Origin of the sequence: Microbacterium yannicii, from assembly GCF_024055635.1 — a bacterium.
Taxonomy (GTDB): Bacteria; Actinomycetota; Actinomycetes; order Actinomycetales; family Microbacteriaceae; genus Microbacterium; species Microbacterium yannicii.
In genome coordinates this window covers 1-115,343 of record NZ_JAMXMB010000042.1, presented here as the reverse complement: position 1 = coordinate 115,343, position 115,343 = coordinate 1, and the positions used below count along the sequence as shown (strand labels likewise).

Below are 115,343 nucleotides of genomic sequence, written 5' to 3'. Positions count from 1 at the left end.
CGCCTCGCGGCTTTTCACGACGATTCAGCGCAGTTCTGACGTGCGTGAGAGTTGGAAGAGAATCTCGTCCACTTTCTCTTTCGCATCTCCGAACAGCATCTGAGTGTTGTCGCGGTAGAAGAGCGGATTCTGCACGCCCGCATATCCGGATGCCATCGAGCGCTTGAAGACGATGACGTTCTGGGCCTCCCAGACTCGCAGCACCGGCATTCCGGCAATCGGGCTGCCCGGATCTTCCGCGGCGGCCGGATTGACGGTGTCGTTCGCGCCGATGACGAGCACGACGTCGGCGGCCGAGAGGTCGTCGTTGATCTCGTCCATCTCGAGGACGATGTCGTACGGCACCTTGGCCTCGGCCAGGAGCACGTTCATGTGGCCGGGCAGGCGGCCGGCGACCGGATGGATGCCGAACCGCACGTCGACCCCGCGCTCGCGCAGCTTCTGCACGAGGTCGGCGACGCCGTGCTGCGCCTGGGCGACGGCCATGCCGTAGCCCGGCGTGATGACGACGGTGGACGCGCCGGCGAGCATGTCGGCCGCGCCCTCGGCATCGATCTCGCGGTGCTCGCCGTAGTCCTGATCGCCGCTGGTAGGAGCCTCGATGCCGAAGCCGCCGGCGATGACGGAGAGGAACGAGCGGTTCATCGCCTTGCACATGATGTAGCTCAGGTACGCACCCGACGACCCGACGAGCGCGCCCGTCACGATCAGCAGGTCGTTGTTGAGCAGGAAGCCGGCCGCCGCGGCCGCCCAGCCCGAGTAGCTGTTGAGCATGGAGACGACGACGGGCATATCGCCGCCGCCGATCGAGGCGACGAGGTGCCAGCCGAGCGCCAGCGCCAGCGTCGTGACGAGCACGAGCAGCCAGAGCTCGGGCGTGATGACGTACCAGACCGTGAGCACGAGGAACGCGACGAGGGCGCCGACGTTGAGCGCGTTCTTCCCCGGCAGCATGAGCGGCTTCGACGAGATGCGACCCGACAGCTTCAGGAACGCGACGATGGATCCGGTGAAGGTCACGCCGCCGATGAAGACGCCGATGAACACCTCGGCGTGGTGGATGTCGGCAAGCGCACCCTCGAGGCCGGTGTCGTACAGCGCGCCGTTCCACCCGACGAGTACGGCAGCGAGACCGACGAAAGAATGCAGCAGGGCGATGAGCTCCGGCATCCCGGTCATCTCCACCACACGCGCGCGCCAGAGGCCGATCGCCCCGCCGACGACCACAGCGACAACGAGGAGCACGAGACCGGTCGTCGCTGCGCTGCCGGCCGACGAGTCAGTTCCCTCGGTTGCAGAGCCTGTCGAAGTGCCCCACGCGCCCGCGGCGGTGACCCACACCGTGGCGACGAGGGCGATCGCCATGCCGACGATGCCGAACGTCACGCCGCGGCGGCTGGTCTCGTGCTTGCTGAGTCCCGCGAGGCTGAGGATGAACAGCAGTGCGGCGACGATGTAGGCGGCGCCCGCCACCTGTCCGGCGACGGCGGTCATCGCGTCTCACCCTTCTGGAACATCGCGAGCATGCGCCGCGTGACGGCGAAGCCGCCGAAGATGTTGATGCTGGCGAGCAGCACCGCGACGGCAGCCAGGATCTGGACCGTCAGATCGGGCAGCGTGATCTGCACCATCGCACCGACCACGATGATGCCCGAGATGGCGTTGGTGACGCTCATGAGCGGCGTATGCAGCGCGTGCGCCACGTGGCCGATGACGTAGAAGCCGACGACGATCGCGAGCGTCAGCACGAGGAAGTGCTGCGGCAGCGGTGGCGGCGCGAACGCGCAGATCGCGAAGAGCGCCGCGATCCCCGCGAGGATGAGTCCGGTGCGGGCGCCCGCCGACATCGGCTTCTTCGCCGCGACCACCGGCGCGGTTGCCGCCTGCGCCGGCGCCGGGGCCGCCGACACCTGCACCGGCGGCGGCGGCCACGTGATCTCGCCGTTCTGCACGACGGTGACCGTGCGCTGCACCACATCATCGAAGTCCAGGGAGAGCACGCCGTCCTTGCCGGGGGTGAGCAGTTTCAGCAGGTTGACGAGGTTCGTCGCGAACAGCTGGGACGCCTGTTGCGGCAGGCGGCCGGGCAGATCCGTGTAGCCGAGGATCACGACGCCGTTCTCGGTCACGACCTTCTCCCCTGCGACCGACCCCGCGACATTGCCGCCCTGCCCCGCCGCCATGTCGACGATCACGCTGCCCGGCCGCATGGAGGCGACGTCAGCAGCGGTGATGAGGCGCGGCGCGGGCCGGCCGGGGATCAGCGCCGTCGTGATGATGATGTCGACGTCGGCCGCCTGCTCCGAGTAGATCTCGGCGGCGCGCCGGTCGTACGCCTCGCTCGTGGCCTTGGCGTAGCCGTCGGCCGAGACCTGCTTCGCCTCGTCGGGCACCACCACCTCGAGGAACTGGCCGCCGATCGAGGCGACCTGGTCGGCCACCTCCGGCCGTGGGTCGGTCGCCCGCACGATCGCACCGAGGCTCGACGCCGCGCCGACCGCGGCGAGTCCCGCCACACCCGCACCCGCGACCAGCACCTTCGCCGGGGGCACCTTTCCGGCCGCCGTCACCTGGCCGGTGAAGAATCGGCCGAACTCGTGCGCGGCCTCGACGACGGCTCGATAACCGGCGATGTTCGCCATCGAGCTCAGCACGTCCATCGACTGCGCGCGCGAGATCCGCGGCACCGCGTCGAGCGCGATGGCCGTGATCCCTCGCGTGGCGAGCGCCTCGACGAGGTCGGGCCGCAGCGCCGGGCTCAGGGTCGCGATGATCGTCGCGCCGTCGGCGAGCCGGTCGATCTCGGCCGGAGTCGGCGCGACGACCTTGAGCACGATCGGCGCCGCCCAGGCGGTCGAGCCATCGACCACGGTCGCGCCGGCCTGCGCGAACGCGGAGTCCGGGAACGACGAGCCGGCGCCGGCACCGGCTTCGACGACGACGTCGTAGCCCAGGGCGATGAGCTTGGGGACGGTGTTGGGAGTCGCCGACACCCGGTTCTCTCCGGGCGCTTCGGCGACGATGCCAATGCGGGTCATGCGTTCCTCACGTTCGGGTGGGCGGTGCGTGGTCGCCCTCACCAGGGGCTCGCGGGCGCCTCCCTCGGCGCTCGCGACGACGCCTCCACCATGTCAGACCTCGGTACGGATGAGCCGCGCGTTGCGCCCCGACACGATGACAAGAATCACAGATCTTGCTCTCCGCGCACCACATCCATCCTTCTTCCACCGCAGTCGCACCGCCGGCTTCCTCGCCTCATCTCGCGCTCGAACCGCTCACGCAGCTCGGGCCGGGTATCCGGCCGGACCGAACGTGGGAACTCCCTCCGAATGCGGCGCACTCGGCGCGTAGGGGTTGCATCGGCGGCGGGATCTCGGAATCGTGGCCGACTCGGAACCGCACGAGGAAAGGAAAAGCATGCTTACGCTGACCCAGACCGCCGCCGAGGCCGTCGAAGAACTCATCGCTCGCGTCCCGCTCGCCGAAGACGGAGGTGTGCGTATCCGCGACACGGGAAGCTCCGAAGGATTCGAACTGAGTGTCGTCCCGGCTCCCGAGGCGAGCGACACCGTCGTGCGAGAGGGCGGCGCCCGCGTCTTCCTCGACGAGGCGGCGGCCGCGGTTCTCGAGAATCGCGTTCTCGACGCGGAGCTGTCGAACGACGGCGCCGTGCGCTTCGCCCTGGGCGACAAGGGCTGACGATCTCGCTTGGGCCCCGGCATCCGCTCATGGGTGCCGGGGCCTTCGCATGTCGCTCGCTACTGTCGGAGCCATGAGAGGCGAGATCGTCGATGAGCGCGACACGGCGTGGGAGAGCTTCGATGCGCGCTACCGAGTGTTCGTGTATTCCGGCCCCGATGCGGTGGTGAAGACGATCGACATCGTCGACGCCTCTCTCCATGACGTGATGGACTCCACGCGCGCTCTCGCCGAGAACGACCGCGACCTGTGGTCGCTGGCCCTCGTGGTGGATGAGGCCGAGCCGCGCGGCCGTGGGCTCGTCTGGCTGTCGGGGATGGACTATCACCGGGCTCCGGCATCCGCGTTCGAATGGCGCCTGCGCGCCGAGATGCAGAACCGCTACCTGTCGGCCCGCAGCCGCCGCGGGGAGGCCGTCGTGCTGCCGAACGGGCTGCGTGTGGTGCGGATGTTCCCCGAATGGGGCGTGACCTGGCCGCTCTGGGAGTCCTTCACCGACAGCTATCCGATGGATGCCGCAGCCCTCGGCCTCTCGGACTCATTGGCTGCCGGCCTCGCCGCCTGGAACGATCGGTGGCAGGACCGCGGCCTCGACGACCCGCTTCCGGCCGACTGGCGCGATGAGGGATGGGCGCTGCACAGCCGCCTGCAGGCCGAGATGGAGGGCATCGCGGAGGTGCGACCCGACTTCGGCCGCTGAAGGGGCTGCGCGAGACAGCCCGTAGACTGTGTGGGCCAGCCTCTGTAGCTCAATGGAAGAGCAGTTCCGTCCTAAGGAAACGGTTGGGGGTTCGAGTCCCTCCAGGGGCACAGTCTCTTTTTGCCTCTGACCAGGTGTTTCTTCTGAGGTCAGACCACACAAAAGGCGTTTTTGCCCGCTTTTTGCCCGCATTCTGGAAACTCCGAGGGCGCCGACAAGCTGCTTCGAGGCGCTTCGTCGGACGTCGCGGAACGCCGAAATCGAGCATTTCAGGCGTCATGTGCCTCGTCGAAAAACTGAGCAATGTGCTCTCTGCGGTTACGACGGTCGTGCGTAGCGGGTCTGCGGACCCGACGGCAGTGCCACCGGCGGCATCTGGTCGTTCAGTCGCGTTGCGACGGCATTCAGGTCGTCGTCGAAGAGATCGGCGTAGGTGTCGAGGGTCATGGCCGCCGACGCGTTACCGAGCATCCGCTGACCGGCCTTCACGTTCGCGCCGACTGACACCACGGGCGTCGCCTTGGTCCGTGAGGAGTGCCCTTCGTGGTTGGGCCGGACTCAAGTTCAGCAGCGGTCAGAGCCCGGCCAGCACTCTCGCTTTACTTTCGGCGAACTCCTCATCCGAGAGGATCCCCTCCCTGTGCAGGCTGGAAAGCTCTCGGAGGCGATCCGAGAGCGACGGAACGGTCGGACCTTGGCTAGCGCCGACCCGATCGACGGCCTGCGTGGAAGAGGTGGTTGCAGGCTCAGACATTCCAAGCACCGCGTTGCCTGCGGACTGGAGTGCCCTACCGACGTCGCTGTGTCCCTTGTTGCTGGTCTTGATCCCGATGGAGTTCTTGTACTGATTAGAGAGCGTATGAATCGCCTTGTCGGTGACGACCATGAGAATAGATCGTCGCGCTCCAGTCCCGGCAAGATGGGTGACACCCGCAACGGCAAGACCTGGCACGGTCCCCTTCATCAGAGATTTACCGCCCGACATGATGCTGGTAACTGCGGTCCCCACCGTACCCGCCAGTACAGACGGTGCAGACGGAGCTGCGGCCGCCTTCTCCTCGTCAGATTCGGTGAACTTGATCGAACCGAGCTTCTCGAAAGGAGTCGTCTTCTTGATTTCCGCTGGCTGGACGAAGTCTTCCGTGCCGGCAGCGACGCGCACGTACCCGTGCTCGTAAATCTCGATCGTGGACGTGCCGAATACGCCGCTGGTGATGAGTCGGCCAGCAGCGGCCGCATACTCGGCCTGCTCCCGCGCAATCTCATCCTTGGCCGACTGCCTGTCAGCTGCCGCCTTCCGGACCGCCGATCCGAGCTTCGAGAACGCACCCTTCTTTTCCCCGGCACCGACAGTGACGGGTTCGGATGTCCCCAAGACCCGAACCTCCTCAGTCCAGCCGGAACCGTCCCAATAGCGCTCGTTGCCTTGCCCGTCCGAATACCAACCCGCGGGCGCCTGCTCACTCATCCGCACATTATGGCAGGTGGTCGAGTCAGCGAACGGCGGCTCCGATGGTGAAAAGTGCGCATACGCGGAGGTAGACAGGGAGTCGACGGATTGTGTGATCCGCGCCCGCTACCTCGGTCGGGTGTAGCGGGTTTGCGGACCCGACGGGAGTGCTACGAGCGGCATCTGGTCGTTCAGTCGCGTTGCGACGGCATCCAGATCGTCGTCGAAGAGGTCCGCGTAGGTGTCCAGCGTCATCGCCGCGGACGCGTGCCCGAGCATGCGCTGCACGGCCTTCACGTTAGCGCCCGAGCTAATAGCGAGCGACGCGGCGGTGTGCCGAAGGTCGTGAGGAGTGAGTCGAGGGATCGACGGATCGAATTCCTGCGCACGCCGGACCGCGTTCGCGAACCATCCCTTGGTGCCCGAGTTGCGCATGTGATTGACCCCGTCGCCGAACAGCAGTCCCTCGGGACCCTTGCCGGCGCACGCCTGCTCGATCATTGGAGCGAGACGCTCGGGGTACGGGACCGAGCGCTTCTCGTGCGTCTTCGGCGTGCCGACGTGGATCTCGTAGGCGATCATCACCGCGTTCTCCTCGACGACGAAACGCCGGCGCAGCCGGTTCACGCTGCGCACCCGCAGCCCTGTGGCCTCGCCCCAGCGCAGGCCCGTGTAGGCCAGCGTCAGGACGAGCGTCGGATACGCGGAGCAGGCCGCGAGCGTCGCGACCTGATCGTGCGAGAGGTAGACGCGACGCTTGCCCGGTCCGTGCCGAGGGAGATTACGCACCCGGCGGGCCGGATTGCTCGCGAGTCGCCGATCGTCGATCGCGACGTCGAGGACTCCAGCGAGGACTCCCAGGGCCCGAATGACGACGGTCCGTGACTTCTGCGTCGCGAGGTCAGACACCCAATCCTGAACTTCAGAGCGACGGATCGACGAGATCTCCCTGTCGGCCCAGACCGGAGCGACGTGGTTCTTCCACGCGCGCTCGAGCGTCATGTAGTACGACGGCTTCGACATCGGCGGTTGCTTGGATCGCAGCCAGCTGTCCGCGAACATCCGAACCGGAACCCGTGACGAGGACGGGTCGATGTACTCGCCCTTCGACTTCGACACCGTGACCATCGAGAGGTACAGCTTCGCCTCGCGCATCGTCGTGAAGCCGCGCTTCTCCGCCTCGGTGCGATCCGGCTTGCGATAGCGCACACGGTAGCGCCGACCCTTCGCCGATTCGTACGGCGTGATGCTGCCCATCTCGACCTCCGCTCGTGCCGGCTCGACGGTCAGTATCCGGCCAGTGTCGGACACTGATCGGATGCCGTCAACGCCGCCGATGGCATATGTGGATCGATGGCGGAAGACGTCGTCATCTGGTGTTGGGGTTGGAGAGTCGCCTCCCTCCGACGCCAAGAGTGTAGCGATCGGTCGCGCCTCCGTTCCCGCCGCTCGCTATTTGCAGACTCCGCTCTCCACTGCGCTCCGAGCTCCGCTTAGCAACCGTTCAACGACGAGCACTGCGCCGCGCCCCATCGCTGGGCGGCTGATTGTCGGAGGAACAGTCAAGAGTTCGGTCGACCTTCCCGCAGTGCTACATGCGAGTCCTTCGGGACCGATACGCTGCGGCTATGGATCCCACGACTCCGGCGTTGCTCGCGCTGGAGGCCGGCGTAAGTCAAAAGCGGGTGCGCGACATCCTTCGCGACTTGTACGGCACATTGCCGGCGGACACGACCCGGTGGGCACTCGACGATCTTCAGGCCGAGGAAGTGCGAACGAGGCTTGCCGGCATCAACGGTGCACCGGGCGAGTGGGCGCTCGAGATCGGGGATACGGTGCGGCGCCGTCAGCTCCACCGTCAATACGGCGGAGGGCAACAAGGCGGCATCTCGCGATCCAGTCGCACCTCCGACATCTTCATCTTCACGAACCCGGCTCGGGGCTCGCGATATGGGTACGACCTTCACGAAGGGTTGCAGCCGGACGGAAGCTTCGCGTACACGGGCGAGGGTCAATCCGGGGACCAGGCGTTCACGCGCGGGAACAAGGCTCTCTTGAATGCCGCTGATGAGGGCCGCACCATCCGTGTCTTCAACGCTCAGCCTCCGTATGCGACATACGTCGGGGCCTTCACGACAGGCGATCCGCTCTGCTCGTTCCACGAGATACCAGGTGCTGACGGCAATCGTCGGCGCGCCATCGTCTTCAACCTCGTGCCCTTGGACGCAAACCCCACGTTGCTCGCTCCCGACCCCGGCCGGGTTCGACTGCTCAAGCCTCAGGTTGCGCGGTGGGATCCGCCAGATGCATCCGACATCAACGTGATCCTGGACGCGACTGAGCTCCCGCCGGGCGATCGCATCGTCTCGCGTCAGGAGTTCCAGCTTCAGGCAGACTTCGGAATGTGGCTCGCCGCCCGTGGTACGCCGCCCAGTAGGCTGCGGATCCCCGTGGCGGGGGCGATCATCGAGCCAGACATGTACGTCCAGGACGAAGGATGGGTGGTTGAGGCGAAGAAGTCTACGGGGCGTGAGTACGTCCGCATGGCGATAGGTCAGGTGCTGGACTACACCCATAACGCCCGTACATTTGACGATCAGGTAGTGCCGATGATTCTCCTTCCCGGACGTCCCGAGGCAGACCTGCGGGAGCTTACGGCGAACCTCGGAATCACCGTCGCGTCGCGCGACGGAGACGGGTTCGAGCTAGTTCTGCCCTAGCTGGCCGCTATCAGCTGCGGCGACGATCATTCGCATCGCGGGGATGTCGGCCGGGGCCCAATCGAGGCCCTCGAGCTCGCTGGGCGAACACCAGCGTACTTCGGCGTGTTCCGTCAGCCTCGGACTGCCCTCGAGCAACTCGCACCAGAACGTCGTCAGCGTCACCACGCCGAAGTCATACTTGTGGACTGTTGTCGTCAGCTCGTTGCCCACGTCGACCGTGCACTCCAGCTCCTCAGCGATCTCCCGCTCGAGGGCCGCCTTGGCGGTCTCATCGCGCTCGATCTTGCCACCCGGAAATTCCCAGTGTCCGGGGAGACTCCCGGACGGGCCGCGCCTTGCGCACAGGACGGTGCCGTTTCGCATGATCACGGCACCCACCACGCTGATCTGCTTTCGCACTGCTGTACCCCTCGGTACCCGTATCGGTCGACACTCGGCTCTTCGCGTCGAGCTCGCGTGAGCCAGCTTATGGTCGAACGATAGGGCCGGGCTGGCCTTGGCGAGTTCATCCAGACCCCAATGACCGCCCGATTGGCATCTGGCCATCTTGGCGTGGCGTCCACACTTCCGAATATGGTCATAGCGAGCGGCAGTTGCACACGCCGCCGATTTCGACGGGGGTTGGGTTGCCACAGGAAACTGCAAGCTCTGCGCTGCGCGAGCGTTACGTCGGCGACATTGCGGAGCGCTTCTGGGTCCCGGCGTACCAGCGCGGATACCGCTGGGGTCACGAAGAGGTCGAACGGCTCCTCGATGACGTCTGGAACAGCGACGAGCCGTCGTACTACCTCCAGCCAGTCGTTGTTAAGGCGATACCAGACGATGATCGCTGGGAGCTGATAGACGGCCAGCAGAGACTGACGACGCTGTTCCTGATCCTCGCGTACATGCGAAACGAGTCGCTTCAAAGCACGCCTCCGCCGTACTCCCTCGACTACGAGACGCGTCCGGAAATGCTCAAGTATCTCTCCGATCCCGCCTCAATCGAACCGGGCTCGAACATCGATGCCTTCCATCTGGCCGGTGCCTACGAAACGATCACGGCGTGGTTCGAGGCGCATGGGGTGCGCCGTCAGTTCGTCGCGAACAAGCTCTACGGCTATTTCTTCGAGCGCGTGCGCATCATCTGGTACGAAGCTCCAGAGGAGACAGACTCGGCGACAGTCTTCCGAAGGCTGAATGTCGGCCGCATCCCGCTGACAGACGCGGAGCTCGTGAAAGCGCTGCTACTTTCCAAAGTCGAGTCCGCTGCGCCATCACGTGGGCGGTCTTTCGAGGTTGCCGCCCAATGGGATTCGATCGAACGGGATCTTCGTAACCCCGAGCTATGGGCCTTTATCACCGCGGGCAAGCGCGCGGACTCGACTCACATCAGCCTCTTGCTCGACGCTATTGTCGGTGGTCCATCGGGGCGCGACCGACCGCTGTTCCACACATTCGAGACGCTTCGACCCGACATCGAACTAGACCCGCTTGGAGTGTGGGAGCGCGTGCTCGATCTACATTCCCTTATCACGGGCTGGTACGACGACCGCGATGTCTTCCACAGAGTCGGCTTCCTCGTGACTGCAGGCGACCACCTTGGCCAGATCGTCGCCATGTCGGTGGGCAAGACGAAGAGCGAGTTCGATGCTGCCCTCATTGGTCGGATCAGCGAACACCTCTCGCTCTCGGAGGAAGGCGTTCGAGAGCTCAACTACGAAGGAAGAAGCGCGATTCGATCCGAACGTGCCCTTCTGCTGATGAACGTCGAAACGGTGCGCCGGCAGCGTTCATCGTCGGAGCGCTACTCATTTCATGCTCATGCTGAGGAACGATGGTCCCTCGAACATATCCATGCTCAGAGCGCCGAGTTGCTGACCCGGCAGGACCAGTGGCTAGAGTGGCTCCGCCTCCATCGCGCCGCTATCTCGGCGGTTCCTTCAATACCGGCGGCTGCTCGGGAGAGCCTTGAAACTGAAATCGACGTCGCCCTCGCCTCACCGAAACTGGTAGAGAGTACCTTCCGGGGGATCGAGGCGAAGGTCATAGCCGCACTCGGCGAGAGCTCAGACGTGGACATCCACTCCATCACCAACCTCGCGCTCCTCGACTCGGGCTCGAACAGCGCATTGAGCAATGCTGTCTTCGAGGTCAAGCGCCGGGAGATTCTTCGTCGTGACAAACGCGGCAACTACATACCGGCATGCACGAGAAACGTGTTCCTGAAGTACTACACGTCGGACGCTGACCAGCAGCTCCACTTTTGGGGAATGGCCGACAGGCAGGCGTATCTTGAGGCCATTCTGGATGCCCTTCGCCCCTACCTACTCTCAGATCTGACCGTTGAGGCAGGAGCCGCAGATGAATGAGAGTCGAATCACTACGTTCGCGCAGCTGATCGGCGGCGGCGACGGGGCAATCAAGCGTGTGGAGATCCCGCTCATTCAGCGTGACTATGCGCAGGGACGCACGGATCCCGCCACCACGCAGATTCGCTCGGCGTTCCTGGAGGTTCTCCGTGCTGCGCTCAGCGCGAACGAACCGCAAGGGATCGGTCTGGATTTCGTGTATGGGGACGTTGAGACCGGCAGCGGAACCCTGCGACCGCTCGACGGCCAACAACGCCTGACGACCCTGTTTTTACTCCACTGGTATCTAGCGCATCGGGCGGGAGTCGATCTCGCATCTGAAGCTTGGACTGAGTTCACCTACGCAACGCGCGCAAGTGCTCGGTTGTTCTGCGCGCGACTTGTCGGATTCCCCCCGCCAGCCGATTGCGAAGCCCCTACGGACTGGATCCGAGACCAGTCCTGGTATCAGTATGTCTGGCGCCACGATCCGACGATTCAGTCGATGCTCACGATGATCGAGACCATCCACCAGCGATTCCATGAGGAGGATGTGACACAACTCTGGTACCGGATCGCAGACGCAGATCGGCCAGCAGTTTCCTTCCATCTACTGCCCATCAACGAGATGGGAGCGCCCGAAGATCTCTACATCAAGATGAATTCTCGCGGCAAGCCGCTGACGCCGTTCGAGAACTTCAAGGCGCGGCTCGAAGCCGACATCGCACCTATCGACCCTCGGAAGACGTTCGCGCACCGGATCGACGGCGCCTGGGCCGACACCTTCTGGCCTTATCGCGGCAACGACGACATCATCGATGACGAGCTGCTGCGATACCTCCGCTTCCTCATCGAGATCTGCGAATGGAAAGACGGCCGCATCGAACAGGGGCCGATCGAAGCGCGCGCCGAGAAGCTCTTCGATGAACGCAACCCGAGGGCTCGCGACCACCTTGCCTACGTCATCGATGCATTCGACACGTGGACAGGAGTAGATCCGTCGGCATACTTTAGCCAGCTGTTCACTAGCGGGCGCGCAGCGCGCACCTCAGCCGGGCCCATGCCACTGTTTTCCGCTAGCGAAGGCCGTACCGATCTCTTCGACAACTGTGTATCTACCTATGGAGACACACGAGGCGCTACGCGCGTGTTCTCTTTCGGGCAGCAGCTGCTACTCGCCGCAGCACTCGCGTATAGGCGCTCTGTGTCAATTGAGGCCGGCAGTGAGTTGCGAGAACGTCTCCGCGTGATTCGCAACCTGATTGACGCATCCGAGAACGAGATCCGTCTCGACAGGATGCCCGCCATGCTCGCGGAGGTTGAGAGGATCGCGGTGGATGGCCTCACGGACGAAGTCACGGCCTTCAATCGCGCCCAGTTCGACGATGAGCTCTTGAAGGCGCGCATCCGCGCCATCCATCCCGAAATCGAGTCGGCAGTTTTTGCCCTAGAGGACACCGTAATTCTTCGGGGCTCTCTGGTCGCCTTCGAACTCGATCCTGAGTCCTTACCGAGGCGCGCGGAAGCGTTCGTCCGAGCCTTTGGCGACACAGCCAACTGGACACAGTTGACCGCCGCGCTTCTCGCGGTAGCTCCTTACGCTCGCCCACGGGATCGGGAGCGCAGATCGTTCCAATTCGGCGTCGGACAGGACGGCAATCTCGCCTCCTGGCGCGCCGTGCTCGCCATCGGAAGCCGTGACGCACTCTCGCAAACTCGCAGGGCGCTAGGAGCAATGCTCGACGAAGTGGCGACCGGTGAGCCTGTCGAAACCGGACTGAGTGCTCTTCGGAGTCGCAGTCTGCGGGAAGCCGAACTCGAGAGGGAGTTCGATTGGCGGTATTACCTCACCAAGTACGACAGTATGCGTGAGGGCAAGTCGGGCATCTACTTCGGACACAACGGCGAGCTCGGATATTCGCTCTGCATGCTCAACAAGTCTCAACTCAACAGTCATTACCGAGATCCCTACCTACTTGCAGTGTGGAAAGAGAGCGGGATCGGCGATCTGGCCGACGACCCGTGGTTCACGGGTTATGAGTGGGGCGAGCGATGGCTAACCCTTCGTCGATCCGGCACGCGAGTGAGGTGCCGCGCAAACGGGTATGAGATCGCGCCTCCGTCCGGCAGTGAGCACCGGAGAGCTCTCGAAAGCGTCGCGACCAAGCTAGGAGTTCGCGATGGCTTGATGCCGGTTCCACAGCGTGCTGGCGAACGCCATATGTTGGACTCGGCCGATCGCATCAAGATCGGGGCAGACCTCATCACGGCTCTCGCTGCCGAGGGTCTATGACACGGCCGCATCTTCGGCGTAGGCGAGTGCTTCGTGCCTTGTGTACGGCGACGTGCGCGATGTCCATGGCACGGATCTCTCGTCGTGTTCGCCGCGATAAACGCGTAGCGGTGCCTTTCGTCGCCAGGCGGATCGGACCGACTCTGGAGGTGGCCCGATGAAGCGAGCAGCCGAGATCGCGGCCCAAGTGTTCACGGCACGGGACGCGATGCTGCGCGATACAGCTGAAGACATGCGAGTGGCTTTCTTGCTCTTCGACAGCGCCACCGAGACGCTGATGGTGCGTCGGGTGCAGTACCTCTCGAGCTACCTCCTGCGATCTGACTCGCCGTGGCACGTCCGACCGGATCAACAGGTAAGTCCGACCCTTGACGACCCCGATCAACGCGACCGCGAACAGGCACTCCGCGCTCCAAAGGACTACATCCACTGGTCCTTCTCGAGGACGCAGGTCGCCGGTATCGACCGCAACTTCGACGACAAGCTACGTTTCCTCGCGTGGAACGGCGACATCCCTCGAGAGTATGTGTCGATCGTCTCAAGGCTTCACGAGTATCGGAACGAGATGTACCACCGGGAGGAGTCAAGACCCGAGGCACTTCGGATCATCGTTCATCTTTACGCCTTTCTCGTTTGCGAGTTCCTTGAACATCTCTCGCCACAGACCTTCTCCTGGAGCACTGAGAGCACGAACCAGGAAGCGAGGATGTTCACGCGCATAGGGGTTGCGGTGCCTTCGAGCCGTGGGGTTATGAGAGGCCTGGAGCTGCAGGCGCAGATGGCCAACGCCCTGAGGAAAGATTTGGATCTGGCCGACGCCCCGGAACTCATTGCCGCCTACATCGCCGATCGCGTCAAGGGCATTCACGACAGTCTCGAGTTCATCGGTGATGTCGCGGGATCGGTCTATCGAGCCGAGTACTCGGAGATGGACACTGTTCGATTCGTCTGTGAGCCGACACCCGCCGGGCCAAGGTGCAAGACTCCGACTCGAGCAGACATTCGGCGATGGGATGAGTGGTCCGTCGGGGCAAGGAAGCTGTTGGATCCACTCTCCGCCTTCCGGTCACTGGCAGAGTTTGAGAAGCAGTTCGAGCCTTTCGAGCGGGCGGTCAGCGAAGTCGCGCTTCAAGCGGACTTGGAAGTGGATCGCCAGATTGAGGATGCCAAGGAGCGGCGCTTTGCCGAAGCCGACAGCGACTGATGTTTGACCCTCTATCGCCGCTCCAGTCAACGGAATAGCCCCCATCGAGTCGCGCGGTCTATCGTCCGGGTGGGCGAAATAGAGCGCGGAGCGGTGAGAGACTGACCTGCCATGGTCTCCCACTTGCTCGCAATTCTGCACAGCCTCCCGGTCGGGTCGGGACTGAGGACAACTCGTCGAGTGGAGATCGCGCAGCGCGCTTTGGAGTGCGACTCATCGTCCATCGTCAACATGTATCCCGCTGAACTGTCAGATTCGAATGCTCTCAACGGACAGGTGACCACAGACACCCTCGCTCGAGGGCGAGAACTCATTCAGCGCGAGTTGGATTCTGGCGCGATTTCGGATGTGCTCCTCGCCTATGGCGTCCAACTCCCGACGGGACCGATCAGGCGCGAGTACCGCGCGCAGGTCGACTGGGTATCCGCGGAACTGGAGCGTCGAAGACTCCGCGTGTGGTCCTTCGGCGGTAGACCAACGCATCCATCGCGATGGCATCGCCTCGTGAGCCGGGTGCACCCTGGCTCGTCAGTCGAGTCGCGCGCGGCCGAGTTCCTCCTGCCGCTGAGCAGCCGCGCGGAGTCCACCTCGACGTCGAACCCGATCGATACGATCGTGCTCAGCAGCGAAAGGGACTAAACGTGCGCCTCGAAGACATTGCCGCGCCGCATCGGTTGGCAGGGATCGTTCCTGGCCGTGCAGTTGAGGTACTCGCTGCGTGGATGCACGGCGCCAACGCAGTCGAGATCACCTACCGAGACGACACCGGTGCCCTCGGCCAGATGGTGCTTTACCGCGCCGACGAAGAGCGCATCGAACGACACCTTGACGCTGGTCGGCCCTTCGACGCCGACCCGCGCAACTTTCGACTGGCGGCTGAGGCTCAGCGCATCATGCTCGCTGGCCTCCATGACCCAATGCTCGCCGTTGCCACGAGCGACGTGCAGCCACTCCCGCATCAGATCCGGGCCGTGTACGGCGAACTCATCCCACGCACCCCGCTTCGGTTCCTGCTCGCGGACGACCCTGGTGCCGGCAAGACGATCATGGCCGGCCTCTACATCAAGGAGCTCATCCTTCGCGACGACGTGCGATCCTGTCTGATCGTCGCGCCCGGCGGTCTCGTCGAGCAGTGGCAGGACGAGCTTGCCCTCAAGTTTGGCCTCGAGTTCGACATCCTCGCCCCCGGTTCCGAAGACAGTGCGTCGGGGCGAACGATCTTCGAGCAGAAACCGCTTCTCATCGCGCGCATGGATCAGCTCGCGCGCAACGAAGTGCTCATCGACCAGCTTCAGCAATCGGAGTTTGATCTCATCGTCGTTGATGAGGCGCACCGGATGAGCGCGACCTGGTTCGGCGGCGAGCTGAAGGCCTCCAAGCGGTTCCAGCTCGGCGAGCTGCTCAGTGAGCGCACCCGGCACTTCTTGCTCATGACGGCAACACCACACAACGGCAAGGAAGAGGACTTCCAAACTTTCCTGTCGTTGCTCGATCGGGATCGGTTCGCCGGCCCTGGCGAGAAGCGCGCCCAATCGGGCACAGCTGACGGGCTTATGCGGCGGATGGTGAAAGAGCGCCTCGTGACATTCGAGGGGAGGCCCCTGTTCCCGGAGCGCATCGCGGAAACAGCCTCCTACCGTTTATCGCCCGCCGAGCAATACCTGTACGAGGAGGTCACTGAATACGTCCGCCATGGGATGAATCTCGCTGACCGACTCGACGGCAAGCGCAAGAACACCGTGGGCTTTGCGCTCACTGTTCTTCAGCGACGCCTAGCGTCTAGTCCCGAAGCCATCTTCCATTCGCTGCGACGACGCGCAGAGCGCCTGGACCGGGTCCGCACCGATCTGCTCAACGGGGTTCAGGACGCGACAAAGGAAGCGCCGGTTTCTCTTCTCGAAGACGATCCTGACATCGACGAGCTGGATGCCGCCGAGCTCGAGGAGGCCGAGGAGGAGCTCGTTGATGCGGCTACCGCAGCACGGACGGCTGCTGAGCTTCAGACAGAGATCCTGGATGTCCGGCGTCTCACGGAGATCGCGCGCGGCCTGTTGAACACTCAACAGGACGTCAAGTGGCGCGAACTTCGCGGAGTTCTCGACAGCGAGGTGCTCGCCGACCACCTGGGCAAGCCGCGCAAGATCATCATCTTCACCGAGCACCGCGACACGCTGAGCTACCTGGAGCGTCGCATCGTCCAGCTCATCGGGAAGAGCGACGCGGTAGTTGCTATCCACGGCGCAGTGCCTCGGTATGAGCGCCGACGGATCACCGCCGAGTTCACGTCCAACCCTGACGTCCAGATCCTGCTCGCCACAGACGCTGCCGGGGAGGGGCTCAACCTCCAGGCAGCGCACTTGATGGTGAATTACGACCTCCCGTGGAACCCCAACCGCATCGAGCAGCGTTTCGGTCGCATCCACCGCATCGGCCAGACTGAAGTCTGTCGGCTCTGGAACCTCGTCGCCGAAGATACGCGCGAAGGTGAAGTATTCATCCGTCTGCTCGACAAGATCGAAGAGCAACGCGCTGCGTACAAAGGCGAGATCTTCAACGTGCTCGGCACCTCGCTGGGCGACCTTCAGCTCTCTCGCGTGCTTCGGGATGCTATCCGGTACGGGGAGCAGCCGGCCGTGAAAGCTCGCATGTGGGAGGTGATCGACGAGGGTGTCTCTGCGGGGCTCCAGGAACTGCTCGACGATGAGGCTCTCGCCAACGAGGCACTTGCGCCCACGGACCTCGATGCCCTGCGAAGGCAGATGGAGGATGCCAAGGCCAAAAGGTTGCAGCCCCACTTCATCCGCGATGCGTTCATCGAGGCATTCGAGCGCCTTGGTGGGCGGATCGATCGCCGGGAACGTGGGCGCTTCGAGATCACTCACGTGCCGGCGAGCATCCGCGAGCGAGCCGGTCGCGCACCCATCGCCCGCAAGTACGAACGGGTGACATTCGACGTTGCCACGATCGACGTTCACGGGACTCCCCGGGCCGAGCTCCTTGCTCCCGGGCATCCCCTGCATGACGCGACGTTGTCGCTGATCGTCGAACAGTATGGCCCGACCCTGGATCGTGGGACCGTGCTCTCTTCGGAGAACGTCACCGAGCCGACGCTGCTCGTCGGCGTGCTCAACGAGGTCAAAGACTCGACGGGCACTTCGGTGAGCAAGCGCTTCGGTTACTCGTTTGTCGGCGCCGACGGCATCCCGCACGAAGCTGGTCCCGCGCCGTACCTCGACTACGCGCCGGCTGGCGATGCGCAACGGGAATCCGGTGCGGCACTGCCTTGGCTCACTGCACGCGAGAAGGACGCCGTCTCGTGGGTGATCGCGGAGCAGTTGCCCGGGTTCGCAGCCGACGTCACGAGCAGGCGCACTGCAGAGTACGAGCGCATACGGGAGCGAGTCAGCACTCGCCTCACCCGTGAGGTCAACCGCCTCTACACCGAAGCCCTGAAAACGGATGCGGATGCCGCGGCCGGCCGGAAGGTGCGCTACTCCAGCGAGACTCTCCGTCGCCGCGCGGAAGATCTCGAAGAACGTCGCGCGTCCCGGCTTGCGCTCATCGACCGCCAACTCGCAATGTCACCGGTCTCCCCACGCATAACTGCGGTCGCGCTTGTCATGCCGGGCATCAGTGCGGCTGTACCGGGCCATCCCAGCGTCGACCCCGATGCGCGACGCGCCGTCGAGCGCCGCGGCGTCGATGCCGTGCTCGCCCTCGAGCGCGGACTTGGTCGCACGCCGATCGAGCAGGCACAGAACAACCCCGGCTTCGACGTGCTCTCCCACTCTCCGAGCGGTCCTGGTATCCGCATTGAAGTCAAGGCTCGCGTCGAGGGCGCCGACACGTTCACGATCACGCGCACGGAAGTGCTGACAGCGCTGAATGCAGCGCCGGACCACAGGCTCGCCCTCGTCCGCGTGAGTCCGCTCGGCCCAGTACACGATCAGGTGAGGTACATCGGGAACGCTTTCGAGGGCGTGGAGCCTTCATGGCTTACCGACTTCGACGTCGTATCGCAGAACCTAGCCTGGAATGACTGGTGGGCGCGCGGCGACAGCCCGTTCTAGTTCGGGTTCACCGCCAATCTGAAAGACTCGGGTCGTGCCGAGAGAAGGACGTCAACGCAAGGCCTGGGTTGTCACTGCGCTTCACCACGACCTCCCGCAGAACGCCAGGCTCTCGACGGCGGCTGTGGGGGATGTCATTGCGCTTCTTCCCAGCCGAAGCTCGAAACACACGGTTGAAGGCGCGCTCAAGGCGCTGCTCCAGTTCTTCGATGGATCGGATGCGGCCGATATGGCCGCGTACCTCAGGCTGGGCAAGACCGGCCGTGTCGTCGAGTGGGACGCGGACGAGAAGATCGCCCGTATCGCACACAACCCGCAGGTGTGCGCGTTCAAGGCAGAAGTGACTGTCGACCTATCGCAGAAGGCGCTAGATGAGCACGACGGGCACGGAGTCGTGTCAGATCACCACATTCAGTGGACCACACGTCGTGAACGCATGGATCGGATCAAGGCCGAAACGGTCGCGGGAACGTATCGCTGGCAAGGAACCATCACCGGGCGCGAGGACTGACGCCCGGCGCCGGTCAACGTCGGCGAGCTCGATATGCTGAGAGATCAGCGGCCGACGAAGGCCGCTGTCCTATGTCTCTGGACGGAAGAAGGTCCCCGTGGCGCCAAGGCGCAAGCTGATCGAGGTCTCTCTGCCACTCGAGGAGATCAACGCGCAGTCGGCGCGTGAGAAGAGCATCCGGCACGGGCACCCGAGCACTCTGCACCTGTGGTGGGCGCGCCGCCCGCTCGCAACGGCGCGGGCGGTTCTGTTTGCGCAACTCGTCGACGACCCAAGTAACTTCGTGGAGGACTACAGGGCTGAGGCAGCTTCGGGAGGCTTCGAAGATCCTGATGCCTGGGCCGAGCACCGCGTCCAGCAGGAGCGGCAACGCCTCTTCGGGCTCATTATCCGGATGGTCGACTGGGACAACATCAATGATGAGGATCTGTTCGACGAGGTCCGCGCCGAGATCATGCGGTCAACCAACAATGATCCGCCCGCAATACTCGACCCTTTTGCTGGCGGTGGAACGATCCCGCTCGAAGCACAACGCCTTGGACTTGAAGCCCACGCGAGCGACCTTAACCCAGTTGCTGTTCTAATCAACAAGGCGCTCATCGAGATCCCGCCCAAGTTCGCCGGCCGCGAGCCAGTTTTTCCTCGTGCGGCTGGGCAGAGGAACGCATGGCCCAAGGCGACCGGGCTTGCGGAGGATGTGCGCCAGTACGGCAGATGGATCCGTGAAGAGGCCGAAAGACGCGTGGGACACGTCTATCCGCAGGCGACATTGACGAATGGTGCCAAGTCGACAGCAATCGCCTGGATATGGGCGCGGACTGTTTCTTGCCCCAATCCCGCTTGTGGGATCGAGATGCCGTTGGTGCGGTCGTGGTGGCTCGGCAAGAAGAAGGGGAAAGAGGCTTACATCGTGCCCCGCGTAATCGACGGGCGCGTTGACTACTCGATCGGTCACGACCCGGTCGGTGGGCCACTGGGCGCACAGCAGGGCACAGTGAGTCGCACTGGAGCGATCTGCATCGGGTGCGCTTCGCCCGTCGATCTCGCTTATATCCGACTAGAGGGCCGAGCTAAGCGGATAGGTGAGCGGCTTGTTGCTGTGGTCACCGAGGGTAATCGGGCACGTGTTTATCTCCCGCCCGACGACGAACAAGTTCGTGCAGCCAAGACTGAGCGGCCGAGTGATGCGCCTCCTGGCGAAATCCCCGACCAGGCACTCGGCTTCCGAGTGCAGCTTTACGGCATGAAGTCGTACGCAGACCTATTTACCGATCGACAGCTCAACGTGCTGACCACGTTTTGCGATCTTGTCATCGAAGCTCGCGAGCGTGTGCTAGCAGATGCTCTCGAATCCGGCTACGCCGGCGGATCGCGATTGGAGGATGGCGGCGAGGGCGCAGCTGCCTATGCGGACGCGGTCGCCACATATCTGGGATTCGCGGTAAGCAGGATGACGGACTATCAGTCCTCATTTGCTACGTGGTCAAATCATCCAAAGAATGAGGTAGTCGTACACGTCTTCGGCAGGCAAGCCATTCCGATGGTGTGGGACTTCGCCGAGGCAAACCCCCTCACCGCGGGCAACGGGTCGTTCGAGATCATGGTGCAAGCGGTCTCTCGGTCGCTTGAGCGACTCCCCGCGGCGAACGCCGGCACGGCGGTGCAGGCCGATGCTCAGCGCGCGTCGAGTACTTTGGCGTTGATCTCGACTGATCCGCCCTACTACGACAACATTGGCTACTCAGACCTCTCGGACTACTTCTATATCTGGCTCAGACGAGCCCTCCGGGACGTCCACCCCACGACCCTCAGCACGATTCTGGTTCCGAAAGCTGAGGAACTCGTTGCAAACCCCTTCCGTCATGGCGGCAAAGACGGTGCGCGGGATTTCTTTGAGGACGGCTTCGAAGCGGTGTTCGCGGGAGCGCGTCGCACAGCATCGACGGCCTACCCGATCACGGTCTACTACGCCTTCAAGCAGTCTGAATCGGACGAGAGCGGGACCGCCTCGACGGGGTGGGAGACCATCCTCGGCTCGATGGTCCGGTCTGGCTGGACGGTGACAGCGACGTGGCCCGTTCGGTCTGAATTCTCGGGTCGGATGGTCGGCAACGGTACGAACGCGTTAGCCTCCTCCGTCGTACTCGCGCTGCGTCCGCGCCCTGAAGACGCCCCTGTCACCGATCGACGCGGTTTCATAGCAGCCATGCGACGCGAGTTGGGGCGCGCGCTCCGCGAGTTGCAGCAAGGTGGCATTGCACCGGTCGATCTGCCGCAATCAGCAATTGGGCCGGGGATGGGCGTGTTCTCCCGGTACGCGAAGGTCATCGAGTCCGACGGTTCCGAAATGACCGTGCGCTCAGCACTTGCCCGTATCAATGAAGTCTTGGACGAACTGCTTACCGAACAGGAAGGCGACTTCGACCCAACTAGTCGCTTTGCGATTGCCTGGTATCGGGGTCATGGATACGACGCCGGTGCGTTCGGCGACGCTGAGAATCTCGCCCGCGCCCGCGCTACCGTTGTGGCGACACTAGAGCGTGATGGGATCCTCACCGCCCGAGCCGGTAAGGTGCAGCTTCACCGGCCGGCGGCACTTCCAGCAGCGTATGACGTCCTCGCCGACCAGCACACGAGCGCCTGGGAGGCCCTGCATCATGCGATCCGTATCCAAGAGTCCGAGGGCATCCCGGCGGCGGGAGTATTCCTGCATAATGCTTCCCAGCGGTCGGACGGAGCCGTTGACCTTGATCTCGTGAAAGAGCTCGCCTATCTGCTGTTCCAGGTGGCCGAGAAGAACGGGTGGACAAAGGACGCTATTTCGTTCAACGGCGTGGCTACGTCATGGTTTGAACTAGTCGAGGCTGGGCGAGTAGTCGAGTCCGTGAGCCCAGCAACCACCCTCGACTTCGGTTCACTCGACGACTGATCCATTTCAGCGATTAACATGTACGCGGCGCATCAAAAGCCCCGAACATCTCGAGCCCGACGATAACCTTTAGCCTCTGGAGGAGCTTCCATGGCGACGTCCAATCGTGACCGCATCGGCAGGATGTTTGAGATCGTCGCGGAAGCGCTCGACTCCTTCATCAGCGACACGCTGCGTCCCGAGATTGGCGAGAAGGATTGGACGTTCCTCATCGCCGCGGTCGATGGCGACAAGGGCATCACGGGCAAAGAGTACAGCCGCGATGATCCGCAGGTGCAGATTCGCCTGCTGACTGAGAACGTCACAGCTCGTTACAAGGCGAACTGGCGGCCGTTCCGCGGAGTCTTCACTCGCGCTGACGAGGCCTACGCCACCCTGCTCAAGGACGTACGGAACGACTGGGCGCACATGAAGTCGTTTGACGATGACACTGCCCTTCGCGCACTCGATCAAGCCAAACAACTGCTGACGGCAATTGGACAGGGATACGCCGCCGACAAGCTCGATGCCATCCGCCTCGACTTGCGCCGCATCGCGACGGGCAAGCAAGACCAGAAGTCTCTCAAGTCGTCGACCGTGACTCCCGGCGCATTTGGCCTCGCACCGTGGCGACAGGTACTCAAACCCCGTGATGAGGTCGCAACCGGCAACTTCCATGCTTCCGAGTTCGCTGCAGATCTCTTCAAGGTGGCCCGCAACGACACCAGCACCGCTGGCGAATACGCGGATCCCGCTCAGTTTTTCGCGCGGACCTATCTCACCGAGGGTCTACGCGATCTGATCGGCCGCGCGGTGCGACGGCTGTCGGGCGATCAGAATGCGTCACCGGTCGTCAACCTGCAGACCAACTTCGGCGGCGGCAAAACCCACTCGATGCTCGCGCTCTGGCATCTTGCAGGGGGCCTCCCCCTGGGTCAGTTTCCTCAAGAAGCGCAGGAACTGCTGACATCTGCCGGCTATCCCGTGGAGGGAATCACGGCGCCACGCGTCGCGCTCGTCGGCAACCACTTCGCACCGCAGGGCGAAGACCGCGGAGGTATCCGCATCAACACGATGTGGGGCGAGCTGGCTTGGCAACTCGGTGGGGCTGACGGCTACGACATGGTGCGTGAGCACGATGAAGCGCGCACGAACCCGGGTGGAGTGCTCCACGACCTGTTGGCGAAATACTCGCCTGCGGTCATCCTGGTCGATGAGTGGGTGGCGTACGCCCGACAGCTTTACGGTCGCGACGACCTCGCGGGCGGCACGTTCGACACCCAGTTCACCTTCGCGCAGTCGCTCACGGAGGCCGTGAAGTCGACTCCCGGTGTTTTGCTCGCGATCTCGATCCCGGCATCGCACGACGGTGACGACTCCAAAGGCTACGTCGTCGGCCACAACGAAGAGGTTGGCGGCTCAAACGGACAGGAAGCTCTCAAACGCCTGCAGAACGTTGTTCGTCGAGTCGCCGATCAGTGGCGGCCGGCGTCGCCGGACGAGGCATACCGCATCGTCAAACAGCGCCTCTTCGAGGCCGAGGATGCGCCGTCACTTGCGCAGATCGGCGCGACAGCGAGGGCTTTCAGCGACTTCTATCAGGCCCACGCGGGCGAGTTTCCCAAGGAGGCTCGAGACCCGCAGTACGCGCACCGGCTTCAGCAGACCTATCCGCTGCACCCGGAGCTTTTCGACCGCCTTTACGAGGACTGGTCCTCTTTAGAGCGCTTCCAGCGCACCCGCGGCGTCCTGCGCTTGATGAACGAGGTTATTCACGCCCTGTGGGTAGGTGACGATCAGGCGCCGTTGATCCTCCCCGCATCGATCCCTCTCGCCGTTGCACGTGTCAATTCCGAGCTGACCCAGTATCTGCCGGACTCGTGGAAGGCCGTCATCGATGCCGATGTCGACGGAACTAACTCCGAGCCCGCGAGGATCGACAGCGAGAAGCCCGTGCTCGGGCAGCGGTCTATCACCAAGCGCCTCGCGCGCACGGTCTTCTTCGGGGCAGCGCCCACGATCGGCACAGCTCACAAGGGCATCGACACTCAACGCGTCTTCCTCGGCACGGCCGTGCCGGGTGACATCGTCGGCAACTTCCACTCCGCGTTGACGCAGCTGGGTGATCGCGCGACGTACTTCTACTCGTCTGGCGGCAAGTACTGGTACGACACCGAGGCGAACATCAGCCGGCGGGCGAAGGACGCCGCCGAGTCCTTGCATCAAGAGGACGTATGGGCCGAGATCGTGCGGCGCCTACGGACCGAGGAGCGGGGGCGATCGGAGTTCGCTGGTGTGCACGTCGGTCCGTCAGACTCCGGCGACATCCCCGACACCGACCAGACTCGCCTCGTCGTGCTGCACCCGCGTTATGCGCAGAAGCGAAAGCAGCAGGACTCGCCTGCGCTTGAGTTCGCTCACCAGGCAACCGAGCGGCGCGGCACGGCCAACCGCTCCAACCGCAACATGCTCGTCTTCCTCGCTCCCGACGAGGATCGTTTGGCCGAGCTCGACCAAGCGACTCGCTCTTTCCTCGCGTGGAAGGAGATAGTCGACAAGGCGAACGACCTGAACCTCACCCCACAGCAACTGGCCCAGGCATCCGAAAAGCGTGACCAGTTTGGCCGCACGGTTGATGACCGGCTGGCCCTGACCTACCAATGGGTGTTGAACCCCGTGGCGCCAGATCCCAGTTCACCGTTCGAACTCGAGGAAATCAAAGCGGAGGGGCAGGCGGCATCCCTCGCCGACCGCGTGGCAAAGAAGCTCGGTAGTGCGGGCGCATACAGCACGCAGCATGCCGCGCGAGCGATCCGATTGGCCCTTGAAACCAAGGTGCCCGCGGCGTGGGAGAGCGGTCACGTCACAGTCGGCGCGCTGTGGCATCTGTACGCCCAGTACCCCTACATGCCCCGGCTCCGCGGCCGTGAGGCGCTGATCGGCGCCATCGACAACCAACCGTTGCTGTGGCAGAGTGAAGGCTTCGCGCTGGCAGATTCGTTTGACGCGGCCACTGGGCGATATGCGGGCCTGTGGCTTCCTGGCGAGACCGGCCGTGGGGCGATCACTGATGCCACACTGATCGTGAAGCCGGAAGTTGCGGAAAAGCAACGGCGCGCGGACGTCGTCGTGCCTGCGGATCCGACAATCGTCGTTGACCCGACCAACGTTCCCGGCCCGCCATCACTGCCGGGGGACGATGTCAACCCACCGGTAGCTCCGGTGCCGAAGAAGGCTTCCGCGACGCGCTACGTGGGAAGCGTCCGCATCAACGCAGAACGTTACTCCGGCGACTTCGCGAAGATTGCTGCAGAGGTTCTCGCCAATCTCGCGGCCTCGGGTGCGGAACTAAGAATCTCACTGTCGATCGACGCGATGAAGGCCGACGGATTCACCGAGCAGCAGCTGCGAACAATTCGAGAGAACGCATCGACGCTGAAGTTCACGACCAACGAGTTCGAAACGGAGTAGGTGGCTTGGCGGACGACCATTCGCGGGCCGCAAGGTTCCTTGACTCGTTCCATCGCGTCGAGAGTCTGCTCGCGGCCCGGATGAGCAACGAGACGCAGCGCCTGACGTTCTACGAACTCGTGCGGAGGTCGAAAGACCTTACGGACCAGCAGAAGAATCGCCTGCGCGACGTCGGCGATCTCCGAAACGCCATCGTCCATGCGCCGGGAGGCTGGGGGCAGAATCCCATCGCCGATCCGCGCGAGGACATTGTGAGTTGGCTCGAGACACAGGCCGAGTTGATCGAAAGACCCCCGCTCGTGCTTACGACACTCAAACTCCAGCCCCCGCGAGTGCTGGATTCTAACGCCGACCTCATCGTCTTCCTCGATGAAGTTCGAGATCATGACTTCTCTCAGAGCCCGGTCCGCCTGCCGAACGGCGATCTTGGACTCATCACCACCAACGCGGTCACGCGCTGGATCGCCAGCGGGTATGACGAAGGTGTTGGGGTAGCCCTTGATCAGGCGGAGATTGCGGATGTTCTGACATTCGTCGAAGCCGAGGACCAACTGGTCGTCAAGCCAAGAAATCTTCGAGTGGTCGAAGCCGTCCGTCTCTTTGCGGGGGCGCTGAAGGGATCAATCCCGGCTGCCATTGTCCTTACCGAAGATGGGAAACCGGAGCATAAGCCCATCGGAATCTGCGCGCGGGCAGACGTCGCCGAGCTCTTACAGGCGCTCGGCGTCTGAGGTAGACGCGCGGCCACGTAATCAGGCTGGTTGGCTCGTGCGGCTCGGGCCCGAGAAAAGGCGTCGGCGCTCCTCATCGACAACCTCCCGAACAAGCTCAGCCTCTGACACGTCCAGTGCCTCGGGGGCCGTGTCTGCAATCTCACTGATCGCCGCAAAGTCAGCAAAGAGCTCCCGCTTCTTGGCGAGAATCTGTGTGACGCGCACATCTGCGCCCTCCTCAGAGAGCAGGCGATGGACCTGGACGGACTGAAGCTGCCCCATTCGGCGCGCACGCGCGATCGCCTGCCATTCCGTCGTGGGCTTGAGCTGAGGCTCGCAGATCACCACCACCGACGCAGCCTGGATATTTAGGCCGACGCCGCCGGCAACGATCTGCGAGACGAGCACAGCTCCATGCCCTGCGGCAGAGAAGGCGTCGACCAGCTCCTGGCGCCGGGCTGCCGGGACTGATCCCGTCAACGGTCCGAACACTTGTCCGGGAAGTGCCGCATGCACCTCTCGGAGCACCTCGAGAAAGTGTGAGAACACGATCACGCGTCGCCCGTTGTCCTCGGCTTCTTGAACGATTTCCACGAGACGCCCCATCTTCTCCGACCGGGGCCCCTGCAGCATGGCGGCCTGACGCATGGCCTGGAAGTTGCCTGCGTAGACAGCATCCCGATACGCCGCGTGATCAGCAGGAGACATCGGGAGCCACTCATCGACCTCGACGAGCTCGGGGAGCTCGGAAAGCACATCCTCTTGGTTGCGCCTCAAGTACGCCGGTGCCACCTGCTGCCGGAAGAGCCGCGGGCGCAGGTCCGTCGCGTCGACGATGAGGTCGGGCCGGACATAACCCACCAGGTTCCGGAACTCTTCGACACGATTCTCGAGCGGTGTTCCGGTCAGGAGAATTGCTCGGTCGGCGCGGTCGATGATGCGAGCCGAGCGCTGAGAACGCTGAGCGGCCGGGTTCTTTATGTAATGAGCCTCATCGAGCACAACGCATGCGAGCTCGTCAAGATCACCGATGGCAGGCGTCAGCCATCCAAGCGTCTCGTATGTAGTGACCGCAACGCCGCCCTGACGCGTCCACGAGCGAAGTGCGGCATCGCGACCCGGTCCATGGAGTCTGTGTGCCCTCAGGGCTGACTTTGATTGGATTTCGCGAGTCCAGTTCGTCACTACCGCCGCGGGACACACGACGAGAGCGTGCTGCGAGCCCTTCGCGCGGAGATGTGTGAGAACAGCGAGGGCTTCGATGGTCTTGCCGAGCCCCATCTCATCGCCGATGATGACCTTGCGCTGCACAAGGGCGAATCGCGCCCCGAAGCTCTGATATCCGCGCAATGAAGCGGTGAGGTGCTCAGTGTCGAGCTCGAAACGACGAACGGCTTCTATGACTTCCTCGGGAAGCCCACCTTCGACGGCCGCGTCATCCTCCGTGAGGAATCCGAGCTCCTGGAGCATCGCAAAGTAGTCCGCCGGGCGACTCATGAAGTCCTGCCACGGGTCGGCTGGCGCCGGGCTGCGCTCGGCAGCACCCACGAGCGCGGCACGACTATCGACGGCTTTCACGGCTTCGACAAAGTCGTCGTGCGTCGCGTCGGCCGCGATCACGAGGATGTCGGACGCGTCGCGACCAATCCTGTTCGCGAATGGTGCGAGTGCCTCGACGCGGGCTAGATCGGTAGTGGCGTTCCGCGTCTTGCGAGTCGCGTCCCAGCTGCCGAGGGCGTGCAGAAGCTCCGACGTCTGTGGCGTGGGCTTGGCGATGTCGACCCGGACGGGCATCTCCTCATAGGTAGCCTGCCAAATTGTTTGAGCGGCTCCCCGGATGCGGCTCGCGGTCGTCGCTCCAATCCCCGGGAGGTGCTGAAGACGATCTCCGTACGCGAACACATCCTGCACCGTGCGGAACCCAGCCTCCGTCAGAGGTGCGGTACGGATACGCTCGCGAGTCGCATCCTTCAGCCTGTCGATCGCCATCTCCGCGACGAGGCGCTGCGCTTCGCTACGGCGGACCTCCACGCCAGCGTCCACCGCCCGCTTTCGGTGCGCAGCCTCCTGAGCGAGGGCTCGCTGGATCGTGTGCACGGACCGTGGCAGCGCCGCCACCACGGACGGACTCATGAGGCAAGGAGATCCGAGGTCGGCGAGTCGCCCGGCGAGTCCGACACGCGGATCGAGAGCTGCATTCGCTGGTACATCAGGAGTTCGTCGAGCCCTGTCGTCCACGCGGGAGAGGAAGGCCGCCAAGGAAGTACTGGAACCCCACGTATGGAACTGGAGTAGAAATTGACCGGCCTTCTCAGCTTCCTGCTTGGTGTCTGCATTGCTGAACATGCGCCGCAGTCCCCTGATTGCTTTCGCCTCCGCGAGCCCCTTGGCGACGTCTCCGGTGAGGCGACGTAGCCAATCCGACTCAACGCTCGTCATCGGAGCAAGCCCTGCATGTTGGGCAATACTCGCGAGCCGACGCCCGTCGGAGGGACGCAGAGGAAGTGCGTGCCAGTGGACGCGGCCTCGAATCGCGATGCTCTGTAGATCGGCACGGAATGACGCGACTGCGGCCTCGGCGGCCTCGGCAGATCGGGCTCGATGATCGAGGATCGCTTGCGCTTGCGTAGCCCAACTGGAGAGCTCGGCACTCACGCTACGCAGTCGCTGCAGCTCGTCGCGGTTCACGTGAGCAACACTTCCATATCGCGACTTGCCGACGTGCTGCAGCTCGGCGACCACGTCCAGGCAAGATCGCCACGACGTTAGCCCCTCTCGGATCTCGCGGCTCAAGGGCTCGAGGACGAAACAGTACGGCGGATGGAGCACCCACGGCGCGGAGCGAGTTCAACCAAGAAGGGCTCAAAAGGAAACAGCAATGCACGCAGGCACCCAGGGTGAGCAACACCCTTTAGCCGCACTCCCCTACACCTACCTGCACACCAGGAAAATCCCTGGATAACCGGCAAAACGCAGCCTATCCTAGCCGCATGCGCGGCGGCCTCGAGCGATGGAAGCGAGGTGTCGAATCCAGAGGGGTTCGACAGGCGATTGGCTACGCGCTCGAGGGCACCTGCGATGCTCACCTGCAGCACTCCCCCGGTGTTGACGCGCTCGAAGCGTACAGTGACGCACCCGATTCGACCGTCCCACGATTCATCGTGGCGAACGGCGTCATCACCTCCGACGAGCTCACCGCCGGCGGCCTTCGTGTCTGGCTCACCGGGCACGACCCGGTCACCGGGGAAGAGCGCGGCCATCAGCGGCTGAGCCCCGACGCCGACCTGCTGCTCGACGGGACTCTCAACCACCCGAAGTCGTACAGCATCGCCGCGCTGCTGCATCCTGAGCTCGCCGCCGAGTTCGAAGCGCTCCAGGACCGGCTACGTGAACGCATCCTGCTGACGTGGCAGACGGAGCTCAACGCGCGGCGCGGACACGGAGGGCTCATCCGCGAGGAGATCACCCGCATCGAGGTCGTCGAGCTGCAGCATCGGCGCTCGCGCGCGCTCGACCCGCACATCCACCGTCACCTCTGGCTGAACATCAAGGTGCTCGGCGCGGACGACAAGTGGTCGAACCTCGACTCGCGCGTCGCGATGAAACTGCACACCGTCGTCAACGCCGAGGGCGAGCTCGCCGCTCGCACCGATCCCGCCTGGATCGCCGCGCTCGCCTGCCACGGCTACAGGCTCGACGACACTGGGGAGATCGCCGAACTCGCCGGCGCTGTCCGACCCGTCTCGCGTCGGTCGGCGCAAATCGATAGCAACCGCGCGCGCCTGATCGCGGAGTGGTCAGCGGCGCACGGAGGATCTGCGCCGAGCGTGGAGGTGCTGCAGCAGATCGATCGGCGCGCGTGGGCGGTGTCCCGTCCGAACAAGCCGGCCGATCTTGATGAGGCGTCGTGGGAGGCGCGCGTCCGCGACGAGCTCGCAGCGATCGATCCGAGTCTGACGACCCCACGCGCACCCATTCCAATTGCTGCGACAGACCTGCATGTCGTCGACCTGGATCTGCTCGCTGCACAGGCGGTCGTCGACGCGGACGAACGGTCCACATCCTGCGGCGGAAGGTTCAGCGTCTTCGACATCCGCGCGGGCGCAATACGCGCGCTCTCGCGCACGGGCGTCGTTGCGGAGCTCGACCGGCTCGATGGCCCGATCGCGGAGATCACGGAGCGTGCCATGCGTTCCGTCTATCGGCTCGTTGCGGATGATCCGCCGGCGCACGTGAAGGCGTTCATGGCGACCGAAACCGTACGCGCCAAGGTGCGTCTCGCCGGCCGCTTGGACGCGCTCGCCCAACCGGGGCGCTCCCTGCTGCCGGGCGAGTTGCACCGGTTCGCACCGGACGAGGATCTGTCGGCACTGGGCGCGTCGCAAAGCGTTGCCGCGTGCGCCATCGCCGGCACGGACGGGCTCGTGACGGTGACCGGCCCCGCCGGCACGGGCAAGACGACGATGCTGCGCGCTGCATTTGCGGCGCTCACGTCGCAACGGCGGCGGATGGTCGTTGTTGCTCCCACGCGAAAGGCAGCATCGGTGGCGTCTCGCGAGGTCGGGGCCGCGGCATCCAGCATTCATGCCCTGCTCTCGGATCACGGCTACCGATGGGGTAGCGACAAGGCCGGCGCGAAGGTGTGGACCAGGCTTCGAGTGGGAGAAGTCGATCCCAGCACGGGCGCCGAATACGGCGGACCGACGAAATACGTGTTGCGTTCTCGCGATCGGATCGTCGTCGACGAAGCCGGCATGGTCGACCTGCAGACGGCGAGCGTCCTCGTCGAGCTCGCGATCGAGCGAGGTGTCGGGCTGGCTTTCGTGGGTGACACGCATCAGGCGTTGCCGGTCGGACATGCGGGCGCGATGGGTTCTGCGATCCGGCACGCGAACGCTGCGGTCGAGCTCGACACGGTGCACCGGTTCCGCGATCGCGACTACGCGGCGCTCACGCTGCGGCTCAGGGACGCGGGTGATCGCGAGCGTGCGGTGGTGGTCGCGGGCGAGCTTGCCGAACACGGTCACGTAGACCGGGTCGAACATCACGACGCGGCGCGTGAGCGGATGATCGACGCGTACTTCGAGTGGCACGCGCGCGGCAAGCGGGTGACGCTGGTCTCCGGCACGAATGCTGAGGCGGATGCGATCAACGACGCCATCCAGCAGCGGCGAGTCGATCATGGCGAGCTTGACGTCCGCGTCGTCGCGTGGGGAATGGGGCAGCAGCGGATCCTCGTCGGCGACACCGTCCAGACCCGTCGCAACGACCGGCTCACGGGAGTCGAGAATCGCGCGCAGTGGATCGTGCGCGGCATCCGCGACGAGTACCTGTCTCTTGTCTCTGTGAGCGACAGCGGCGAGGTGGCACGTGTATCCACGGAGTACGCGCGCGAGCACCTGCAGCTCGCCTACACGTCCACCGTGCATGGCGTCCAGGGCGACACCGCCGATGCGTCGGTGGTCGGGCCGGATGTTGATGCGGCAGGACTCTACGTCGGGCTCACGCGCGGGCGGCTGCACAACGTCGCGATCGTCGTGGCGCGGACGGATGCCGCGGCCCGCGAGTGCCTCGTCGAGTCGATGCAGCGCGGCACTCCAGAGTTGACGATCCAGGATGCCGTTCGCGCGGCCCAGGCCGAGGTGCGGCGTGCGGCGAGGAACCGGGAGGCGGCGACGGCTACGGGGCCGGTGGTTGGCGTGCCGAGTGCGGGGCGCGGGATCGGGATGTAGAGGCGCTCGATTGCCAGGCGCTCAACGAAAACTTGCTGGAGCGGGACTATCGGGCGCGATCACCGCGGGTCTCAGCCTCGCTCGCAGAACCTCCTCGGTTGTTGGCACGGAAGTCCGACTCCGCGCATCCGGAAGCACTCAGAGAACCCGCAAACGAAGCGTTAGCAAACGCCAAGCCTTCCGACCCTGAACGCCGCTAACAAGACACGGTGCGGCGTCGATGCGCGGGCAGCCAGCAGGATAGCGTGCTTGGCGGGAGGTGCTGATGCTCGAATGGACCAAGCTCGGCGAGGATGAGTTCAATCGCGTCGCCGAGCAGCTCATCATGAGGACGGTCGAAGGGGACAACCCGGGCCTCGTGGTAACGGCCGTGGACGGCCGCGGCGGCGACGGTGGCATCGACCTCGATGTCACTGTGAAAAGAACTGGTCAGCTTGTCGCTATCTACCAGTTGAAGTACTTTCCGGAGGGTTTCTCTGGCGCACACGGTCAGGTGCGCAAGCCACAGATTCAGCGATCGTTCAACGCCGCGCTCGAGCACGATCCGCCCGTCTGGTACCTCGTCGTTCCCCGCAACCTCACTCCTGGCGAACGGAAGTATGTCAGGGAACTGCGGGGTGAGCAGATCCGCCCTCAGACCCGCTACATCGGCGGGCTGCAGTTGGACAAGATGCTCGCGCGCTATCCCGATGTCGAGGACTGGGCCGAACGCAGTCCGATGCGGACCGCGCTGGACCGTATCGGGCGTCCGAGCGCGGCCCTTTCCGAGCCCGACGATCTACGCACGGAAATATCCCAGACTCTTGGAGCTGTGCAGGCCAGGAGCCCCTACTGGGGTGTCAACATCAACGCGTCGACCCTCGGGCACTACATCGAAGAGTATGTGGCGCTGCGCCCGGACTCTGCCGTCCGCGAGCCGCTGTCGCTTACGCTCAGCACGAACTTCGCCTCGCATGTGGACGTCGGCGAGGCATATAGACGTGCAATGGAGTACGGCATTACCAAGCCCCTGCGGCTGCCTGCGAGCGTCGTCACGCGGCTGGAGTTGAACGGGCCGGAGTGGTTCGCGAACGTCTTCGCGTCCGTCAATGTCGAACTCCACCCTGCCGGCCAGGAAGTCGACGTGGCGACAAAGCTCGTACTCCTCAGCGACGGTGGCGCGCAGATACTGCAGCGGAAATCGCAGTCGACCACGATTGGCCGCGGAACCCGCGGCGGACAGTTTCTTCTTGATTTCGGTGATGGCCTCGAGATGACCTTGGTTATGACCACCGGCAGCACCCACGGCGCCATGACCCTCACCGCTGAGTTCGCGGGCCAAACGGGAACCGCAGCAGTCCGCGCGTTCAAGTTTGTCGCGGCGCTTGAGCGTGCCGCGAAGTTGCGGCTGCACTATGGCGAGCTAGAAGTCACCATCGTGCTCGAGGGGGAGCGGCCACACGTCGACGAGGTCTTCGTCGAGCTCGCGGAGGACCTCGCGTTCATTGAGAACGAGACCGGCGTCGAGTTTGCCTACCCGGAAGAGCTTCCCGAGCCCACTGACCGCGTGAACATCCGCATTGCGCGGCGGCTGTTTGAAGGTGAGGTGTCGATCATGCCGAAGACGAAGGGCGGGTCGATCACGCTCGATGGAACGTACGACGAGAACTTGGTCCGGCTACTGCAAGGCCAGGGGTGGTTCGGCGGCGAGTACGACGACTTCACCATGGAGATCCTGGGTGAAGAAGTTGCCGTGGACGGAGTGTGGTTCGCCATACCAGACGCGGTCGCAGAGGACGCCGAGACGCACGTCGCCGCGCTCAAAGCGGGCACAGCGGCGAACCGGACGGTCGAGCTTGTCCCGGCGGATGGCGTGTCCGGGGTTTACCTGTGGTCGAGGCCGCGGCGCCGCGAACCGGACCAGCCGCTCGTGCCGAAACCATGGGACCTCACCGGAATTTTAGAGCACCGGCAACTTCGCGAGAAGTAACTAAGGCCTTGGGCAACGGTCCACATGCGGGAGCATTCACGGGGTCCGGACACGACGAATGCGATCGGCAAAGGGTGACCGTCGGCGGGGGGCTTGGATCGGCGGGGTGGGTTCTGCCCGTTAGGGATCGCTTGTCCTTGCTCCCGACGCGCTGGCCTCTCCGATCGGTGATCCTCGGGTACTGGGTTCAGCACACGTTTCCGTGCGGTCGACCGTCGGTACGCTCGATCGATGAACATCACTGGTCCGCGTGCGCTGCGCGACCCCGCCGAGATCTCCCGCCGGCAGTTGCTGCTCAAATCGGTGCCGACCGCCTCGCCGCTGACGGCTTGGGTGGACGACCTCGTCGAGGCGCGGCTCGCGCAGGGTCTTTCAGCAGAGATGCCCTACGTTGACCCACTCGACGCCGGAACTGAAGCGCGCGTACTCATCGTCCTTGAGGCGCCGGGCCCCATGACGAACGCGTCCAACACGGTGCCGGGCTCGGGGTTCATCTCGTCTGACAACGACGACGCCACCGCCGAGAACCTGTGGCTCGCACGACAGGAGGCTGGCCTAGTCGAGGGCGCCGTCATCTGGAACGCCGTCCCCTGGTACCTGGGGCCGACCCAACACAAGCCCCGCGTAGCGGAGAAGGCGGTCGGCGGGAGAATTCTGCGCGAGCTGGTCCAGATGCTTCCTGAACTGCACACCGTGGTTCCGCTCGGCGACCACGCGAAGGACACCTGGAGGCGATTTGCCCGGCCGCGCCTCGGCACCGGAATGCGAACCATCGAGTCGTACCACAGCGGGAATCAGGCGATGAATCAGCCGGGCTTGCGCGCCCATCTTCATGCATCTCTAGCTCGCGCGGCAAAGGATTGGCGTCCACGTGCGACCGCCGCCGGGGCAACGATCCACGTGGACCGCGATTCGACGGGTGCCACGACGAACCATTGGTACTTCGATGTCCAAAGCGATCGGATCGACATCCATCCTCGTTGGTGGTGACTACGCTGGACACTTGATCGAATGACCGCTGGCCCCGATCCCTTAGGCTCCGTGTTCGTGCATTGCCAGTTTGGGGATGGTCGAGTTTCGTGCCATTGCGTTGGCAGGACTGGGATTCGCCTGCTGGTCAAACAACGTGCCTGGGCACTACATCTAGTACTCCTACCTCCCGACGCCGTGGTCGCCGAGTAAGGCGTCGGGCTGGCGCTCGCGGGAGGCAGTGGACGGGGGCGGATCATTCGCTCGGGAGGTATGCCATCGTTCTTTGACCCGTTGCCAGTCGTGGCAACATCACCGTATACTGGGTTGATGGCAAAGTCGGAGAGTGCCGCGTCGCTACTTCGCGACCTGCGAAGAAGGCAAGGACACACGTTGCGTTCGGCAGCCGCGGATCTGGGCATTGCACCCTCACAGCTGTCGAGGATGGAACGCGGCCAGAGGTCGATCGCCGATTCGACCGCTCGTCGCATGTCGACGTATTACAGCGTTCCGACGGAGATCGTCGATCTGGCTCGCGGACAGGCGCCCGCGGACGTCGTAGCGATTTTGCAGCGACACCCCGAGGAGATCGATCGCCTGCGGGAAAAGTACGGGCAGTGACGACGGATCTGGCGGTTGCTCCGGATCCGTGGATCGCGATTCTCGAAGGACAGCAGTTCGGCGACTATAAGGTCGGCCACCACCTGGGTGGTGGCTACTTTGGGCTCGTATTCGAGGCCGTGAACAGTCGAACCGGCGGTGTGTTCGCGATCAAGATCCTTAGGCCAGGTGCGAACGCTGACGCGGTCGTCGATTTTGAGAACGAAGGTGTCCTTCTGCGACATCTGGCGGACTGCTCCGGAACCATCAACATTGTCGACGGCGGGTCGAGTGACGACGTCATGATCAACGGTGCGAGCGTTCCTCTCGCAGTGCAGTTCCATGTACTGGCACGCGCCTCCGGGTCCGTAAACGAACTCATACTCGATCCGATCTCGCGCTCCAAGCTGAGTTGGATCGAGAGGATTGGTTTTTGGCGCGATGTCGTTCTAGCGGTGAAGCAGATGCATCAGCGGGGGATCGCGCATAGAGACCTCAAGTGCGACAACTGCCTACTACTGGTAAGTCGAAATCTGAGCTCGGTGAAGCTGACGGACCTTGGCCGGGGTAAGAACTTCAGAATCACCGCGACTCGACCCATCGAACACTACGTGGCGGGCAGGGGTCAGCTCTTGCACTCGCCGCCGGAGTTCTTGCTGCATCAAGGTGGGTCGACCGCCGACGACTTCATCGCCGCAGACTACTACGGCATCGGCTCAATCCTTGTAGAGCTCACGACGGGACAACCCATGTCGGTCCTAGCCATGGGAGACATCGGCGCAGTACTGGCCGAGGGGCGAAGAGACTTCGCTGCCGGACGCAGAACTGACCTCAGCGGCTACAAGCCCAGTTACAGAAGCGCAGTTGCTCAGGTGGTGGACCAGATGCCCAAGACGATCCAACCCGACGCGCTGACCATGCTCACGCACTTGTGTCGACCTGTGCCGAGCGAACGCCTTGATCGCCCACCATTCAGCCGTGATCGGCGCGCGAAAGACCCTTTGGATTGGGTCCTACGAAGAGCAGACATCATGAGCCGACGCCTTGAGATTGATCAGCGCGAGGCTCGGCAAAGAGCCGACAAGCAAAGGAGATCAGCGTGAGTGCCCTCGGGGTGATTGAGGTCATCGGAGCTGACACGTCGTTTTCCTCTGAATCGGCGCGGCCGGCAGTGCCCGGCGTAGGTCGCGCGGCGGCCAAGGCCGGTCGCGAACGAAGGCCGTCCGACAGGGTTGCCGATTCGCTGTCCGACTTGGCGAACGACAACATTGGGGTAACCCTCGCAAAGGCTCGTATCCAGGCCGCCTCGACGCCTGGATCTACGACTCTGGCGCTGCTTGCCGACGCGTATGAGCTTGCCGGAGACCGGGATTCAGCGGTAACAGTCGCGCTGCAAGCACTAGAGCTCCTCACTGGTACGACCAACGTTGCACACGACGACCCGCTGGCTGCCAGAACTTCGCTCCAGGTGCTGATGCGCGCTGGACGGGTGGACGAAGCCGTTAGATATGCGGAACTCCTGCCGATCAATGATCGTCTGAAGTTGGAGATCGCTGCTGCTCTGGGAAGTTTTGAGAGGACCCAGGACGCCTGGCGAATTGTGCGCGGAATTGGTGATGTCTCCGGAAGGGATGCCGTCTTCGGCTATCTGTTTGCGCTAGATGGCGACTATCGGCGAGCCGCCCCGGCGCTACGCGCCGCCCTGCGTGAAGAGCCAGACGATGCAGACACCGCATTCAATCTCTCCATCGCGCTGTGGAGCCTCGGAGCGAAGCGAAAGGCGATGGCTGTCGCGATGCAAGCTCGTGCCGCGGCACCCGCAAGGGCAGACATCGGCCTCCACGTATTCGAGTTGCTGTTGATCGAAGGCTACGCCGCGCGAGTCGAGCGCGAGGTTCGGGAGTTGCTGGCGCAAGGTGTTGTGCCGTCAGCGCGGCTTCTCATCGTTCGAGCGAGGGCGAAGTTGGCCCTCGGCGATTCCGATCCAGCGCTTCGACTACTCGAACAAGCCAGCGCGAAGGCCCGAGAGGAAGACGACCTTGCGACCTATGCGGAGGTACAGAGCAATCTGATCCGTATCCGAGCCTTCCGCAGGAAGACAACCAGAGATCGTGCAATCGACGAGCTTCTTGCTTTGCACGAAGAGATTCCCGAGAGCCCGATCGTAGTAGTCAACCTGGCTCAAGTCGTCGATCTGAAATCACACGCGCAGGACCTTCGCCGAGCCACGGAAGACGTTCTCAGCGTCTGCAGCGAGGAGCAAGCGGCCTTCCTGATGTTCCAGCTTGCCGACCTTGAGGGAGACACAGATGCCGCTGCAGATCACGCGCTCGAGTGGCTGAAACTCGAGCCGGACAACCCTCGTGCGCTGGCCGCTGCCCTGGTGACGATCGGCATCGGCAGCGAGCGGTGGACGGATGCCGCCCAGCTAGCGATTACATACCGCCCGGATGGGAAGTTCGGTTCGGAAGAACTGAATAACGCAGCGTACGTGTTCGCCATGGCTGGTATGAGTGACCGGGCGATTCAACTGCTGACTCCTGTGGCCGACCAGAGCTTTGTGCTCAGGGCGACTCTTGGTCTCGCTCACCTGGCAGCAGGAAACATCGACGAAGGCATGCGGCTCTATCGCCGCGCTGCAGACGAGGCCGACAAGGTTAAAGACAACATTCGAAGCCTGATGACGGCGTACCAAGCGCTGGTAGTCCGTCAACTCGGACTTCTTGAACCCGAGGCGTCCGTCCGAGTCACGTCAATCTCGCTGCCCCCGTACCCGCTGCCCGACGACTGGGAGGATCGTCCAGAGTACCTCAGGCTTCTTGCGGTTGCGCGCCGCCACAACTTTGAATGGCCGCTCGCCATTTAGCGCCACTGCCTCGAAGCGACGACGCCAGCGCCCTCAACCTCGGAGCATGCGAGCGCCAATTCGCGCCCCGGGTCGATTGCCCGTTCCCTACGTGGATACGGATCATCGCATAGGTCAATTGATCAGATTCGACGAACGATCGCCGCGTGCTATACGAGTCAGGGCAGCGTCACCAACTCCGCTGCGCGCATTGCGAGCAGCGCGACTGCCTCTCGGCTAGATTGGCGCCGTGCGAGGAGTTTCGGGACGTGCGGTGCGCTTAGAGATGTGGTGGGCACACCAACAGCTGGCCGTCGGTAGCGGATTCATTGCGACGCTTGACGGCGCAGGCTATTTGGTCACTGCCAGGCACAATCTGTCGGGGCGGGACTGGCCGAGTAATCAACTGAAGTCGAGATGGTGCGTCGAACCCGACCGCGTGATCATGAAAATGCAGGTCGCTGCTCCAGGCATTCTGGCGTGGTCAGACCGAGAGGTGCGTGTGGTGGACGACAGCGGTGAACCCCTGTGGTTCGAGCACCCGAAGCTCGGACGAGGTGCGGACATCGCCGCATTGCCGTTGGAGAACGACGAAGAGTGGTTTGTGGACGCGTTTGACATCGCCAAACCAACCCCAGAGCGCGAGCCGTTGCTCTCCGCCGGTGATGACCTGTTTGTTGTGGGCTTTCCCCGTGGATTCACTCCATATGCAGGGGTTCCGATCTGGACGCGAGCCTCAGTTGCCTCGGAGCCGGCGTTCGACTACGACAACCGTCCGATGTAGCTGGTGGATGCGCGAACGCGAAAGGGTCACTCAGGATCCGCGGTGGTCCTGCGGCCCGGCATCAGTCGTACGGTGAGCATGAGGGACGGCAGTCTCTACACGACATCTATCGATGACGCCTGGATCGCGGGTCTCTACTCAGGCCGCGTGGTCGTTCCTGAAGAGAGGCAGGAGGCCGCGGGCGATTGCGAGCAACCACCCCCGGTTCCAGCCGAGACACTGGACATCGGTTTGGTCTGGAAGACGGGGGCTATCCTGTCGACCATCGCGGGACGGACACGGTTCCCTGCCGACGGGGACGGCTCACCCCGCTGGGAGCCCGAAGAGGACTGGGGTAAGACTGAGTCGACGACGCCTCACGACGCCTGAGCAGTCGACGACATCGGGACTCACACCGCGCCCGCCGGCGCTTGGACGTTGGGCAGCGCCGCCCGTCGCGCCGCTATCAGGCGTCGACGCCGAAGGCGCGCAGCAGCGGGACGCGGGGGATCATCCGGCGTGGGCCGAGTTGGACCGTGGGGATGGTCCCGCTCTCGATGCCGAGCTTGATCGTGCGGTAGTCGACGCCGACGAGTTTCGCTGCGTCCTTCATGGTCAGTGCGAGTGAGGTGGATGACGTGCTCATGACATTCTCCTTCGGTGGGCAACCAATGACATCACTTGCTCACGCACTGTACACCCGTGAACACCCGATGTCATCACTTGCTCAGAGCTGGACGAACTGGCACACTCGCAGCATGCCCGAACTCGTCATCGAACAGGTCGACGCGGAGATGATCGATGCGGGCGACGGCGTTTACATTCCACGCTCGTGGGGCGCGGTGGTGACGGGCCTTCCTGACATTCCGGGCGCGGTCCATGCGCGCATCGTGTACGACCCCACACTGCGGCGCGCGGTGGCTGAGTCGGTGCGGGTGGGCCGCAGTGGACTGGGGGATGAGGTGACTACGACGCTGCTGCGCGACATACGTGTGCAGGCGATCGTGCAATCGGCCGCAGCTCGCGTCGTCCGCATCGACCGCGATGGGGGGAACCTTGAGTCGTACGGCGAGTACATCGGGCGCCTGCGCACGAATGAGGGTCTCTCCGAGGAGCAGACCCTGCGTGAGGCGGTCAAGCTGTATCGACTCGGGTCAGTGATCAACGACGGCCCGCTCAAACTCGTCTCAGATGAGCTCGGCGTCAGTATCAGCACGGCGACGCGAATGATGAATCGCGCCCGCGTCGCCGGTCTTGTCGACGAGGAGACCGGTCGTGAGGTCTACATTCAGGCTCGCGAACAGCAGCTTCGCGAGCAGGCCACTGGACCCGTGGTTGGCCCGGGGTCATCCGGTCCGTCGGTCGGCCGCTGATCGCCGCGTCTCGACAGTCCGCCCGCGCCTTACTGGCGTCGGAGCTGCCCCACCGCGTTCTCACGCAGTTGCGCACTTCTAACAATAGAAGTACTCAAGTGTTGATCAATGTGCTCAGACATTGCGGCGTCTACGTCTGCGGGTAAAACGGGTTCCGAGAATGCCCGATCTAGCCCCGGAAACCCGCGGGTTTTTTGCCCGCGGTTTGCCCGCATCCCATCTGAAGCTAGCTGTTTTTGCATGCTCGGCAATGCGCTCGGACTCTCAAAAACCCGCGTAATTCCGCGGAAGTTGCTGCTAAATGCAGCTATCGAAACGCGCCGATTCGCATTCGAGTCCCTCCAGGGTTCTATCGATCATTTCGCCACCCTGACCAGGGCTTTATCTCATGGGGCGTTCTGGCGATGACCGTTACGGTCCTCGAGCTAACGCCCACCCTTTCCGCGTCGAGCACCCGTCCCCGCCAAGCCGGGCCCGCGCCGCCGAACCAGGCCCGCGCGGGCAAACCGGGCGCATGTCGCCGCCAATAACCGCATACGTCGCAAGATGCAAGCCGCCTGACGACGCAGACTCCGTTGCGCACACTGTTCGCTCCACCCGGCAACCGCCGACCCCGAGCGAACGAAGGATTCCCGATGACCCGCAAAGACCGGCCCAGCCCGGTGACACCCGCCGGCGACGAGAAGGGCCCGGGAGTCTCCCTGCTGCAGCAGGGAGCAAACGTGCTGCAGACAGCAGCCCCACTGAAGCAATTCGACGTCTACGTCAGCGGCTTCCATCCCGCTCGCGACGTCCCATCGATGCAGATGGAGGCACACCACTACTGTCAGGTCGTCAACGACGACTTCATCCAGGCAGCTCTCTTCGACGGAAACACGGCACACGCGAATCTCATCGGCATCGAGTACATCGTGTCGGAGCAACTGTTCCACTCGCTTCCGGAGGACGAGAAGGACTACTGGCACCCGCACAACTACGAGGTGCTGTCGGGCTCGCTCGTCGCGCCCGGACTCCCGGCTGTCGCCGAAAAGGCGCTGATGAAGCGGCTGATGAACAGCTACGGCAAGACCTGGCACACGTGGCACACCGGTCGACACGACATCGGGGGGGGCCACAACCTCCCGCTCGGAGACCCGATGCTGATGTGGTCGTTCAACCGCGACGGCGAATGTGACGCTGAGCTCGAAGCGGACCGCGAGCGCGCGATGGGCCTCGATACGCCGAAGACCCGCGCCCAACGGCGCAGCCTCGCCGACGCCGCTCACCCTCAGCGCGGAGTGGACCTCCTCGCGGCCCACTTCCCCGACAGCACTCCCCTCGAAGGCGTCCGCGACACCGACTCCTCGTGACTATCCGAACGGCAACGCCTTGATCGAGGATTCACTGGAGCCGATCGTGGTTCGTTCGACACGCAGCCAACGCTTGGTCGCCGGGGTGCTTTCCAACTTAGAATCGTCTCATCCCTCGCCGTGAGCAATGGAGCTTCAGGTATGGGAAATCGGTTTACGACGGCGCCGGTGAGCGACACCAACTGGCTCATCTACGACACTCTCTATCCCGGTAATGACTCCCGCCACGTCGTTGCGCGCATCGAGGCGGCAGAGGACTTCTACGACGTGGCATGGGTGCGCCCGCTGCCGCTGCCCACGACATATCTCCGCCTGGAGGACGCCCTCTACGACGTGGAGCGATGCACAGCACGCGGATCGGTCTGCGACTCCACGCGACCGATCAGCATCCCTCACATGCCACCAGTGCGCTCAGCCGAGCGCTAACAGCATCCGCCGTGCTGATGATCGCGACCTCCATACCGTTACGGCGCGTCGTCGCAAGCACGGATCATGCGCGATCCGCTCTCATCGACGACAGCTAGACGATCGGCGCGGGGCGTGACGGGTGCTGGCAAGATGGGACGACATGATCACCCGGGAGCTTCAACCCGAAGAAGTGGCCAGCTTGGCACCACAGCTGCTGGAACTTCAGCGACGCGCGTACAGCGTCGAGGCCGCGCTCATCGGTGACGACCGAATCCCGCCACTGCATGAATCAAGGCAGGATCTCGTATCCGCGCGGCTGCACTGGGTCGTGACGTTCGACGGCGACCGGATCGCTGGAGCCTTGGGGTACTCGGTGGAGGGAGGGTCGGTTGACATCGACCGTCTCATGATCGACCCGAGCTATAACCGCAAGGGTCTCGGATCCTCCCTGGTGACCGAAGTCATGTCACTCCAGGCGCGAACCATCGTGGCAACCGGACGTGAGAATGCGCCTGCCCGCGCGCTCTACGAAGGTCTCGGCTTCACACACGATCGTGATATCGAACCCGTCGCTGGGCTGTGGGTAAGCCAGTACTCCCGCCACTCACTCGCTATCACCGGAGCTGTCGCTGACGATCACCGCTGACCGCGGCTCCATACATGAGGTGGATCTCCGCGAGCGGTCGATCAGCGCGGTATGGGGCTGCGCGACGACTCGTCGCGAGGTGGGTGGGAGGCTACGCCACATCGTCGTGGTCGCGGATCGTCGCCCACCGGGGCTCTTGCTCGTCGGAAGTAGATGCCTCGGGGAAACTGAGTCCACGGGTCAGCCCGCGCAGCCGCGCAACGACTTCCTCGTCGACCAGTTCGTAGGCATCGGCGGGCACCGCCTTCGCCACGATCTGGCTGGCCGGTCCGATGAGGAACCTCGCCGTCGTGTGCGAGCCGTCAGGCTCGCGAATCGGGATCTGCACCAGCTGCGCCTGGTCCTCCTCGCCGAGCGCCCGGCTGTACTCCAGCAGCGCGTCAGCGATATCGTCGCCTGTCAGAAACTCGCCCCCCGCGTACATGATCACCTGCATGCGACCTTTCTAGATCGAGGCTGCAGGGCAGCGAACATCCTTGCCAGCGTGGGCCCGAGAAGCCATAATGCGACGTCTGCGGATCCACATCGGACGTCGTCACCTACGCCACTGGTCGGCTTGGCGGATGCTCGACGTCGCGTGGGAGCGGCCGATCTCGCAGCGCAACGCTAGCCGGGCATCGGGCCACAGTGGTCGGCTCGTCGGCGATGCTCCAACGGGGCCACTCGCGTGCCCGGAGCGGTTGAGGTCACACCAGGCTGGGTGTTCTGCGGGATGTCGACTTGCTGCGGCGAAAGGCGATGACCGCGTCGGCTGCTACGCATGCCGCGAGTGCGGCCAGGATGAGTCTTGCCGTGGTGTCCGTCGCTGGCGAGAGGAACACCGGCCCCGCGAGCGACCACCACAGCAGGAGGCCGGCGCCTGCCAAGGACAGCACGCTGCGGGCACGCAGCGTCGGCACAGTCCAGCGTCCTGCGATGAGGACGAGCACGTACAGGACGAGTTCCGCCGCCCACAGCGGAAGTATCCAGGGCGCACGCCATTGCAGGAATTCGGGGTCGAGTGCGAGGGCTTGGATCGCGGGTTCTGGGAGCCAAGGTGCCCACGAGGCGAGCCAGGGAAGAGCGATGACGATGGTCGCGCCCAGCATCCCGGCCGCGATTGCGACGATCGTGCCGGGGCGACTGATGAGGTCGCGGTCGATCGTGCGTGGCGGGGCGGGCCTCCATGCCTTCTGGCTGGATTCGCGTCGGTGCTCGACCAGCGCTCCGATGAGTGTGTAGGTGATCACGACGCCGGGCCACCAGAGGGCACCGATGCCCGGGCCGAGCCACCACACCGTGAGCCGACCCCACCAGGTGTCGGCGCCATAGTCCCAGCCGGTGACCGGGATGACGCCCAGCATGATGGCGGGCAGCGTGATGGCCCAGATCAGCGCGATGCCGCCGAGTGCGACCCAGGTGAATCGGGGAGCGTTGGACGGACGGATGATCGTGAAGCCTGCGGGTCGGTAGCGGTCGGCGACGTCCTGCGGTATGCCGAAGGCTGTGAGCAGTTCCATGACGAGCGTGGAGTCGGCGGGACGGCCGGCGTCTGCTGCCTGACCGGCGACCTCGTCGTCGAGCAGCGACCGCAGTTCCAGGGCGACGTCGGCGCGCTGACGTCTGGGCAGGTGCCGCACGACGTCCGCGACGTAGCTGTCGATGATGGCGGTGGGATCCACGTCAGTCCTCCTCGGTCAGAAGCCGGTTCATCACCGACGCCAGCGACCCCCATGCGGAGGTCAGGTCTTGGTATACGCCGGCGCCGAGGGTGCTGAGCTCGTAGTAGCGGCGGGGAGGCCCGTCCTCGGCCTGCCATTGCGAAGCGAGCAGTCCCTGGCTCTCCAGGCGGCGCAGCAGCGGGTACAGCGTTCCCTCCTCGATGGGCATCCCGCGCTGAGCGAGTGCCTGCCGCAGGGAGTAGCCGTACTGCGGGGTTCGCAGCTGGGAGAGCACGGCGAGCACGAGGGCGCCCTTGCGGAGGTCCTGCTCGAGCCGACCGAGCTGTGCCGCGCTATGTACCATGCCGCGTACACTACATAGTCACACACAGTATTGCCAGTGCCGCCCGGACCACGTCCACACGGCGCCCCGCCGTCATGGGTGACGTGCCGCGGCTCTTCGCGATACCCGCTCTGCCCGTTCGCGATCTAGAGCAATCCACCACGCGAGGTCGCTCCTCGACGGCACTGCAGCTGAACACGTGTTCCGGCGCGGTGACTCGTCGAACGTGTCGCCTCCCAGACCGACGGGCGCAGCATCACCCTGCGTCTCACCCCGCGCGGCCGCGACGTACTCGCCGGCTCCCGGCATCAGCAGCGCCGGGCCTTCGAGTACATCACCAGGGACTGGGACGAGGACGAACGATTGGAGTTCGCCCGGCTGCTCCACAAATACGTCGCCGCCTCGAGCCGCGCAACCTCCGAGTAGGAGCCCCCGGCGCGGGTCTGCGTCGCTTCGTCGATTACGATTCTGCTGAGCGCGTCGTTCCGGCGCGACAGGCAGACGGGGCTGGAGCAGACATGTCGGTGCTCGGCACGCGTGATGCTCTGCGACGGAACAACGTCACCGTCTCCGGCCCCGCTACGGGTCGCGTCATGATGTTCGCGCACGGATTCGGATGCAGTCAGGTGACGTGGGACCTCGTCGCCCCGCAGTTCGCAGCCGACCATCGGGTGATCCTGTTCGACCACGTAGGCGCCGGTGGGTCGGATGTGTCGGCGTACGACCCGGGCAAGTACGACTCACTGCACGGCTATGCGGACGACGTCCTCGAGATCCTCGAGACGCTGAACGTGACGGATGTCGTGTTCGTCGGTCATTCCGTCAGCGCGATGATCGGCATCCTGGCGGCCAACCGTGACACTTCCCGGTTCCGCGCTCTGGTGCTGGTGGGTCCGTCGCCGCGGTATGTCAACGACGGTCCGTATCGCGGAGGCTTCGAGACCGACGACATCGCATCGCTGTTGGACTCCCTCGACAGCAACTACCTCGGCTGGTCGCGGACGATGGCGCCCGTCATCATGGGCAACCCGCAGCGGCCGGAACTGGGTGAACAGCTCACGACGAGCTTCTGCGACATCGATCCGCACATCGCGAGGCACTTCGCGCACGTCACGTTCCTGTCCGACAACCGCGCCGACCTGCCGCTGGTGACCGTCCCGACTCTCGTGCTGCAGTGCACGGCGGACGCCATCGCTCCCGGCGAGGTCGGCCAGTACGTCCATGCGGCGATCGAGGGCAGCACCCTGTCCGTGCTCGAGGCGACCGGGCATGTGCCGATCCTCTCGGCACCGGATGAAGTCGTCGCCCGGATTCGCGAGTACCTCTGTGACCGGGCCTAGCGAAGACGCCTGGTTCCAGCGGGCGCCGTGCGGCCTGGTCGCCACCTCGACCGAGGGCGTCATCCTCGAAGCCAACGAGACCCTGCTGGAATGGACAGGCTTCCGCCGGGCGCAGCTCGAGGGCAGGCCGTTCACGTCGCTGCTGGACCCGGGAAGCCGGTTGTTCCACGAGACGAGGGTCGCGCAGGCGCTGCCGTTGCAAGGTGCGCTCAACGAGGTCGCCCTGACCATGGTGTGCGCGGACGACACCCGGCTGCCCGTACTGATCAACTCGACCCGCGACACGACGGCCGGTGTGGACCGCATCGCGGTGTTCAACGCGTCCGGTCGCATCCAGTATGAGCGGGACCTCTTGCACGCCCGCCGGGCGGCGGAGTCGTCCGAGGCGCAAGTGCGGGTCCTGCAAGAGGTGTCACGCGCGTTCGGGGTCAGCGCGAGCGACGAGGACGTCGCGCAGTCCTTCGCCGAGGTCGCGCGCACCGCGTTCGCAGCACGAGAGGCGGGTGTGCTGCTCCTCGATGACGACGGTGAACTCCTTCTCGTCGGAGGCACCAACCCGCTCGCTGGACTGGTCTCCCCCATCGTCAGCCTGCGCAACAGCCCCGACGTGGTCGTCGTCGACGAAGAATCCGCTGCCGCGCAGTTCCCCGAACTCGCGGGCGCGCTGCGCACGACGCGGCTGGCGGCACTCAGCGTGATGCCCTTGCTCGACAATCATCGACGGTTGGGGATCCTGGTCTGCTTCTTCGGCCGATCCCGGCAGTTCGACGACCAGTTCTTCGATCTGCAGAAGGCGCTGGGGCGCCAGGCCTCGCAGACCCTGGTCCGCGTCAGACTGCAGCGTCAGCTGGCGTTCCTGGCTCTCCATGACCAGCTCACGGGAGTCGCCAACAGGCAGCTTCTCGAGCAGAGCCTCGAAGACGCACTCGATGCGGCGTTCGCGCACGATGCACCACTCGCCGTCCTCTTCCTCGATGTCGACGAATTCAAGTCGATCAACGATCGCTTCGGCCACGCCGTCGGCGACGCGGTGCTGGTGGAGCTGGCTGTCAGGCTCAGCGCCGGCGTGCGGTCCGACGACGTGGTGGGGCGAATCGGCGGCGACGAATTCGTGGCCATCTGCGCGAACACCGATAGGGCTGCGGCGACGACCATCGCAGAGCGGATCCTGCGTCTCACCAACGAGCCCATCATGATCGATGACGGGACGGTCGCGGCATCCGTCAGCGTCGGTATCTCGATGTTCGATCCGCGCTCGCAATCCCGCCCCTCCCCTGAGCAGCTGCTCGTCCGGGCAGACCGCGCCATGTATGAGTCCAAAGGCGCCGGCAAGAACCGAGCCACCTTCGAGACGCCCGCCTCTTGAGGGCGAGGTCTTCGTCGTGCGCTCCCCCGACGCCGGCGCATGCCCCCTGGTAAGCTCCAGACCGCCGTGCGACAGAACGAGAGGAGGTGATACCCATGAACGAATCGACGTGGGTGCTCCTCTCTGGGGTCACGGTCGGGCGATAGGTCGCTCGGGAGCGCCGCACCAGCGCACTCCCGAAAGGCACGACCATGCACTTCACCTCTGAACAGCGGCTCGACGACGGCGTCCTCGAGCGCGAATTCCTCCTCGGGGAGATCCCGGGCATCCTCTGGACGCCGGCATCGGCATCCGCTTCCTCACCTGTCGCGCTCATCCTCGTCGGCCACCCCGGTGGTCTCGGCGGGATGTACCCGCGCCTCGCGGCCCGGGCGAAGAGCTCCGCGGCCCAGGGCTTCGCCGCCGTCACCATCGAGCTGCCCGGCGCGGGCGACCGGCCGCGACTCGCCGGCGCCGACGAGGCCCGCGATGACCTGCGACGGGCCCTGCAGACGGGCGAACCCGTGACGGGCGACATCGTCGACCGTCTCGTCCTCCCCCTCGTGGAGCGGGCTGTGCCGGAATGGCAGCAGACATTGGATGCCGCGCTCGCGCTGCCCGAGATCGCCGGCCCCGTCGGCTATTCGGGTGGTCCGATCGCCATCGGCATCCGCCTGGCCGCGATCGAACCCCGCGTCATCGCTGCCGGACTCTTCGCCGGCAGCTACGTGCCCGCCTCGACGTTCGACGAAGCCCGGCGACTCACCATCCCCCTGCACGTGCTGCTGCAGTGGGACGACCGCGGCAACGACCGGCAGATGGCGCTCGACCTGTTCGACGCCCTCGGCTCGAAGGAGAAGACGCTGCAGGCCAACATGGGCGGCCACACCGGGGTTCCCTCGTTCGCGGGTGAAGACGCTGCGCGCTTCTTCGCCCGCCACCTGAGCTAACAGGGCGAACGCGGAGAGGGATGCTGCGCCCACCGCCGTGCCATCCTCACGCGAAACGGATGACGGCGTCTTTCCGCCCCCCTGCGAGACTCGCGCCATGACGAGTCACAAGGGGGATGCACGAGCATGACGATCGAAGCGAACACGGCAGCGGGTCTGACGACGGAACAACTCGCGGAGGAATTGGCGCATGTCTCCACGCCGGATACATTGTCGACGCCGTTCGGAGACTTCGAGTTCTTCGACGGCGTGCCGAAGCCCGATTCGGTGCAGGCGATCTTCGACGGTCTCGACCTGGTCCGCGGTATCACCGCGTTCCTGAACACCGTTCCGGGCGCATCGCTCGTCGCCATGAGGCGCGGCCTGCGCTCGGTCGGGGTCGACTCCCCCGACAAGATCGCCTACACCGATCCCCGGTGCACCTCCACGCCGATCTTCCTCACCCCGAACACCGAGACCACGTACGGTGTGACGTTCCTCGACCTCAAGGCGTGGGGACCGACGGTCATCGAAGCGCCGCCCGAGTCGCTGTGCGTCGTCGACGACTTCTGGTTCCGTTACGTCACCGATATGGGAATCGCCGGACCCGACAAGGGCGCGGGCGGCAAGTACCTCTTCCTCCCGCCGGGATACGAGGGCGAGCGACCCGAGGGCTACTACACCTACGAGTCGCCGACGTTCACGAACTTCGTCGTGATCCGCGCGCTCGGCGGCGTTCCGGCCATCAAGCAGTCGCGCATCTACCGGCTCAGCGACGCCGCGACCGCGCCTGAGAACACGTTCGTCAACATCGGCGAGCAGGCCTTCAACACCGTGCACTCCAACGACTTCTCGTTCTTCGAAGAGATCGCGCAGCTCGTCGCTGAGGAGCCGACCACCGCTCTCGACCCCGAACGCGCAGGGACGCTCGCCTCGCTCGGCATCCGTCACGACACGCCCTTCGCCCCCGACGACCGCCTGCGCGGCATCCTGGACAATGCGGCTCAGATCGCCGCCGGAATGGCCCGCGCGACCCTGTACGCGGCACGCGACCCCCAGTCATTCCGTTGGGAGGGGTCGTCGTGGAAAGAGGGTTTCGTCGGCGGCAGTTATGAGTTCCTGGACGATGGCGCCCGCAACCTCGACGCACGCACGCTCTTCCATTACGCGGCGACGGTGATCACGCCGGCCATGGCGCATGCGCGGGTGGGCGCCGGTTCCGCCTACATCTATACCGCAGAGGATGCCGACGGCGCCCTGCTCGACGGAGGCGAGACGTACACGCTGACTATCCCTGCGAACGCGCCGGCCAAGAACTTCTGGTCGATCGACGCCTACGACACGCAGACCCGGTCGCTGCTGCAATCCACCGCCTACCCCGCCGTGTCGAGCCTGTCCGAGGGCGTGCAGGCGGAGGACGACGGGTCGCACGTTCTCTGGTTCGGACCGACCGCCCCCGCGGGCAAGGAGTCCAACTGGATCCCGACGCTCCCTGGCAAGTCCTGGTGGCCGCTGCTGCGCCTCTACGGCCCCCTCGAGTCGTGGTTCGACATGACGTGGCGTCTGCCCGAGATCACCCGCCAGCGGGCCTGACAGTCCATCGAAGTTCACTCACATCGGATGACTCGGCACCCGGGTCGACCCGTCACGGTGGAGATTCCAGAGGAAGGACGTCCCATGACTGACCCCGCACTCGATGAGCTCGGCCCCGTCGACTTCATCGTCGTCGAGTTCCCACCCGGCCACGCCAGCTTCACCGGTGAGATGGCGGAGGCGCTGCTCGCACTCGTCGACGCCGGAACCATCCGCGTGATCGACATCCTCGTGCTCACGAAGGATGCCGACGGGTCGGTGGAGGCACTGGAGCTGTCGGAGCTCGCCGACCTCGGACCGCTGGTGCGCCTGGAGGCCGAGCTCGCCGAACTGCTCGCCGCCGACGACGTCGCACATCTCGCCGCCGCGATGGACCCGGGCACGGTGGCCGGTGTGCTCGTCTACGAGAACCTGTGGGCCGCCGGATTCGCCTCTGCCGCGCGCCGCGCGGGCGGCCAGCTCATCGCGAACGGCCGCATCCCCATCCAGTCCATCATCGCCTCGATCGAGGCCGATGAGACCGCCATCCAGATAGGAGCCTGACGTGCTCGGACGAAGAGTAGGACGCGTGGGAGTCATCGGAGCACCCGTCGCCAAGGCCGCCGTCGTGACCGCGGCCGTGACACCGGGCCGCTCACCCGTCGCCAAGGCCGCTGTCGTCGGCGCGGCGGTCACTCCCGGCCGCTCGCCCGTCGCGACGGCCGCGGTCGTCGGCGCTGTCGCGACCCCGCGTCGCCGTATCTGAGGCCGGGCGCGCTGTTTCGTCCCGCCGCTTCCGGCACGTCGGAAGCGGCGGGACTCGTCAGAGCCGCGAGATGCCCATTCCGACGATGAGCAGACCGATCACGACCAGGATGGCACTGGTGATCAGGCCCCCATTCGTCTCTATCCACTGATGCGCTGCGACCAGGCGGGGCTGCATCCGCCGGGGCGAGGCGGCGGTCACGATGATGGGCAGTGCGACGGTGGATGCCGCCACCGCCGTGTAGATGACCACGGGCACGATCGCCACGCGCACGGAGCCGGCGTCTGCATAGAGGGTCAGGCCCGCGGCCAGGGCGAGCACGATGCCCTTGGGTCGGAGGTTCAGGACGAACCCCAGCCCCAGCGCGGACCACGGGCCCATCTTCGCCTCCGCGCGCATCCATTTGGGGGTCGTCGCCACCACGCTGCGCCCGCGCCGACGGAACCATGAGATCACTCCCAGCACCATCGCCGCCACGCCCAGCACGATCTCCACGATCCCGACAGCGGTGTCAGGTTGCCGCTCGAAACGGGACGTGGGGATGACTGTCGCGAACAGGGCCGCAATGGAGACGGTCAGGACGATGCCCGCGACCCAGCCGATGAGGAAGGGGACTGCCGACCGGGTGCGGTTGGGAGACAGCAGAATCAGGATCGTCATCACGATGGGGACGGAGCTGATGGCCACCGCGGCAGCGATGATCAGCAGGTGACCGATTGTCGACACGACCGCCCTTCCCAGCCCCCGGTCCGTGCCGGGCCCCACCTGGAAGTGAAGCACAGATCGTCCCCTGCTCGCGGGCACTCCCGAGGGCGTGGCGCGCGGAGACCGCCGACCGTCTCCGCGTCGGAGCCGCGGCCCGCCGTCAGAACGCGTCGGGGAGGTCGTAGTCGGCGTCCGGCGGCTCTTGCGCGTCCACGCTGACCGGTCGCGTGATGGCGTCGATCCGATCCCGCATGTCCTGCACCACTTCACTGTTATCGGGTGTCTCCATCTCGGAGGTGGTGGTCTCGACCATCAGAATCGTGCTGGCATCCAACAGGAACGAGGCATCCACTGTGTTGCCGTCGGGGCTGATCGACTTCAGCGTGACCGTGTCGGCGCGCTGCTGTCGGCGATCAGCCAGGCATACTCGAGCAGAGTGTCCGCCGCATCGTCGCCCATCAGCAGTGCCCTGTCCGCGTAGCTCACATGTTTCATGCGTGGACAATGGGCATCCTCTTCCGGGGTTTTCGTGGGCGTTGACAACGCCGGAAAAAGGTGTCGAGCTCGCCGGGACGTCACACCTGCGCCGGGCCGTCGGCGTCCCTCGCATCACTTATCGCGAAAGTGCGACGGCACCCGGCAGATGTCATCACGCAGAGAAAGTGATTGTCGCCAAGGGCAAACAGCCTTTTCCGCCCCGCCATCGAATTGTCGGTGAATTTGATTGACAGCGCATCGAAGCCGGGAGTAGGCATGGTGCGTAACGTCGCCGACGAACCTCGCCAACAGTCCGCCGACGACCCCATTCCAGGCCCTGGGGGGCCACGTCTGTGTAAGGGGTTCCAATGGCTGATGTGAAGCGCCCGACGACGTCGGTTCACGCAAAGACGACAGGAATGTCGTGGATCACGATGGCGATCCTCATCGCCACGGCCGTCGCGAGTGTTCGCGGACTGCCGGCGATGGCCGGCTATGGCTGGGCCTCGATCTTCTTGTACGTCCTCCCCGCGATCGTGTTCATGATCCCGGTGGCGCTGGTCGCCGCGGAGCTCGCGAGCGGCTGGAAGGGCGGCGTGTTCGTCTGGGTGAAGGAGGCGTTCGGCGATCGGATCGGCTTCAGCGCCATCTGGCAGCAGTGGATGCAGAACGTGGTGTGGTATCCGGCTCAGCTGGCGTTCTTCGCGTCGGCGCTGGCCTATGTCTTCAACCCCGCGCTTGCCAACAACGGTCTGTTCACCGGTCTTGTGATCCTGGTCGTCTACTGGCTGTCGACGTTGATCGCCTTCGGCGGGGTGAAGTCCTTCGCCGGCGTGGGCAAGTGGGGTTTCATCGCGGGCACGATCGTGCCGTCGCTGGGTCTGGTGCTCTTCGCCATCCTGTTCCTGAGCTCGGGCGGCAAGTCGGAGCTCCCGCCCGCGTCCGAGGGGCAATGGCTGCCGACGTGGACGGGCATCGCAAGCATCGTCCTGATCGTCAGCAACTTCCTCTCTTACGCGGGCATGGAGATGAACGCGGTGCACGTCAACGAGATGGACAAGCCGGGCAAGCAGTTCCCGAAGGCCATCCTGCTGTCGGCGATCATCATCCTGATCGTGTTCATCTTCCCGACGCTCGCGATCTCGGTCGGGGTGGATTCGTCGAGCATCAACTTGACGCAGGGCGTGCTGCAGGCGTTCGACGTGTTCTTCGGCCAGCTCGGCGTGCCGTGGATGACGACGGTGATGGCGCTGCTGATCGTGTTCGGCATCCTCGCCTCCGTCGTGACGTGGATCCCCGGTCCGAGCAAGGGGCTCCTGCTGGTGGGACGTCAGGGTTACCTGCCGCCGAGCCTGCAGAAGACGAACAAGAACGGCATGCAGGTGCCGATCATGGTCGTGCAGGGCATCCTCGTGACAATCCTCGCCGTGCTGTTCGCGATCGTGCCGTCGGTGCAGAGCGTGTTCTGGATCTTCTCCGCGATGGCCGTGCAGCTCTACCTGATCATGTACATGATGATGTTCCTCGCGGCGCTCAAACTCCGCCGCTCGCACCCCGACGTGAAGCGCGGCTTCCGCACGCCGGCGATGGGCTTCATCGGCTGGCTCGGGTTCCTCGCGAGCCTGCTGGCCCTCCTGATCGGCTTCGTCGAGCCCGAAGGCAGCACCATGGGCCAGCTCGGCTACACGCTGCTGCTGGTCGGCGGCATCGTCGTGCTCGGCATCTGGCCGTTCATCATCTACGCCTTCCGAAAGGAGAGCTGGAAGGTCTATCCCGACGAGGTCCACGAACACTCGGCCGAGGAGGCGGGCGTCACCGACGCCGCAGCCCCTGCACCGGCATCCACTCCCACGACCACCGCGAACTGACCCGGAGACCACGAAAATGCTGCATAAGAAGGATGACGTCCGCGACGAGCTGCTTGATGAGGTCTTCGCCTCGGGAGACCTGTCGGTATCGCTGCCGAAATATCGGATGCCGCAGAAAGAGCATCTGGCTGCCCACGCGTACCAGGTGGTGACCGACGAGCTGATGCTCGACGGCAATTCCCGCCAGAACCTCGCGACGTTCTGCCAGACGTGGCTCGAGCCGGAGATCCGGTCGATCATGGCCGACACGCTCGACAAGAACATGATCGACAAGGACGAGTACCCGCAGACCGCCGAGATCGAGGCGCGCTGCGTCCACATCCTCGCCGACCTCTGGAACTCGCCCGATGCGGAGAACACCCTCGGCACCTCGACGACGGGCTCCAGCGAGGCGGCCATGCTCGGCGGGATGGCACTCCTCTGGAACTGGCGGGCGCGTCAGCGCGCGGCCGGCAAGCCGACCGACAAGCCGAACATGATCTGCGGTCCGGTCCAGGTCTGCTGGCACAAGTTCGCGCGGTACTGGGACGTCGAGCTGCGCGAGATCCCGATGGAGGGCGACCGCTTCATCATGAACGCCGACGAGGTGATCAAGCGGGTCGACGAGAACACCATCGGCGTCGTGCCGACGCTGGGCGTCACCTTCACGGGCCAGTACGAGCCGGTGCACGAGGTCAGCGACGCGCTCGACAAGCTGCAGGAGGAGAAGGGGCTCGACATCCCCATCCACGTCGACGGCGCGAGCGGCGGCTTCATCGCCCCGTTCACCCTGCCCGAGCTGGTGTGGGACTTCCGGCTGCCGCGGGTGAAGTCGATCAACACGTCCGGGCACAAGTTCGGCCTGGCTCCACTCGGCGTCGGCTGGGTGGTGTGGCGCGATGCCGCCGAGCTGCCCGAGGACCTGATCTTCAATGTGAACTACCTCGGCGGCAACATGCCGACATTCGCGTTGAACTTCTCGCGCCCCGGCGGCCAGATCGTCGCGCAGTACTACAACTTCATGCGACTCGGACGCGAGGGGTACCGCAAGGTGCACCAGTCCTGCCACGACACGTCGATGTTCCTCGCCGAGGAGATCGCCAAGCTCGGCCACTTCGACATCATCAACAACGGCGGCGCCGAGTCCGGCATCCCGGCCGTCTCATGGAAGCTCAAGGACGGAGTCGACCACCCGTTCACGCTGTTCGACCTCGCCGACCGGCTGCGCACGCGCGGCTGGCAGGTGCCCGCGTACACGATGCCCGCTGACCGTCAGGACCTCCCCGTGCAGCGCATCCTGGTACGGCAGGGCTTCGGGCGGGACGAGGCGTCGCTCCTGATGGCCGACTACCGGGCGGCGATCGAGCACTTCGACAAGCACCCCATCGTCAACTCCATGACCGAGGAAGAGGCGGGCAGCTTCCACCACTAGCCCTCAGCGCCGGCCGACGCCGGGCGATGCCTCCCCAGGATCTGGTGGCGGTATCGTCCGGCGTCGCCGTTCAGGCGAGCCGCATGGTGGCCTCGGGGCGCGCCGCCCACGCCGCGGCGGTGCCGGCGATCGCCCGCTGCATGACCTCGGCCGCCGGCGAAGGCGCGATGTCAGGTACCCGCGCGATGCTGATCGTTCGCGTGAGCGTCGGCTGGGACAGACGCACCGCTCGCAGACCCTTGCGCTCGATCAGCACCATCGCGGGCACGATGGCGACGCCGACCGCTCGCTCCACGAATCTGAGCACGGCATCCATCTCCGCCCCCTCGATGACGGTGCGGGGTGTCAGCCCGGCGGCCGCGAAGGCCGCGTCGGTCGTCGTGCGCAGGTCGTACGACGAGCTGAACACGATCTGCGGCAGCTCCGCGACCTCCGCCAGCGGGATGCTCTCGTGTGCCGTGAGCGGCGGCGCGTCGCTCGATGAGACGACGACGAGCTCCTCGACGAGGAGCGGGGTCACCGTGAACTTCTCGGTGGATGGCGCACCCGACGTCGTGATGACGGCGAGGTCAAGCTCACCACTGGCGAGGGCGTCGAGCAGCCCGCGGGAGCCGCGCTCGGTGAGATGCAACTCGATCGCCGGATGCGCCGCGTGGAACGCGGTCAGCGCCTCGGCGACGAGGCTGATGCACAGCGTGGGAGTGGCGCCGAGGCGCACCCGCCCGCGCCTGAGCCCCGCCAGCGCGTCCAGTTCGCGTCGAACGGATGCCGCGTCCGCCAGCATGCGGCGAGCCAGCGGCAGCAGCGCCTCACCGGCCGCGGTGAGCGTGCTGCCCGTGCGCGCCCGAGTGAACAGCTCGCCGCCGAGGTCCTGTTCGAGCGCCCCGATCTGCCGGCTCAGCGACGGCTGAGCCAGATGCAGCTGCTCGGCGGCGCGGGTGAAGTTTCCCAGCTGCGCGACGGTGACGAAGGCACGAAGTTGTTCGAGGTTCACTGCTGCTCCCGATTCACGGGTATAGCGTATCGCTATCGCGGCGAGTAGAAAGATGCATTGGAGTAATACACGCGCGATGCCTACCGTGGAGGGCGTGAGTATTACAGAACGCCAGCTGTCCACCACCGTCCTCGTGATCGGTACCGGGGGTTCCGGACTCCGCGCCGCCATCGAACTCGCCGAATCCGGCGTCGACGTGATCGCCCTCGGCAAGCGTCCCAAGTCGGACGCGCACACGTCACTGGCCGCGGGCGGCATCAACGCCGCCCTCGCGACGATGGACGCCGACGACAGCTGGCAGCAGCACGCGGCCGACACCCTCAAGGAGAGCTACCTGCTCGCCAACCCGCACACGGTCGAGATCGTCACCTCGGGCGCCGCTCGCGGCATCGAGGATCTGGAGCGCTACGGCATGCCGTTCGCCCGCGAAGAGGACGGGCGCATCTCGCAGCGGTTCTTCGGCGCGCACACCTACCGCCGCACCGCCTTCGCCGGCGACTACACCGGACTCGAGATCCAGCGCACCCTCGTCAACCGCGCGGCGCAGCTGCAGGTGCCGATCCTCGACACCGTGTACGTCACCCGCATCCTCGTCAACGACGACGGCGCCGTCTTCGGCGCATACGGCTTCGACCTCGAAGACGGCACCCGCTACCTGATCCACGCCGATGCCGTGATCCTCGCCGCGGGCGGGCACAACCGCATCTGGCGGCGCACGTCGTCGCGGCGCGACGAGAACACCGGCGACTCGTTCCGCCTCGCCGTCGAAGCCGGCGGCCGGCTGCGGGATCCGGAACTGGTGCAGTTCCACCCGAGCGGCATCATCGAACCCGAGAACGCCGCCGGCACCCTCATCTCCGAGGCGGCACGCGGCGAGGGCGGCATCCTCCGCAACGGTCTCGGCGAGCGCTTCATGCACCGCTACGACCCGGAGCGACTGGAGCTCTCCACCCGCGACCGGGTCGCGCTCGCCTGCTACACCGAGATCAAGGAGGGCCGCGGTACACCGAACGGCGGCGTGTGGTTGGACGTCTCGCACCTGCCGCGCGAGACGATCATGACCCGCCTCCCCCGCGTGTACCAGACGATGCTCGAGCTGCAGATGCTCGACATCACGAAGGAGCCGATCGAGATCGCGCCCACCGCGCACTACTCGATGGGAGGCGTCTGGGTGCGCTCGTCCGACCACGCCACGGACGTGCCCGGCCTCTATGCCATCGGCGAGGCCTCGTCCGGCCTGCACGGCGCCAACCGCCTGGGAGGCAACTCGCTCATCGAGCTGCTCGTGTTCGGGCGCATCGTCGGCCAGGCGGCCGCCGAGTACTCCGCGTCTCTGGGCGCGCAGACGCGCTCGGCATCGGCCGTCGCCGCGGCTCGAGCCGACATCGACGACCTGCTCGCGGCATCCGGAACCGAGAACGTGCGGGCGCTGCAGCGCGCGATCCGCGACACGATGACCGAGCACGCCGGCGTCGTGCGCGACGAGCAGGGTCTCCTGACCGGCCTCGCAGAGCTCGACGCGATCGAGGCGCGCATGGCCGACATCGGCGTGCATCCCGACATCGCGGGCTACCACGACCTCGCCCACGCGTTCGATCTGAAGTCGGCGGCGCTCGCGGCACGCGCGACACTCGAGGCAGCGCTGGAGCGCCGTGAGACCCGCGGCTGCCACAACCGCAGCGACTACCCCGAGACCGACCCCGACCTGCAGGTGAACCTCGTCTGGTCGCCGGCCACCGGCATCGTGCGCGAGTCGATCCCGCCGATCCCCGCGGAGATCGCCGCGCTCATGCGCGAGGTGTCGGTCGCCGGCAAGCTCGTCGAATAAGGAGCTCTCTCGACCGACCGGCCCGCCTTCGCTCGTCATACACCCGGCCTCAACGGCACCTTCGGTCACCTGTAGCCCGTTCGCCGACATGCTGCAACCCCCAGAGGCGTCTGGGTGCGATGCGAGTAGAAAGGCAGAGTGAAGAGAGTGACGTACGCGGGAAGCGAATTCGTGACCGGGGATGACATCGCGTCGGCACTGCTCAGCTGCGGTCGGGCGCTGGCCGAGGCCGGCGAGGCCGAGGCCGTGACAGTTCCATCGTGGGAGCAGGACGGCACGATCACCGGGGTGACGGTGCTCATCGGCCCGTCGAGCCAGATCGTCGTGCAAGACGCCAGGGTGGACGCCGAGGAGCTGATCGATGTCACCGCCATCGCGCGGCTGCACGCGGTCGAACGCCGCCTGAGGCCGGTGGCCGCGATCGACGTCGACACCCGCGACCAGGAGAGCTGGGCCGCCGACCAGCGGAACCAGGCGTGGGACGGCGAGCTGTGACGCGGTCGAGGTGACGTAAGGCTGCGGACGGGCGAGCACGAACCCGCACGTTCGTGCCCGCTACTGCAGGCAGAATTCGTTGCCCTCGGGGTCCCTCATCTGGAAATAGGTCTCGGGCCACGGTCCCCACTCCTGGTCGACCAGACGCACGACCTCGGCACCCAGCGCGACCAGTCGATCCTTCTCGGCATCGAGTTCTGCATGCGTCGGCTGGTGGCCGGGCGTGGCGCTGATGTCGAGATGGAGCCGGTTGCGTCCCTCCTTCGCCTCGGAGGCGTGGTGGAAGAACAGCCTCGGCCCCACACCTTCCGGGTCCTCGGCCATCCCGCGCTTGGCCAGATCGGCCTCGGTCAGTCCCGAGCCGAGCAGTTCCCGTTTCAGCGGTTCGTCCCACGTGGCTTCGGGATAGCCGAACACGGCGCCCCAGAAGCGGGCGAGCGCCGGAGGATCGTCGGCGTAGAACGTGATGTTCCCGAGCTTGCCGGCCATGACGACCTTCTCTCCCGCGGCGTCGGCGCCGCGACATCCGTCACCCTAGACCCTGGCCCGGACACGTCTCAGCGGAAATCCCTCGCGCGGTGCTGCACGCCCACCCGGAGATCTTCGAACCGGTCGGCGATGAGGTTCGTCACCCCCTCGGCCGAACGCTCCAGGATGCCGCGGGCGATGAGCGCCGGCGAGTCGCGCACGACCCGGCGATATCTGTTCCAGACCCCGAGCGAGCACACGACGTTCACGAGGCCGTGTTCGTCCTCGAGATTGAGGAACGTGATTCCGGATGCCGTGGCCGGCCGTTGCCGGTGGGTCACCAGTCCGGCGACCTCGACGCGGCGGCCGACCTCGTGGCTGCGCAGTTCACGAGACGTCAGGACGCCGCGAGAGTCGAGCCCGGAGCGGTAGTGCGTCAGCGGATGGTCGTCGGTGGAGATGCCGGTGGCCCAGAGGTCGGCGGCCAGGCGCTCGTAGCTGGTGGGATCGGCGAACAGCGGCGGCTGCACCGCGATGAGGGAGTCAGGCAGGAACTCGGGGCGATCCTGCGCCGCCGAGCCCGCCAGCCAGATCGCCTCGCGGCGGCTGAGGCCGAGGCACTCGAACGCCCCCGCGGTGGCGAGCGCCTCGACCTGCGCCGCCGTGATGCTGGTACGCCGCACGAGGTCGCGCTGATCGCGGAACAGGCCGCCGGCCTCGCGTGCGGCGACGATGCGCTGCGCGACGGTCGCACCGATCCCCTTGATGCCGGCGAGGCCGAGCCGCACCGCGTGACCGCTGTCGCGCCGATGCGCCGCCGACTCATCAGGGGCGTCGAGGTCGAACTCGCCCACCGGCGGCTGGTCGCGTTCGAGGCAGGCGTCCAGGCCGGTGCGCCCTTCGACAGGCTCAGGGACCGGGCTTGCCGCAGCCGCTGAGCCTGTACCGGTCGCTGAGCCTGTACCGGTCGCTGAGCCTGTACCGGTCACTGAGCCTGTACCGGTCGCTGAGCCTGTACCGGTCGCTGAGCCTGTACCGGTCGCTGAGCCTGTACCGGTCGCTGAGCTTGTCGAAGCGCCGTCCACCCGCTCGAGCACGGCCTCGGCACCCGACAGGTGCAGGTCGGGGCGGCGCACCTCGACGCCGTGGTGGCGTGCATCGCTGACGAGGGTCGCCGGCGAGTAGAAGCCCATCGGCTGTGCGCGCAGCAGCCCGGCGAGGAATGCCGCCGGATAGTGCAGCTTGATCCACGAGCTCGCATAGACGAGCAGCGCGAACGACAGCGAGTGCGACTCGGCGAACCCGAAGTTCGCGAACGCCTGGATCTTGGCGTAGATCGCGTCGGCCTCCTCCCCCACGAGTCCGTTCTCGGCCATGCCCGCGTACAGCTTCGCCTTCAGCGAGTCGATGCGCTCCACCCCGCGCTTGGACCCCATCGCGCGTCGCAGCAGGTCGGCGTCCTCACCGGTGAGCCCGCCGACGGCCATGCCCATCTGCATGAGCTGCTCCTGGAACACCGGGATGCCGAGCGTGCGCTCGAGCACCGGCACGAGCTTGGGGTGGGCATAGGTCACCTCCTCCTGTCCGAGCTTGCGTTTGACGAACGGGTGCACGGCACCGCCCTGGATGGGTCCGGGGCGGATGAGCGCGATCTCGATCACGAGGTCGTAGAACCGCCGCGGCTGCAGCCGCGGGAGCAGGCCCATCTGCGCACGGGACTCGACCTGGAACACGCCGATCGAATCGGCGCGGCACAGCATGTCGTAGACCGCCTTCTCCTCCTTCGGGATGGTGGACAGCTCCCAGTCCTCCCCCGTCGAGGCGCGGATCATGTCGAAGCAGTACTGCAGGGCCGCCAGCATCCCGAGTCCCAGCAGGTCGAACTTGACCAGCCCCATCCAGGCGGCATCGTCTTTGTCCCACTGGATCACCGTGCGGTTCTCCATGCGGGCGTGCTCGATCGGCACGACCTCGCCCACCGGCCGCTCGGTGAGCACCATGCCGCCGGAGTGGATGCCGAGGTGCCGCGGCGCCTTGAGCAGCTCGGATGCGAACTCCAGCACCTGATCGGGGATGTCGGGGCCCGCGCCCGTCTCCAGGAGTGCGCCCCACCCCTCGATCTGCTTCGACCAGGCGTCCTGCTGCCCCGGCGAATGCCCCAGCGCCTTCGCCATGTCGCGCACGGCGTTCTTTGGCCGGTACTGGATGACGTTCGCGACCTGCGCCGCGCGGTCGCGCCCGTACTCCTGGTAGACCCACTGGATGATCTCCTCCCGGCGATCGGAATCGAAGTCGACGTCGATGTCGGGCTCCTCTTCGCGCAGGCTCGACAGGAACCGCTCGAAGGGCAGGTCGTAGCCGATCGCGTCCACCGCCGTGATGTCGAGCAGGTAGCAGATGGCGCTGTTGGCGGCGGACCCGCGACCTTGACACAGGATGCCGCGGCGCCGCGCCTCCTGCACGATGCCGTGGACGATCAGGAAGTAGCCGGGGAAGTCCTTCAGCTCGATGACGCCGAGCTCCTTCTCGATGCGCGCCCGGTTCTCCTCGGTCAGGTGGGGATACTTGCGGGGCACCGCGTCCCATACGAGCTTGCGCAGCCACGACATCGGCGTGTGCCCCTCCGGCACCTTCTGCTTCGGCAGCGCGGGCTTGGCCTTGCGCAGCGGAAAGGCGAGCTCGTCGGCGAGCGTCACGGTGCGGGCCACGGCATCCGGGAACCTCACGAACCGCTCCGCCATCTCGGCGCCCGACCGCAGGTGCGCGCCGGCGTGCGCCGGGAGCCACCCGTCGAGCTCGTCGAGCCCGCGGTTGGCGCGCACCGCCGCGACGGCCGCGGCGAGCAGCTGCCGCTGAGGAACGGCGTAGTGCACGTTGTTCGTCGCCAGCAGCGGCAGCCCCCGTTCCCGTGCGAGCCCGGCGAGCACGTCGTTGTCGCGGGTGTCGAGCGGGTTGCCGTGGTCGATGAGCTCGACGTGGACGGCGTCGCGCCCGAACAGCGTCACCAGGCGGTCGAGTTCGTGGGCTGCGGCATCCGTCCCCGCCTTCCCCGGTGCAGAGGCCAGCGCGCGGCGCACAGCGCCCTTGCGGCAGCCGGTGAGCACCACCCACTCTCCGGCGGCTTGCGCGGCGAGCTCGTCGAGGTCGTAGACCGGACGCCCCTTCTCGGCCCCCTGCAGCTGCGCGTGCGTGATCGCGCCAGCCAGCCGGTGGTAGCCCTCCTCGCCGCGGGCGAGCACCAGCAGATGCGCGCCGGCCGGGTCGGGCTCGCCGTTCTGCGGCTTCGGCAGCTCGAGCGACAGCTCGGCGCCGAACACGGTCTTCAGCTGCAGCTCCTCGGCGGCCTCGGCGAAGCGGACGATGCCGTAGAAGCCGTCGTGGTCGGTGACCGCAAGAGCGTGCAGGCCCAGACGCTCGGCCTCTTCGGCGAGCTCCTCGGGTGAGGAGGCGCCGTCGAGGAACGAGTACGACGAGTGCGCGTGCAGCTCGGCGTACGGGATGGCGTCGGCCGGACGCTCGATCTCGGGCGCGACATACGGCCCACGCTTGCGCGACCACGCGGGGCTGTCGCCGCCGTCCGCGCCGACCGGCGGCGCCTCGGGCCTGCGGCGACCGCTCAGCACGCGCTCCATCTCGGACCACGGAACGCCCGGGTTGTTGAAGCCCATCAGCCCTCACCCCGATCCTGGTCGTTCGCTGGTCCGGGGCGTTTCGTCTCGCTCGTTCCTCGCTCGCTCAACGACCGGGAGAAAGGCGCCCTAGTCATAGGTGGCCTCCGCAGTCCAGGCGTCGCCGTCGCACACCAGCAGCCACGCCGACCCGTCGGCGTCGACGACCTGGAACCGGTACGCGCGACGCGAGCGCGCGGCATCCCATCCCCGTTCGACGACCGGCCACGGTCCCGCCCAGGCCTCGATCGCCCGCCGGCGCCCGCTCTCGATGAAGAACGCGGGCACGGCCGCGACGTTGCCCCGCTCGTCGACATCGACGAGCTCGCCCCCGAGCGCGCGCACGTCGACCGGCACCGGATCGGCGAACACCGTCGTCGGCAGCGGGTCGGGCAGGCTCCCCGGCCACGGTCGCGCGCGCTGCGCCGCGAGACCGCCGGAGCCGGTCACCTGCCGGTCGCGCTGGTTCCGGTCGCGCTCGTCACGGTCGCGCTCGTCGCGGTCACCCCATGGCACGAGCACCTGGCGCTCGGCCAGCCACCGCCCACCGCCGATCGCCGGCGTCAGCACACCGCGGTGACCGAGCATGGCCTGCACGCGCGAGAGCGCATGGTGCACCCGCTCTTCGGGGCCTCCCCCGAACAGCGCCGGGGCGTGATGGGATGCCGCATCCACCGCCTCGGGCGAGATCCGCACCAGGGTGACCCCGCTGCGGAGCCCGCGCCCCGCGCCGTCCCCACCGGAGGCATCGGCGCCGACGTCTTCGGCGAGCTGCCACCGCACGCGGTCGACGACCGCGGCCGCGTCGAACGAGCCGGGATGCAGCCACACCCGCTCGCTGCGCTCGCCCCGGTCGCCGACGAGCTCGACCCGCAGCTCGGTGCAGACGAGGTCGACCGCGCCCAGCCCCGCGATGAAGTCGTCAGCGGTCACGCGCATCGCGAACGCCACCTGGTCGGCGATCTCGAGCGGCGGCTCGAACGCGACCTCGCGTTGCAGCTCGGGCGGCGGCGTGCGCGGCTGCACCGGCCGCGAGTCCTGCCCCGCGGCGAGGGCGTGCAGCCGGACGCCCCGCTCGCCGAACCGCTCGCGCACGCGGTCGGGCACCATCTCGGCGAACCCGCCGAGCGTCTGCACACCCAGCCGAGCGAGGAGCCCCACGAGATCCGCCGCCTCCTTCGTGCCGGCCGCACCCGTGCCGATCATCGCCGAGGCGTCGAGCACGGCGACCGACAGCGGTGCGAGGAACCCCGCCGCCCCGCCGGCGGGCACGACGAAGATCGGATCGTCGGCGCTCGTGCCGGCGCGCGCCGCCTGCTCGGCCGTGAACGGGCCGTCGGCGATTCCCGCCCTGACCCCGTCGACCCCGGCCTCGCGCAGCGCGCTCAGCAGCACGCGGGCGGCCTCGGTCTCGCCGCCGTAGTACCGCGCCGGGCCGCGGGCGCGCAGCGCGCACAGCCCCGGCCGCACCAGCTGGATGCCGGGCGCGCGCTCCTCGAGCAACGACACGATGGGCGCGAACGCGCGGTGATCGCGTGCGGCATCCGCATTCACCAGGATCAGCCCCGGACACCGCGCCTGCGCATCGCGCCGGCGCTGCCCACGACGCACCCCCTCGGCGCGTGCGGACGCCGAGCACGCCACCACGAGATTGCGCTCGACGACGGCGATCGGATGCCGCGACCCACGCTCCGCCTTGGACCGTTCGCCACGCCCCGGTCGGGACGCTTCCCCACGCCCCGCATCGGTCCGCTCGCCGCGCCCCGTGCTCGGTGGCGAGGCGCCAGACGTCGCGGCGCCAGGCGAAGGACCCCCGGACATCGTGTCGCGCTGCCCCGCGACCTCGTCCGGCTCGGAGCCCGGCCGCTTCCCGGCCGCGTCCCGCACCGAGCCCTTCCGCCCCGAGCCCTCCCGCACCGAACCCGGCTGCACCGAGCCCTGCCGCTGCGCGGCCGCACCCGCCTCCCGCTCGAGAGCCGTGACCGGCCAGTCGGGAAACCACAGCACGAGGCTCCTGACGGGCGTACCCGGCGTCATGTCACCCCACCGCCCTGACCCGATGACCGAGCGAGACCTCGTATGCCGCGGCGGCGGCCGGGTGCAGCGACTCGACGGGCCGCATCCGCTCGGGCGCGGCAGAGACGTGGCCCGCGGCATCCGGAAGCATCACACGAGCGCGCCGGGATCTCGGCCAGCGGCGGCTCGACGAGGTGAGCGTCACCTCGCGACCGGAGAGGTAGCCGTGCCCGCGGCCGACACCCTCCCATGCCGGCTCGCCGACCTCGATCACGGCCTCGGCCTGCGGCCACGGACCCTGCACGAGCAGCACCGCACCGCGATCGCGCAGCCGCGCCGCCAGGCGGGAGATCTCGCCGTCGGCGGCTCTCCCGGACGGGCGGACCGCGACCACCGGCAGCACCTCGGCGACGGTCGAGGTCACCGCGAGCCAGCGTGCCCCGGGATCAGGGATGAGCACGAGCCGCGACAGGTCGACGCCCAGCCCTTCGGCCGCCTCGGCGCCGAGCCGCGGCATCCCGATCACTCCGCACCATGAGCCGGACTGCGACGGCTGGGCGAGCAGCGCCAGCAGCACCGACGTCGACCGCGGGAGGGAGTAGGCCGATCCGGGACGCAGACCGCCCCCGGGAAGCAGCGAAGCGAGGGCGGGATGCACCGGCAGCACCGGCGCGTCGAGCCGCCGCCCCTGCACCCGCTCGAGCTGGGCGCGCAGCTGCGCGACGGTGTGCGCCCCTTGGCCCCTGCCCGCATCTGCCGAAACCGTTCTCCCCGCACGGAGGGCGGCAGATTCGGAGGCCGTCAGCTGCTGCCCGACGGTCTCGTGCACGTGCTGTGCCGTGAGCTGCACGATCGCCCCCATTCCCACATGCTAGAACAGATGTTCTAGTGATTCAACCGCTGGGAACGAGAGTACCTCGGACTTCCGACAGTTATGTTCGAGAATGGACAGCCAGCCGCACGGTCTCAGAGACCTCGGTGCGCCGCTGCGGAGATGCTGCACCGAGAACGATCCCGACGAGGACCAGCGCCACGCCGATGCCCTGCGGAACTCCGAACGTCTCCCCCATGACAGCGACACCGAGCACGACCCCCGTGACCGGGTTCAGGAGTCCGATGACGCCGACCGCGCCGGGTGAGAGCCGCCGCAGACCCGAGAACCACGCCACGTACGCGAGAGCCGTCGCGACCAGCGTGAGATAGGCGAAGCCGAGCGTCGACGGCCCCGTCAATGCGGGCGGAGCTCCCTCGACCAGCACGGCCACCGGCAGCAGCACGAGCGAGCCGCCGATGAGCTGCCACGCCGTCATCGGCAGCGCCGGAACGTCCGAGCCCCACCGCACGGTGAGCACGAATCCGATCGATGAGGCCACCATCGCCCCGAGCGAAGCTGCGACTCCCCCTGCATCGGCGCCCTCGGCGTCGAATCCCAGCATCACCGCGACGCCCATGAGGCCGACCGCGGCGCCCACGACCGCCGCCACCCGCGGTCGCCGGTGCAGCAGCAGCCACGCGAACAGCAGCATGCAGGCAGCGGATGCCGACATCAGCGTCGCGGCGAGACTCGACGACAGCCGCTGCCCGGCGACATAGACGAGCACGAAGAAGCCGCCCACGTTGAGGGTGCCGAGCACGAGCGATCGCCACCACCACGATCCCCGCGGAAGCCGCCGCGCCAGCAGCAGAACGATGAGACCGGCCGGCAGCGCGCGCAGCACTCCGCCCCACAGCGGCGCCTCGGCGGGGAGCAGGTTGCGCGTCACGACATAGCCGCTTCCCCACGCGATCGGGGCGATCGCCGTCACGAGGATCCAGGTCCATCGTTTATCTTCCATGGAAGATACTTTATCTTACCGGGAAGATAAGATGGCTCCCATGGCCGAATCCTCCTCCCCGGCGAACGAAGCACACGCCGCACCGCCGGACCGCGTCGCCGAGATCCAGGCCGAATGGCGACGCGAGCGACCCGACCTCGACCCCTCGCCCCAGGCTGTCATCGGGCGCCTGCATCTCGTCGCCCTCCGGCTGACCGAGCGGCTCGTCGCCGTCTACCGCGATTTCGGCCTCAGCGAGGGCGAGTTCGACGTCCTCGCGACGCTGCGGCGTGCCGGTGCGCCGTACGAGCGACCCGCGGGCGAGCTCGCCGACCACACCCTCGTCACGACCGGAGGCCTCACCAAGCGCGTCGACCGCCTGGAGGCCCGAGGACTCGTCGAACGCCGAGCCGAGGCATCCGACGCCCGCAAGCGCCTGGTGCGACTGACCCCGGAGGGCACGGAGCTCATCGATCGCGCCATCGCCGCGCATCTGGACAACGAGCACCGGATCCTGGACGAGCTCGGAGCGACGGACACCGCCGCCCTCGAACCCATCCTCACCCGCTGGCTGCGACTGCTCGACGAGGACTGACCCGACGAGGGCCCCTCATCGCCGCGCGTGCCCCCCGAGGATCACGCTGCCAGCGCGAGATACGGCTCCCACCGCGGATCGGTGCGCTCGGTGCCGCGTACCGTCCACTGCCCGCCCCGCGGCGCGCGCGGGAGGATGCGCAGCTCCCAGTTCATCTCCTGCGGCGTGCGATCGCCCTTCACGTTGTTGCAGCGCAGACAGCAGGCGACGAGGTTCTCCCACGAGTCCGCGCCGCCGCGCGAGCGCGGCAGCACGTGGTCGATCGTCGACGCAGCCTTGCCGCAGTAGGCGCAGCGGTGATTGTCACGACGCAGCACGCCGCGCCGCGTCACCGGCACATGGCGACCGCCCGGCACCCGCACATAGCGGGTCAGGATGATCACGGCCGGGCGCTCGTACGAGCGTCTGGTGCCCCACACCGGATCCATCTCGGTGTGCTCCACCACAGTGGCCTTCTCGTTCATCACGAGCACGAGCGCCCGTTTGAACGACACGACGGCGAGCGGTTCGTAGCCCGCATTCAGCACCAGAGTGCGCATTGATCATCCTCTCGAATGGCCGGGACGGCTTCTCGGTTATTCGACATGCGACGATCAAGGGCGCAGGGGCATGAAAAAAGGCGCTGTCTTATAGACAGCGCCTTGGCGCCACGGCAATGCCGCGGCATCCACTCGTGCAATGCCGAAGGACGAGGCGTCCAAGCGCATCCATGGTTCGGATGCGTGGTGTGCAGCCCATCGGCTCCCTCCGCTCTCTCAGCGTCGGGATTCAGGCTAACGCACCCAGCCGACACCGGGGCCGTGAAGCCGGTGAACGATGGCGGGCGTGTCGGACAACGGATGCCCACGCCCTGGCCGGGCAGTGGGCATCCGTGGTGATGCGATCGGAGGGATCCGGTTCAGGCTTCGACGGCTCAGCCGGCGTTGGCCTGCAGCCACGCCCAGGGGTCGACGACCGAGCCGTTGATGTGGACCTCGAAGTGAAGGTGGCACGCGGTCGAGCTGCCGGTGCTGCCGACCAGACCGATCAGCTGACCCGCCGAGACGGACTGGCCGACCGAGACCTGACGGCTGCCGTACGTCATGTGGCCGTACAGCGTGTTCACCTGCTGGCCGCCGATGACGTGGTCGATGGAGACGCCGACACCGTAGCCGCCGTAGCTCTCCTGCGACACCTTGACGACACCGGCCGCCGCGGCGTAGATGGGCGTTCCGCACGACGACAGGAGGTCGACGCCCTGGTGGTAGCCCGAGTCCCAGAGGCCGCGGCCCTTGGTGAAGTTGAGGATGGGCCAGCGCACCTCGCCGGTTCCGGGCGAAGTGAGGGCGATGTTGACCGGGAGCGACTTCGCCGACGCCGCGGCGAGCTTGGCGACCTGACGCGCGCGTTCTGCCGCCGCCTCTTCGGCCTTCTTCTTCTCGATCTCCTCCGCGGTGGTGGCCGCGTAGCTTCCGCGCGAGAGCTGGGTGGCATTGGCATCGGATGCCGCCACGAACGTCTGCGCGTCGTCGACCGCCATCTGCTGGATGGTGCGGGCCTCTTCGACACCGGCACCCGCGGTCGCCGCGAACGCGGGGATCGCGACAGTGGCCACGAGCCCACCCACCATGGCGAGCACGACCAGGCTGCGCAGCGGCTTCACGACGCGGTCCTTGGTGGAGGAGGCCTTGGCCGAGGGGCCTCGGCCGGACGGCGCGGCGGATCGGGCACCTGCGGGCGCCGTCGTCGACTTCGCGAGTGGCACGGCTCGGGAGCGTCGCACAGGGGTCTTCCGGTTGCGCTCACGACGGTTCGGGTCCGTCGCCGCGTTATCGGGCACGATCGCGTGCGAATCTATCTCTTCAGCCAAACTGGTCCTCCGGCGCCTCTGCGCCGTGGCGCCTGGCTCGTCAGCACTCGATGTCGGGGCACGATGTGCGGGCTTCACCACATGTGGACGACGAGCCGTTGAGGCAATCCACGCGGGGTCCGGTCGGCGGGCTTCTCGCCTGGTGGACTTCTTGAGGCTACCCGAAGGTCACGTTTATGTCACGCTCCACGCCTGGCAATCTCCGCACAGTGCGTGGACGGATGCCTCGGCCCCCGCGACGGGCGACGATCAGCGGAGCCGCGAGGCGCGGCATCCGCTTTCCCTCAGCGGGTCTCGTCGACCAGGAAGATGTGCGATGCGATCTCGACGGGAAGCTCAAGACCCTCATCGCTGCCCTGCATCTGCACGAGCACGTAGCCCTCGTTGTAGCGGTAGTCGCCGGTGGCACCGGGCACGACGCCCGCGGCCTTCAGCTGCTGCAGCAGCTCGGGGTCGACCTGCGCCGGCTCGGCGAGGCGGCGGACCGTGCCGGTGATGGGCTCGCCGGCGTCATTGAGACGGCGCACCAGGCCTACGACACCCTGCTCGAAGCCGTTCGTCGGCACGTCGCCGAGCTGGTCGAGCCCGGGGATGGGGTTGCCGTACGGCGATTCGGTGGGGTGGCCGAGCAGCTCGACGAGCCGACGCTCGACCTGCTCGCTCATGACGTGCTCCCAGCGGCAGGCCTCTTCGTGGACGTATGCCCAATCCAGACCGATGACGTCCGACAGCAGGCGCTCGGCGAGCCGGTGCTTGCGCATCACGTCGACGGCCTTCTGCCGACCGGCGCCGGTGAGCTCGAGGGAGCGGTCCTCGGAGACCACGACGAGCCCGTCGCGCTCCATGCGCCCGATGGTCTGCGACACCGTCGGACCCGAGTGCCCGAGACGCTCCGAGATGCGCGCCCGCAGCGGCACGATGTTCTCCTCTTCGAGCTCGAGGATCGTACGCAGGTACATCTCAGTGGTGTCGATCAGATCTGTCATATCCCGGCGTCCTCGATGTCTGGAGTGTAAGGACAGCCTATCTTCTGGCACCGACCCCGAGGCGGGGCCGGCCCGCCCCGCGGCGTCCCCCGGCAGCAGGGCGTCACGGGCTGTCACGCGGACGAGACGGCGCGGTGCGCCTCTCTAGAATCGACGCATGGCGCACATCGAGCTTCCCCGAGAGATCCTGCCCGTCGACGGACGCTTCGGGTGCGGCCCCTCCAAGGTGATCCCCGCCCACCTCGAAGCCCTCGCGGGCAAGGGCGCGGCCCTCCTCGGCACCTCGCACCGCCAGGCTCCGGTGAAGGATCTGGTCGGTCACGTGCGCGCGGGTCTGCGCGACCTGTTCCGCGTCCCGTCGGGCTACGAGGTGATCCTCGGCAACGGCGGATCGACGGCGTTCTGGGATGCCGCGGCCTTCGGCCTCATCGAGAAGCGGAGCCAGCACCTCGTGTTCGGCGAGTTCGGCAGCAAGTTCGCCAAGGCCGCGGGGGCGCCGTGGCTCGAGGCGCCCGACGTCCGCGAGGTGCCCGCCGGCACCCGCACCGCCGCCGAGGCGGTCGACGGCATCGACGTGTACGCGTGGCCGCACAACGAGACCTCGACCGGGGTCGCCGCGCCCGTCACCCGCGTGCACGGCGACGACGGCGCGCTCACGGTCATCGACGCGACGAGCGCCGCCGGCGGGATCGACTTCTCGATCCACGAGGCCGACGTGTACTACTTCGCCCCGCAGAAGAACCTCGGCTCGGACGGGGGCCTGTGGTTCGCGATCGTGTCGCCGGCGGCGATCGAGCGCATCGAGCGCATCGCCGCGTCGGGGCGCTACATCCCCGAGTTCCTCAGCCTCAAACAGGCCGTCGACAACTCGCGGCTCAACCAGACGCTGAACACGCCGGCGCTCACGACGCTGTTCCTCCTCAACGAGCAGCTCCGCTGGATCAACGGCAGCGGCGGCCTGCAGTGGGCCGACGCCCGCACCCGCGAGTCGTCGCAGGCGCTGTACGACTGGGCCGAGGCATCCGCTTTCGCAACGCCGTTCGTCGCCGACGCGGCCAACCGCTCCCCCGTCGTCGTGACCATCGACTTCGACGACTCCGTCGATGCCGCCGCCGTCGCCAAGAGCCTCCGCGCGAACGGCATCGTCGACACCGAGCCCTACCGCAAGCTCGGCCGCAACCAGCTGCGCGTCGCGACGTTCGTGTCGATCGACCCCGACGACGTGCGTCAGCTGATCCGCTGCATCGACTACACGGTGGAGCGGCTGGGCTGATCCACCGGATCAGAAGGGATGCCGCGACCCGCGGCATCCCGTGCGCGCACGTCCGCGTCATCGCCGCTGCCGGCGAGCGGTGACGGGACGGGCGAGAGCACGGCCGACAGGATCGCCTCGATGGCGAACTCCGACGCGTGCGCGAGGTCGACGGCGTCGGGGTCGAGCAGCCACTGCACCTGCAGCCCGTCCATCACGGCGAGGATGCTCGCCGACGCCAGGCCGACGGTCTCAGGCGCGGGGATGCCCCGTTCGGCGCAGACGACGGCGAACGCGTGGGCCACTTCCGCCCGCAGGGTCTGGTAGCGCTTCTCGAAGAAGTCCCGTCCCGGGTGGTCGTCGGTGACCGACTCCGCCGAGAGCACGACGTACGCCTGCACGATGCCGGCACGGTGCGCGTTGACGAAAGCCGTGCGCACGAGGTGTCGGAACAGCGCCAGTCCGTCAGGGATGTGCTTCTCGTCGAGGTCGGCGACGTCGGTCTCATCGCGGTGCTGCAGCACCTCGAGGAGCAGCTCGTGCTTCGAGCCGAAGTGGTGGAGGATGCCCGCGTGGGTCATGCCGACCTGGTCGGCGATCTCCTGGAGCGTTCCTCCGGTGAATCCCTTGCTGCCGAAGATCTCGACCGCGGCATCGAGGATGTCGCGTCTTCGGGCGAGTGTCTCGGGCCGCGAGCGCGGCTGCCGACGCTGTCCTGCCATGGGTCGGCACCCCCTTCTTCGCCGGTGTCGACTGCGACTTCGCCGGCGCCTGTGAGTCTACGCACGGCCTTCGCGTGCACTGCGGAACACCCTACTTGCAAAAGTTACTTACTTGATTGTAAGTTGATCCGGCAATCACCTCTCGACGCCGTCGTCACGTTGCGGTACACGGCGTCGTGCACACATCACGAAGGAGAAGCAATGAGGCTCAGGACCCCCCTCCTCGCCATCGGCCTCGCCGCGGCGATCGCGCTGACCGGCTGTGCCGCCGGCGGCGGTGGCGACTCACCGTCCGAGGACGGCGCGTCGCTCACGATCGCCAAGCCGGATGGCCCGATCACGACGGAGACGAACAACCCGTTCGTCGCCGACGCGTCCGCCATGCGCCTCGGATACGCCAACGCGATCTTCGAGCCGCTGGGCATCGTCAACCTCGTCGACCCGAGTGCCGACGTCGTGCCGTGGCTCGCGTCCGAGATCACGTGGTCGGAGGACTACCGCTCGGTTCAGCTGACCGCGCGTGAGGACGTCACCTGGAACGACGGCGAGCCCTTCACGGCCGAAGACATCGCCTTCACGTTCCAGCTCACGAAGGACAACCCCGCCCTCGACACGACAGCGCTGCACATCAGCGACGTCGCGGTGGACGGCGACACCGCCACCGTCTCGTTCGAGAACCCCATGTACATCAAGCAGGACAAGGTCCTGCACAAGCTCATCGTCCCCAAGCACATCTGGGAGAGCGTCGACGACCCGACCACGTTCGTCAACGAGGAGCCGGTCGGCACCGGTCCCTACACGCTGACCAACTTCGACTCGCAGGCCGTCGAGCTGACCGCCCGCGACGACTACTGGGGCGGCGAGCTCGCCGTGCCGACCCTGTACTACGTCTCGTACGCCGACAACACGGCGCTGACGACCGCGCTCGCCAACGGCGACGCCGACTGGGCGCAGGCGTTCATCCCGAACGTCCAGTCCGCCTTCCTCGACAAGGACGAGAACAACGTGTACTGGGCCCCCGCGGGCTTCGGCATCGACACGATGTTCGTCAACACGACGACGAAGCCGTTCGACGACGTGGCCTTCCGCCAGGCCGTCAACATGGTCATCGACCGCTCCAAGCATGCGGAGATCGCGCGCGAAGGCGGCGTGCCGGTGCTCACCTCGGTGACCGGACTGCCGACCCCCGCCGGCGACGACTACATCTCGTCGGAGTTCTCCGGCGAGGAGTTCACCGTCGATGTCGACGGCGCCAAGGCCGTGCTCGAGGGCGCCGGCTACACGTGGGACGGCGAGACGCTCGTCGACCCCGACGGCGAGCCGGTGACCTTCACGCTCTCGGTGCCGCAGGGCTGGAACGACTACGTCACGGGAATCAGCCTGATCTCCGACGCCGTCAAGCAGCTCGGGGTGGAGGCCGCCGTCGACACCCCCGACTCCGACACGTGGTGGGCCGCCAAGAGCGAGGGCGACTTCCAGGCGGTGCTGCACTGGACCGACTCGGGCGCCACGCCCTACGACCTGTACAGCGACATGATGGACGGTCGGTTCCTGAAGCCGATGGGCGAGTCGGCCGACTTCAACTTCGGCCGCTACGACAACGCCGACGCCACGGCCGCGCTGAACGAGTACGCCACGACGACGGACGACGCCGCTCGCACGGCGGCGCTCGAGAAGATCCAGAAGATCTTCGTCGAGGACGTTCCGACGATGCCGATCGGCACCCGCCCGTTCATCAGCGAGTTCAACACGCGCAGCTTCGTCGGCTGGCCGAGCGATGACGACCCGTACGTCAACGCCGACCCGACGCAGCCGACCTCGGTGTACATCCTCACCAAGCTCCAGCCCGCGGACTGAGAGCGACCGCATGCAGGGGCTGGGCCCTTCCGGCCCAGCCCCTGCATGCGTCCGGGCGCAGCAGCCCATCCCCCTTCCCGCACCTGAATCCCGAACAGTCGAGACATGACCGAAGACGTTCTGCTGACGATCTCCGACTTCAGCGTCACCTACGACGTCGACCCGCCCGTCGAGGCGGTGCGCGACGTATCGCTGGAACTGAAGCGCGGTGAGATCCTGGGCCTGGCCGGCGAATCCGGCTCGGGCAAGACCACACTGGCCTACGGCATCCAGAGACTCCTCAAGCCCCCCGCCGTCATCACCGGCGGCAGCGCCCTCTTCCACGACGCGACCGGCGAGATCATCGACATCGGCGCACTCAGCGACGACGAGATGCGCCGCTTCCGGTGGGACAAGGCGTCGATGGTGTTCCAGGGCGCGATGAACGCCCTCAACCCCGTCATCAACATCGGCCGCCAGCTCGGCGACGTGTTCACCACGCACCGTCCCGAACTCTCGCGCAGGGAGCGCACGCGCGCGTGCGGCGACCTGCTCGACCTCGTCGGCGTGGGGCGGGAGCGACTCAGGTCGTTCCCCCACGAACTGTCGGGCGGCATGCGGCAGCGCGTCATGATCGCGATGGCGCTCGCCCTGCATCCGCAGCTGATGATCATGGACGAGCCCACGACCGCGCTCGACGTGCTCGTGCAGCGCGAGATCCTGGCCCAGATCTCGGACCTGCGTCGCCAGTTCGGCTTCTCGGTCGTCTTCATCACCCACGACCTGCCGCTCCTGCTCGAGATCTCGGACCGCATCGCGGTGATGCGCCAGGGGCGCATCGTCGAGCTCGACACAGCCGAGAACATCTACCGCCACCCGCAGCACGAGTACACGAAGCGCCTGCTGTCGTCGTTCCCGAGTCTCACCGGCGACCGCGGTGATTTCGTCCGCGGTACCGACATCGGGCGCAGCGAGCGCGAAGCGGCGACCTCGGCCGAAGGAACCGACACCGCCCTGGAGGTGACCGCATGACCACTCTGGAGTTCCGCAACGTCACCAAGCGCTACCGCGTCCGCGGTGCCGGCAAGATGCTGGCGCTCGACGACGTGAGCTTCACCCTCGAGAGCGGGCGCACCATCGCGCTCGTCGGCCAGAGCGGCAGCGGCAAGTCGACGATCGCCAAGATCATCACGCAGCTCGAGCGCCAGAGCGCGGGTGACGTGCTCCTCGACGGCTCCCCCATCCCCCGCAGCGGACGCGGCCTGCGCCGCTACCGCCAGCAGGTGCGCATGGTGTTCCAGGACCCCTTCGCCTCGCTCAACCCGTACCACACCATCCGGCACCACATCGAGCGGCCCCTGCGCCTCGACAAGGTCGTTCCCTCCGATGAGATCGAGGGCGAGGTCCGCCGGCTGCTCGAGCGGGTGCGCCTGGATGCCGACAGCACGATCGACCGCCGCCCCCACGAACTGTCCGGCGGTCAGCGCCAGCGCGTCGCCATCGCGCGCGCCCTGGCCTCGCGTCCCAGCCTGCTCATCGCGGACGAGCCGGTCTCGATGCTCGATGTGTCGATCCGCCTCGGCGTGCTGAACCTCCTCGCCGATCTGCAGCGCGAGTCGAACCTGGGCGTGCTTTACATCACACACGACCTGGCGACGGCCCGGCACTTCAGCGACGAGATCATGGTGCTCAACCGCGGCAGGGTCGTCGAGCGCGGGCCGGCTGACGACGTCATCCTGAACCCGCAGGACGACTACACGAGGGCGCTGCGCAACGCTTCGCCCGACCCCGACCGTCACTTCGCGCGCACGACGGCATCCCCCGCAGGCGCCGCCGACACCGAAGGAGCCCCGGCATGAGGTTCGCGCTGCGCAAGGCCCTCTTCTACCTCTTCACGGCGTGGGCCGCCATCACCATCAACTTCCTCATCCCCCGCATGATGAAGGGCGATCCGGTCTCGGCGTACCTGGCCAAGAACCAGGGCAAGATCAGCCCCGACGCGGCGGCCGCACTGCGCACCCTGTTCGGCCTCGACACGGGCAAGAGCCTGTGGGAGCAGTACATCGACTACTGGAAGCTGCTCTTCTCGGGTGACCTCGGCCGCTCGTTCTCGCACGGCCTGGCGCCGGTGACCGACATCATCGGCACGGCCCTGCCGTGGACGGTCGGTCTGGTGGGCATCGCCACCGTCCTGTCGTTCATCCTCGGCACGGCCGTGGGTGCCGTGATCGGCTGGCGGCGAGGACGCGGATCGGATGCCGTCATCCCGGTCGCGACCTTCTTCTCGACCGTGCCCTACTTCTGGATGGGCCTCATCGCGATCGCCGTGTTCTCGTCGGCGCTGGGCTGGTTCCCGGCATCCCACGCGTACGGGAAGGGCACGAGGCCCGGCTTCAGCGCCGATTTCATCGGCCAGGTGCTGTACCACGGCGCCCTTCCGGCGATCACGATCGTCATCGCGTCGCTCGGTGGCTGGATCCTCGGCATGCGCAACATGATGATCACGGTGCTCGACGAGGACTACATCACCGTCGCGCAGGCGAAGGGCCTCTCCGACCGCAAGGTGGTCACCACCTACGCCGCGCGCAACGCGATGCTTCCGCAGCTGTCGAGCTTCGCGCTCGCCCTCGGCTTCATCGTCGGCGGCACCCTCGTGATGGAGCTGGTGTTCTCGTATCCCGGTATCGGCAAGCTGCTGCTGGACGCCACCAACGCGAAGGACTACCCGCTCATGCAGGGGGTGTTCCTCGTGATCACGCTCGCCGTGCTCGTGACCAACATCCTCGCCGACATCGCGTACGTCATCCTCGACCCGCGCGCCCGCCAGGAGGGCTGACATGACCGTTCCCACCACCACCGCGCTGGACGCCGAGACGCCGCACCCCGGCGGCGAGGGCGCTCCTGCGCTCGCTCCCACCCCGCCGGCATCGCCCGCATCGCCGTCCGCGCTCGCGCGGATCGGCTCGTCGTTCGCGATGTTCCGCAACCGCAAGTCGCTGACCGGCCTGGTGATCCTCGGCTTCTTCGTCGTCCTCGCCGTGTTCGGCGACCTCATCGCCCCCTACGGGCCGCTCGACAAGGACTACTCGGCGCTGAAGCAGCCGCCCTCGTGGCAGCATCTGCTCGGCACGAGCCACCTGGGCGAAGACATCTTCAGCCAGATCGTCTACGGCACGCGCGGCGTGCTCGTGGTCGGGCTGCTGTCGGGCGTGCTCGCGACCGCGATCGCCGTGGCGATCGGCGTCACGGCCGGCATCGTCACCGGCTGGAAGAGCGAATCGCTGTCGGCGCTCACGAACGTCTTCCTGGTGCTGCCGGGCCTGCCGCTGATGATCATCATCGCGTCCCAGTTCGACGACCCGAGCCTGCTGCTCATCGCGGCGGTGCTCGCCCTCACCGGGTGGGCCTGGGGTGCGCGCGTGCTGCGGGCTCAGACGATGTCGCTGCGCAACCGCGACTTCGTGCAGGCGGCGCGTGCCAACGGCGAGCCGCTGAGCCGCATCATCACGGTCGAGATGCTGCCCAACCTCATGGCGATCATCGCGTCGAGCTTCGTCGGCACGGTGACCGCGGCGGTGCTCGGGCTCACGACCCTCGCCTTCATCGGCGTCATCCCGATCACCAACCTCAACTGGGGCACGATCCTGTTCTGGGCGCAGCAGAACGGCGCGTTCCCGGACTACTGGTGGTGGTACCTCCCCGCAGGGCTGTGCATCGCCTTGCTCGGCATGGCGCTGTCGCTGATCAACTTCGGCATCGACGAGTACGTCAACCCGCGCCTGCGCTCGGCGGGTGAGCGCTCGCGCGCGCTGCGCAAGCAGGGCATCAAGGCGACCGCCGCTGTCACCGCGGTCCGCACCTCCCCCGCACCGGCTCGACAGGAGAACCCGTGAACGACGTTCACCACCGCCCGGAACGGCGGGGCGCCGACGGGGGCTCGCATCCGGCCTACCTCGACGTCTCGCTGCCGGTGGCCGACCGCATCGCCGATCTGCTGGGCCGCATGACGGTCGAGGAGAAGATCGGCCAGATGCTCCAGCTCGACGCGCGCGACGATCTCGAGGATCAGGTCGTCCGTCTGCACGCCGGGTCGATCCTGCACGCCTCCCCCGAGAAGGTGCTCCGTGCCCGCGAGCTGACGCTCAGCACCCGGCTGCAGATCCCGCTGCTGGTCGCCGAGGACTGCATCCACGGCCACTCCTTCTGGGAGGGCGCGACGATCTACCCCACCCAGCTGGGCATGGCGGCGTCGTGGGATGCGGGACTCGCGGAGCGCGTCGCCCGCGCGACCGCCGTCGAGGTGTCGGCCACCGGCATCCATTGGACGTTCTCGCCGGTGCTCTGCATCGCGCGGGATCTCCGCTGGGGCCGGGTCGACGAGACGTTCGGCGAGGACCCGTTCCTCATCGGCGAGCTCGCATCGGCGATGGTGCGCGGCTATCAGGGCGGTGGCCTCGAGGACCCCACGGCGATCCTCGCGACAGCGAAGCACTTCGCCGGCTACTCCGAGACCCAGGGCGGCCGCGACGCGAGCGAGGCCGACATCTCGCAGCGCAAGCTCCGCTCGTGGTTCCTGCCGCCGTTCGAGCGGGTGGCGAAGGAGGGATGCCGCACCTTCATGCTCGGCTATCAGAGCATCGACGGCGTGCCGATCACGGTCAACGACTGGCTGCTGAACGACGTGCTCCGCGGCGAGTGGGGGTACACCGGCACCCTCATCACCGACTGGGACAACGTCGGGCGCATGGTGTGGGAGCAGAAGGTGCAGCCCGACTACGCGCATGCCGCCGCTGCCGCGGTGCTCGCCGGCAACGACATGATCATGACCACGCCCGGCTTCTTCCAAGGCGCCCTCGACGCACTCGCGCAGGGGCTCGTGACCGAGGAGGCCCTCGACCGGGCGGTGACCCGCATCCTGCTGCTCAAGTTCGAGTTCGGCCTCTTCGAGGATCCGCGGCTGCCCGACCGCGAGCGCATCGCGTCGGCGGTCGGCTCCCCCGCCCACAGGGCGCTCAACCTCGAGGCGGCGCGCCGGTCGCTGGTGCTGCTGCGCAACGACGGCACGCTTCCGCTCGGCGGCGGCCTCACGGCCGGTGCGGACGGACGGCCGGATGCCGCGGCATCGGGACCCCGTCGCATCGCCGTCGTCGGGCCCCTCGCCGACGACGCGCAGACGCAGCTCGGCGACTGGGCCGGATCGTCGGGCCAGGTGGACTGGATCCCCGACGGGCACCCGCGCGAGCTGATCACGACGGTGCTGGACGGACTGCGCGCGCATGCACCCGCCGACTGGGAGATCACGCACGCGCGGGGCGCCGACATCCTCACCCTCCAGGAGGACCCGGCCGGCGCGTTCTTCCCCGACGGCCAGCCGCGGCCACAGGTCGTGGTGCCCAGCGCCCCCGACCCGCAAGCCATCGCAGAGGCGGTCGCCGCCGCCGAAGGCGCGGACTATGTCGTCGCCGTCGTCGGAGACCGCATCGAGCTGGTCGGCGAGGGCCGTTCGACTGCGACGCTCGAGCTCGTCGGCGGGCAGCTCGCCCTGCTGGAGGCGCTCGCTGCCACCGGCACTCCTCTCGTGGTGGTGCTCCTCGCATCGAAGCCGCACGTGCTGCCGCAGACGGTGACGGATGCCGCAGCCCTCGTCTGGGCGGCCAATCCGGGAATGCGCGGCGGCCAGGCCGTCGCCGAGCTGCTCCTCGGGCTCATCGAGCCGAGCGGGCGCCTGCCGATCTCGTTCGCACGTCACGCGGGCCAGTTGCCGATCTACTACAACCAGATCCGCGGCCAGCACGGCGATCGTTACGCCGATCTCACGCAGAGCCCGGCGTTCGCGTTCGGCGAGGGCCTGTCGTACGCCTCCGTCGAGTATGCGGATCTGCGGGTGATCGATCCCGAGCCGGCGCACGACGGCACCGTGCGCGCGCTCGTCGAGCTGCGCAACACCGGTGAACGACCGGCGCACGAGGTGGTGCAGGTGTACGTGCGCGACAGCGTGGCCTCGGTGAGCTGGGCCGACAAGGAGCTCAAGGCGTATCGACACGTCGACCTGCAGCCGGGCGAGACCGCGACGGTCGAGCTGTCGCTGCCGGTGGCGGACTGCACGATCGTGGATGCCGCGGGCCGGCGCCTCGTCGAAGCCGGCGAGTTCGAGCTGCTGGTGGGACCGTCGTCTCGCGACGAGGTCCTGCTCAGCGCGCGCTTCCGCGTGGCGGCCCCCGCCGACGTTCAAGCACGGGCCGCGGTTCAGGGCACGCTCGAGCGCCGCTGATCGGAACGCGAAAGGGCAGACCTCCGCGGCGCTGAGCTGCGGAATCTGCCCTTTCGCGGTTCCGGCGACGTCGTTGAGGCGGAGGCGCGTCAGTACCGGCGAGCCGTCTGCTCAGTCGCGATCTTCCTCCGCGACGGAGTAGTCGTCATCGTCGTCCGTGTCGTCCTCGTCGGAATCGTCGTCGTCCTCATCCGAGTCGTCGTCATCAGAGTCGTCGTCATCAGAGTCGTCGTCGTCCGAGTCGTCCTCATCCGAGTCTTCGTCGTCGTCGGAGTCGTCCTCATCCGACTCGTCGTCCGAGTCGTCGTCGTCTTCGGCGAGCTCGTCGATGTCGACTCCGTCGACGTCGCCGGCGTGGAGGATGGACGAGCCGTCGTCGTCGAAGTCCGAGGCGTCGAGATCGTCGACGTCGTCGAGGTCTTCGTCGTCGACGTCGTCCTCGTCGAGGTCCTCGTCGTCCTCGGCGTGCGCGACCTCGGCCAGCGCCGCCTGCGCGGCGTGGTAGTCCGCGAGCCGCACGGCCCACGGCACCCACTCGGGCGCCAGGAGTGCGCCGTCGCCGGGGAGCAGCTCGACCTCGAGCACGGTGGGATCCGCGTCCTCGACGCGCGCGAGGCTCACCGTCCAGAACCACCCGGGGTAGCCGGGCATCCGGTTCGCGAACCTCAGCGAGACCACACCGCCCGCCTCCACGCGGTAGTCGGTGGGTTCGCCGATCGTCACGGCCGCCGTGATCTCGCGGAGCGCCGCGAGCGCCAGATCGTGAGCGGCCAGCAGCTGCGGGTCGGGCTCAGCAAAGACCGTAGGCGCCTCGCCACCGGCGTCGGCGGGCTCGTCCCCTGTGTCGACGGGCTGCTCCGCGCCATCGACGTCGTCGGTGTCACCCGGCGCAACGTCATCGGTCTCGGCGACGGCACCGTCCTCGGGTGCGGGGACGTGGGACTCTTCCGACGACGCGGCGGAGGCGGCATCCGTCACCGTCTCGTTCTTCACGGAAGCAGCGGACTCGCCGTCCACCTCGGTGACGACGTCGGCAGGATCGGCCGGATCAGGCGTCGAGCTCATCAGCCACCTTGCGCAGCACGGCGGCGACCTTCTTGGCGTGGGCGCCGCTCGGGTACCGGCCGTGGCGGAGGTCGCCGCCGATGCCGTCGAGCAGCTTCACGAGGTCTTCGATGATGATCGCCATGTCGTCGGCGGGCTTGCGGGAGCGCTTGGCGAGGCTCACCGGAGCCTCCAGCACGCGCACCGACAGCGCCTGCGGACCGCGCTTGCCGTCGGCGATGCCGTACTCCAGCCGCGTGCCCGCCTTCGGTGCGGGCGTGCCGGGGGGCAGGGCCGTGGCGTGCAGGAAGACGTCCTGACCGTCTTCCGAGGTGATGAAGCCGAACCCCTTCTCCTCGTCGTAGAACCTGACCTTGCCGGTGGGCATCGAAACCTCGCTGGATCGGTCGCCGCGCGAACATCGCGACGAAACAGAGCATGACAAAAGCGGGGTCTTCCGACCCCACCACCCAGCCTAATGGACGGCCGCACATCCGGACCGGCTCGTGGACGCCAGCGGGTAGGCTGGGGCGGATGAGTACGAACCCTGCCGGCGACGTTCCCGTGCGCCGCGTCGACCGCATCCTGGCCTTCATGTCGCTGGGGCTGCTCGTGCTCTCCATCGTGAGCTTCTTCGCCATCATGATCGCCTCCGCCGCCGGGGCCGATATGAGCACCGGGGTGTGGCCTCTCGTGGGCGTCCTCGTGTACATCGCGCCCCTCGTGGCTTTCGCACTGCTGCTCGCGGTCCTGATCATGAGCTTCGTGCGAAGGGCCCGCGCCAACCGGGGAGGCTGACGCGCGTGGTCTCCGACGCGCGCGCCCTCGCGACGCGGCTCGCCGAGCTCGGTGACGCCGCGCTGGCACGGACGCTCGCGGCGCGCGGCGTCTCTGCGCAGAGCGGCTGGCACGACTTCTTCGACGCCGCCGAAGCGCTCCTCGACCCCGCCTCGATCGACCGCGCACTGACGCACCTCGACCGACGCGACCTCATCGCCCTCCACCGCGCAGCAGGCTCGCTCGACGGCCGGCCCTCGGAGCTGGCGCTGGTCGATGCGGACGGCGTCCCCTACACGGCCGTCGCCGAGCGGGTCGCCGCCGCAGCTGCCGCGGCCCCCGACGCCTTCCGCCCGCCGGCGCCACCCGCCGAGCCCGCGCCTGCGGAGCCGCGTGCGGCCGCCGCGGCCGCCGAGCGAGCATTCACAACCGCGGGCTCGCTCGCCGACATCCTGCTGGCATGCCTGCACACCCCGCTCGCGCGCACCGGTGCGGGGCCGGTCAGCGCGGTGGACCGACGGCGCCTGACGGATGCCGGGGCCATCGATGTCGCCGACGATCTCGAGGATCTGCTCGCCTCCGCGGCCGATGCGGGGCTCGCCGACGCCCGCGAGCGCGAGTGGACCGCCACCCTGGCGGGCGAGCGATGGCTGGAGGCCCCGACGCCGCAGCGCTGGGAGACGATCGCCGAGGGGTTCCGCGCGGGGCTTCCGGATGGCCTGCGCACGCCGGCACACGGCTTCGTCGTGCCTGACGCCTGGCCCGACATCTACCCGCTCGATCCCGAGTGGCCCGTTCGCGCCGCACGACTGCGCAGCATCGGCGTGCGCTGGGGACTGTTCGGACCCGACAGTTCCGCCGGCGAGTTCCCGTGGACCGCCGCGCTGCGCGCCGGGGAGCCGGCCGACGCCGCCACGATGGCCGACTACCTGCCCGCCGAGATCGACCGCGTGTACCTGCAGGCCGATCTGACCGCGATCGCTCCCGGCCCCCTCGCACCTGCCCTCGACCTTCGACTGCGGTCCATCGCCGTGCGGGAGTCCCGCGCGCAGGCATCGACGTACCGGTTCACCGCGGCGTCTGTCGGCGCCGGCATGACGGAGGGTGAGACCGCGGCATCCATGCGCGCGTTCCTCGCGGAGCTGTCCCTCACCGGCATCCCACAGCCGCTCGACTACCTCATCGAGAGCACCGCCGCACGCTACGGCCTGGTGCGCGTGAGCACCGACGACGCCACGGGTCGCACACGCGTCGAGAGCACCGATGCCGGCCTGCTCGATGCGATCGCGATCGACCAGGCGCTGCGTCCGCTCGGACTCATCGCCGACGGCGGCATCCTCACCTCGCGGGTCGCGCGCGACGCCGTGTACTGGAGCCTCGCGGACGCGCGGTACCCGGTCGTCGCCCTCGACGCGACGGGAGCTGCCGAGTCCGTCCACCGCCGCGCCGCCGTCGCGCCCTCCGTGCCCGCGGCCACTCCGGAGGTCACTTACGCGCGCCTGATCCGCACGCTGCGAGGCGGCCACGGCACGCAGGGCGAGGCGGGCTGGCTCGAACGCGAGCTCGAGCAGGCGGTGCGCGCGCGCGCCGAGATCGTGGTGGTCGTCCGCATGCCCGACGGGTCGGAGCGCTCGTTCACGCTGGAGGCCGCCGGCCTCGGCGGCGGACGCCTGCGCGGCCGCGACCGCGCCGCCGACATCGAACGGACGCTCCCCGTGTCGAGCATCGTGAGCGTCGGCGCCGCCTGAGCTCCCGGCATCCGCTCCCCGCGCCGCCCCGCCCGCCGTACCGCGAGACCGGGGAATCGCGCCGAGACCCAGGACGTCGCCCCGCGTTTCGGCGCGAATGCCTTGTCTCGACGAACCGCGGCGCCGTGACGCCCGCCGGGACACGCCGGGCGAACCTCGTCCCAGCGAGCGCCGGTAGACTGGCACGTTATGGCTGACGGCCCCCTCATCGTCCAGAGCGACCGCACGGTTCTCCTCGAGGTCGCGCACCCCGATGCGGAGAGCGCGCGGCACGAACTCGCGATCTTCGCCGAGCTCGAACGCGCCCCCGAGCACATCCACACGTACCGCATCACGCGGCTGGGACTGTGGAACGCCCGCGCCGCGGGCCACGGTGCCGACGACATGCTGGCGACGCTCGAACGGTGGTCGCGGTTCCCGGTTCCCCCGTCGGTGTCGATCGACATCTCCGAGACCGTCGGCCGCTACGGCCGCCTCGTGATCGAGCGCAACGGTGCCGACAAAGGCGGCGACGGCGAGCTGATCCTGCGGTCGACGGATGCCGCGGTGCTCGCGGAAGTGTCGAGGAACAAGCGCATCCAGCCGCTGCTGATCGGCCGCCTCTCCTCCGACGCGTTCATCATCGACGCGTGGGCACGCGGCCACATCAAGCAGGAGCTGCTGAAGATCGGCTGGCCTGCCGAGGATCTCGCAGGCTACACGCCCGGCACCCCGCACCCGATCGACCTCGCCGAGAACGGCTGGCACCTGCGGCCCTACCAGCGGCAGGCAGTCGACATCTTCACGCAGGGCGGATCGGGCGTCGTCGTGCTGCCCTGTGGCGCCGGCAAGACGCTGGTCGGGGCGGCGGCGATGGCCGACACCAAGACCACGACGCTCATCCTGGTGACGAACACGGTGAGCGCGCGGCAGTGGCGCGACGAACTCCTCAAGCGCACGTCGCTGACCGCCGAGGAGATCGGCGAGTACTCCGGTCAGGCCAAGGAGATCAGGCCGGTCACCATCGCCACGTACCAGATCCTCACCGCCAAGCGGAAGGGCGAGTACGCCCACCTCGCGCTGCTGGACGCCCTCGACTGGGGCCTCATCGTGTACGACGAGGTGCACCTGCTTCCGGCGCCGGTGTTCAAGCTCACGGCCGACCTGCAGGCGCGGCGGCGGCTCGGGCTCACCGCGACGCTCGTGCGCGAGGACGGCCGCGAAGGCGACGTCTTCAGCCTCATCGGTCCCAAGCGATTCGATGCGCCGTGGAAGGAGATCGAGGCGCAGGGCTTCATCTCGCCCGCGGTCTGCTACGAGGTGCGCGTCGACCTGCCCGCCGGCGACCGCCTGGAATACGCCGCCGCAGCCGACGACGAGCGCTACCGCCTCGCGGCGACGGCGCCCGCCAAGATCGGGGTCGTCCGCGACCTGGTGGCGCGTCACGAAGGCGAGCGCATCCTCATCATCGGCCAGTACCTCGACCAGATCGACGTGCTCGCCGAGGCGCTGAACGCCCCCAAGATCACCGGTGCGACGCCGGTGGACGAGCGCGAGGTGCTGTACCAGGCGTTCCGCGTGGGCGAGATCTCGGTGCTCGTCGTGTCGAAGGTCGCGAACTTCTCGATCGATCTGCCCGAGGCATCCGTCGCCATCCAGGTCTCGGGCTCCTTCGGCTCGCGCCAGGAGGAGGCGCAGCGCCTCGGACGCCTGCTCCGCCCCAAGCAGTCGAACCACACGGCCAGCTTCTACACCCTGATCGCCCGCGACACGGTCGACCAGGACTTCGCTCAGAATCGCCAGCGGTTCCTCGCCGAGCAGGGATACGCCTACACGATCCTCGACGCCCACTCGTTGGCCGCCTGACGAGCGGCGTCCGGATGCCGCGTCTGGACGCTGTCGGAGGCATCCGGTAGACCAGACCCATGCCCGAGAACAATCGCATCGATCTCGTCGAACTGCCCGCCGCCGACCCGGCCGCGCTGACGGCTGCGCGCGAATTCTACGAATCCGCGTTCGGCTGGACCTTCACCTCGTACGGTGACGGGTACGCCGACACATCCGACAGCGGTGTGGCGTTCGGTCTCAACGGGTCGGCTGATTCGACGCAGCAGGCAGCGGCGCTCCCGGTCCTGTTCGTCGACGATCTCGAGGCGGCGCGGGCCCGTGTCGCCGAGTCGGGCGGCACGATCCGCCACGACATCTACGGCTTCCCGGGCGGACGCCGCTTCCACTTCGTGGATCCGGCGGGCAACGAGCTCGCCGTGTGGTCGCACGACCCTGCCGGCTCGACCGCGTCGTAGGGCCGTCCCCTCTCGAGCGCGTGGACGAGACGCCGGCCACCTAGCGCGCCGTGTAGCGCAAGAAGACGAACCCCTCGTCGTCGGTCACGACGCCCGCGAGTGCGAACCGTCGGTCGGACTCCCCCGCGCCCTGTGCGATGCGTCCCGCGTCCCCGCCCACGAATCGGGGAGCCAGCGTGAGACACACCTCGGCGACAAGTCCGGCATCGAGCAGATCGCCGAAGAGGTGCGGCCCGCCCTCGCATAGCACCCGGGTCCAGCCGCGGCGCGTGAACTCGTCGAGCATCGCGGCGAGGTCGACCTCCTGGTCGCCGCACGCGATCACATCGGCCACGGAATCGAAGAGCCTGCCGCGGGCGGCGGCCGCGGCATCCGTCGTCACGATCACGGGGCGGCGCACGGCGTCGGCGAAGACCGCATCGCCCGGGTCCAGCTGCAATCGGCCGCTCACCACGGCGATCACCGGCTGGTCGTCGAGGTCTCTCGCCTGTCGCCACCGAACGTCGTCGACATCGACCCGGAGTCCCCCATAGCCCTCGGCGCGCACCGTGCCGGCACCGACGAGCACGACGTCGGCCATGGTGCGCAGCACCTGCATGACGGCGCGGTCGGTGCCGCCGCCGAGGGCGCCGCTGCGCCCGCCGAGCGTCACGGCGCCATCCGCGCTCGAGACGAAGTTCATGCGCACGTGCGACCCCGCGCGGCCGGGCAGCTCGTACGCCGCGAAGAGTTCCTGACGGGTCGGCATCACTCGTTCCCCTCGGCGCGCGCGTTGTGGAGCTCGTACGCGGGATCGCGCCAGCCGAGCATCGCCTCCACCATGCGCATCGCGTCGACGGTCTCGCCCACGTTGTGAGCGCGCACGATGCGAGCCCCCTGCAGCACGCAGAACACCGCGGCGGCGAGCGAGCCCGAGAGGCGATCGCCTCGCGCGCGGTCGAGCGTCTCACCCACGAAGTCCTTGTTCGACAGGGCGACGAGCAGCGGGGCGCCGAGCACGGAGAGCTCGCCGAGCCGGCGTGTGAGCTCCAGCGTCTGGCGTGTGCTCTTGTTGAGGTCGTGACCCGGGTCGAGCACGATGCGATCGCCCGGCACGCCGTGCGAGAGCGCGAGGTCGCGCCGCGCGGCGAGGAAAGCCGCCACGTCGCCGACCACGTCGCCGTAGCGCGGGAGCGGATGCGGCGTGCGGGGCGCCGCGAGGCTGTGGGCGATGACCACGCCGGCACCGCCGCGCGCGATAACGTCCGCCATCGCGGGATCATGCAGCCCCGTGGTGTCGTTGATGATCGCCGCCCCCGCCTCGATCGCCGCGCGTGCGACCTCCGGATGGAACGTGTCGACGCTGACCCGCGCGATCGGCGCGAGCTCGCGCACGACCGGCACGACCCGCGCGATCTCCTCCTCCACCGGCACCGGCGGGCCGGGTGCGAACTTGACGCCGCCCACATCGACGATCTCGGCGCCCGCCTCGACGGCGGCGACGCCCGCGGCGACCGCGGCATCGAGTGCGAAGGTGGCACCGCGATCGTAGAAGGAATCGGGCGTGCGGTTCACGATCGCCATCACGGCGATGTGCTGCGAGAGATCGAGGGGCCCACCGGGAAGGTCGAGCGTCCCCGCGAGCAGTCCGGGTGTCGTGTCGGGAGCGAGCGTCACGGGAGCAGGCTATCCAGCGGCACGTCCCCGTCCCGCAGGCGCTCCGCGTCGACCCGCTCCCCCGAGCGGATCAGCGACTGCACCGTCTCGTTGACGTCCCAGACGTTGACGTTCATCCCCGCGACCACGCGACCCCGGCCGGACGAATCGGCAGCGTCGACCCAGAACGCGACGAACTCGCGGGCGGCGAGATCACCGCGGATAACGAGCTCGGCATCCGCCATGAGCGGTGCGTAGCCCGACAGCTCCATGCCGAGGTCGTACTGATCGGTGTAGAAGTACGGGATGTCGTCGAAGGATGCCGGCATGCCGAGCATCGCTCGAGCCGCGACCTTGCCCGCGTTCAGCGCGTTGGCCCAGTGCTCGCTGCGCAGATGGCGCTGCAGCACCGGGTGGAACGGATTGGCGACGTCCCCTGCCGCGTACACGTCGGGTGCGCTGGTGCGCAGCGCCGCATCGGTGAGGACGCCGTTGAGGATGTCGAGGCCGGCGGCCTCGGCGAGTGCGGTGTCGGGCGCCGCGCCGACGCCGATCAGCACGAGGTCTGCGGGGAGGGTCTCACCGTCGACGACCACCCCGTCGGCACGGTCCGACCCGGTGATCCGCTCCACCGCGACGGACGTGCGCAGGTCGACGCCGTGCTCGAGGTGCAGCGTGCGGAAGACCTCCCCCATCTCGGGGCCGAGAGCGGCGGCCAGCGGCACGTCATCGCGCTCGAGGATCGCCACCTCGTTGCCGAAGCCGCGCGCGGTGGCGGCGACCTCCATGCCGATCCAGCCCGCACCGATCACCACGAGCCGTCGTCCGCCGCCGCGCAGCTCCGCTGCGAGCGTCTGCGAGTCGTCGAGGCGACGCAGCGTCATGACGCCGGGAAGCTCGTGGCCCGGGAGGGGGATCATGCGCGGCGTCGCGCCGGTCGCCAGCAGCACCGTGTCGTAGTGCAGACCGCTCCCGTCCGCGAGCTGCACCGTGTGCGCCGCGGGGTCGAGCGCGGTCGCGGCCACACCGCTGACGAGACGGATGCCACGTTCGGCGTACCAGTCCGCAGGGTGCAGGATGACGGCATCCATCCCCTCGCTTCCGGCCAGGTACCCCTTCGACAGCGGCGGCCGCTGATAGGGCGGGTGCGGCTCGGCGGCGACGATCGTGATGTCGCCGTCGAAGCCCTCTTCGCGCAGCGCCTCGGCAGCGGTCCCGCCCGCGAGGCCTCCTCCGATGATCAGCATGTGGCTCATGACGATTCCTCTCGTCGGTGTCGTGTCAGGCCGGGCGCGCGGCCCCCGTGAACCGCGCCTGAACGGCGCGGTCATGTGCGAACTCGCCGCGGAACGCCGAGGTCGCGGTCAGCGCGGTCGCCGTGCGCACGCCCCGCGCCGACATGCACAGATGCTCCGCTTCGAGCACCACGCCGACGCCGCGAGGAGTCAGGGCCGTCTCGAGCGTGCGCGCGATCTGCATGGTCAGAGACTCCTGCACCTGCAGCCCACGGGCATGGTGCTCGACGACGCGCGCCAGCTTCGACAGGCCGACCAGCCGCTCACCGGGCAGGTAGCCGACGGCGGCTGTGCCGCGGAACGGCAGCAGGTGATGGCGGCAGAGCGAGACGAACGGGATGCCGTGCACCACGACGGGCTCGTCGTACCCGTCGTCGTTCGCGAAGGTGGTCATCTCGAACGGCTCCGACGACAGCATCTCGATGAGGGCGTCGGCCACCCGTCGCGGCGTGTCGGCGAGGTCGCCGTGGTCGGGATCGTGCCCCAGCGCGACGAGCAGGTCGGCGACGGCCGCCATCGCAGCCTCGCGATCGACCGTGGCGTCGTCGGTGACCGCGTGCAGCGGTGCGGCGGAGGCAGCGATCGACATCATCCGACTCCTTCGGGTGAGCACGAACGGCTCGCCTGGCCCTGACGCTAGGTGCCTCGGATTCTTTTGTCAAGGTTTCTGCTTTTAGAGGTAGACTCCGGCCGTGGGCATCCTCACTCCCCAGCGCGTCGATGCGGTCGCCGCCCTGGCCGACGCGCAGAGACGCGAGCTGTACCGCCTGGCCTCGCAACGCCCCATCAGTCGCGACGACGCCGCCTCGGCTCTGGGCATCCCGCGCAGCACGGCGGCGCTGAATCTCGACAGACTCGCGGATGCCGGACTCCTGACGGTCGAGTACGCCCGGCGCTCCGGGCGCACCGGGCCAGGTGCCGGGCGGCCCGCGAAGCTCTACCGCGCGAGTGCGGCCGAGCTCGCCGCCACGATTCCCGAACGCCACTACGAACTGGCCGGCGAACTGCTGGCCGCCGCCGTGCAGCACGCGGATGAGAAGGGGATCCCGGTGCGCACCGCACTGGCCACCGAGGCCTTCGCCGCGGGCGCCGCCATCGGAGCCGGCCGGCCGAGCCTCGAGGGGGCCCTCACCGCGTGCGGCTATGCGCCCCGCGCGCTCGGACAGCATGAACGCGACGACACGGCATCCGGCGACGAACCCGACATGTCCGCGGAAGATCCGGGCGACATCGTTCTCGAGAACTGCCCCTTCCACGCCCTGGCTGCGCGCCACACCGACCTCATCTGCGGCGCCAATCTCCAACTCGTCCGCGGCCTCGCGACAGCGACGGGCGACCCGCGCACCCCCGTTCTCGCCCCCGCCGCCGGACGATGCTGCGTCGAGATCCGTTCCACCGCGGGATGACGATTTCGGGGCCGCGGCGCCGATATCCAGACGCCGCATCGGTTCCGCCGACATAATGAGGGCATGACCGCACCGCGCATCCTCGTCGTGGACGACGAACCGAACATTCGCGATCTGCTGATCACGAGCCTGCGATTCGCCGGATTCCAGGTACGGGCCGTCTCGAACGGCGCACAGACGATCTCCGCCGTCCTCGAAGAGGAGCCGGACCTCATCATCCTCGATGTGATGCTGCCCGACATGAACGGGTTCAGCGTCACCAAGCGCCTCCGCGGCGCCGGCTACACCGCGCCGATCCTCTTCCTCACCGCGAAGGACGAGACCGAGGACAAGATCACCGGCCTCAACGCCGGCGGCGACGACTACGTCACCAAGCCCTTCAGTCTCGACGAGATCGTGGCGCGCATCCAGGCGATCCTCCGCCGGACGATGCAGGCGGACGAGGAGTCCGTCATCCGCGCCGGCGAGATCACGATGGACCAGGACACGCACGACGTCCAGGTCGGCGAGGCGTCGATCGACCTCAGCCCCACCGAGTTCAAGCTGCTGCGCTACCTCATGCTGAATCCCAACCGCGTGCTCTCGAAGGCGCAGATCCTCGACCACGTCTGGGAGTACGACTTCAACGGCGACGCCGGCATCGTGGAGAGCTACATCTCGTACCTCCGTCGCAAGATCGATCCGCACTCGACGGAGCCGCTCATCCAGACCAAGCGCGGCTTCGGCTACATGCTGAAGGCCGGCAAGACCGCGTAACGCGGCTCGAGCGAGGGGGACGACCTGGCGCAGAAGCCCGACGCGATCACCCGGTGGTGGCGCGGCACGAGTCTGCGCGCCAAGGTCACCGGGGTCACTGTCGCGCTCCTGGCGATCGGCCTCATCGCCGCCGGCGTCGGCACGGCGGCGTTCCTGCGCAACTCGCTCGTCGACGGCGTCGACACCCAGGTCGACTCGCTCGCACGGACGGATGCTGCAGGCCCGCTGCTCGATCTGAGCGCGAACGAGGGGGACCTCAAGGCCCAGCCGATCACGAACGCGCCCCAGACGGATTATTTCGTCGCGGTGTACGAACCGACGCACGGGACGCTGCTCGAGACCGCAGGTGGTCGAGGGGGTCCAGAGCCGGCTTTCCCGTCCGAGTTCCCTCTCGACGTCGCGCAGTCGCAGGAGCTGCAGATCAAGACGCTCTCCTCCGAGGACGGCGACACCGAGTTCCGCGCGACTGTCACGGTGCAGGAACTGGCCAACTCGGGACTGCTCTACACGCAGATGGTGGCCGTCCCCCTCGCCACCGTGAACCGCACCATCGCCTCGTACATCGGGATCTACAGCATCCTGGCCCTGCTGATCCTCGTGGGCGGCGCCGTCGCGACGCGCTACCTCGTCACGCTCACCTTCCGCAGCCTCGGCCAGGTCGAATCCACCGCCGACGCGATCGCGGCCGGTGACTTCAGCCTGCGCATGACCGACATCGAGCCGACGACGACCGAGGTCGGTCGCCTGAAGACCGCGATCAACGCGATGCTCGACCGCGTCGACGCCGCCCTCACCCAGCGCGACGCCACCGTGCGGCAGATGCGGCGGTTCATCGGCGACGCCAGCCACGAACTGCGAACGCCGCTGGTCACCGTGCGGGGCTACGCCGAGCTGTACCGCATGGGCGCGGTGCGCGGCGACGAGGACGTCGCCCAGTCGATGGAGCGCATCGAGAAGGAGGCCATCCGCATGGGCCTCCTCGTCGAGGATCTGCTCGCCCTGGCACGCCTCGACGAGCGTCGCGATGTCGCCATCGGCCCGGTCGATCTGCGGCCGGTCGCACGAGACGCCGCCCTCGACGTGCGGGCGGCCGCGCCGGCACGCCCTGTGACCGTCATCGACACCACGCTGGAAGACGCCGCCGCAGCCGCCGTCACGGAGTCGACGGCCACCTCCGACGACAAGCGGCGAGCGGGCAGCCCGTCGGCCATCTCCCGGGCCGGAGCGACCCTCTCGCTGCTGCGGAGGCGGCCCAAGCCCCTGCCGGCGACGGGTGCCGTGCCGACGGCCGCATCCCCGCTCCTTCCGGAGGCCGACGCCGACATCCCATCGGCAGACGAGCTCGAGCCGGTGGTGCTCGGCGACGAGAACCGCATCCGGCAGGTCGTCGCCAACCTGCTCGGCAACGCGCGACGCTTCACCGCCGAGGACTCGCCAATCGAACTGCGCGTCGGTGTCGATGCCCGCGCCCGCATGGGGTGGATCGAGATCGCCGATCACGGCGAGGGCGTGCCCGATCAGATCAAGGACAAGATCTTCCAGCGCTTCTGGCGCGCGGACACCTCACGCACGCGCGAGACCGGCGGATCGGGCCTCGGCCTCTCGATCGTGGCGTCCATCGTCGAGGCGCTCCACGGGTCTGTCGACGTCGTCGACACCCCGGGCGGAGGTGCGACGTTCCGCGTGGCCTTCCCACTGGCCGACGCCCGCGCAGCCGTGGAGCACGTCGACATTCCGACCCAGCCGATGCGGCGTGTGGAAAGCCCGCTCGAGTAGAGGGTCGCTGGAGTCTCCTCCCCAGCCGGCGCCGCGTGTCCACCATCCCCAGATGACGACGGATGCCGCTCCCCGCCCCGTGCGGACGCCTAGCGTTGCGGTCACCGCGGTTCGGCATCCGGCCTCCGCACGTTGATCAGGAGCCCCGAATGGCCGTCTTCACCGTCGACAGCGACAGCATCCTCACCTCGACCGCCACGGTGCGCGGCACGATCGACCGTCTGCAGGCGGAGTCGAACGCGATGCTCGCACAGCTGACGCAGCTGCAGTCGTCGTGGACCGGCTCCGCTGCAGTGGCGTTCGCGGGCGTCGTCGACCAGTGGCGCGCCACGCAGCGTCAGGTCGAGGAGTCGCTCACGAGCATCAACGCGTCGCTCGCCGCCGCGGGCCGGCAGTACGCCGACACCGAGCTGGCCACGACGAGCCTCTTCCGCTGACCCGGTCGGCACAGACGCAGAACGGCCCCTCCGCGAAGAGGGGCCGTTCTGTGAACGCGTTACGCGATGGGCTGGATCAGAAGTCCATGCCACCGGTCGGGTCGCCGGCCGGAGCCGAGACCTTCTCCGGCTTGTCGGCGACGACGGCCTCGGTCGTGAGGAAGAGGCCGGCGATCGACGCGGCGTTCTGCAGCGCCGAACGGGTCACCTTGGCGGGGTCGATGATGCCCTGTGCGAACAGGTCGCCGTACTCGCCCGTGGCGGCGTTGAGGCCGTGTCCGAGCGGAAGCTCGGAGACCTTGTTCGCCACGACGCCCGGCTCGAGACCGGCGTTGAGTGCGATCTGCTTCAGCGGAGCCTCGATCGCGACGCGCACGATGTTGGCACCGGTCGCCTCGTCACCCGTGAGCTCGAGCGCGTCGAGAGCCTTGCGACCCGACTGGATGAGCGCGACGCCACCACCGGCGACGATGCCCTCCTCGACGGCTGCCTTCGCGTTGCGCACGGCGTCCTCGATGCGGTGCTTGCGCTCCTTCAGCTCGACCTCGGTGGCCGCGCCCGCCTTGATGACGGCGACGCCGCCGGCGAGCTTGGCGAGGCGCTCCTGGAGCTTCTCGCGGTCGTAGTCGCTGTCGGTGTTGTCGATCTCGCGGCGGATCTGGGTCACGCGACCCTCGATCTGCGCTGCGTCGCCCGCACCCTCGACGATCGTGGTCTCGTCCTTGGTGACGATGACCTTGCGTGCACGGCCGAGCAGGTCGAGGGTGGCGTTCTCGAGCTTGAGACCGACCTCCTCGGTGATGACCTGGCCGCCCGTGAGGATCGCGATGTCCTGCAGCTGCGCCTTGCGACGGTCGCCGAAGCCGGGAGCCTTGACGGCGACCGACTTGAAGATGCCGCGGATCTTGTTGAGCACGAGGGTCGCGAGAGCCTCGCCGTCCACGTCCTCGGCGATGATGACGAGCTCCTTGCCGTCCTGGATCACCTTGTCGACGATGGGCAGAAGGTCCTTGATGTTGGAGATCTTCTGGTTCGCGATGAGGACGTAGGCGTCTTCGAAGACGGCTTCCTGGCGCTCGGGGTCGGTGACGAAGTAGGGGTTGATGTAACCCTTGTCGAACCGCATGCCCTCGGTGAGCTCGAGCTCGGTGCCGAACGTCTGCGACTCCTCGACGGTGACGACGCCTTCCTTGCCCACCTTGTCGATGGCCTCGGCGATCAGCGCGCCGATCTCCGGGTCAGCGGCCGAGATCGAGGCGGTCGCAGCGATCTGCTCCTTGGACTCGACCTCCTTGGCGGACGCGAGAAGCTCGGCGGTGATGGCGGCGACGGCCTTCTCGATGCCCTTCTTGAGCGAGATGGGGTCGGCGCCGGCTGCGACGTTGCGCAGGCCCTCGCGCACGAGCGCCTGAGCGAGCACCGTCGCGGTGGTCGTGCCGTCACCGGCGACGTCGTCGGTCTTCTTGGCGACCTCCTTGACGAGCTCCGCGCCGATCTTCTCGTACGGGTCGTCGAGTTCGATCTCCTTGGCGATGGAGACACCGTCGTTCGTGATCGTGGGGGCGCCCCACTTCTTCTCAAGCACGACGTTGCGACCGCGCGGGCCGAGCGTCACCTTGACGGCGTCGGCCAGGATGTTGAGGCCGCGCTCGAGGCCACGGCGGGCCTCCTCGTCGAAAGCGATGATCTTTGCCATGTGTGTGTCGTCCCTCCGGAACGTTGGCTCTGGGTATTAGCACTCAACAATCACGAGTGCTAAATCATTCTGGCACTCGACCCTATCGAGTGCAAGCCGCGATGACGGATGCCGAAACACGAGGAGACGGGATGCCTCGCGGCATCCCGTCTCCTCGTCGGGTTCAGCGCAGAGCGCTGTGACAGTCGTTCAGACGACGCGCACGGCCTCCGCCTGGGGGCCCTTCTGGCCGGATCCGACCTCGAACTCCACGGTCTGCCCCTCTTCGAGCACGCGGAAGCCCGTCATGTCGATGTTGGAGTAGTGGACGAAGACGTCCTGGCCGTCCGTGACGGTGATGAAGCCGAATCCCTTCTCGGCGTTGAACCATTTGACGGTGCCCTGGGTCATGCGAATCTCCTGTAGCCGGCGGTGCAGGGCTTCATCGTATGCAGGCAAAAAGAGGGCCTCGACGCGATTCGTCACTTGTTGACACGCAGGAACACAAGTGTTTACCGGCGCGAAACACACCCGGTCGAGCGGTCAGGGCGTGGGAGTCGGAGCCTGCCCGGCCGCGGTGCGATCGAGACCGATCACGACGGTCAGCTGAGGCACGTCGGGCGAGGTCGCCGGATAGGCCTCGCTCTGCTCGATCGCGGCGCCGCCGATGACGCCGGCGAGTCCCGCCGCCGCCGCCTCGTCCGCCGGGTCGACGTAGAAGACCGTGGTCGTCGGGAAGTCCTGCGAACCCGCCTCACCCGCGGTGACCTTGTCATCGGCCCAGCCCGCACCGGTGACCACGTCCTTCATCTGCGTGGCCAGTCCCTGCTCGGGCGTGGCGTTGAGGATCATGACGTCGTAGTTCACGTCGATGACGGGAGTGACCTCGGGCACCGGCGCGACGGTGGGAGTGGGGGTCGGGACCAGGTCGATCCGACCGGAGGCGAGCAGCGTGCCGAAGATGCCGATCACGACGAGGACGACGGTCGCCAGCGCTGCCCACAGCAGCACCACCCAGCCGCGCATGCGCGGGTTCTCCGCCCGGTGAGCGCCGACGCGGTCCGTCTCCGGCACATCGTCGAAGCGATCCCGAGGGTAGCTGGTGGTCGGCACCCGTCGATGCTACCCGGCGAAGGCTGGACGTCCCGCGCGCGACAGCCCGTCCCGCCCCAACCGGCGCCGGAGGCCGTCAGCGCGCATCGGCGGCGCGGGCGGCGCGCTCGTGCACGCGTGCATCGCGCAGCCGCCGGAGCCGCTTCACGAGCATCGGATCGTGCTCCTGCGCCTCGGTCGTGTCGATCAGCCGCCCGAGCAGCTGGTAGTAGCGCGCTGGCGAGATGCCGAGCTCCGCCCGGATCGCCTCCTCCTTGGCCCCCGCGTGCCGTCGCCACTCGACCTCGAAGTCGAGGAGGGCGCGATCGCGGTCGGTCAGGGGCACGCGTCCACGCTAGCCCGCGGCATCCGTCCGGCCGGTGCGCCACGCGCGCCAGTGCGCGAACGCGCCGAGCGGATCCACCGCCGCAAGCGGCTGCCCGTCGCGACCGAGCACGAAGCCACCCCACGTGCCGGGGTCGACAGGCGGTCGCCACCGCTGGTGCAGCGCCGGCGGGTCGATCGTGATCCACACCGCTCGCCGTCGGAAGCCGAGCGCCGCCACGGCGTCCAGCAGCCGTTCGCGCTCCGCGCGCGGGATGTGCGGGAGCACCCCTGGGGTCGTCACGACGAGCGTCGCGCCCGCAGGGGCTCCCGCGACAGCCGCATGCAGCACAGCGGGGTCGGAGGCATCGCCGGCCATCAGCAGCGGCGGCTCTGCCGCGACGATGTCGAGGGCCGCGCCGATCCGCTCGGCGCGGCCCGACTCCCCCGGCCACACCAGGCTCGTGAGGAAGCGGCGGTCGTCCGCGTCGGCGGCGTCGAGCGGATGGAGGTCGATCCCGGCCCGCCACACCACCTGCGGCATGCGCAGAGGCGGGTCTCCGGTGACATCGCAGTCGAGCACCACCCTCGACGCTCCATCGGGCGGATCCAGCGCGTGGAGACCGTCGCCGGCGCGATAGCGGTACGAGTAGCGGTCGGGATACAGGCACAGTCCCGCGCTCGCGCCCACCTCGAGCAGGGCGATCGGCCCCGGCACGGTGGCCAGCGCCGGCAGCAGCACCGCGCACCGCTGCGGCTCGTTGGTCTGCAGGCGGCGGACGGATGCCTCGGCCACGACCTCGTCGGCGTGTGCGCGCAGCCATGCGGCCCAGACGGGAAAGGCCTCTTCCGGTGCCCCGAGCATGCGTGTCACGGCGAAGACGAGCGGCGGCTGGCGATGCGCCGCAGGAATGCGCGCGAGGATCGCGGCGAGCCCGGGATCGGCGGCGACTCCGCCGGCCCAGTCCGCGTAGAGGGGCGAGCGTCCGGGCGCCTCGTCACGCGCGAACCGCGCGTACCGATCCGCCACCGCGGCGGTCGCGGCATCCGGGTCCGTCATCCCGCCATCCTCGCCCATGCGTCCGGCGCTCGGTTCGGGGCGCTCCGCGAACGTTCGGGGCGCACGCGACACGCCCCGGAGGCCGATGGCGCGCCCCGAACCCCGGCTGCCACGACCCGCCACCCCAGCGGCTGAGGTTGAATGGAACCTGCAGTGCACGGCCGGACGCCGTGTCGAGGAGGAACCATGACCTACGCCGTCGACAAGAGCGACGCCCAGTGGCGGGAAGAACTCACCGCCGAGCAGTACGCGGTGCTGCGAGAAGCAGGCACCGAGCGGCCGTGGACCGGCGAGCTGCTCGACGAGAGCCGTGCCGGCCTCTACACCTGTGCGGCATGCGGTGCCGAGCTCTTCCAGAGCGGCACGAAGTTCGACTCGCACTGCGGGTGGCCGAGCTTCTACGAGTCGATCCGCCCCGAGGCGGTCGAGCTGATCGAAGACAACAGTCACGGGATGGTCCGCACCGAGGTGCGCTGCGCGAACTGCGGCTCGCACCTCGGCCACGTGTTCCCCGACGGCTTCGGCACCCCGACGGGCGACCGCTACTGCATGAACTCGCTCTCGCTGGACTTCACGCCCGGCGACGACGCCGCCACCGCCTGATGCCCGCAGCACGGGAGGCCGCGCTCGCGCGTCGGTCGTGGTCGAAGGTGACAGACGAGGCGCCGACGCACGACGAGCTGCTGCAGTTGGTGGCGGCCGCCGGCCGGGTCGCCGACCACTCGTCACTGCGGCCCTGGCGGCTCATCGAGCTGCGCGGCGACGATCGTGATCGACTGGGTCGCGCGATCAACAAGGCGGATGGCGAGAAGGGCGTCTCCTCGAAGCCGCTGCGCGCGCCCGTGCTGATCGCCGTCGTCGCCAGCTATCGCAAGAGCCACAAGGTGCCACGGTGGGAGCAGGAGGCCGTCGCCTCCGGCGTCGCGCATGTGCTGAGTCTGTTGCTCGACGAGGCCGGCTGGGGCGTCATCTGGCGCACCGGCCACTACACCCGCGCGAAGGCCGTCGCGAAGGCGCACGGCCTCAAGAAGAACGAGGAGCTCCTCGGCTGGCTCTACGTCGGCGGCAAGCCGGCGAGGTCGCGGCCGGAGCGCCGCAAGGCCGTCGACGCCGGCGCGCTGCTCACCCGCATGCCCTGAGCCGACGGCACCGCTCGGCCACGCCGACGATGCGGTGCGGCCGTCAGGAGTGAGGGACACGAACGGATGCCGCGGCTCCTCCTGTCCACCGACGGGATGAGCCGCGAGCGACCGGCGGCCGGCCGGGAACCTCAGGCGGCGAGCTGCTCCCGGAGGCGGTCGACGTGCCCCTTCGGGTCCACACCGTACTCGGCCGACTCGAGCGTCCCGTCGCCGGACAGCACGAAGGTCGACCGGATGAGGCCCACCCGCTCCTCTCCGTTGACGACCTTGGTGCCCCAGGCACCCCACGCCTCCGCGACGGAGTGGTCCACGTCCGACAGCAGCGGGAACTGCAGCTGCTCGGCGTCGGCCCACTCGGCGAGACGCTCCACCGAGTCCGGCGAGATGCCGACCACGGCGACGCCTGCCGCCTGGAGCGACGCGAGGTTGTCGCGGAAGTCGCAGGCCTCGGTCGTGCAGCCGGGCGTGAACGCGGCCGGGTAGAAGTACACGATCAGGCGGCGGCCGGCGAAGTCCTCCGGCCGCACCACGGCGCCCGTGGCATCCGGGAGCGCGAAACCGGGGTTCGCGTCGCCTTCGTGCAAGCGGATGGATTCAGCCATGTCATGCGTCCCTTCGACGTTCGGCGGTGCGGCATCGCTCACGAGGTCGGGTGCACCCCGAACGCGATCGCCAGCTTCTCGATCTTCTGCGCCCGGCCCAGCCGAGGCAAGTCGCTGCCGTCGCGGATGACGCGACCGCGGCTCTCGAAATCGGTCAGGAAGTCCAGCGCCCACTCGACCTCGCTGGGCGCGGGGCAGATCACCTCGTTGATCACGGGCGCCTGCTCTGCCGCGAGGCAGAGCTTGCCCGTCATGCCCATCGAGACAGTGATCGCCGAGTGCTCCCGGAGGGTCGGCATGCTGTTGCCCACCGTCGGTCCGTCGATCGGGCCGGGAAGGTCGCCCACGCGGCTGGCGACGACCAGGCGCGCACGCGGATAGGCCATCGCCTCGGCATCCGCGCTCATCCCGGTGTCGCGACGGAAGTCGCCGCTGCCGAACGCGAGCCGGAAGGCGCCGCGCGCCCGCGCGATGTGGGCGGCGTCCTCCATGCCCAGCGCCGACTCGATCAGGGCAACCACCGGCACACTCGCACGCAGACGGTCGAACGAGCTCGTGACCTGGTCGGGCGACTCCGTCTTGGCCAGCATGATGCCCAGGAGGCCCGGCACACCGACGAGCGCAGCCAGGTCTTCGGCCCAGAACGGGCTCGCCGCATCGTTCACCCGCACCCACGCCCGGCCGCCCGCGGACAGCCAGTCGACGACGTCCTGCCGCGCCTGCGGCTTGTTGCGCGGGTCGACGGCGTCCTCGATGTCGAGCACGACGGCGTCGGCGCGAGAGGCAGCCATATCGCCGAAGGACTCGGGGCGCGTCCCCGGCACGAGGAGCCAGGAACGTGCGATCGAAGGATCGACAGCGCGATGGCGCAGCGGACGGGTCGAGCTCAGCGTGCGCAGGTCTTCTTCGGGATCGAGGACCTCTGCGCCGTTGCCATAGGGATCTGCCGACATCTCACTTCTTCCAAACTTCAGGTCTGACGCGGCTCCTGACCGCAGGGCCGCCTGGCCGCGTGGGGGCGCGGCGGCTGACGGTGGGAGTCTCCGGCCGGGGACGTCTTGTCGGTGCCCGCCGGCGAGTGTCCACGCGGACCGCGATGCTGTCGTGCGACGTGACGGCCTGGTGGGCCGATGGTCGCGCCGCCTTCCATTCCATCACCTTCTCGTGGGAATGGGCGCACGAGCCGGGGTGCGCCGGGCACCTCGCCGGGACGAGCCAGAGCCACCGTCATGTCGCGGCCGAGCGGACGCAGGGTGCGACGTCAGCGCCGAGGGCGCGGCATCCGTCTCCAGGGAACGACCGCCACGACGACGGAGAGGATCGCGAACGTCGACATGAGCAGCGACGCCGCGAGCGTCGGAGCGGCCGCCGCCGGCCAGATCGCGTCGATCAGCACCGACGTGATCACCTGCCCTACGACGGTGCCGAGGCCCAGCAGCAGCACCCCGGTGTAGGGCACGAGCGCCGCCGCGAGGAAGATGTACGAAACGCCGATCACGCCGCCCAGGTACAGCCACGGGTCGGCCGGGTAGGACGTGGGCGGACCGGCGACGGCGGTGTGGATGAGCTCGGCGACGCCCAGCACGGCAGTGCCGCCGATGAAGTTCACGAGCGTCGCCGTCAGCGGCGTGCCCACGCGCTGCCGCAGCCGGCCGTTGACCGCCGACTGCCACGCGATGCCGGCGCCGACGAGGAACGGCAGCACGACGAGCACGGGCGGTGCGTGAATACCGCCGGCGAGCGACACCGCGGCGGCGAGCACCGCCAGGACTCCGCCGACCAGCCGGGTGGGCGTCACCGCGACGATGCCGGCCGGTCCGATGCCGGCGCGGTCCAGAAGCAGTCCGCTCACGGTCTGCCCGGCCACCACGCCCACCGTGAACAGCGCGACGCCGATGATGCCCACCGCCAGCGACTGGGTGGCGACCGAGAGCGCACCGGCGACGCCGCCGCACAGCATCCAGAGCGGGATGCCGCCCCCGCGCACGCCCGCGACCAGCGCACGCACGCCCCGCCGGCCCTGGGGAAGAGCCGCCGACAGCACGATGAGCACGATGAGGCCCGAGCCGAACGAGATCACGGCAGCCGCGAACCCGTCTCCGATGCGCAGGCCGAGCTGGCCGTTGATGCGGGCCTGCACCGCGGTCAGCACGCCGATGAGAGCGGCGCCGCCCAGGCCGATCCAGACGGGCGGGCGGGATGCGGTCACCCGATCCATTTTGCCTGCCCGGCGGTCCCGTCGATGACGCGGCCAGGTCTGCCGCTGCGCCGAGCGCCGCGGTGATGTGGAGCCGACTACGGGACTTGAACCCGTAACCCCCTAATTACAAGTTAGGTGCGCTACCAATTGCGCCAAGTCGGCAGAGCGCCCAGTCTAGCGGCGCTCGTGCACGCACCCGATCAGGGTGCGGGCGTCGGCGTCGGCGTCGGGGTCGCCTTGTAGTACGCGTCGCTCGCGACCGTGAGGACGAACTGCGCGAACTCCTTCGCGTCGCCGAGCTTGCCCACGTACTGCGTGCCGTTCACGAGCACCATCGGCGTGCCCGTGAGTGCCGCGCCATCGGTGCCGGGCAGCTCCTGCAGCGCGCGCTCGGTCGCCGTCTTGGCCCAAGAGGCGTACGACTGCCCTTCGATGCACGCGCGTACGACCTTGGGTCCATCGAGTCCCGTGGCGATCGCCATGGCGGCGAGCTCGCTGTCGCTGTAGCCGTCGGAGTCGACCTCGGGCTGCTGGCGCAGCAGCGCGTCGTTGAATGCGAAGAAGTAGTCCGGCGCGTTCTGGGCGACGCAGGCCGCCGCGCCGGCGGCGCGGAGCGAGTACTTCGTGCCGTTCGACTTGGCCGTGAGCATGGCGACCGGGTAGTAGGTCAGCGTCGCGGCGCCGTCGCCCACCCACTCCGACAGCTGCTTCATGTTCGCGAGCTGGAAATCGCGCGATCCCGTCGAGAGATAGTCGACGTAGACACGGATGTCGACGGCCGGCGCCTCGGTGGGGCTGGCGGTCGGTGTCGGCTCCGGTTCGGCCGTCGGGGTTGGCGTGGCTGCCTCGCCCTCGAGCGAGCCGTTCGCGTCGGACTCCTCTGCACCGACTCCCCCGCCGGTCACATCGCTCACCACGAAGCCGTCGTCGACGACGTTCGCAGGGCTCATCATCGGCTTGGACGCACTCGACGACACGGTCCACGTCACCACCACGGCGATGACGGCCACGAACGCGACGGCGACGATCGCGAGGGACGTGCGCCGGATGAGGCGTGCCCGCGACTGGCGCGCCTTGACCTGCAGCGCCTTCTCACGCACGGCGTCGCGGCGCTCGCTCGACGCGGCGTTCTGTGACTCGTCGCTCGACATGGGACCTCTCGGGGCGGAAATTCTGCCGGATTCCGGCGGGGCCGAACGGGAAAGCGGCCGTCCACGATGCTAGTCAGCCACCCTGGGAAATGCCCAGACGCAACCTCCGTGCGCGCCGTGTCATACTGTTCGTGCGCCCGATGACGGGCGTGCGGGATAGCCCCCGCTCATTCCATCACTACGGATCGTCCGGCACGTACCTGCCGGTGAAGGAGAAGAGAACATGGCGTCTGTCACGTTTGACAACGCAACTCGCCTGTACCCCGGGGGCACGCGCCCCGCTGTGGACAAGCTCAACCTCGAGGTCGCCGATGGCGAGTTCCTGGTCCTCGTCGGCCCCTCCGGCTGCGGAAAGTCCACGTCGCTGCGCATGCTGGCCGGCCTCGAAGAGGTCAACTCGGGCCGCATCCTGATCGGCGACCGCGACGTCACCGACGTCCCGCCGAAGGACCGCGACATCGCGATGGTCTTCCAGAACTACGCGCTGTACCCGCACATGACCGTCGCCGAGAACATGGGCTTCGCGCTCAAGATCGCCGGCGTCGGCAAGGAGGAGCGCGCCGCTCGCGTCCTCGAGGCCGCGAAGCTGCTCGACCTCGAGGAGTACCTGACGCGCAAGCCGAAGGCGCTCTCGGGTGGTCAGCGTCAGCGCGTCGCCATGGGCCGCGCCATCGTGCGCCAGCCGCAGGTGTTCCTCATGGACGAGCCGCTGTCGAACCTCGACGCCAAGCTCCGCGTGCAGACGCGCACCCAGATCGCGTCGCTGCAGCGTCGCCTCGGCGTCACCACGGTCTACGTGACGCACGACCAGACCGAGGCGCTCACCATGGGCGACCGCATCGCGGTCCTCAAGGACGGCCTCCTGCAGCAGGTCGGCACCCCGCGCGACCTGTATGAGAAGCCGAACAACGTGTTCGTCGCCGGCTTCATCGGCTCGCCCGCCATGAACCTGTTCCCGGCGCACCTCGCCGAGGGCGGCGTCCAGTTCGGCGACACCGTCGTGGGCATCGAGGCCGACACGCTCGGCAAGGCGCACGGCACCGACGTCACGATCGGCGTCCGCCCCGAGGACATCCAGGTCGCCCCCGCGGACGGCAAGGGCCTCACGGTCACGGTCGACCTCGTCGAGGAGCTCGGCGCCGACGGCTACCTGTACGGCCACACCGATGTCAACGGCAAGCGCACCGACATCGTCGCGCGCGTCGACGGCCGCCGTCACCCGATCGCGGGCGACAAGGTCGCGCTGGCTCCGGTTCCCGGCCACGTGCACGTGTTCGACATCGAGTCGGGCGAGCGCCTCACCGACAGGGCGATCGCTGCGGCGTAAACCGTTTCGCATCGCGACGGCGCGGGTGGGAGTGATTCCCCCGCGCCGTCGCTGTCTTCTCAGGAGGGGACGTGCCTGACGCCCTGAGCATCACCGCCAGCAGCGTCGATCCGGGTCTGCTGACACTGCCCTGGTCGACTCCGCTCGGCGACTGGCCGTCGCAGAACATCGTCTTCCTCCCGAAGGGCATCTCCCGCCACCTGGTGCGCTTCGCCAACCTCTCCGGTCGTGTCGTCGCCATCAAGGAGACGACACAGGCGATGGCGCAGCGCGAGTATGACATGCTGGGCAATCTCGCGCGTCTGGATGTCCCCTGCGTCGAGCGCGTCGCGGTGATCGCCGGACGGACGGATGCCGCGGGCGAGCCGCTCCCGGCCGCGCTGGTGACCGCCCACCTTAAGTTCTCCCTCCCCTATCGCGCCCTGTTCACGCAGGTGCTGCGTCCCGACACCGCCACCCGCCTGGTGGATGCGCTCGCCCTGCTCCTGGTCAGGCTGCACAACGTCGGATTCTTCTGGGGCGATGTGTCGCTGTCGAACACGCTCTTCCGCCGCGACGCGGGCGCCTTCGCCGCCTACCTCGTCGACGCCGAGACCGGCGAGCTCCACGAGAGCGGCCTGACGCCCGGTCAGCGCGCGCACGATCTGGACGTCGCCCGCACCAACATCGCCGGCGAGATCATGGACCTCGAGGCCGGCGGACGCCTGGAGGGCGGTGTCGACGCCGTCGCCGTCGCCGACGGGATCGTGTCGGCATACCACGCGCTGTGGGCGGCGCTCACCGACGAGGAGAGCTTCGGCTCGGACGAGGCGTGGCGTCTCACCGAGCGCGTCCAGCGGCTCAACGACCTCGGGTTCGACATCGGCGAGATGTCGATCCAGGCGACCACCGACGGCACCAGGGTCTCCATCCAGCCGAAGGTCGTCGATGCCGGCCACCACCAACGGCGGCTGCTGCGTCTGACGGGCCTCGATGTCGAGGAGAACCAGGCACGGCGCCTGCTCAACGACCTCGACGAGTTCCGCGCGCGCATCTCGCGACTGGGCGACGACGAGGAGATGGTCGCGCACGAGTGGCTCACGCGGGTGTTCGAGCCGGTCGTCAAGGCGATCCCGTGGGACCTGCGATCCAAGCTGGAGCCCGCGGAGGTCTTCCACCAGCTGCTCGAGCACCGCTGGTACCTGTCCCAGGCGAAGGGCAAATCGGTGCCGCTCGCCGAGTCGCTGACGAGCTACATCGACAACGTGCTGCGGCACCGCCGCGACGAGGCGACGCTGATGGGTCCGCCGACGGAGACCGTGTCGCTGTCGATCATCACGTCCCCGAACGCCGTGATCGACGAAGAGGACGAGATCGACTGGCGAGACCTGGTCTAGCTGCCACGCGCTCCAGCGACCCCGGGCTCTGCCCCGGCAGGAAGCGCGAAAGGGTCTGTTTCCGCGCACCAGGAGTGCGGAAACAGACCCTTTCGTGGTTCCGGGCTCAGTAGCCCACGGTGAAACGCTTGCGGGGGTGCTGAGGGTTCTCGATCTCATCGACGATGGCGACCGCGAGGTCCTCGCCCGAGATGTAGGACTCGCCCTCGGCATCGGTCACGATGACGTCGCCGCCGGTGCGGTACGACCCGGTGCGCTCGCCCGGATTGAACGCGCCGAATCCGCCGGCGGGGTGGATGTAGAACCAGTCGAGCGACTCGGGCCCGGCCTGGAGGTCTTCGAGGATGCCGATGGCCTCGAGGGCTTCGGGCTTGTAGTCCTCGCTGAACGACGGCAGGTCGACGACCCGCTGCCCGTCCTCGGTGACCAGGCTGCCGCCGGCGCCGCCGATGACCCCCAGCCGCACGCCATCCGGCAGAAGCGAAGCGAGCGCGGCGATGTTCGGGCGAACGAGGCCCAGCATGTCGCCGCGCGGTGCCACCGCCGAGACCACGACGTCGACGCCCTCGAGCTGCGCGAGCAGGTCGGGCACGTCGGTCAGCGACCCCTCGATGTACACGGCGCCGGGCTGGCGCTCGCTGGGAACGCGGCGCGCGATCGCGAGAACGCTGTGGCCGCGATTCACCGCCTCGGCGACGATGTGACGACCGGCATAGCCGGAGCCTCCGATGACGGCGATACGTGCCATGGTGTGCCTTTCGATCTGTCGTCCCGGCGAACGCTCGCCGGCTCTGCGTGAGACAAGCCCCTGACGCGGCGGTTCATTCCCGTGAATGCGTCATGCGACACTCAGGCGGGCGGTGCCGTCCGGAGAGTCGCGACCTGATAGAGGGCGACGGATGCCGCGATGCCCGCGTTGAGCGACTCGGTGCTCGACGAGATCGGGATCGAGACGATCTGGTCGCAGGTCTCGGTGACCAGGCGTGAGAGTCCCTTGCCCTCGGAGCCGACGACGATGACGACCGGCTTGTCGGCGAGCTGGAGCGCCGGAAGGGAGACCTCTCCCCCGCCGTCGAGGCCCAGGACGAACACGCCCTGCTTCTTGAAGTCCTTGAGCATCGCGGTGAGGTTCGAGGCGAGCGCGACCGGGATGCGCGCCGCCGCGCCGGCGCTGGTCTTCCAGGCGGCCGAGTTGACGCTCGCCGAGCGGCGCTGCGGCACGATGACGGCCTGGCCCCCGAATGCCGCCGTCGACCGGAGGATCGCACCGAGGTTGCGCGGGTCGGTGATGCCGTCGAGCGCGACGAACAGCGGCGTCTGGCCCTTCTCGATCACCTGCTCCAGCAGGTCCTGCGGGTGCGCGTACTCGTACGGGGGCACCTTGAGGGCGACGCCCTGATGCACACCGTCGAAGCCGGCCATGCGGTCCAGCTCCGGTCGCGTGACCTCGAGCACGGGGATCTCCCGATGGGTGGCGATCGAGAGCATCTCCTTCACGCGGTCGTCCATCTCGACGCGCTGCGCGATGTAGAACGCGGTCGCCGGGATCTTCGCGCGCAGCGCCTCCAGCACCGAGTTCCGACCGGTGACGGTCTCGGTGTCGTCGTCCTTCTTGCCGGGACGCGGCGAACGCGGTGCGGACTGACCGGGCTGGGCCTTGCCTCCTGCGGCCGCATAGCGCTCGGCAGCCGCCTTGCGCTTGCCGGCCGGGTGCCAGGCGCGGTCCTCCGCTTTGGGGGTCGGTCCGCGACCGGCCAGCGACCGCTTGTTCTTGCCTCCCGTGCCCTTCGTGGGACCCTTCTTGTTGCCCTTGCTCGCGCCGGGGCGTCCTGCCTTGGCCATCAGTTCTCCTTCATGCGGGGCGCCGCCCCGTCAGTTGCTCTCCGCAGGACGAGGTGTGTCGGCGACACTCCAATGCGTCCCGTCGGGTCCGTCTTCGAGGGCGATGCCGGCCGCCGCGATCGCGTCGCGGATGCGGTCGGCGGCCGCCCAGTCCTTGGCCGCACGCGCGTCGGCGCGCTGCGCGATCATCGTCTGCACGAGCGCGTCGAGCGCGGATGCCTCGGCCGAGGCATCCGCCGAGCGCCAGTGGGGGTCGAGGGGGTCGATGCCGAGCACTCCGGTCATCACGGCGACGTCGGCGAACGCGCGCAGCGCGACATCGCGGTCGCCGGCGTCCAGCGCGGAGTTGCCTTCGCGCACGGCCTCGTGCAGAACGGCGAGCGCCTGGGGCACCCCGAGGTCGTCGTCGAGGGCCGCCGCGAACGCCGCCGGGACCGCGGCATCCACGCGCACGTCCTCGGTGCCGCGAAGCGTCCTGATCGCGCGCTCGAGGAAGGTCCGGATGCGGTCGAGCGCCGCCTCCGCCTCGTCGAACGTCGAGCCGGTGATGTCGAGGTTCGAGCGGTAGTGCGCAGCGGCGAGCGCGTACCGCACGACCAGCGGATCGCGCTCACGCAGCACGTCCTCGGCGAGGACGAAGTTGAACAGCGACTTCGACATCTTCTGCGCCCCGACGGTCACGAGGCCGTTGTGCACCCAGTAACGGGCGAAGCCGTCGCCGGCGGCCGTCGACTGGGCCAGCTCGTTCTCGTGGTGCGGGAAGCGCAGGTCGAGCCCGCCGCCGTGGATGTCGAACTCGCTGCCGAGGTAGCGCCGCGCCATCGCGGAGCATTCGATGTGCCAGCCCGGGCGTCCCGCGCCCCATGGGGACTCCCACGTCGCCGATGCCGGCTCGTCGGCCTTCGCGCCCTTCCACAGCGCGAAGTCGCGGGGGTCGCGCTTGCCGCGCGGGTCCGCGTCCACCGCGGGCTCCATCGCATCGAGGCTCTGCCGGGTGAGCGAGCCGTAGGCCGCCCACGACCGCACGTCGAAGTAGACGTCGCCCGCGGCATCGACGGCGTCGGGGCCGGTGGACGGAGCGGCGTAGGCGTGCCCCGCCTCGATCAACCGCGCGATGAGCTCCTGCATCTGTGGGATGGATGCGGTCGCCCGCGGCTCGTACGTGGGCGGAAGGATGCCGATGGCGGCGTACGCGCGCGTGAACTCGAGCTCCATGCGGTAGGCGAGAGCCCACCACGGCTCGCCGTCGCTCGCGTTCGCGAGCACCTTGTCGTCCACGTCGGTGACGTTGCGGACGAACGTGACGCGGCCGTAGCGGTGGGTGAGCCAGCGCCGCAGGATGTCGAAGCTCAGCGCGCCGCGGAGGTGACCGATGTGCGGGCCCGACTGCACGGTCGGACCGCAGACGTAGATCGTGACGTTTCCGGGGTCGAGGGGCACGAAGTCGCGCAGGGCCTGCGCCTTGGTGTCATACAACTGAACCGTCACCGCACCAGCCTACCGGCGGGTCCCGCGGCGACTCCTGGGAGACCGGTAGAACTGGAGGGGTGCATGTGCTCGCCGTCCTCACCGCCGCTCTGCTGTTCGGAACCACCGGCACCTCCCAGGCGCTCGGCCCCGATGGCACGACGCCGCTGTCGGTCGGTGTCGTGCGCATGGTCATCGGCGGCGCGGGTCTCGCCGCCATCGCGTTCGCACTCGCCGCCCGTCACGCTCGCCGACGCCCGGGCGCGGCCGTCAAGAGCCTCGGGGCACTGAGACTCTCGAGCGGCGGCATCCGCCCGCTCGGCCTCATGGTGCTCACCGGCGTCTGCATCTCGGTGTACCAGCCGCTCTTCTTCCTCGGCACCACGCACAACGGGGTCGCCGTCGGCACCGTCGTCGCTCTGGGGTCGGCGCCGATCCTCGCGGGCCTGCTCGAGTGGGCGCTCACGCGACGGATGCCGACCCCGACGTGGATGGGTGCGACGGCGCTCGCGACGGTCGGCGTCGTGCTGCTGGGTTTCGGCGGCGAAGCGGGCTCCGCGGGAGGGACCGACCCGGTCGGACTGCTCGGCTCCGTCGGCGCCGGCGCCTCGTTCGCAGTGATCGCCAACGCACAGCGGCGGCTGCTCGACGACGGTTGGGACCCGTTCACGGTCGTGGGGGCCATGGGGGCGAGCTCGGCGATCATCTGCGCGTGCGCGGTGCCCTTCGTCGACCTCACCTGGCTGGGTGCGCCGACGGGCGTGGCGATGGCGCTGTGGCTCGGCTTCGCCACGATCGCCGTCGCCTACGTGCTGTTCACCTGGGGCCTCAGCGGCCTGACCGCCGCCACCGCGGCGACCCTCACTCTGGGCGAACCGCTCACCGCGAGCGTGCTGGGGATCGTCGTGCTCGGGGAGCGGCTCTCCGCGCTCGCCGTCCTCGGTCTGGTCGTGCTAGCCGCGGGGCTGGCTCTGCTGGCCTGGGGCTCGCGCACGCCGCGCGATCCCGCACCGTTCGCGGTCGAGGCGTGAGAGCCCGGAACGCTGGAAACACGCCGGCAACAGCGGCGTGGCACACTGGGCGCGACATGCAGCGCACCATCGAGATCCGCACCGACGACCTGACCGGCGAGGCCACACGGCGCCTCATCGCATTCCACCTGGCGGGGATGCACGAGACCTCGCCGGCGGAGAGCGTACATGCGCTCGCCATCGACGCGCTGCGGCATCCCTCGCTCTCGGTGTGGTCGGCGTGGATCGACGGCGAGCTCGCGGGTGTCGGTGCGCTCAGAGCGATCGATGCCGATCGCGGCGAGATCAAGTCGATGCGCGTCGACGACCGGTTCCGTGGCAGCGGCGTGGGGCGCGCGATGCTCCGTCACATCATGGACGAGGCACGACGCCGGGGAATGTCGAGCCTGTGGCTCGAGACCGGAGCGACCGTCGACTTCGCCCCGGCGCAGCGGCTCTACGAGAGCGAGGGCTTCACGACCTGCGGTCCGTTCGAGGGCTACGCGCTCGATCCGTTCTCGATCTTCATGACGCGCGCGCTCTGACGACGCCGGGCACTCCTGCCGTCAGGCGGGGACCACGAGGGCGATGGCGAAGACCGACACCCCTTCCGTCCGTCCGGTGAACCCGAGGCCGTCGGTCGTCGTCGCCGACACCGCCACAGGCCCTCCCCCGAGTGCGGCCGACAGCGCCCGCTCGGCCTCGGCACGGCGGCCCGAGAACCGCGGGCGGTTCGCCTGCACCTGCACCGACACGTTCCCCACGCGCCATCCCGCCTCGCCGAGGAGGGCGACCGTACGGCTGAGGAACACGTCGGCGTGCGCTCCCGCGTACTCGGGGTGATCGGTGCCGAAATGGGTGCCGATGTCGCCCAGTCCCGCGGCGGAGAGCAGCGCGTCGACGATGGCGTGGGCGACCGCATCCCCGTCGGAATGCCCCGACAGCGGCGTTTCGCCGGGCCATTCGAGACCCGCGAGCCACAGCGTGCCGTCGCCGCCGAAGGCATGCACGTCCGTGCCCACGCCCACGCGTGGGATCGGATGCGGGTTGTCGAGGTGCGCGACGCCATGCGGGGCAGGTGCGGCGAGCAGATGGCGGGCACGGTCGAGGTCGGCCGCGGTCGTGATCTTGAAGGCGAGCGGATTCCCCGGCACGGCCGCGACGGCATGACCGGCCTCCGCGACCAGGGCGGCGTCATCGGTGAACTCGGCGCGGGCCGAGGCGTATGCCTCATCCAGCACGTGACGGCGGAACCCCTGCGGGGTCTGCGCGGCCGCCAGTTCGGCGCGGTCGACCACGGCGACGATCTCATCGGCCACGACGCGCTTGATGGTGTCGATGACCGGAAGCACCGGGATCGCACCGGCAGCCCCCGCGTGGATGGCGGCGATCACGCGCTCGAACACCTCGGGCGGGGTCAGCGCCCGCGCCGCATCGTGGACGAGGACGATCTCGACGTCGGCCCAGAGCGCGTCCAGTCCGGCGGCGACGGAGGCCTGACGGGTCTCGCCGCCGACCACCACCGACACGAGGTCGCGGCGGTCGCCCGCGGTCGCGAGGGCTTCGCTCAGAGCGTCGCCCTCACGCCCCTCCGGGGCGACGATGACGACCTGAGCGGGCGGTGCGGCGAACACACCGGCCAGGGCGTGATGCAGGATGCTGCTGCCGTCGATGCCGACGAACGCCTTCGGCGCGCCGGCCGCCAGCCGGGTGCCCGAACCAGCCGCGACGACGACGACGCCGATGCGCGGGACAGGGGTGATGCTCACCCGTTCACGCTAGCGCGATCGGCGTCGAGCGCTGCGCAGGCGATCCCCGGCAACACCGCGGACACAGCAGAACGGCGCCCCGTGGGGCGCCGTTCTGGGAGTCTCAGCTTGCGAGGACCTCGTCGAGGAGGACGCTGGCCTTCTCCTCGTCGGTCTTCTCCGCGAGGGCCAGCTCCGAGATCAGGATCTGCTTCGCCTTCGCGAGCATGCGCTTCTCTCCGGCCGACAGGCCGCGATCCTGGTCGCGGCGCCAGAGGTCGCGCACGACCTCGCTGACCTTGATGACGTCGCCGGAGGCGAGCTTCTCGAGGTTGGCCTTGTAGCGGCGCGACCAGTTGGTCGGCTCCTCCGTGAAGGGAGCACGCAGCACCTCGAAGACCTTGTCGAGACCCTCCTTGCCGATCACATCTCGGACGCCGACAAGGTCGACGTTCTCTGCGGGGACTTCGATGATGAGATCACCCTGCGTGACGTTGAGCTTCAGGTACTTCTTCGTCTCGCCCTTGATGATCCGGTCTTTGACCTCGATGATCGTCGCCGCACCGTGATGCGGGTAAACGACCGTCTCGCCAACCTCAAAAAGCATGGAGTTATGTCCTTTCGGCAACCTCCAGGATACCACAGGAGAAATACGCTAAGGTTCTCCGCCCCACCGGCCGAACGGCGATGCATCCCCCGCCGGGCATCGGCCACCGCGCCGCTCGGCGCGCCCGACGGCGAGCCCCTAGAATGCTGGAGAACCGTCATCCGTCTAGGAGGATCCGTGATCTCGATACACCGCCACAGCGGCTCTGCGCGCGGACGATCCGCGGCGGCACTCGGCACCCGCAGCCGCCGGCTCATCGCCTCGCTGGCCGTCGGCGGCGCTCTCGCCCTGACCGCGACCGGGTGCAGCATGATCTCGCCTCAGGCGACGACCATCCCCTACTCGGCCGCGGAGGGGACCAACGTCCACGGCTCGGGTCCGCTCGAGGTGCGCAACGCCCTCATCGTGGCGAACGAGGACGGCTCGGAGGGCAACTTCGTCGCCGCGATCATCAATCGCACAGACGACTCGCACACCCTCAGTGTCGAGTTCGGCGAGGGCGGCCCCGCCCTCGAGGTGCGAGTACCCGCGAACTCGACGGTGAGCCTCGGCTCCGAAGAGGACGAGCCGCTGCTCGTCGAAGACCTCGACGCGCTGCCCGGCACCGACATCACGACCTTCTTCCAGTCGGGCGACGCCGAAGGCACACTGGTCTCCGTGCCGGTCCTCGACGGATCGCTGGACTACCTCTCCGCGCTCGCGCCCTGAGCGCACGCGTCGCAGACACGACGAAGAGGGCGCCCCGGTCGGGGCGCCCTCTTCGTGCGTCGGCGGCGCTCAGCCCTCGAAGCGGTAGCCCAGGCCGCGGACGGTGACCAGCATCTCGGGCGCACCGGGATTGCTCTCGATCCGCGAGCGGATGCGCTTGATATGCACGTCGAGCGTCTTCGTGTCGCCGAAGTAGTCGCTGCCCCACACCCGGTCGATGAGCTGACCACGCGTGAGCACGCGCCCGGCGTTGCGCATCAGCACCTCGAGCAGTTCGAATTCCTTCAGAGGCATGCTGATCTCGCCGCCTTCGACCGCGACCGTATGCCGGTCGATGTCGAGTACCACCCGCCCGCCTTCGAGCACGCGATCTTCGAGGTCGGCGTCGATCTGGGAGAAGCGGCGCAGCACGGCGCGCATGCGCGCGAGAAGCTCGCGGGCGGAGTAGGGCTTGGTGACGTAGTCGTCCGCTCCGAGCTCGAGCCCCACGACGATGTCGACCTCCGAGTCCTTCGCGGTCAGCATGATGATGGGCACCGCGGAGGTGGTGCGGATCTGCCGGCAGACCTCGGTCCCCGGCATCCCGGGCAGCATCAGGTCGAGCAGCACGATATCGGCGCCGCGTTCGCGGAACGCGGTGAGGGCGGCCGGGCCGTCCTCGGCGATCTCGACGTCGTACCCCTCGCGGCGCAGGAGGTAGGCGAGCGGGTCGGCGAGATCGGGCTCGTCCTCGACGATCAAGACGCGGGTCATGCGGGATCTCCATTCCTGCCGGAGGCGAGGTTCTCGCCGGCAGCGGGGCCGACGGTGGTTCGGGTGGCCGTCCCGCCGCCGGCGGCGGGAGCAGCAGTGACGGGTGTAGGAGCGCCGGCGGCGGTCGCGGTCGGCCGCTTCCTCTTGCGTCCGCGCTTGGCGGCGGGCTCGATCTCCGGTGCGTCGATCTGCGGCAGCCGGATGGTGAACGTCGACCCGCGGCCGGGGCGTGACCAGAGGCGCACCTCCCCGCCGTGTCGCTGCGCGGCGTGCTTGACGATCGACAGTCCGAGCCCGCTGCCGCCGGTGCGGCGGGCGCGTGCCGGATCGGCGCGGTAGAAGCGCTCGAAGACGCGGTCCTGCTCGCCCTCCGCGATGCCGATGCCGCGATCGGTCACCGCGATCTCCACGACGCGGTCGACGGCCTTGATACCCACCCCCACGCTCGAGCCGCGGGGCGAATAGGCGATGGCGTTCGCGATGAGGTTGCCCACCGCCTCGCTCAGGATCTGCGCGTCACCGTGGACGTACAGGCCGCGGGCGCCTCCGCGCACCACCTCCACGCCGGCCGAGTCCGCCTGAATGGCATGCGCATCGAGGGCGGAGGCGACGACCTCGTCGATGGAGACATCGCGCTGGGGCAGTTCATCGGAGGCCTGCAGACGCGAGAGATTCATGATCCGCGACGTCAGCAGGGCGAGCCGGTTCGCCTCGGCCTGCAGCCGCGTCGCGAAGATGCGAACCTGCGGAGGGTCGTCGGAGGCCGACTCGATCGCTTCGGCGAGCAGGCTCACCGCGCCCACCGGCGTCTTGAGCTCGTGGCTCGTGTTCGCGACGAAGTCGCGGCGCATCTCTTCGACCCGTTCGCGTTCGGTGATGTCACGCAGCACGAAGAGAGTCAGCCGGGGTGAGATCCGGGACGCCCGGACGACCACGAGGCGAGGCTCCGCCGGGGGCGCGCCCCGGCGGATGCGCATCGTCTCGGTCGCGCTGGTCTCGGTCACGACGGACTCGCTCGTGCGCACGCGCCGCACGAGGGCGCGCAGTTCGTCGCTCGGGAGCGTGCCGCCTTCGATGAGGTCGAATGCGGCGGCGGCGGCCGAGGCGGCGAGGATCGTGAACGACGCGTCGACGACGAGGGCGGCGTCATCCATCCCGTGGAGCACGCCGCGAACGCCGTCGGGGATCTCGACGGACATCTCCGCATGTGCGCGGTCGCGCGCCCGCATCGCCGCGACCACGACGGCGGAGATCGAACCGCCGATGATGATCCCCGCGAGGAGGGCGAGCAGCGCGAGCTGCGTCGTGTCCATGCGACCAGCGTAGAGGCACGCGCGAGGGGCGATCCGACGCGAACGGGAAGGCGGCGGCATCAGCCCGGTACTGTTCACCGCGGGGGCACCATCCGTTAACCTTCCCTGGCGATGATCGGCGGGGCGCGGGCGCGAGCCTCTTCCCCGAAACCACGAAAGGTGCGTCGGAATGCGCGAAGTCTTCCACCAGTCCCTCGAGGACGTGCAAGGGCGTCTGGTCGAGATCGCCGAACTCGTCACGGTCGCCATCGACAAGGCGACGCGCGGGTTCGGCACCAGCGACGTCGCCCTCGCGGAGGAGGTCATCGAGGCCGACGCGATCATCGACGAGAAGGCGGTCGAGCTCGACGAGCTCGCGATCGAGATCCTGGCCCGTCAGCAGCCGGTGGCGCGCGACCTCCGCATCGTCGTCAGCGCGCTGCGCATGAGCGCCTCGCTCGAGCGGATGGGAGACATCGCCGAGCACATCGCGCAGCTCACGCGCATGCGGTTCCCGGAGCGCGCCATCCCGAAGGGGCTGAAGTCGACCTTCCTCAAGATGGGAGAGCTCGACGTCGAGGCCGCTCGTCAGCTCACCGAGCTGCTGCGCACCCAGGACGGCGACCTCATCGACGAGATCCGCAACGCGGACGACAAGCTCGACGAACTGCACGTGTCGGTGTTCGAGAAGGTGCTGAGCGAGAGCTGGCAGGGCGACCCCTCGGCCACCGTCGACGCGACGCTCGCCAGCCGTTACCACGAGCGCTTCGGCGACCACGCGGTGTCCGTGGCGAAGAAGGTCGCCTACCTGTCGACGGGCGACTGGACGACCAGCACCGACGCCATCGACATCGTCAAGCCGCAGTAGCACCGCACGCTGCAGAGCAGAGAAGAG

100 protein-coding genes, 2 tRNA genes and 1 pseudogene are annotated in these 115,343 nt (G+C 67.6%); 57 read left to right on the top strand and 46 right to left on the bottom strand.

Translation table 11 applies throughout. The annotated features are described in order from the left end of the window. Positions 1-24: 24 nt before the first annotated feature. Both pntB and NCG93_RS19965 read right to left on the bottom strand, forming a co-directional pair. Positions 25-1,494 carry a Re/Si-specific NAD(P)(+) transhydrogenase subunit beta gene (gene pntB, locus NCG93_RS19970; RefSeq protein ID WP_194413448.1) on the bottom strand — a complete coding sequence of 490 codons (1,470 nt, stop codon included), beginning with the start codon at positions 1,492-1,494 and terminating at the stop codon, positions 25-27. Beyond that, on the bottom strand, positions 1,491-3,038 hold the full coding sequence (locus tag NCG93_RS19965) for a Re/Si-specific NAD(P)(+) transhydrogenase subunit alpha (RefSeq protein ID WP_194413447.1): 1,548 nt from the start codon (positions 3,036-3,038) through the stop codon (positions 1,491-1,493). The genes pntB and NCG93_RS19965 overlap by 4 nt, the downstream gene beginning before the upstream one ends. Positions 3,039-3,417: 379 nt before the next feature. On the opposite strand from NCG93_RS19965, the gene NCG93_RS19960 reads away from it, so the two are divergent. The 3 genes from NCG93_RS19960 (at position 3,418) to NCG93_RS19950 (ending at position 4,509) form a co-directional block, all read left to right on the top strand. Continuing rightward, complete coding sequence (locus tag NCG93_RS19960; RefSeq protein WP_194413446.1) at positions 3,418-3,699, top strand: Fe-S cluster assembly protein HesB; 282 nt, start codon at positions 3,418-3,420, stop codon at positions 3,697-3,699. A 73-nt stretch (positions 3,700-3,772) separates the two neighbouring features. Next, entirely contained in the window at positions 3,773-4,399 is a 627-nt protein-coding gene (locus tag NCG93_RS19955; RefSeq protein WP_194413445.1) for a hypothetical protein, read from the top strand. A gap of 38 nt (positions 4,400-4,437) precedes the next feature. Then, positions 4,438-4,509, top strand: a tRNA-Arg gene (locus NCG93_RS19950). Between the two features lie 208 nt (positions 4,510-4,717). Here NCG93_RS19950 and NCG93_RS19945 read toward each other — a convergent pair. From NCG93_RS19945 to NCG93_RS19935, 3 genes and pseudogenes are all read right to left on the bottom strand, one after another. Continuing rightward, positions 4,718-4,903: pseudogene (locus tag NCG93_RS19945) on the bottom strand (site-specific integrase); the annotation flags it as partial. 70 nt (positions 4,904-4,973) lie between these two features. Then, a complete protein-coding gene (locus NCG93_RS19940; RefSeq protein WP_206687558.1) occupies positions 4,974-5,867 on the bottom strand; it encodes a DUF2510 domain-containing protein in 894 nt (297 codons plus the stop codon). Positions 5,868-5,975: 108 nt separating this feature from the next. Beyond that, positions 5,976-7,106, bottom strand: a complete 1,131-nt coding sequence (locus NCG93_RS19935) for a tyrosine-type recombinase/integrase (protein WP_194413444.1) — start codon at positions 7,104-7,106, stop codon at positions 5,976-5,978. Between the two features lie 371 nt (positions 7,107-7,477). Between NCG93_RS19935 and NCG93_RS19930 the strand changes: the two genes are divergently transcribed. Further along, entirely contained in the window at positions 7,478-8,569 is a 1,092-nt protein-coding gene (locus NCG93_RS19930; RefSeq protein ID WP_194413443.1) for an SRA domain-containing endonuclease, read from the top strand. On the opposite strand, the gene NCG93_RS19925 is transcribed toward NCG93_RS19930, so the two are convergent. Next, positions 8,555-8,971 (bottom strand): (deoxy)nucleoside triphosphate pyrophosphohydrolase, encoded by a 417-nt coding sequence (locus NCG93_RS19925; RefSeq protein ID WP_194413442.1) that lies wholly within the window; start codon positions 8,969-8,971, stop codon positions 8,555-8,557. The two genes, NCG93_RS19930 and NCG93_RS19925, sit on opposite strands and share 15 nt — an antisense overlap. 194 nt (positions 8,972-9,165) lie before the next feature. Here NCG93_RS19925 and NCG93_RS19920 point away from each other — a divergent pair, with 194 nt between their 5' ends. The 8 genes from NCG93_RS19920 to NCG93_RS19885 all read left to right on the top strand — a co-directional run bounded on the left by NCG93_RS19920 (position 9,166) and on the right by NCG93_RS19885 (position 26,090). Next, a complete protein-coding gene (locus NCG93_RS19920) occupies positions 9,166-10,923 on the top strand; it encodes a DUF262 domain-containing protein (RefSeq protein ID WP_241741610.1) in 1,758 nt (585 codons plus the stop codon). Beyond that, positions 10,916-13,195: a DUF262 domain-containing protein gene (locus NCG93_RS19915; protein WP_194413441.1), complete on the top strand. Its 2,280-nt coding sequence runs from the start codon at positions 10,916-10,918 to the stop codon at positions 13,193-13,195. The genes NCG93_RS19920 and NCG93_RS19915 overlap by 8 nt, the downstream gene beginning before the upstream one ends. 157 nt (positions 13,196-13,352) lie before the next feature. Next, complete coding sequence (locus NCG93_RS19910) at positions 13,353-14,399, top strand: hypothetical protein (protein WP_194413440.1); 1,047 nt, start codon at positions 13,353-13,355, stop codon at positions 14,397-14,399. A 641-nt stretch (positions 14,400-15,040) separates the two neighbouring features. After that, positions 15,041-18,469: a helicase-related protein gene (locus NCG93_RS19905; RefSeq protein ID WP_194413439.1), complete on the top strand. Its 3,429-nt coding sequence runs from the start codon at positions 15,041-15,043 to the stop codon at positions 18,467-18,469. A 34-nt stretch (positions 18,470-18,503) separates the two neighbouring features. Continuing rightward, positions 18,504-18,980, top strand: a complete 477-nt coding sequence (locus NCG93_RS19900; protein WP_194413438.1) for a hypothetical protein — start codon at positions 18,504-18,506, stop codon at positions 18,978-18,980. 97 nt (positions 18,981-19,077) lie between these two features. Next, the gene (locus NCG93_RS19895) at positions 19,078-21,909 is read left to right on the top strand and encodes a DUF1156 domain-containing protein (protein ID WP_194413437.1); all 2,832 of its coding nucleotides are present in this window, start codon (positions 19,078-19,080) and stop codon (positions 21,907-21,909) included. A gap of 90 nt (positions 21,910-21,999) precedes the next feature. After that, on the top strand, positions 22,000-25,359 hold the full coding sequence (locus tag NCG93_RS19890; RefSeq protein ID WP_194413436.1) for a Swt1 family HEPN domain-containing protein: 3,360 nt from the start codon (positions 22,000-22,002) through the stop codon (positions 25,357-25,359). Between the two features lie 80 nt (positions 25,360-25,439). After that, positions 25,440-26,090: a hypothetical protein gene (locus tag NCG93_RS19885; RefSeq protein WP_194413435.1), complete on the top strand. Its 651-nt coding sequence runs from the start codon at positions 25,440-25,442 to the stop codon at positions 26,088-26,090. A gap of 21 nt (positions 26,091-26,111) precedes the next feature. On the opposite strand, the gene NCG93_RS19880 is transcribed toward NCG93_RS19885, so the two are convergent. After that, positions 26,112-28,814, bottom strand: coding sequence for a DEAD/DEAH box helicase (locus NCG93_RS19880; RefSeq protein WP_252787620.1), 2,703 nt, complete (start codon positions 28,812-28,814; stop codon positions 26,112-26,114). Between the two features lie 248 nt (positions 28,815-29,062). Between NCG93_RS19880 and NCG93_RS19875 the strand changes: the two genes are divergently transcribed. From NCG93_RS19875 to NCG93_RS19845, 7 genes are all read left to right on the top strand, one after another. Further along, positions 29,063-31,804, top strand: a complete 2,742-nt coding sequence (locus NCG93_RS19875; protein ID WP_194413434.1) for an AAA family ATPase — start codon at positions 29,063-29,065, stop codon at positions 31,802-31,804. Between the two features lie 259 nt (positions 31,805-32,063). Then, positions 32,064-33,773, top strand: a complete 1,710-nt coding sequence (locus NCG93_RS19870) for a hypothetical protein (RefSeq protein ID WP_252787619.1) — start codon at positions 32,064-32,066, stop codon at positions 33,771-33,773. A 231-nt stretch (positions 33,774-34,004) separates the two neighbouring features. Continuing rightward, positions 34,005-34,763, top strand: coding sequence for a uracil-DNA glycosylase (locus NCG93_RS19865; protein WP_194413432.1), 759 nt, complete (start codon positions 34,005-34,007; stop codon positions 34,761-34,763). Positions 34,764-35,072: 309 nt separating this feature from the next. After that, positions 35,073-35,363 carry a helix-turn-helix domain-containing protein gene (locus tag NCG93_RS19860; protein ID WP_194413431.1) on the top strand — a complete coding sequence of 97 codons (291 nt, stop codon included), beginning with the start codon at positions 35,073-35,075 and terminating at the stop codon, positions 35,361-35,363. Then, positions 35,360-36,445 carry a protein kinase domain-containing protein gene (locus NCG93_RS19855; protein ID WP_194413430.1) on the top strand — a complete coding sequence of 362 codons (1,086 nt, stop codon included), beginning with the start codon at positions 35,360-35,362 and terminating at the stop codon, positions 36,443-36,445. Before NCG93_RS19860 ends, NCG93_RS19855 begins: the two co-directional genes overlap by 4 nt. Beyond that, positions 36,442-38,208: a tetratricopeptide repeat protein gene (locus NCG93_RS19850; RefSeq protein ID WP_194413429.1), complete on the top strand. Its 1,767-nt coding sequence runs from the start codon at positions 36,442-36,444 to the stop codon at positions 38,206-38,208. Before NCG93_RS19855 ends, NCG93_RS19850 begins: the two co-directional genes overlap by 4 nt. Positions 38,209-38,437: 229 nt before the next feature. After that, positions 38,438-38,971: a hypothetical protein gene (locus tag NCG93_RS19845; protein ID WP_194413428.1), complete on the top strand. Its 534-nt coding sequence runs from the start codon at positions 38,438-38,440 to the stop codon at positions 38,969-38,971. A 445-nt stretch (positions 38,972-39,416) separates the two neighbouring features. Here NCG93_RS19845 and NCG93_RS19840 read toward each other — a convergent pair whose 3' ends face one another. Next, positions 39,417-39,596 (bottom strand): helix-turn-helix domain-containing protein, encoded by a 180-nt coding sequence (locus tag NCG93_RS19840; RefSeq protein WP_238706947.1) that lies wholly within the window; start codon positions 39,594-39,596, stop codon positions 39,417-39,419. A gap of 112 nt (positions 39,597-39,708) precedes the next feature. Between NCG93_RS19840 and NCG93_RS19835 the strand changes: the two genes are divergently transcribed. From NCG93_RS19835 to NCG93_RS19820, 4 genes are all read left to right on the top strand, one after another. Beyond that, entirely contained in the window at positions 39,709-40,323 is a 615-nt protein-coding gene (locus tag NCG93_RS19835; protein ID WP_194413427.1) for a hypothetical protein, read from the top strand. A gap of 635 nt (positions 40,324-40,958) precedes the next feature. Then, the gene (locus NCG93_RS19830; RefSeq protein WP_194413426.1) at positions 40,959-41,672 is read left to right on the top strand and encodes an OBAP family protein; all 714 of its coding nucleotides are present in this window, start codon (positions 40,959-40,961) and stop codon (positions 41,670-41,672) included. A 168-nt stretch (positions 41,673-41,840) separates the two neighbouring features. After that, positions 41,841-42,098 carry a hypothetical protein gene (locus NCG93_RS19825; protein ID WP_252787618.1) on the top strand — a complete coding sequence of 86 codons (258 nt, stop codon included), beginning with the start codon at positions 41,841-41,843 and terminating at the stop codon, positions 42,096-42,098. Positions 42,099-42,240: 142 nt separating this feature from the next. Then, on the top strand, positions 42,241-42,726 hold the full coding sequence (locus NCG93_RS19820) for a GNAT family N-acetyltransferase (RefSeq protein WP_194413424.1): 486 nt from the start codon (positions 42,241-42,243) through the stop codon (positions 42,724-42,726). A gap of 91 nt (positions 42,727-42,817) precedes the next feature. Here the strand turns inward: NCG93_RS19820 and NCG93_RS19815 are convergent, their stop codons facing one another. From NCG93_RS19815 to NCG93_RS19805, 3 genes are all read right to left on the bottom strand, one after another. Beyond that, on the bottom strand, positions 42,818-43,162 hold the full coding sequence (locus NCG93_RS19815; protein ID WP_194413423.1) for a hypothetical protein: 345 nt from the start codon (positions 43,160-43,162) through the stop codon (positions 42,818-42,820). Between the two features lie 250 nt (positions 43,163-43,412). Continuing rightward, the gene (locus NCG93_RS19810; protein ID WP_194413422.1) at positions 43,413-44,387 is read right to left on the bottom strand and encodes a hypothetical protein; all 975 of its coding nucleotides are present in this window, start codon (positions 44,385-44,387) and stop codon (positions 43,413-43,415) included. A gap of 1 nt (position 44,388) precedes the next feature. Then, a complete protein-coding gene (locus NCG93_RS19805) occupies positions 44,389-44,730 on the bottom strand; it encodes a PadR family transcriptional regulator (RefSeq protein ID WP_194413421.1) in 342 nt (113 codons plus the stop codon). 497 nt (positions 44,731-45,227) lie between these two features. On the opposite strand from NCG93_RS19805, the gene NCG93_RS19800 reads away from it, so the two are divergent. The 6 genes from NCG93_RS19800 to NCG93_RS19775 all read left to right on the top strand — a co-directional run bounded on the left by NCG93_RS19800 (position 45,228) and on the right by NCG93_RS19775 (position 50,661). Beyond that, a complete protein-coding gene (locus NCG93_RS19800; RefSeq protein ID WP_194413420.1) occupies positions 45,228-46,049 on the top strand; it encodes an alpha/beta fold hydrolase in 822 nt (273 codons plus the stop codon). Next, positions 46,036-47,415, top strand: coding sequence for a sensor domain-containing protein (locus NCG93_RS19795; protein WP_252787617.1), 1,380 nt, complete (start codon positions 46,036-46,038; stop codon positions 47,413-47,415). Before NCG93_RS19800 ends, NCG93_RS19795 begins: the two co-directional genes overlap by 14 nt. 191 nt (positions 47,416-47,606) lie before the next feature. Further along, positions 47,607-48,344 (top strand): dienelactone hydrolase family protein, encoded by a 738-nt coding sequence (locus NCG93_RS19790; protein WP_194413418.1) that lies wholly within the window; start codon positions 47,607-47,609, stop codon positions 48,342-48,344. A 126-nt stretch (positions 48,345-48,470) separates the two neighbouring features. Then, complete coding sequence (locus NCG93_RS19785; RefSeq protein ID WP_194413417.1) at positions 48,471-49,916, top strand: DUF1254 domain-containing protein; 1,446 nt, start codon at positions 48,471-48,473, stop codon at positions 49,914-49,916. Positions 49,917-50,000: 84 nt separating this feature from the next. Then, entirely contained in the window at positions 50,001-50,459 is a 459-nt protein-coding gene (locus tag NCG93_RS19780; RefSeq protein ID WP_194413416.1) for a DUF6325 family protein, read from the top strand. Positions 50,460-50,484: 25 nt separating this feature from the next. Further along, the gene (locus tag NCG93_RS19775; RefSeq protein WP_241741608.1) at positions 50,485-50,661 is read left to right on the top strand and encodes a hypothetical protein; all 177 of its coding nucleotides are present in this window, start codon (positions 50,485-50,487) and stop codon (positions 50,659-50,661) included. A 57-nt stretch (positions 50,662-50,718) separates the two neighbouring features. On the opposite strand, the gene NCG93_RS19770 is transcribed toward NCG93_RS19775, so the two are convergent. Further along, positions 50,719-51,387, bottom strand: a complete 669-nt coding sequence (locus NCG93_RS19770; RefSeq protein WP_194413414.1) for a GAP family protein — start codon at positions 51,385-51,387, stop codon at positions 50,719-50,721. 139 nt (positions 51,388-51,526) lie between these two features. Beyond that, positions 51,527-51,871: a hypothetical protein gene (locus NCG93_RS19765; protein WP_194413413.1), complete on the bottom strand. Its 345-nt coding sequence runs from the start codon at positions 51,869-51,871 to the stop codon at positions 51,527-51,529. A 391-nt stretch (positions 51,872-52,262) separates the two neighbouring features. Between NCG93_RS19765 and gadC the strand changes: the two genes are divergently transcribed. Beyond that, positions 52,263-53,711 carry a glutamate/gamma-aminobutyrate antiporter GadC gene (gadC, locus tag NCG93_RS19760; protein WP_194413412.1) on the top strand — a complete coding sequence of 483 codons (1,449 nt, stop codon included), beginning with the start codon at positions 52,263-52,265 and terminating at the stop codon, positions 53,709-53,711. 16 nt (positions 53,712-53,727) lie between these two features. After that, on the top strand, positions 53,728-55,122 hold the full coding sequence (gene gad / locus NCG93_RS19755) for a glutamate decarboxylase (protein WP_194413411.1): 1,395 nt from the start codon (positions 53,728-53,730) through the stop codon (positions 55,120-55,122). Between the two features lie 70 nt (positions 55,123-55,192). On the opposite strand, the gene NCG93_RS19750 is transcribed toward gad, so the two are convergent. After that, positions 55,193-56,116, bottom strand: a complete 924-nt coding sequence (locus NCG93_RS19750) for a LysR family transcriptional regulator (protein WP_252787616.1) — start codon at positions 56,114-56,116, stop codon at positions 55,193-55,195. Between the two features lie 76 nt (positions 56,117-56,192). Here NCG93_RS19750 and NCG93_RS19745 point away from each other — a divergent pair, with 76 nt between their 5' ends. Together NCG93_RS19745 and NCG93_RS19740 are read left to right on the top strand one after the other, a co-directional pair. Continuing rightward, positions 56,193-57,944, top strand: coding sequence for an L-aspartate oxidase (locus NCG93_RS19745; RefSeq protein WP_206687324.1), 1,752 nt, complete (start codon positions 56,193-56,195; stop codon positions 57,942-57,944). 138 nt (positions 57,945-58,082) lie between these two features. Beyond that, positions 58,083-58,439 carry a hypothetical protein gene (locus NCG93_RS19740; protein WP_194413408.1) on the top strand — a complete coding sequence of 119 codons (357 nt, stop codon included), beginning with the start codon at positions 58,083-58,085 and terminating at the stop codon, positions 58,437-58,439. A 60-nt stretch (positions 58,440-58,499) separates the two neighbouring features. Here the strand turns inward: NCG93_RS19740 and NCG93_RS19735 are convergent, their stop codons facing one another. From NCG93_RS19735 to NCG93_RS19715, 5 genes are all read right to left on the bottom strand, one after another. Next, a complete protein-coding gene (locus NCG93_RS19735; protein ID WP_194413407.1) occupies positions 58,500-58,928 on the bottom strand; it encodes a VOC family protein in 429 nt (142 codons plus the stop codon). A gap of 68 nt (positions 58,929-58,996) precedes the next feature. Further along, positions 58,997-62,575 (bottom strand): error-prone DNA polymerase, encoded by a 3,579-nt coding sequence (locus NCG93_RS19730; RefSeq protein WP_194413406.1) that lies wholly within the window; start codon positions 62,573-62,575, stop codon positions 58,997-58,999. 90 nt (positions 62,576-62,665) lie between these two features. Beyond that, on the bottom strand, positions 62,666-64,582 hold the full coding sequence (locus NCG93_RS19725) for a Y-family DNA polymerase (RefSeq protein WP_252787615.1): 1,917 nt from the start codon (positions 64,580-64,582) through the stop codon (positions 62,666-62,668). A 31-nt stretch (positions 64,583-64,613) separates the two neighbouring features. Continuing rightward, complete coding sequence (gene imuA', locus NCG93_RS19720) at positions 64,614-65,453, bottom strand: DnaE2-dependent mutagenesis accessory factor ImuA' (RefSeq protein WP_241741607.1); 840 nt, start codon at positions 65,451-65,453, stop codon at positions 64,614-64,616. A gap of 70 nt (positions 65,454-65,523) precedes the next feature. Continuing rightward, on the bottom strand, positions 65,524-66,426 hold the full coding sequence (locus NCG93_RS19715; RefSeq protein ID WP_206687323.1) for a DMT family transporter: 903 nt from the start codon (positions 66,424-66,426) through the stop codon (positions 65,524-65,526). Positions 66,427-66,466: 40 nt separating this feature from the next. Here NCG93_RS19715 and NCG93_RS19710 point away from each other — a divergent pair, with 40 nt between their 5' ends. Continuing rightward, positions 66,467-67,000: a MarR family winged helix-turn-helix transcriptional regulator gene (locus tag NCG93_RS19710; RefSeq protein WP_194413405.1), complete on the top strand. Its 534-nt coding sequence runs from the start codon at positions 66,467-66,469 to the stop codon at positions 66,998-67,000. A gap of 41 nt (positions 67,001-67,041) precedes the next feature. Here NCG93_RS19710 and NCG93_RS19705 read toward each other — a convergent pair whose 3' ends face one another. The 3 genes from NCG93_RS19705 to NCG93_RS19695 form a co-directional block, all read right to left on the bottom strand. Then, positions 67,042-67,539 carry an HNH endonuclease gene (locus tag NCG93_RS19705; RefSeq protein ID WP_194413404.1) on the bottom strand — a complete coding sequence of 166 codons (498 nt, stop codon included), beginning with the start codon at positions 67,537-67,539 and terminating at the stop codon, positions 67,042-67,044. A gap of 374 nt (positions 67,540-67,913) precedes the next feature. Beyond that, positions 67,914-68,744: a M23 family metallopeptidase gene (locus NCG93_RS19700; protein WP_252787614.1), complete on the bottom strand. Its 831-nt coding sequence runs from the start codon at positions 68,742-68,744 to the stop codon at positions 67,914-67,916. Between the two features lie 389 nt (positions 68,745-69,133). Continuing rightward, complete coding sequence (locus NCG93_RS19695; RefSeq protein ID WP_194413402.1) at positions 69,134-69,835, bottom strand: iron-dependent transcriptional repressor DtxR; 702 nt, start codon at positions 69,833-69,835, stop codon at positions 69,134-69,136. A 157-nt stretch (positions 69,836-69,992) separates the two neighbouring features. Here NCG93_RS19695 and serC point away from each other — a divergent pair, with 157 nt between their 5' ends. After that, entirely contained in the window at positions 69,993-71,108 is a 1,116-nt protein-coding gene (gene serC, locus NCG93_RS19690; protein WP_194413401.1) for a phosphoserine transaminase, read from the top strand. Here the strand turns inward: serC and NCG93_RS19685 are convergent. Further along, positions 71,084-71,809 (bottom strand): TetR/AcrR family transcriptional regulator, encoded by a 726-nt coding sequence (locus tag NCG93_RS19685; protein ID WP_194413400.1) that lies wholly within the window; start codon positions 71,807-71,809, stop codon positions 71,084-71,086. The two genes, serC and NCG93_RS19685, sit on opposite strands and share 25 nt — an antisense overlap. Before the next feature lie 201 nt (positions 71,810-72,010). Here NCG93_RS19685 and NCG93_RS19680 point away from each other — a divergent pair, with 201 nt between their 5' ends. The 6 genes from NCG93_RS19680 to NCG93_RS19655 all read left to right on the top strand — a co-directional run bounded on the left by NCG93_RS19680 (position 72,011) and on the right by NCG93_RS19655 (position 79,916). Further along, complete coding sequence (locus NCG93_RS19680; protein ID WP_194413399.1) at positions 72,011-73,666, top strand: ABC transporter substrate-binding protein; 1,656 nt, start codon at positions 72,011-72,013, stop codon at positions 73,664-73,666. A gap of 105 nt (positions 73,667-73,771) precedes the next feature. After that, the gene (locus tag NCG93_RS19675) at positions 73,772-74,677 is read left to right on the top strand and encodes an ABC transporter ATP-binding protein (protein WP_194413398.1); all 906 of its coding nucleotides are present in this window, start codon (positions 73,772-73,774) and stop codon (positions 74,675-74,677) included. Then, on the top strand, positions 74,674-75,504 hold the full coding sequence (locus NCG93_RS19670) for an ABC transporter ATP-binding protein (protein ID WP_194413397.1): 831 nt from the start codon (positions 74,674-74,676) through the stop codon (positions 75,502-75,504). Before NCG93_RS19675 ends, NCG93_RS19670 begins: the two co-directional genes overlap by 4 nt. After that, on the top strand, positions 75,501-76,481 hold the full coding sequence (locus NCG93_RS19665) for an ABC transporter permease (RefSeq protein WP_194413396.1): 981 nt from the start codon (positions 75,501-75,503) through the stop codon (positions 76,479-76,481). Before NCG93_RS19670 ends, NCG93_RS19665 begins: the two co-directional genes overlap by 4 nt. A gap of 1 nt (position 76,482) precedes the next feature. Next, on the top strand, positions 76,483-77,538 hold the full coding sequence (locus NCG93_RS19660; RefSeq protein WP_194413395.1) for an ABC transporter permease: 1,056 nt from the start codon (positions 76,483-76,485) through the stop codon (positions 77,536-77,538). Beyond that, positions 77,535-79,916 carry an exo-beta-d-1,3/1,6-glucosidase gene (locus NCG93_RS19655; protein WP_252787613.1) on the top strand — a complete coding sequence of 794 codons (2,382 nt, stop codon included), beginning with the start codon at positions 77,535-77,537 and terminating at the stop codon, positions 79,914-79,916. The genes NCG93_RS19660 and NCG93_RS19655 overlap by 4 nt, the downstream gene beginning before the upstream one ends. A gap of 111 nt (positions 79,917-80,027) precedes the next feature. Here the strand turns inward: NCG93_RS19655 and NCG93_RS19650 are convergent, their stop codons facing one another. Next, the gene (locus tag NCG93_RS19650) at positions 80,028-80,981 is read right to left on the bottom strand and encodes a DUF3027 domain-containing protein (RefSeq protein ID WP_194413394.1); all 954 of its coding nucleotides are present in this window, start codon (positions 80,979-80,981) and stop codon (positions 80,028-80,030) included. Further along, positions 80,965-81,348, bottom strand: a complete 384-nt coding sequence (locus tag NCG93_RS19645; RefSeq protein ID WP_194413393.1) for a cold-shock protein — start codon at positions 81,346-81,348, stop codon at positions 80,965-80,967. The genes NCG93_RS19650 and NCG93_RS19645 overlap by 17 nt, the downstream gene beginning before the upstream one ends. A 146-nt stretch (positions 81,349-81,494) precedes the next feature. On the opposite strand from NCG93_RS19645, the gene NCG93_RS19640 reads away from it, so the two are divergent. The 4 genes from NCG93_RS19640 (at position 81,495) to NCG93_RS19625 (ending at position 85,767) form a co-directional block, all read left to right on the top strand. Continuing rightward, complete coding sequence (locus NCG93_RS19640) at positions 81,495-81,758, top strand: multidrug ABC transporter ATPase (RefSeq protein ID WP_194413392.1); 264 nt, start codon at positions 81,495-81,497, stop codon at positions 81,756-81,758. A 5-nt stretch (positions 81,759-81,763) separates the two neighbouring features. Next, on the top strand, positions 81,764-83,485 hold the full coding sequence (locus tag NCG93_RS19635) for a helicase-associated domain-containing protein (protein ID WP_194413391.1): 1,722 nt from the start codon (positions 81,764-81,766) through the stop codon (positions 83,483-83,485). A 189-nt stretch (positions 83,486-83,674) separates the two neighbouring features. Next, a complete protein-coding gene (locus NCG93_RS19630) occupies positions 83,675-85,330 on the top strand; it encodes a DNA repair helicase XPB (RefSeq protein WP_194413390.1) in 1,656 nt (551 codons plus the stop codon). Between the two features lie 59 nt (positions 85,331-85,389). Beyond that, a complete protein-coding gene (locus tag NCG93_RS19625) occupies positions 85,390-85,767 on the top strand; it encodes a VOC family protein (RefSeq protein ID WP_194413389.1) in 378 nt (125 codons plus the stop codon). A 40-nt stretch (positions 85,768-85,807) separates the two neighbouring features. Here NCG93_RS19625 and NCG93_RS19620 read toward each other — a convergent pair whose 3' ends face one another. The 4 genes from NCG93_RS19620 to folE all read right to left on the bottom strand — a co-directional run bounded on the left by NCG93_RS19620 (position 85,808) and on the right by folE (position 89,286). Then, on the bottom strand, positions 85,808-86,515 hold the full coding sequence (locus NCG93_RS19620) for a pyrimidine reductase family protein (RefSeq protein WP_194413388.1): 708 nt from the start codon (positions 86,513-86,515) through the stop codon (positions 85,808-85,810). After that, positions 86,515-87,330, bottom strand: a complete 816-nt coding sequence (gene folP / locus NCG93_RS19615) for a dihydropteroate synthase (RefSeq protein WP_194413807.1) — start codon at positions 87,328-87,330, stop codon at positions 86,515-86,517. Before folP ends, NCG93_RS19620 begins: the two co-directional genes overlap by 1 nt. Positions 87,331-87,419: 89 nt before the next feature. After that, positions 87,420-88,658: an NAD(P)/FAD-dependent oxidoreductase gene (locus NCG93_RS19610; protein WP_194413387.1), complete on the bottom strand. Its 1,239-nt coding sequence runs from the start codon at positions 88,656-88,658 to the stop codon at positions 87,420-87,422. 25 nt (positions 88,659-88,683) lie between these two features. Continuing rightward, the gene (folE, locus tag NCG93_RS19605) at positions 88,684-89,286 is read right to left on the bottom strand and encodes a GTP cyclohydrolase I (protein WP_194413386.1); all 603 of its coding nucleotides are present in this window, start codon (positions 89,284-89,286) and stop codon (positions 88,684-88,686) included. 103 nt (positions 89,287-89,389) lie between these two features. Between folE and NCG93_RS19600 the strand changes: the two genes are divergently transcribed. The 4 genes from NCG93_RS19600 (at position 89,390) to NCG93_RS19585 (ending at position 93,072) form a co-directional block, all read left to right on the top strand. Continuing rightward, complete coding sequence (locus tag NCG93_RS19600) at positions 89,390-90,103, top strand: helix-turn-helix transcriptional regulator (protein WP_194413385.1); 714 nt, start codon at positions 89,390-89,392, stop codon at positions 90,101-90,103. A 63-nt stretch (positions 90,104-90,166) separates the two neighbouring features. Further along, the gene (locus tag NCG93_RS19595; RefSeq protein WP_192635079.1) at positions 90,167-90,859 is read left to right on the top strand and encodes a response regulator transcription factor; all 693 of its coding nucleotides are present in this window, start codon (positions 90,167-90,169) and stop codon (positions 90,857-90,859) included. 306 nt (positions 90,860-91,165) lie between these two features. Further along, a complete protein-coding gene (locus tag NCG93_RS19590) occupies positions 91,166-92,635 on the top strand; it encodes a sensor histidine kinase (protein WP_252787612.1) in 1,470 nt (489 codons plus the stop codon). 149 nt (positions 92,636-92,784) lie between these two features. Then, positions 92,785-93,072 (top strand): WXG100 family type VII secretion target, encoded by a 288-nt coding sequence (locus tag NCG93_RS19585; RefSeq protein WP_194413384.1) that lies wholly within the window; start codon positions 92,785-92,787, stop codon positions 93,070-93,072. 76 nt (positions 93,073-93,148) lie between these two features. Here the strand turns inward: NCG93_RS19585 and groL are convergent, their stop codons facing one another. The 5 genes from groL to NCG93_RS19560 all read right to left on the bottom strand — a co-directional run bounded on the left by groL (position 93,149) and on the right by NCG93_RS19560 (position 97,223). After that, positions 93,149-94,768, bottom strand: a complete 1,620-nt coding sequence (gene groL / locus NCG93_RS19580) for a chaperonin GroEL (protein ID WP_194413383.1) — start codon at positions 94,766-94,768, stop codon at positions 93,149-93,151. A 189-nt stretch (positions 94,769-94,957) separates the two neighbouring features. Next, positions 94,958-95,158 carry a cold-shock protein gene (locus NCG93_RS19575; RefSeq protein WP_194413382.1) on the bottom strand — a complete coding sequence of 67 codons (201 nt, stop codon included), beginning with the start codon at positions 95,156-95,158 and terminating at the stop codon, positions 94,958-94,960. Between the two features lie 132 nt (positions 95,159-95,290). Further along, positions 95,291-95,860 carry a LytR C-terminal domain-containing protein gene (locus NCG93_RS19570; RefSeq protein WP_194413381.1) on the bottom strand — a complete coding sequence of 190 codons (570 nt, stop codon included), beginning with the start codon at positions 95,858-95,860 and terminating at the stop codon, positions 95,291-95,293. A 76-nt stretch (positions 95,861-95,936) separates the two neighbouring features. Beyond that, entirely contained in the window at positions 95,937-96,185 is a 249-nt protein-coding gene (locus tag NCG93_RS19565; protein ID WP_194413380.1) for a DUF3263 domain-containing protein, read from the bottom strand. 9 nt (positions 96,186-96,194) lie between these two features. Next, the gene (locus tag NCG93_RS19560) at positions 96,195-97,223 is read right to left on the bottom strand and encodes a DUF2332 domain-containing protein (protein WP_194413379.1); all 1,029 of its coding nucleotides are present in this window, start codon (positions 97,221-97,223) and stop codon (positions 96,195-96,197) included. A gap of 186 nt (positions 97,224-97,409) precedes the next feature. Here NCG93_RS19560 and msrB point away from each other — a divergent pair, with 186 nt between their 5' ends. Then, positions 97,410-97,826 (top strand): peptide-methionine (R)-S-oxide reductase MsrB, encoded by a 417-nt coding sequence (gene msrB, locus NCG93_RS19555; RefSeq protein WP_194413378.1) that lies wholly within the window; start codon positions 97,410-97,412, stop codon positions 97,824-97,826. After that, positions 97,826-98,362 carry a nitroreductase family protein gene (locus NCG93_RS19550; RefSeq protein WP_194413377.1) on the top strand — a complete coding sequence of 179 codons (537 nt, stop codon included), beginning with the start codon at positions 97,826-97,828 and terminating at the stop codon, positions 98,360-98,362. The genes msrB and NCG93_RS19550 overlap by 1 nt, the downstream gene beginning before the upstream one ends. A 131-nt stretch (positions 98,363-98,493) precedes the next feature. Here the strand turns inward: NCG93_RS19550 and bcp are convergent, their stop codons facing one another. From bcp to NCG93_RS19525, 5 genes are all read right to left on the bottom strand, one after another. Beyond that, positions 98,494-98,967 carry a thioredoxin-dependent thiol peroxidase gene (gene bcp, locus NCG93_RS19545; protein ID WP_194413376.1) on the bottom strand — a complete coding sequence of 158 codons (474 nt, stop codon included), beginning with the start codon at positions 98,965-98,967 and terminating at the stop codon, positions 98,494-98,496. 38 nt (positions 98,968-99,005) lie between these two features. Then, on the bottom strand, positions 99,006-99,920 hold the full coding sequence (locus tag NCG93_RS19540) for an HpcH/HpaI aldolase/citrate lyase family protein (protein ID WP_194413375.1): 915 nt from the start codon (positions 99,918-99,920) through the stop codon (positions 99,006-99,008). A gap of 308 nt (positions 99,921-100,228) precedes the next feature. Continuing rightward, complete coding sequence (locus NCG93_RS19535) at positions 100,229-101,185, bottom strand: DMT family transporter (protein ID WP_194413374.1); 957 nt, start codon at positions 101,183-101,185, stop codon at positions 100,229-100,231. 68 nt (positions 101,186-101,253) lie between these two features. Continuing rightward, a tRNA-Thr gene (locus tag NCG93_RS19530) sits at positions 101,254-101,329 on the bottom strand. A gap of 38 nt (positions 101,330-101,367) precedes the next feature. Next, complete coding sequence (locus NCG93_RS19525; RefSeq protein ID WP_194413373.1) at positions 101,368-102,318, bottom strand: DsbA family protein; 951 nt, start codon at positions 102,316-102,318, stop codon at positions 101,368-101,370. Positions 102,319-102,541: 223 nt separating this feature from the next. Between NCG93_RS19525 and NCG93_RS19520 the strand changes: the two genes are divergently transcribed. Both NCG93_RS19520 and NCG93_RS19515 read left to right on the top strand, forming a co-directional pair. After that, positions 102,542-103,645 (top strand): ABC transporter ATP-binding protein, encoded by a 1,104-nt coding sequence (locus tag NCG93_RS19520; RefSeq protein WP_194413372.1) that lies wholly within the window; start codon positions 102,542-102,544, stop codon positions 103,643-103,645. Positions 103,646-103,716: 71 nt separating this feature from the next. After that, complete coding sequence (locus NCG93_RS19515; RefSeq protein ID WP_194413371.1) at positions 103,717-105,021, top strand: DUF4032 domain-containing protein; 1,305 nt, start codon at positions 103,717-103,719, stop codon at positions 105,019-105,021. 106 nt (positions 105,022-105,127) lie between these two features. Here NCG93_RS19515 and NCG93_RS19510 read toward each other — a convergent pair whose 3' ends face one another. The 3 genes from NCG93_RS19510 to cysS form a co-directional block, all read right to left on the bottom strand. Beyond that, positions 105,128-105,769 carry an NAD(P)-dependent oxidoreductase gene (locus NCG93_RS19510; RefSeq protein ID WP_194413370.1) on the bottom strand — a complete coding sequence of 214 codons (642 nt, stop codon included), beginning with the start codon at positions 105,767-105,769 and terminating at the stop codon, positions 105,128-105,130. Between the two features lie 101 nt (positions 105,770-105,870). Further along, positions 105,871-106,863 carry a 23S rRNA (guanosine(2251)-2'-O)-methyltransferase RlmB gene (gene rlmB / locus NCG93_RS19505; protein WP_194413369.1) on the bottom strand — a complete coding sequence of 331 codons (993 nt, stop codon included), beginning with the start codon at positions 106,861-106,863 and terminating at the stop codon, positions 105,871-105,873. 30 nt (positions 106,864-106,893) lie between these two features. Beyond that, a complete protein-coding gene (cysS, locus tag NCG93_RS19500; RefSeq protein ID WP_194413368.1) occupies positions 106,894-108,351 on the bottom strand; it encodes a cysteine--tRNA ligase in 1,458 nt (485 codons plus the stop codon). 65 nt (positions 108,352-108,416) lie between these two features. Between cysS and NCG93_RS20425 the strand changes: the two genes are divergently transcribed. Continuing rightward, positions 108,417-109,361 carry a DMT family transporter gene (locus tag NCG93_RS20425; protein WP_252787610.1) on the top strand — a complete coding sequence of 315 codons (945 nt, stop codon included), beginning with the start codon at positions 108,417-108,419 and terminating at the stop codon, positions 109,359-109,361. A gap of 56 nt (positions 109,362-109,417) precedes the next feature. Next, positions 109,418-109,885 carry a GNAT family N-acetyltransferase gene (locus tag NCG93_RS19490; RefSeq protein ID WP_194413366.1) on the top strand — a complete coding sequence of 156 codons (468 nt, stop codon included), beginning with the start codon at positions 109,418-109,420 and terminating at the stop codon, positions 109,883-109,885. 21 nt (positions 109,886-109,906) lie between these two features. On the opposite strand, the gene ispD is transcribed toward NCG93_RS19490, so the two are convergent. Next, the gene (gene ispD / locus NCG93_RS19485; RefSeq protein WP_194413365.1) at positions 109,907-111,109 is read right to left on the bottom strand and encodes a 2-C-methyl-D-erythritol 4-phosphate cytidylyltransferase; all 1,203 of its coding nucleotides are present in this window, start codon (positions 111,107-111,109) and stop codon (positions 109,907-109,909) included. Positions 111,110-111,212: 103 nt separating this feature from the next. Next, complete coding sequence (locus NCG93_RS19480) at positions 111,213-111,695, bottom strand: CarD family transcriptional regulator (RefSeq protein ID WP_045298114.1); 483 nt, start codon at positions 111,693-111,695, stop codon at positions 111,213-111,215. A gap of 177 nt (positions 111,696-111,872) precedes the next feature. Here NCG93_RS19480 and NCG93_RS19475 point away from each other — a divergent pair, with 177 nt between their 5' ends. Continuing rightward, on the top strand, positions 111,873-112,403 hold the full coding sequence (locus NCG93_RS19475; protein WP_252787609.1) for a DNA modification methylase: 531 nt from the start codon (positions 111,873-111,875) through the stop codon (positions 112,401-112,403). A gap of 69 nt (positions 112,404-112,472) precedes the next feature. Here NCG93_RS19475 and NCG93_RS19470 read toward each other — a convergent pair whose 3' ends face one another. Together NCG93_RS19470 and NCG93_RS19465 are read right to left on the bottom strand one after the other, a co-directional pair. Then, positions 112,473-113,156, bottom strand: coding sequence for a response regulator (locus NCG93_RS19470; protein ID WP_194413364.1), 684 nt, complete (start codon positions 113,154-113,156; stop codon positions 112,473-112,475). Further along, the gene (locus NCG93_RS19465; RefSeq protein ID WP_194413363.1) at positions 113,153-114,469 is read right to left on the bottom strand and encodes a sensor histidine kinase; all 1,317 of its coding nucleotides are present in this window, start codon (positions 114,467-114,469) and stop codon (positions 113,153-113,155) included. The genes NCG93_RS19470 and NCG93_RS19465 overlap by 4 nt, the downstream gene beginning before the upstream one ends. A 169-nt stretch (positions 114,470-114,638) precedes the next feature. Between NCG93_RS19465 and phoU the strand changes: the two genes are divergently transcribed. Further along, on the top strand, positions 114,639-115,316 hold the full coding sequence (gene phoU / locus NCG93_RS19460) for a phosphate signaling complex protein PhoU (RefSeq protein WP_194413362.1): 678 nt from the start codon (positions 114,639-114,641) through the stop codon (positions 115,314-115,316). Positions 115,317-115,343 lie beyond the last annotated feature (27 nt).

Bases quoted from the DNA above. Each gene is read 5' to 3' on its own strand.
- pntB (WP_194413448.1), bottom strand. From the start codon at position 1,494: ATGACCGCCGTCGCCGGACAGGTGGCGGGCGCCGCCTACATCGTCGCC.
- NCG93_RS19965 (WP_194413447.1), bottom strand. From the start codon at position 3,038: ATGACCCGCATTGGCATCGTCGCCGAAGCGCCCGGAGAGAACCGGGTG.
- NCG93_RS19960 (WP_194413446.1), top strand. From the start codon at position 3,418: ATGCTTACGCTGACCCAGACCGCCGCCGAGGCCGTCGAAGAACTCATC.
- NCG93_RS19955 (WP_194413445.1), top strand. From the start codon at position 3,773: ATGAGAGGCGAGATCGTCGATGAGCGCGACACGGCGTGGGAGAGCTTC.
- NCG93_RS19940 (WP_206687558.1), bottom strand. From the start codon at position 5,867: ATGAGTGAGCAGGCGCCCGCGGGTTGGTATTCGGACGGGCAAGGCAAC.
- NCG93_RS19935 (WP_194413444.1), bottom strand. From the start codon at position 7,106: ATGGGCAGCATCACGCCGTACGAATCGGCGAAGGGTCGGCGCTACCGT.
- NCG93_RS19930 (WP_194413443.1), top strand. From the start codon at position 7,478: ATGGATCCCACGACTCCGGCGTTGCTCGCGCTGGAGGCCGGCGTAAGT.
- NCG93_RS19915 (WP_194413441.1), top strand. From the start codon at position 10,916: ATGAATGAGAGTCGAATCACTACGTTCGCGCAGCTGATCGGCGGCGGC.
- NCG93_RS19910 (WP_194413440.1), top strand. From the start codon at position 13,353: ATGAAGCGAGCAGCCGAGATCGCGGCCCAAGTGTTCACGGCACGGGAC.
- NCG93_RS19890 (WP_194413436.1), top strand. From the start codon at position 22,000: ATGGCGACGTCCAATCGTGACCGCATCGGCAGGATGTTTGAGATCGTC.
- NCG93_RS19885 (WP_194413435.1), top strand. From the start codon at position 25,440: ATGAGCAACGAGACGCAGCGCCTGACGTTCTACGAACTCGTGCGGAGG.
- NCG93_RS19875 (WP_194413434.1), top strand. From the start codon at position 29,063: ATGCGCGGCGGCCTCGAGCGATGGAAGCGAGGTGTCGAATCCAGAGGG.
- NCG93_RS19865 (WP_194413432.1), top strand. From the start codon at position 34,005: ATGAACATCACTGGTCCGCGTGCGCTGCGCGACCCCGCCGAGATCTCC.
- NCG93_RS19860 (WP_194413431.1), top strand. From the start codon at position 35,073: ATGGCAAAGTCGGAGAGTGCCGCGTCGCTACTTCGCGACCTGCGAAGA.
- NCG93_RS19840 (WP_238706947.1), bottom strand. From the start codon at position 39,596: ATGAGCACGTCATCCACCTCACTCGCACTGACCATGAAGGACGCAGCG.
- NCG93_RS19835 (WP_194413427.1), top strand. From the start codon at position 39,709: ATGCCCGAACTCGTCATCGAACAGGTCGACGCGGAGATGATCGATGCG.
- NCG93_RS19830 (WP_194413426.1), top strand. From the start codon at position 40,959: ATGACCCGCAAAGACCGGCCCAGCCCGGTGACACCCGCCGGCGACGAG.
- NCG93_RS19820 (WP_194413424.1), top strand. From the start codon at position 42,241: ATGATCACCCGGGAGCTTCAACCCGAAGAAGTGGCCAGCTTGGCACCA.
- NCG93_RS19815 (WP_194413423.1), bottom strand. From the start codon at position 43,162: ATGCAGGTGATCATGTACGCGGGGGGCGAGTTTCTGACAGGCGACGAT.
- NCG93_RS19805 (WP_194413421.1), bottom strand. From the start codon at position 44,730: ATGGTACATAGCGCGGCACAGCTCGGTCGGCTCGAGCAGGACCTCCGC.
- NCG93_RS19800 (WP_194413420.1), top strand. From the start codon at position 45,228: ATGTCGGTGCTCGGCACGCGTGATGCTCTGCGACGGAACAACGTCACC.
- NCG93_RS19790 (WP_194413418.1), top strand. From the start codon at position 47,607: ATGCACTTCACCTCTGAACAGCGGCTCGACGACGGCGTCCTCGAGCGC.
- NCG93_RS19785 (WP_194413417.1), top strand. From the start codon at position 48,471: ATGACGATCGAAGCGAACACGGCAGCGGGTCTGACGACGGAACAACTC.
- NCG93_RS19780 (WP_194413416.1), top strand. From the start codon at position 50,001: ATGACTGACCCCGCACTCGATGAGCTCGGCCCCGTCGACTTCATCGTC.
- gadC (WP_194413412.1), top strand. From the start codon at position 52,263: ATGTCGTGGATCACGATGGCGATCCTCATCGCCACGGCCGTCGCGAGT.
- gad (WP_194413411.1), top strand. From the start codon at position 53,728: ATGCTGCATAAGAAGGATGACGTCCGCGACGAGCTGCTTGATGAGGTC.
- NCG93_RS19745 (WP_206687324.1), top strand. From the start codon at position 56,193: ATGCCTACCGTGGAGGGCGTGAGTATTACAGAACGCCAGCTGTCCACC.
- NCG93_RS19735 (WP_194413407.1), bottom strand. From the start codon at position 58,928: ATGGCCGGCAAGCTCGGGAACATCACGTTCTACGCCGACGATCCTCCG.
- NCG93_RS19730 (WP_194413406.1), bottom strand. From the start codon at position 62,575: ATGGGCTTCAACAACCCGGGCGTTCCGTGGTCCGAGATGGAGCGCGTG.
- imuA' (WP_241741607.1), bottom strand. From the start codon at position 65,453: ATGGGGGCGATCGTGCAGCTCACGGCACAGCACGTGCACGAGACCGTC.
- NCG93_RS19715 (WP_206687323.1), bottom strand. From the start codon at position 66,426: ATGGAAGATAAACGATGGACCTGGATCCTCGTGACGGCGATCGCCCCG.
- NCG93_RS19710 (WP_194413405.1), top strand. From the start codon at position 66,467: ATGGCCGAATCCTCCTCCCCGGCGAACGAAGCACACGCCGCACCGCCG.
- NCG93_RS19705 (WP_194413404.1), bottom strand. From the start codon at position 67,539: ATGCGCACTCTGGTGCTGAATGCGGGCTACGAACCGCTCGCCGTCGTG.
- NCG93_RS19695 (WP_194413402.1), bottom strand. From the start codon at position 69,835: ATGACAGATCTGATCGACACCACTGAGATGTACCTGCGTACGATCCTC.
- serC (WP_194413401.1), top strand. From the start codon at position 69,993: ATGGCGCACATCGAGCTTCCCCGAGAGATCCTGCCCGTCGACGGACGC.
- NCG93_RS19685 (WP_194413400.1), bottom strand. From the start codon at position 71,809: ATGGCAGGACAGCGTCGGCAGCCGCGCTCGCGGCCCGAGACACTCGCC.
- NCG93_RS19680 (WP_194413399.1), top strand. From the start codon at position 72,011: ATGAGGCTCAGGACCCCCCTCCTCGCCATCGGCCTCGCCGCGGCGATC.
- NCG93_RS19675 (WP_194413398.1), top strand. From the start codon at position 73,772: ATGACCGAAGACGTTCTGCTGACGATCTCCGACTTCAGCGTCACCTAC.
- NCG93_RS19670 (WP_194413397.1), top strand. From the start codon at position 74,674: ATGACCACTCTGGAGTTCCGCAACGTCACCAAGCGCTACCGCGTCCGC.
- NCG93_RS19665 (WP_194413396.1), top strand. From the start codon at position 75,501: ATGAGGTTCGCGCTGCGCAAGGCCCTCTTCTACCTCTTCACGGCGTGG.
- NCG93_RS19660 (WP_194413395.1), top strand. From the start codon at position 76,483: ATGACCGTTCCCACCACCACCGCGCTGGACGCCGAGACGCCGCACCCC.
- NCG93_RS19650 (WP_194413394.1), bottom strand. From the start codon at position 80,981: ATGAGCTCGACGCCTGATCCGGCCGATCCTGCCGACGTCGTCACCGAG.
- NCG93_RS19645 (WP_194413393.1), bottom strand. From the start codon at position 81,348: ATGCCCACCGGCAAGGTCAGGTTCTACGACGAGGAGAAGGGGTTCGGC.
- NCG93_RS19640 (WP_194413392.1), top strand. From the start codon at position 81,495: ATGAGTACGAACCCTGCCGGCGACGTTCCCGTGCGCCGCGTCGACCGC.
- NCG93_RS19630 (WP_194413390.1), top strand. From the start codon at position 83,675: ATGGCTGACGGCCCCCTCATCGTCCAGAGCGACCGCACGGTTCTCCTC.
- NCG93_RS19625 (WP_194413389.1), top strand. From the start codon at position 85,390: ATGCCCGAGAACAATCGCATCGATCTCGTCGAACTGCCCGCCGCCGAC.
- NCG93_RS19620 (WP_194413388.1), bottom strand. From the start codon at position 86,515: ATGCCGACCCGTCAGGAACTCTTCGCGGCGTACGAGCTGCCCGGCCGC.
- folP (WP_194413807.1), bottom strand. From the start codon at position 87,330: ATGGCGATCGTGAACCGCACGCCCGATTCCTTCTACGATCGCGGTGCC.
- NCG93_RS19610 (WP_194413387.1), bottom strand. From the start codon at position 88,658: ATGAGCCACATGCTGATCATCGGAGGAGGCCTCGCGGGCGGGACCGCT.
- folE (WP_194413386.1), bottom strand. From the start codon at position 89,286: ATGTCGATCGCTGCCTCCGCCGCACCGCTGCACGCGGTCACCGACGAC.
- NCG93_RS19595 (WP_192635079.1), top strand. From the start codon at position 90,167: ATGACCGCACCGCGCATCCTCGTCGTGGACGACGAACCGAACATTCGC.
- NCG93_RS19585 (WP_194413384.1), top strand. From the start codon at position 92,785: ATGGCCGTCTTCACCGTCGACAGCGACAGCATCCTCACCTCGACCGCC.
- groL (WP_194413383.1), bottom strand. From the start codon at position 94,768: ATGGCAAAGATCATCGCTTTCGACGAGGAGGCCCGCCGTGGCCTCGAG.
- NCG93_RS19575 (WP_194413382.1), bottom strand. From the start codon at position 95,158: ATGACCCAGGGCACCGTCAAATGGTTCAACGCCGAGAAGGGATTCGGC.
- NCG93_RS19560 (WP_194413379.1), bottom strand. From the start codon at position 97,223: ATGACGGACCCGGATGCCGCGACCGCCGCGGTGGCGGATCGGTACGCG.
- msrB (WP_194413378.1), top strand. From the start codon at position 97,410: ATGACCTACGCCGTCGACAAGAGCGACGCCCAGTGGCGGGAAGAACTC.
- NCG93_RS19550 (WP_194413377.1), top strand. From the start codon at position 97,826: ATGCCCGCAGCACGGGAGGCCGCGCTCGCGCGTCGGTCGTGGTCGAAG.
- bcp (WP_194413376.1), bottom strand. From the start codon at position 98,967: ATGGCTGAATCCATCCGCTTGCACGAAGGCGACGCGAACCCCGGTTTC.
- NCG93_RS19540 (WP_194413375.1), bottom strand. From the start codon at position 99,920: ATGTCGGCAGATCCCTATGGCAACGGCGCAGAGGTCCTCGATCCCGAA.
- NCG93_RS19535 (WP_194413374.1), bottom strand. From the start codon at position 101,185: ATGGATCGGGTGACCGCATCCCGCCCGCCCGTCTGGATCGGCCTGGGC.
- NCG93_RS19525 (WP_194413373.1), bottom strand. From the start codon at position 102,318: ATGTCGAGCGACGAGTCACAGAACGCCGCGTCGAGCGAGCGCCGCGAC.
- NCG93_RS19520 (WP_194413372.1), top strand. From the start codon at position 102,542: ATGGCGTCTGTCACGTTTGACAACGCAACTCGCCTGTACCCCGGGGGC.
- NCG93_RS19510 (WP_194413370.1), bottom strand. From the start codon at position 105,769: ATGGCACGTATCGCCGTCATCGGAGGCTCCGGCTATGCCGGTCGTCAC.
- rlmB (WP_194413369.1), bottom strand. From the start codon at position 106,863: ATGGCCAAGGCAGGACGCCCCGGCGCGAGCAAGGGCAACAAGAAGGGT.
- NCG93_RS19490 (WP_194413366.1), top strand. From the start codon at position 109,418: ATGCAGCGCACCATCGAGATCCGCACCGACGACCTGACCGGCGAGGCC.
- NCG93_RS19480 (WP_045298114.1), bottom strand. From the start codon at position 111,695: ATGCTTTTTGAGGTTGGCGAGACGGTCGTTTACCCGCATCACGGTGCG.
- NCG93_RS19470 (WP_194413364.1), bottom strand. From the start codon at position 113,156: ATGACCCGCGTCTTGATCGTCGAGGACGAGCCCGATCTCGCCGACCCG.
- NCG93_RS19465 (WP_194413363.1), bottom strand. From the start codon at position 114,469: ATGGACACGACGCAGCTCGCGCTGCTCGCCCTCCTCGCGGGGATCATC.
- phoU (WP_194413362.1), top strand. From the start codon at position 114,639: ATGCGCGAAGTCTTCCACCAGTCCCTCGAGGACGTGCAAGGGCGTCTG.